101 protein-coding genes and 1 riboswitch (2 of these 102 only partly in view) are annotated in these 115,343 nt (G+C 42.7%); of the genes, 39 read left to right on the top strand and 62 right to left on the bottom strand.

The genetic code is table 11. The features are described 5' to 3' along the window. The 3 genes from ZOBGAL_RS00765 to galK all read left to right on the top strand — a co-directional run. Nucleotides 1-32: the final stretch of a Gfo/Idh/MocA family protein gene (locus ZOBGAL_RS00765; protein ID WP_013991542.1), read on the top strand. 1,309 nt of this gene lie to the left of the window's left edge; 32 of the gene's 1,341 nt are visible here — the last part of the coding sequence; its start codon lies off the left edge, out of view; it ends in the stop codon at nt 30-32. A gap of 155 nt (nt 33-187) precedes the next feature. Further along, nucleotides 188-1,324: a formylglycine-generating enzyme family protein gene (locus tag ZOBGAL_RS00760; RefSeq protein WP_046287671.1), complete on the top strand. Its 1,137-nt coding sequence runs from the start codon at nt 188-190 to the stop codon at nt 1,322-1,324. Between the two features lie 6 nt (nt 1,325-1,330). Then, nucleotides 1,331-2,461 (top strand): galactokinase, encoded by a 1,131-nt coding sequence (galK, locus tag ZOBGAL_RS00755; RefSeq protein ID WP_013991540.1) that lies wholly within the window; start codon nt 1,331-1,333, stop codon nt 2,459-2,461. A 55-nt stretch (nt 2,462-2,516) separates the two neighbouring features. Here galK and ZOBGAL_RS00750 read toward each other — a convergent pair whose 3' ends face one another. Next, nucleotides 2,517-3,221 (bottom strand): LytR/AlgR family response regulator transcription factor, encoded by a 705-nt coding sequence (locus ZOBGAL_RS00750; RefSeq protein WP_013991539.1) that lies wholly within the window; start codon nt 3,219-3,221, stop codon nt 2,517-2,519. A 261-nt stretch (nt 3,222-3,482) separates the two neighbouring features. Here ZOBGAL_RS00750 and ZOBGAL_RS00745 point away from each other — a divergent pair, with 261 nt between their 5' ends. Next, on the top strand, nt 3,483-4,328 hold the full coding sequence (locus ZOBGAL_RS00745) for a universal stress protein (protein ID WP_013991538.1): 846 nt from the start codon (nt 3,483-3,485) through the stop codon (nt 4,326-4,328). A gap of 320 nt (nt 4,329-4,648) precedes the next feature. Continuing rightward, nucleotides 4,649-5,614 carry a thioredoxin-disulfide reductase gene (trxB, locus tag ZOBGAL_RS00740; protein WP_013991537.1) on the top strand — a complete coding sequence of 322 codons (966 nt, stop codon included), beginning with the start codon at nt 4,649-4,651 and terminating at the stop codon, nt 5,612-5,614. A gap of 67 nt (nt 5,615-5,681) precedes the next feature. Here the strand turns inward: trxB and ZOBGAL_RS00735 are convergent, their stop codons facing one another. Both ZOBGAL_RS00735 and ZOBGAL_RS00730 read right to left on the bottom strand, forming a co-directional pair. Next, nucleotides 5,682-6,128, bottom strand: a complete 447-nt coding sequence (locus ZOBGAL_RS00735) for a hypothetical protein (protein ID WP_013991536.1) — start codon at nt 6,126-6,128, stop codon at nt 5,682-5,684. An 80-nt stretch (nt 6,129-6,208) separates the two neighbouring features. After that, nucleotides 6,209-6,655: a hypothetical protein gene (locus ZOBGAL_RS00730; RefSeq protein ID WP_046287261.1), complete on the bottom strand. Its 447-nt coding sequence runs from the start codon at nt 6,653-6,655 to the stop codon at nt 6,209-6,211. Between the two features lie 268 nt (nt 6,656-6,923). Here ZOBGAL_RS00730 and ZOBGAL_RS00725 point away from each other — a divergent pair, with 268 nt between their 5' ends. Both ZOBGAL_RS00725 and ZOBGAL_RS00720 read left to right on the top strand, forming a co-directional pair. Beyond that, the gene (locus tag ZOBGAL_RS00725) at nt 6,924-10,079 is read left to right on the top strand and encodes a SusC/RagA family TonB-linked outer membrane protein (RefSeq protein ID WP_013991533.1); all 3,156 of its coding nucleotides are present in this window, start codon (nt 6,924-6,926) and stop codon (nt 10,077-10,079) included. 11 nt (nt 10,080-10,090) lie between these two features. Then, the gene (locus ZOBGAL_RS00720) at nt 10,091-11,569 is read left to right on the top strand and encodes a SusD/RagB family nutrient-binding outer membrane lipoprotein (RefSeq protein ID WP_013991532.1); all 1,479 of its coding nucleotides are present in this window, start codon (nt 10,091-10,093) and stop codon (nt 11,567-11,569) included. A gap of 15 nt (nt 11,570-11,584) precedes the next feature. Here ZOBGAL_RS00720 and ZOBGAL_RS00715 read toward each other — a convergent pair whose 3' ends face one another. The 7 genes from ZOBGAL_RS00715 to ZOBGAL_RS00685 form a co-directional block, all read right to left on the bottom strand. Next, nucleotides 11,585-12,628 (bottom strand): aminotransferase class I/II-fold pyridoxal phosphate-dependent enzyme, encoded by a 1,044-nt coding sequence (locus tag ZOBGAL_RS00715; RefSeq protein ID WP_013991531.1) that lies wholly within the window; start codon nt 12,626-12,628, stop codon nt 11,585-11,587. Continuing rightward, nucleotides 12,625-13,638, bottom strand: coding sequence for a dipeptide epimerase (locus ZOBGAL_RS00710; RefSeq protein ID WP_013991530.1), 1,014 nt, complete (start codon nt 13,636-13,638; stop codon nt 12,625-12,627). Before ZOBGAL_RS00710 ends, ZOBGAL_RS00715 begins: the two co-directional genes overlap by 4 nt. Before the next feature lie 162 nt (nt 13,639-13,800). Beyond that, a complete protein-coding gene (locus ZOBGAL_RS00705; RefSeq protein WP_013991529.1) occupies nt 13,801-14,532 on the bottom strand; it encodes a head GIN domain-containing protein in 732 nt (243 codons plus the stop codon). Between the two features lie 121 nt (nt 14,533-14,653). Beyond that, entirely contained in the window at nt 14,654-16,495 is a 1,842-nt protein-coding gene (locus ZOBGAL_RS00700) for a PspC domain-containing protein (protein ID WP_013991528.1), read from the bottom strand. A gap of 64 nt (nt 16,496-16,559) precedes the next feature. Beyond that, complete coding sequence (locus ZOBGAL_RS00695) at nt 16,560-16,889, bottom strand: PadR family transcriptional regulator (protein WP_046287670.1); 330 nt, start codon at nt 16,887-16,889, stop codon at nt 16,560-16,562. Nucleotides 16,890-17,104: 215 nt separating this feature from the next. Beyond that, a complete protein-coding gene (locus ZOBGAL_RS00690; RefSeq protein ID WP_013991526.1) occupies nt 17,105-17,557 on the bottom strand; it encodes a nuclear transport factor 2 family protein in 453 nt (150 codons plus the stop codon). Then, entirely contained in the window at nt 17,557-18,036 is a 480-nt protein-coding gene (locus ZOBGAL_RS00685; protein ID WP_013991525.1) for a DUF4870 domain-containing protein, read from the bottom strand. Before ZOBGAL_RS00685 ends, ZOBGAL_RS00690 begins: the two co-directional genes overlap by 1 nt. 133 nt (nt 18,037-18,169) lie before the next feature. On the opposite strand from ZOBGAL_RS00685, the gene ZOBGAL_RS00680 reads away from it, so the two are divergent. The 5 genes from ZOBGAL_RS00680 (at nt 18,170) to nudK (ending at nt 21,376) form a co-directional block, all read left to right on the top strand. Beyond that, nucleotides 18,170-18,625: a DUF4442 domain-containing protein gene (locus tag ZOBGAL_RS00680; protein WP_046287260.1), complete on the top strand. Its 456-nt coding sequence runs from the start codon at nt 18,170-18,172 to the stop codon at nt 18,623-18,625. Nucleotides 18,626-18,699: 74 nt separating this feature from the next. Continuing rightward, nucleotides 18,700-19,497 (top strand): TIGR00266 family protein, encoded by a 798-nt coding sequence (locus tag ZOBGAL_RS00675; protein WP_013991523.1) that lies wholly within the window; start codon nt 18,700-18,702, stop codon nt 19,495-19,497. Between the two features lie 65 nt (nt 19,498-19,562). Next, nucleotides 19,563-20,219 carry a DUF2461 domain-containing protein gene (locus ZOBGAL_RS00670; RefSeq protein WP_013991522.1) on the top strand — a complete coding sequence of 219 codons (657 nt, stop codon included), beginning with the start codon at nt 19,563-19,565 and terminating at the stop codon, nt 20,217-20,219. A gap of 97 nt (nt 20,220-20,316) precedes the next feature. Further along, entirely contained in the window at nt 20,317-20,736 is a 420-nt protein-coding gene (locus ZOBGAL_RS00665) for a response regulator (protein ID WP_013991521.1), read from the top strand. Between the two features lie 55 nt (nt 20,737-20,791). Further along, nucleotides 20,792-21,376: a GDP-mannose pyrophosphatase NudK gene (nudK, locus tag ZOBGAL_RS00660; RefSeq protein ID WP_013991520.1), complete on the top strand. Its 585-nt coding sequence runs from the start codon at nt 20,792-20,794 to the stop codon at nt 21,374-21,376. A gap of 23 nt (nt 21,377-21,399) precedes the next feature. Here the strand turns inward: nudK and ZOBGAL_RS00655 are convergent, their stop codons facing one another. Next, nucleotides 21,400-22,659: a D-alanyl-D-alanine carboxypeptidase/D-alanyl-D-alanine-endopeptidase gene (locus tag ZOBGAL_RS00655; protein WP_046287669.1), complete on the bottom strand. Its 1,260-nt coding sequence runs from the start codon at nt 22,657-22,659 to the stop codon at nt 21,400-21,402. A gap of 155 nt (nt 22,660-22,814) precedes the next feature. Here ZOBGAL_RS00655 and ZOBGAL_RS00650 point away from each other — a divergent pair, with 155 nt between their 5' ends. Beyond that, nucleotides 22,815-23,012 (top strand): hypothetical protein, encoded by a 198-nt coding sequence (locus tag ZOBGAL_RS00650; protein WP_046287259.1) that lies wholly within the window; start codon nt 22,815-22,817, stop codon nt 23,010-23,012. An 83-nt stretch (nt 23,013-23,095) separates the two neighbouring features. Here ZOBGAL_RS00650 and ZOBGAL_RS00645 read toward each other — a convergent pair whose 3' ends face one another. Continuing rightward, entirely contained in the window at nt 23,096-24,034 is a 939-nt protein-coding gene (locus ZOBGAL_RS00645) for a LysR substrate-binding domain-containing protein (RefSeq protein WP_013991517.1), read from the bottom strand. Between the two features lie 107 nt (nt 24,035-24,141). Here ZOBGAL_RS00645 and ZOBGAL_RS00640 point away from each other — a divergent pair, with 107 nt between their 5' ends. Then, nucleotides 24,142-24,621: a Dps family protein gene (locus ZOBGAL_RS00640; RefSeq protein ID WP_013991516.1), complete on the top strand. Its 480-nt coding sequence runs from the start codon at nt 24,142-24,144 to the stop codon at nt 24,619-24,621. A gap of 254 nt (nt 24,622-24,875) precedes the next feature. Then, the gene (locus ZOBGAL_RS00635) at nt 24,876-25,859 is read left to right on the top strand and encodes an NAD-dependent epimerase/dehydratase family protein (protein WP_046287668.1); all 984 of its coding nucleotides are present in this window, start codon (nt 24,876-24,878) and stop codon (nt 25,857-25,859) included. Nucleotides 25,860-25,867: 8 nt separating this feature from the next. Here the strand turns inward: ZOBGAL_RS00635 and ZOBGAL_RS00630 are convergent, their stop codons facing one another. After that, nucleotides 25,868-26,473 (bottom strand): FMN-binding negative transcriptional regulator, encoded by a 606-nt coding sequence (locus tag ZOBGAL_RS00630; protein ID WP_013991514.1) that lies wholly within the window; start codon nt 26,471-26,473, stop codon nt 25,868-25,870. Between the two features lie 140 nt (nt 26,474-26,613). Between ZOBGAL_RS00630 and ZOBGAL_RS00625 the strand changes: the two genes are divergently transcribed. Continuing rightward, on the top strand, nt 26,614-27,444 hold the full coding sequence (locus ZOBGAL_RS00625; protein ID WP_013991513.1) for an alpha/beta fold hydrolase: 831 nt from the start codon (nt 26,614-26,616) through the stop codon (nt 27,442-27,444). Nucleotides 27,445-27,511: 67 nt separating this feature from the next. Here ZOBGAL_RS00625 and ZOBGAL_RS00620 read toward each other — a convergent pair whose 3' ends face one another. From ZOBGAL_RS00620 to metE, 4 genes are all read right to left on the bottom strand, one after another. Further along, on the bottom strand, nt 27,512-28,345 hold the full coding sequence (locus ZOBGAL_RS00620) for an endonuclease/exonuclease/phosphatase family protein (protein WP_013991512.1): 834 nt from the start codon (nt 28,343-28,345) through the stop codon (nt 27,512-27,514). A gap of 199 nt (nt 28,346-28,544) precedes the next feature. Continuing rightward, nucleotides 28,545-29,846, bottom strand: a complete 1,302-nt coding sequence (locus tag ZOBGAL_RS00615) for a DEAD/DEAH box helicase (protein ID WP_013991510.1) — start codon at nt 29,844-29,846, stop codon at nt 28,545-28,547. Between the two features lie 56 nt (nt 29,847-29,902). Beyond that, complete coding sequence (locus tag ZOBGAL_RS00610) at nt 29,903-31,456, bottom strand: NAD(P)/FAD-dependent oxidoreductase (RefSeq protein WP_013991509.1); 1,554 nt, start codon at nt 31,454-31,456, stop codon at nt 29,903-29,905. A gap of 86 nt (nt 31,457-31,542) precedes the next feature. After that, a complete protein-coding gene (gene metE / locus ZOBGAL_RS00605; protein ID WP_013991508.1) occupies nt 31,543-33,867 on the bottom strand; it encodes a 5-methyltetrahydropteroyltriglutamate--homocysteine S-methyltransferase in 2,325 nt (774 codons plus the stop codon). A 159-nt stretch (nt 33,868-34,026) separates the two neighbouring features. On the opposite strand from metE, the gene ZOBGAL_RS00600 reads away from it, so the two are divergent. The 5 genes from ZOBGAL_RS00600 to ZOBGAL_RS00580 all read left to right on the top strand — a co-directional run bounded on the left by ZOBGAL_RS00600 (nt 34,027) and on the right by ZOBGAL_RS00580 (nt 37,562). Beyond that, complete coding sequence (locus ZOBGAL_RS00600) at nt 34,027-34,488, top strand: Lrp/AsnC family transcriptional regulator (RefSeq protein WP_013991507.1); 462 nt, start codon at nt 34,027-34,029, stop codon at nt 34,486-34,488. A gap of 126 nt (nt 34,489-34,614) precedes the next feature. Further along, complete coding sequence (locus ZOBGAL_RS00595) at nt 34,615-35,958, top strand: 2TM domain-containing protein (RefSeq protein ID WP_013991506.1); 1,344 nt, start codon at nt 34,615-34,617, stop codon at nt 35,956-35,958. Nucleotides 35,959-36,103: 145 nt separating this feature from the next. Then, the gene (locus ZOBGAL_RS00590) at nt 36,104-36,397 is read left to right on the top strand and encodes a 2TM domain-containing protein (protein WP_013991505.1); all 294 of its coding nucleotides are present in this window, start codon (nt 36,104-36,106) and stop codon (nt 36,395-36,397) included. A 40-nt stretch (nt 36,398-36,437) separates the two neighbouring features. Further along, nucleotides 36,438-36,776, top strand: a complete 339-nt coding sequence (locus ZOBGAL_RS00585; RefSeq protein WP_013991504.1) for a 2TM domain-containing protein — start codon at nt 36,438-36,440, stop codon at nt 36,774-36,776. 30 nt (nt 36,777-36,806) lie between these two features. After that, nucleotides 36,807-37,562: a LytR/AlgR family response regulator transcription factor gene (locus ZOBGAL_RS00580; RefSeq protein ID WP_013991503.1), complete on the top strand. Its 756-nt coding sequence runs from the start codon at nt 36,807-36,809 to the stop codon at nt 37,560-37,562. Between the two features lie 80 nt (nt 37,563-37,642). Here ZOBGAL_RS00580 and ZOBGAL_RS00575 read toward each other — a convergent pair whose 3' ends face one another. Beyond that, nucleotides 37,643-38,836, bottom strand: coding sequence for an LETM1-related biofilm-associated protein (locus tag ZOBGAL_RS00575; protein ID WP_013991502.1), 1,194 nt, complete (start codon nt 38,834-38,836; stop codon nt 37,643-37,645). A gap of 1,152 nt (nt 38,837-39,988) precedes the next feature. Between ZOBGAL_RS00575 and ZOBGAL_RS00570 the strand changes: the two genes are divergently transcribed. Next, nucleotides 39,989-41,089, top strand: coding sequence for a BamA/TamA family outer membrane protein (locus ZOBGAL_RS00570; protein WP_013991501.1), 1,101 nt, complete (start codon nt 39,989-39,991; stop codon nt 41,087-41,089). Between the two features lie 83 nt (nt 41,090-41,172). Here ZOBGAL_RS00570 and ZOBGAL_RS00565 read toward each other — a convergent pair whose 3' ends face one another. From ZOBGAL_RS00565 to ZOBGAL_RS00525, 9 genes are all read right to left on the bottom strand, one after another. Then, a complete protein-coding gene (locus ZOBGAL_RS00565; protein ID WP_013991500.1) occupies nt 41,173-41,778 on the bottom strand; it encodes a superoxide dismutase family protein in 606 nt (201 codons plus the stop codon). Between the two features lie 202 nt (nt 41,779-41,980). Beyond that, a complete protein-coding gene (locus ZOBGAL_RS00560) occupies nt 41,981-42,619 on the bottom strand; it encodes a hypothetical protein (RefSeq protein WP_013991499.1) in 639 nt (212 codons plus the stop codon). A 131-nt stretch (nt 42,620-42,750) separates the two neighbouring features. Further along, entirely contained in the window at nt 42,751-43,971 is a 1,221-nt protein-coding gene (locus tag ZOBGAL_RS00555; protein WP_013991498.1) for a bifunctional alpha/beta hydrolase/OsmC family protein, read from the bottom strand. Nucleotides 43,972-44,010: 39 nt separating this feature from the next. After that, on the bottom strand, nt 44,011-44,706 hold the full coding sequence (locus tag ZOBGAL_RS00550) for a DUF2490 domain-containing protein (protein WP_013991497.1): 696 nt from the start codon (nt 44,704-44,706) through the stop codon (nt 44,011-44,013). 214 nt (nt 44,707-44,920) lie between these two features. After that, nucleotides 44,921-45,940: a transporter family protein gene (locus tag ZOBGAL_RS00545; RefSeq protein ID WP_013991496.1), complete on the bottom strand. Its 1,020-nt coding sequence runs from the start codon at nt 45,938-45,940 to the stop codon at nt 44,921-44,923. After that, complete coding sequence (locus ZOBGAL_RS00540) at nt 45,915-46,961, bottom strand: cytochrome-c peroxidase (RefSeq protein ID WP_013991495.1); 1,047 nt, start codon at nt 46,959-46,961, stop codon at nt 45,915-45,917. The genes ZOBGAL_RS00545 and ZOBGAL_RS00540 overlap by 26 nt, the downstream gene beginning before the upstream one ends. A gap of 61 nt (nt 46,962-47,022) precedes the next feature. Continuing rightward, nucleotides 47,023-47,826, bottom strand: coding sequence for an MbnP family protein (locus ZOBGAL_RS00535; protein ID WP_013991494.1), 804 nt, complete (start codon nt 47,824-47,826; stop codon nt 47,023-47,025). Nucleotides 47,827-48,039: 213 nt separating this feature from the next. Further along, nucleotides 48,040-48,417: a hypothetical protein gene (locus ZOBGAL_RS00530; protein ID WP_148560676.1), complete on the bottom strand. Its 378-nt coding sequence runs from the start codon at nt 48,415-48,417 to the stop codon at nt 48,040-48,042. A 141-nt stretch (nt 48,418-48,558) separates the two neighbouring features. After that, nucleotides 48,559-49,152, bottom strand: a complete 594-nt coding sequence (locus ZOBGAL_RS00525; RefSeq protein ID WP_013991492.1) for a methyltransferase domain-containing protein — start codon at nt 49,150-49,152, stop codon at nt 48,559-48,561. 179 nt (nt 49,153-49,331) lie between these two features. Between ZOBGAL_RS00525 and ZOBGAL_RS00520 the strand changes: the two genes are divergently transcribed. Then, a complete protein-coding gene (locus ZOBGAL_RS00520) occupies nt 49,332-52,367 on the top strand; it encodes a ThuA domain-containing protein (protein WP_013991491.1) in 3,036 nt (1,011 codons plus the stop codon). A gap of 77 nt (nt 52,368-52,444) precedes the next feature. Here ZOBGAL_RS00520 and ZOBGAL_RS00515 read toward each other — a convergent pair whose 3' ends face one another. The 4 genes from ZOBGAL_RS00515 to ZOBGAL_RS00500 form a co-directional block, all read right to left on the bottom strand. Beyond that, a complete protein-coding gene (locus tag ZOBGAL_RS00515; RefSeq protein ID WP_013991490.1) occupies nt 52,445-54,058 on the bottom strand; it encodes a M1 family metallopeptidase in 1,614 nt (537 codons plus the stop codon). Between the two features lie 124 nt (nt 54,059-54,182). Next, complete coding sequence (locus tag ZOBGAL_RS00510) at nt 54,183-55,541, bottom strand: DEAD/DEAH box helicase (RefSeq protein ID WP_013991489.1); 1,359 nt, start codon at nt 55,539-55,541, stop codon at nt 54,183-54,185. A 104-nt stretch (nt 55,542-55,645) separates the two neighbouring features. Then, on the bottom strand, nt 55,646-56,821 hold the full coding sequence (locus tag ZOBGAL_RS00505) for an MFS transporter (RefSeq protein ID WP_013991488.1): 1,176 nt from the start codon (nt 56,819-56,821) through the stop codon (nt 55,646-55,648). A gap of 288 nt (nt 56,822-57,109) precedes the next feature. Continuing rightward, nucleotides 57,110-59,320 (bottom strand): bifunctional alpha,alpha-trehalose-phosphate synthase (UDP-forming)/trehalose-phosphatase, encoded by a 2,211-nt coding sequence (locus tag ZOBGAL_RS00500; protein WP_013991487.1) that lies wholly within the window; start codon nt 59,318-59,320, stop codon nt 57,110-57,112. A gap of 102 nt (nt 59,321-59,422) precedes the next feature. Between ZOBGAL_RS00500 and ZOBGAL_RS00495 the strand changes: the two genes are divergently transcribed. Then, the gene (locus ZOBGAL_RS00495) at nt 59,423-61,225 is read left to right on the top strand and encodes a glycoside hydrolase family 15 protein (RefSeq protein ID WP_013991486.1); all 1,803 of its coding nucleotides are present in this window, start codon (nt 59,423-59,425) and stop codon (nt 61,223-61,225) included. Nucleotides 61,226-61,305: 80 nt separating this feature from the next. On the opposite strand, the gene ZOBGAL_RS00490 is transcribed toward ZOBGAL_RS00495, so the two are convergent. The 6 genes from ZOBGAL_RS00490 to ZOBGAL_RS00465 all read right to left on the bottom strand — a co-directional run bounded on the left by ZOBGAL_RS00490 (nt 61,306) and on the right by ZOBGAL_RS00465 (nt 69,626). Further along, nucleotides 61,306-63,102, bottom strand: a complete 1,797-nt coding sequence (locus ZOBGAL_RS00490) for an acyl-CoA dehydrogenase family protein (protein WP_013991485.1) — start codon at nt 63,100-63,102, stop codon at nt 61,306-61,308. 30 nt (nt 63,103-63,132) lie between these two features. Next, nucleotides 63,133-64,323, bottom strand: coding sequence for an acetyl-CoA C-acyltransferase (locus ZOBGAL_RS00485; protein ID WP_013991484.1), 1,191 nt, complete (start codon nt 64,321-64,323; stop codon nt 63,133-63,135). Between the two features lie 39 nt (nt 64,324-64,362). Continuing rightward, the gene (locus ZOBGAL_RS00480) at nt 64,363-64,710 is read right to left on the bottom strand and encodes a four helix bundle protein (RefSeq protein WP_013991483.1); all 348 of its coding nucleotides are present in this window, start codon (nt 64,708-64,710) and stop codon (nt 64,363-64,365) included. Nucleotides 64,711-64,754: 44 nt separating this feature from the next. After that, nucleotides 64,755-67,160 carry a 3-hydroxyacyl-CoA dehydrogenase/enoyl-CoA hydratase family protein gene (locus ZOBGAL_RS00475; protein WP_013991482.1) on the bottom strand — a complete coding sequence of 802 codons (2,406 nt, stop codon included), beginning with the start codon at nt 67,158-67,160 and terminating at the stop codon, nt 64,755-64,757. Nucleotides 67,161-67,182: 22 nt separating this feature from the next. Further along, the gene (locus ZOBGAL_RS00470) at nt 67,183-67,665 is read right to left on the bottom strand and encodes a MarR family winged helix-turn-helix transcriptional regulator (protein WP_013991481.1); all 483 of its coding nucleotides are present in this window, start codon (nt 67,663-67,665) and stop codon (nt 67,183-67,185) included. Nucleotides 67,666-67,850: 185 nt separating this feature from the next. Continuing rightward, the gene (locus ZOBGAL_RS00465; protein WP_013991480.1) at nt 67,851-69,626 is read right to left on the bottom strand and encodes an AMP-dependent synthetase/ligase; all 1,776 of its coding nucleotides are present in this window, start codon (nt 69,624-69,626) and stop codon (nt 67,851-67,853) included. 271 nt (nt 69,627-69,897) lie between these two features. Here ZOBGAL_RS00465 and ZOBGAL_RS00460 point away from each other — a divergent pair, with 271 nt between their 5' ends. Then, nucleotides 69,898-72,471 carry a DUF6923 family protein gene (locus tag ZOBGAL_RS00460; protein ID WP_013991479.1) on the top strand — a complete coding sequence of 858 codons (2,574 nt, stop codon included), beginning with the start codon at nt 69,898-69,900 and terminating at the stop codon, nt 72,469-72,471. A 122-nt stretch (nt 72,472-72,593) separates the two neighbouring features. Here ZOBGAL_RS00460 and purL read toward each other — a convergent pair whose 3' ends face one another. Then, nucleotides 72,594-76,277, bottom strand: coding sequence for a phosphoribosylformylglycinamidine synthase (purL, locus tag ZOBGAL_RS00455; protein WP_013991478.1), 3,684 nt, complete (start codon nt 76,275-76,277; stop codon nt 72,594-72,596). A gap of 99 nt (nt 76,278-76,376) precedes the next feature. Continuing rightward, nucleotides 76,377-77,588, bottom strand: coding sequence for an RsmB/NOP family class I SAM-dependent RNA methyltransferase (locus tag ZOBGAL_RS00450; RefSeq protein WP_013991477.1), 1,212 nt, complete (start codon nt 77,586-77,588; stop codon nt 76,377-76,379). Between the two features lie 72 nt (nt 77,589-77,660). On the opposite strand from ZOBGAL_RS00450, the gene ZOBGAL_RS00445 reads away from it, so the two are divergent. Beyond that, entirely contained in the window at nt 77,661-78,689 is a 1,029-nt protein-coding gene (locus ZOBGAL_RS00445) for a VPS10 domain-containing protein (protein WP_013991476.1), read from the top strand. Nucleotides 78,690-78,701: 12 nt separating this feature from the next. On the opposite strand, the gene ZOBGAL_RS00440 is transcribed toward ZOBGAL_RS00445, so the two are convergent. From ZOBGAL_RS00440 to ZOBGAL_RS23245, 8 genes are all read right to left on the bottom strand, one after another. Further along, nucleotides 78,702-79,163, bottom strand: a complete 462-nt coding sequence (locus tag ZOBGAL_RS00440) for a hypothetical protein (protein ID WP_013991475.1) — start codon at nt 79,161-79,163, stop codon at nt 78,702-78,704. Continuing rightward, a complete protein-coding gene (locus tag ZOBGAL_RS00435) occupies nt 79,156-79,671 on the bottom strand; it encodes a hypothetical protein (protein ID WP_013991474.1) in 516 nt (171 codons plus the stop codon). Before ZOBGAL_RS00435 ends, ZOBGAL_RS00440 begins: the two co-directional genes overlap by 8 nt. 11 nt (nt 79,672-79,682) lie before the next feature. Then, entirely contained in the window at nt 79,683-80,237 is a 555-nt protein-coding gene (locus tag ZOBGAL_RS00430) for an RNA polymerase sigma factor (protein WP_013991473.1), read from the bottom strand. Nucleotides 80,238-80,295: 58 nt separating this feature from the next. Continuing rightward, nucleotides 80,296-82,119 carry an ABC transporter ATP-binding protein gene (locus ZOBGAL_RS00425; protein WP_013991472.1) on the bottom strand — a complete coding sequence of 608 codons (1,824 nt, stop codon included), beginning with the start codon at nt 82,117-82,119 and terminating at the stop codon, nt 80,296-80,298. Further along, nucleotides 82,119-83,828, bottom strand: a complete 1,710-nt coding sequence (locus ZOBGAL_RS00420; RefSeq protein ID WP_013991471.1) for a phospho-sugar mutase — start codon at nt 83,826-83,828, stop codon at nt 82,119-82,121. Before ZOBGAL_RS00420 ends, ZOBGAL_RS00425 begins: the two co-directional genes overlap by 1 nt. Before the next feature lie 39 nt (nt 83,829-83,867). After that, entirely contained in the window at nt 83,868-84,842 is a 975-nt protein-coding gene (locus ZOBGAL_RS00415) for a glycosyltransferase family 2 protein (RefSeq protein WP_013991470.1), read from the bottom strand. A gap of 199 nt (nt 84,843-85,041) precedes the next feature. Beyond that, on the bottom strand, nt 85,042-85,563 hold the full coding sequence (locus ZOBGAL_RS00410) for a DUF4199 domain-containing protein (RefSeq protein WP_013991469.1): 522 nt from the start codon (nt 85,561-85,563) through the stop codon (nt 85,042-85,044). Between the two features lie 265 nt (nt 85,564-85,828). Next, nucleotides 85,829-86,128, bottom strand: a complete 300-nt coding sequence (locus tag ZOBGAL_RS23245; protein ID WP_148560675.1) for a hypothetical protein — start codon at nt 86,126-86,128, stop codon at nt 85,829-85,831. Between the two features lie 29 nt (nt 86,129-86,157). Here ZOBGAL_RS23245 and ZOBGAL_RS00405 point away from each other — a divergent pair, with 29 nt between their 5' ends. The 4 genes from ZOBGAL_RS00405 (at nt 86,158) to mtaB (ending at nt 89,915) form a co-directional block, all read left to right on the top strand. After that, complete coding sequence (locus ZOBGAL_RS00405; protein WP_013991468.1) at nt 86,158-86,535, top strand: hypothetical protein; 378 nt, start codon at nt 86,158-86,160, stop codon at nt 86,533-86,535. Nucleotides 86,536-86,835: 300 nt separating this feature from the next. Beyond that, nucleotides 86,836-87,132 carry a type B 50S ribosomal protein L31 gene (locus tag ZOBGAL_RS00400; RefSeq protein ID WP_013991467.1) on the top strand — a complete coding sequence of 99 codons (297 nt, stop codon included), beginning with the start codon at nt 86,836-86,838 and terminating at the stop codon, nt 87,130-87,132. 137 nt (nt 87,133-87,269) lie between these two features. Continuing rightward, nucleotides 87,270-88,445, top strand: coding sequence for a GlmU family protein (locus ZOBGAL_RS00395; protein ID WP_013991466.1), 1,176 nt, complete (start codon nt 87,270-87,272; stop codon nt 88,443-88,445). Between the two features lie 141 nt (nt 88,446-88,586). Continuing rightward, nucleotides 88,587-89,915: a tRNA (N(6)-L-threonylcarbamoyladenosine(37)-C(2))-methylthiotransferase MtaB gene (mtaB, locus tag ZOBGAL_RS00390; protein WP_046287665.1), complete on the top strand. Its 1,329-nt coding sequence runs from the start codon at nt 88,587-88,589 to the stop codon at nt 89,913-89,915. A gap of 58 nt (nt 89,916-89,973) precedes the next feature. On the opposite strand, the gene ZOBGAL_RS00385 is transcribed toward mtaB, so the two are convergent. Continuing rightward, nucleotides 89,974-90,267, bottom strand: coding sequence for a GNAT family N-acetyltransferase (locus ZOBGAL_RS00385; protein ID WP_013991464.1), 294 nt, complete (start codon nt 90,265-90,267; stop codon nt 89,974-89,976). Nucleotides 90,268-90,436: 169 nt separating this feature from the next. Here ZOBGAL_RS00385 and ZOBGAL_RS00380 point away from each other — a divergent pair, with 169 nt between their 5' ends. The 3 genes from ZOBGAL_RS00380 to cls all read left to right on the top strand — a co-directional run bounded on the left by ZOBGAL_RS00380 (nt 90,437) and on the right by cls (nt 93,851). Further along, on the top strand, nt 90,437-91,099 hold the full coding sequence (locus ZOBGAL_RS00380) for an alpha/beta fold hydrolase (RefSeq protein WP_013991463.1): 663 nt from the start codon (nt 90,437-90,439) through the stop codon (nt 91,097-91,099). 191 nt (nt 91,100-91,290) lie between these two features. Next, entirely contained in the window at nt 91,291-92,256 is a 966-nt protein-coding gene (locus ZOBGAL_RS00375) for a lytic transglycosylase domain-containing protein (protein WP_013991462.1), read from the top strand. Nucleotides 92,257-92,378: 122 nt separating this feature from the next. Further along, a complete protein-coding gene (gene cls / locus ZOBGAL_RS00370; RefSeq protein ID WP_046287664.1) occupies nt 92,379-93,851 on the top strand; it encodes a cardiolipin synthase in 1,473 nt (490 codons plus the stop codon). A gap of 44 nt (nt 93,852-93,895) precedes the next feature. Here cls and ZOBGAL_RS00365 read toward each other — a convergent pair whose 3' ends face one another. Continuing rightward, nucleotides 93,896-94,411: a hypothetical protein gene (locus ZOBGAL_RS00365; RefSeq protein ID WP_013991460.1), complete on the bottom strand. Its 516-nt coding sequence runs from the start codon at nt 94,409-94,411 to the stop codon at nt 93,896-93,898. 5 nt (nt 94,412-94,416) lie between these two features. Continuing rightward, complete coding sequence (locus ZOBGAL_RS00360) at nt 94,417-95,322, bottom strand: DUF6263 family protein (RefSeq protein ID WP_013991459.1); 906 nt, start codon at nt 95,320-95,322, stop codon at nt 94,417-94,419. 185 nt (nt 95,323-95,507) lie between these two features. Here ZOBGAL_RS00360 and rpmH point away from each other — a divergent pair, with 185 nt between their 5' ends. Continuing rightward, entirely contained in the window at nt 95,508-95,675 is a 168-nt protein-coding gene (gene rpmH / locus ZOBGAL_RS22985; RefSeq protein ID WP_072991142.1) for a 50S ribosomal protein L34, read from the top strand. Nucleotides 95,676-95,795: 120 nt separating this feature from the next. Continuing rightward, entirely contained in the window at nt 95,796-98,651 is a 2,856-nt protein-coding gene (carB, locus tag ZOBGAL_RS00355; protein ID WP_013991458.1) for a carbamoyl-phosphate synthase large subunit, read from the top strand. Between the two features lie 57 nt (nt 98,652-98,708). On the opposite strand, the gene ZOBGAL_RS00350 is transcribed toward carB, so the two are convergent. From ZOBGAL_RS00350 to gndA, 5 genes are all read right to left on the bottom strand, one after another. Beyond that, nucleotides 98,709-100,334, bottom strand: a complete 1,626-nt coding sequence (locus tag ZOBGAL_RS00350; RefSeq protein ID WP_013991457.1) for a long-chain fatty acid--CoA ligase — start codon at nt 100,332-100,334, stop codon at nt 98,709-98,711. An 83-nt stretch (nt 100,335-100,417) separates the two neighbouring features. Further along, nucleotides 100,418-100,768: a hypothetical protein gene (locus ZOBGAL_RS00345; RefSeq protein WP_013991456.1), complete on the bottom strand. Its 351-nt coding sequence runs from the start codon at nt 100,766-100,768 to the stop codon at nt 100,418-100,420. A gap of 13 nt (nt 100,769-100,781) precedes the next feature. Beyond that, a complete protein-coding gene (locus ZOBGAL_RS00340; RefSeq protein WP_013991455.1) occupies nt 100,782-103,013 on the bottom strand; it encodes a tetratricopeptide repeat-containing hybrid sensor histidine kinase/response regulator in 2,232 nt (743 codons plus the stop codon). A gap of 145 nt (nt 103,014-103,158) precedes the next feature. After that, the gene (locus ZOBGAL_RS00335; protein ID WP_013991454.1) at nt 103,159-103,725 is read right to left on the bottom strand and encodes a DUF3124 domain-containing protein; all 567 of its coding nucleotides are present in this window, start codon (nt 103,723-103,725) and stop codon (nt 103,159-103,161) included. 49 nt (nt 103,726-103,774) lie between these two features. Beyond that, nucleotides 103,775-105,187, bottom strand: coding sequence for an NADP-dependent phosphogluconate dehydrogenase (gene gndA / locus ZOBGAL_RS00330; RefSeq protein ID WP_013991453.1), 1,413 nt, complete (start codon nt 105,185-105,187; stop codon nt 103,775-103,777). 172 nt (nt 105,188-105,359) lie between these two features. Here gndA and zwf point away from each other — a divergent pair, with 172 nt between their 5' ends. After that, complete coding sequence (gene zwf / locus ZOBGAL_RS00325) at nt 105,360-106,892, top strand: glucose-6-phosphate dehydrogenase (RefSeq protein WP_013991452.1); 1,533 nt, start codon at nt 105,360-105,362, stop codon at nt 106,890-106,892. 55 nt (nt 106,893-106,947) lie between these two features. Further along, the gene (pgl, locus tag ZOBGAL_RS00320; RefSeq protein ID WP_013991451.1) at nt 106,948-107,661 is read left to right on the top strand and encodes a 6-phosphogluconolactonase; all 714 of its coding nucleotides are present in this window, start codon (nt 106,948-106,950) and stop codon (nt 107,659-107,661) included. Here the strand turns inward: pgl and ZOBGAL_RS00315 are convergent. The 7 genes from ZOBGAL_RS00315 to ZOBGAL_RS00285 form a co-directional block, all read right to left on the bottom strand. Beyond that, the gene (locus ZOBGAL_RS00315) at nt 107,654-108,199 is read right to left on the bottom strand and encodes an acyl-CoA thioesterase (protein ID WP_013991450.1); all 546 of its coding nucleotides are present in this window, start codon (nt 108,197-108,199) and stop codon (nt 107,654-107,656) included. The two genes, pgl and ZOBGAL_RS00315, sit on opposite strands and share 8 nt — an antisense overlap. Then, a complete protein-coding gene (locus tag ZOBGAL_RS00310) occupies nt 108,199-108,564 on the bottom strand; it encodes a hypothetical protein (RefSeq protein WP_013991449.1) in 366 nt (121 codons plus the stop codon). The genes ZOBGAL_RS00315 and ZOBGAL_RS00310 overlap by 1 nt, the downstream gene beginning before the upstream one ends. Continuing rightward, a complete protein-coding gene (rmuC, locus tag ZOBGAL_RS00305; protein WP_013991448.1) occupies nt 108,561-109,907 on the bottom strand; it encodes a DNA recombination protein RmuC in 1,347 nt (448 codons plus the stop codon). The genes ZOBGAL_RS00310 and rmuC overlap by 4 nt, the downstream gene beginning before the upstream one ends. A 65-nt stretch (nt 109,908-109,972) precedes the next feature. Next, nucleotides 109,973-110,707: an ABC transporter ATP-binding protein gene (locus ZOBGAL_RS00300; protein WP_046287255.1), complete on the bottom strand. Its 735-nt coding sequence runs from the start codon at nt 110,705-110,707 to the stop codon at nt 109,973-109,975. 59 nt (nt 110,708-110,766) lie between these two features. Further along, a complete protein-coding gene (locus ZOBGAL_RS00295) occupies nt 110,767-111,642 on the bottom strand; it encodes a 3-keto-disaccharide hydrolase (protein WP_013991446.1) in 876 nt (291 codons plus the stop codon). Between the two features lie 142 nt (nt 111,643-111,784). Then, entirely contained in the window at nt 111,785-112,816 is a 1,032-nt protein-coding gene (locus tag ZOBGAL_RS00290; RefSeq protein WP_013991445.1) for a FecCD family ABC transporter permease, read from the bottom strand. After that, nucleotides 112,817-113,965, bottom strand: coding sequence for an ABC transporter substrate-binding protein (locus ZOBGAL_RS00285; RefSeq protein ID WP_013991444.1), 1,149 nt, complete (start codon nt 113,963-113,965; stop codon nt 112,817-112,819). It abuts the gene before it with no gap. 215 nt (nt 113,966-114,180) lie between these two features. On the opposite strand from ZOBGAL_RS00285, the gene ZOBGAL_RS00280 reads away from it, so the two are divergent. Further along, nucleotides 114,181-114,630, top strand: coding sequence for an FKBP-type peptidyl-prolyl cis-trans isomerase (locus tag ZOBGAL_RS00280; RefSeq protein WP_046287662.1), 450 nt, complete (start codon nt 114,181-114,183; stop codon nt 114,628-114,630). Between the two features lie 77 nt (nt 114,631-114,707). Beyond that, nucleotides 114,708-114,933, top strand: a riboswitch (cobalamin riboswitch). A gap of 69 nt (nt 114,934-115,002) precedes the next feature. Then, nucleotides 115,003-115,343, top strand: the 5' end (the start) of a protein-coding gene (locus ZOBGAL_RS00275; protein ID WP_013991442.1) for a TonB-dependent receptor plug domain-containing protein. It continues 1,534 nt past the right edge of the window; 341 of the gene's 1,875 nt are visible here — the first part of the coding sequence; it begins with the start codon at nt 115,003-115,005; its stop codon lies off the right edge, out of view.

Below are 115,343 nucleotides of genomic sequence, written 5' to 3'. Positions count from 1 at the left end.
TACCAAAGCCGGGTGAAACTGTAGTGATATAAATTTACAGATAACACAAAATAAGGATGTCCCTGTTAATAATAGGGACATTTTTTTGCTTCCGTTTTAAAAAAAACAGCTGGGCCTTATTATGATGCTATACCAAAAAAATAGGTTTAACTTTGTTATCCATTTTTGAAATTGAATTATGTACAATATGATTAAGAGTTATATTCCCCTTGCCATTTTTTGTTTGTTAATAGGATGTAAGGAAGAAAAGAAGAACAAGGAGGAAGCAACAGTGCCTACCGAAACAGTGGAGGCGCCCAAGGCAGTGGAGGTCGATACTACGGTAGTCAAGGAAATGCCGGAAGATGTTAGCGCTCCCGAAGGAATGGTGTGGATACCCGGAGCCGTGTTCTCTCAAGGTGCAGTACCGCAAGATAAGGCGGCTATGGATCACGAAAAACCTGCCCATAAAGTAGCGGTAGACGGTTTCTTTATGGATATTACCGAGGTGACCAACGATGAATTTCAAAAATTCGTGGATGAAACAGGCTATAAAACGGTGGCAGAGCGTGAGATCGATTGGGAAGAGATGAAAAAACAGCTTCCTGAAGGTACGCCCAAACCCCATGATAGTATTATGCAGCCTGGTTCCCTGACCTTTAAACAGGCAAAAAGTTCCGTGCCCAATCTTTACGATTTTTCACAATGGTGGAGTTGGACGATAGGGGCAAATTGGAAAAACCCCAATGGCCCAGGCAGTTCCATTAAGGGCAAAGGAAACTATCCTGTAGTACATATTGCATATGAAGATGCCCTGGCCTATTGTGAGTGGGCCAATAGACGTTTGCCTACCGAGGCCGAATGGGAGCGCGCTGCTCGTGGCAACCATTTGAACACTATTTATTTCTGGGGCGATGAGGACGCTAAATTATCGGATAAGGCGAATACTTGGGAAGGGGAATTTCCCGTAACCAATGTCGAGACCGATGGTTTCGGCCTTCGGGCACCCGTTAAGTCGTATCCCGCAAATGATTTTGGGCTATATGATATGGCTGGAAATGTTTGGGAATGGACCAACGATTGGTACAATACCAATTACTACAAAGAACTGAGTACGACCTTCCCTGTGGCCAAAAACCCATTGGGAGCGGATCAGGCCTATAACGAAAGAGATCCCTATGCCAGGGAAAAAGTAATGAAAGGCGGTTCTTTTCTGTGCAATGCCAGTTATTGCGCGAGTTATAGGGTTTCGTCTAGAATGGCTACGAGCCTAGATTCTTCCTTGGAACATTTGGGCTTTAGAACCGTTGCTACCCCTGATATGATCCGCAATTCAAAAAAATAATTTTTTATGCAATTTTTAGAACACTTTACGCCCGAATTGGTGGTGTCATCGCCGGGTAGGATAAACCTTATTGGCGAACATACCGATTATAACATGGGCTATGTTTTGCCAACGGCAATAGAAAAGAACATTACCTTCAGTTTTAAAAAGAACGGCTCCGATAACGAATGTCGTGTTTATAGCAAGACTTACGATACCGGTTTTGAAATAGATTTGAACGCCATTGCCGTTAGCAAGATAGAGTGGGAGAACTATATTCTGGGGGTGCTCAACGAAATTTCAAAGAGAACCGATAAGGTGAGGGGTTTCGATTGTGTGGTAGAGAGTAATTTGCCTACAGGTTCCGGACTCAGTTCTTCCGCTGCTTTAGAATGTGGTCTGGCTTTTGGTCTGAACGAGATCTTTGATCTTGGACTTTCAAAAATTGAAATGGTTCAGCTCTCGCAAACGGCGGAGCATACTTATGTGGGAACACAATGTGGTATAATGGACCAATTTGCCTCTGTAATGAGCGAGGCCGGCAACGTAATTTTATTAGATTGTCGTTCCTTGGACTATAAGCATATTCCAATAGACCTGAATCCGTATAAAATCATACTCCTTAATACCAAGGTCTCGCACAATTTGGCTTCGAGCGAGTATAATACGCGTAAAAAAGAATGCGAAGAAGGGGTAAGTGTTATTCAAAAGAAATATCCCGAGGTGAAATCCTTGAGAGACGTGAATGAAGAAATGTTGCTTTCGAGCAAAGAGGGAATGAGCGAAACCGTATACAAACGTTGTTCTTTTATTGTTAAGGAAAACGACAGGGTTTTGGCCATGGTCGATGCATTGAAGAAAAACAACCTCGATGAAGTCGGTCAAATTCTCTATCGTGCCCATGAAGGCATTAGCAAAGCATATGAAGTAAGCTGCCCCGAATCTGACTTTTTGGTCGATTTTTCAAAAGACAATCCTAAAGTTTTGGGAGCAAGGCAGACCGGTGGAGGTTTCGGTGGATGTACATTGAATATCGTTCACGGGGATGCTGTCGACGATTTTGTCACCCAAGCCGCCAAGGACTATAAAGAGAAATTCGATATTGACTTGGAAGCTTTTGAAGTACAGCCAAGTGGGGGTACCCATATTATCAACTAATAAAAAGGTCGATTTATTAAAATCGACCTTTTTATTTTTAGTGCGGAAGAGACGGTTATTGTACCGTACTGTTCATAAGGGCCTCTTCCAAGGCCAATTTTTTGTGTCTGCTCAACGGAATGGAGTGTCCGCATACTTCAACTTGTGAACCGTTGAACTTCTCAACCTTGTTTAGGTTAATGATATACGACTTGTGTACCCTAAGGAATTGGTCTTCGGGCAATTTGTCGATAAAGGCCTTCATGGTCGATAAGATCAAAATGTTCTCGTCATCGGTAACTACTTTAATGTAATCGCCCAATCCTTCTACCCATTTAATATCGCTTAAGAGTAGTTTTACCTTTTTTAGTTTACTGTTCACAAAAATAAAATCTTCTTCCTTTTCCATAGGAACAACCTTGTTCTGTATAGCCTTCTTTATGGCAATATTAAAACGGCCTTGGGAAATAGGTTTAAGAAGATAATCGGTAACATCGTAATCAAAAGCTTGCATGGCATATTCGGCCTTGCCCGTAATAAGAATAATCTGGGGCCTGTTTTCAAGCGATTCTATGAATTGAAAACCATTTACAAGCGGCATTTCTATATCGAGAAAAACAAGGTCGACCTCGTTTTTTTCCATATGCTTCTGAGCCTCTATTGCATTTTTATAATCGGCCAAAAAACGCAGGTTAATGTGGTTTTTGATAAGTTGGGCAACTGCGGTACGCTGAGTCTTCGAATCGTCGATAACTACACACGTTAATTTTACGGAGTTCATAATCAGAGGATTATTTAAAAAGTATAACTTCTTAAAGAGGTTAAATATTCATTAAACTAATCACCTTTTTTTACAGTTGTGGGGCCATATAAAAATATAGGTAAGCTTTTGCAAATATAGAGTTTAATATTTTATTGACGAATCTATAGCAAATCATTACGTATTTTGGGAATAAATTTATCTATATGTAGGGTAAAACTGATAGAAGTCATGTTTTAGATATTTAGAATGCCATAATTTTATTCCTATAAACAAGAAACTATGCTCAAAGTTCTATTACCGACAGATTTTTCCGAAAACTCAAAAAATGCAATTCGTTATGCCTTGCATTTCTATAAAGATGTTGCCTGCACTTTTTATTTGTTGCATACCTACACTCCGGCAGCTCAGCGGATCGATTATATTCTCGGCTCACCGGGTCAAATTGGCTTGGGCGATACTTGGAAGGTAGAGGCCGAAAGTGAAATAAACGAGCTAAGTGAAGAATTGGAAAGTGACGATACCAATCTTAGTCACCAGTTTGTGACCCATGTGGCATTTGAATCCTTGGGAGCGGAAGTGCAAAAAATGGTCCTAAATGAGCAGATAGATATAATTGTGATGGGGACCCAGGGCGCGACAGGGGCAAAAGCGACATTTTTAGGTACAAAAACGGTTGACGTATTAAAAGAGGCCACTTGTCCAATGCTGATCGTTCCGAACGGATATACCTATCAATTGGTTAAAAATGTTGCTTTTGTAACCAATTACAAGAGAAACTTCTCTGCCGATATTCTAAACCCCATAAAGCAGGTACTTTCTCGCTTTGGTGCATCCATGCATATCATGCACATATTCGAAGAAGAACGCTTGAACCGTATTCAAGAATCGAATAGGAACACTTTGGAGACCTATTTGGAAGAATTCAAGCCCTCTTTTCATTGGATGCCCAATTTTGGAAACAAAACAAAAGGTATTCAGGTATTTTTAAAGGAATTGGACATCGATTTGTTGACGATGTTCAAATACAATCACGACTTTATAGAGAAACTAACCCATGAACCTGTAATCAAAAAAGTTAGTTTTTGCGTAGACATTCCTTTTATGGTCGTTCCGGTAGAGGAATAGTCCATTGTATCTTTCCGTAAAGATTTGTCGATTATGGCCTAGGCTACCTAGGACCGTTCCTCTGAAAGTATGGATTTTATCCGGAAGATTGAGGACGTTATGCGTTAGAAATTTGGTTTTTGAACAATTTTTATGTGAAAAACCAAACAGTAAAAATAGTGTCCAGAACCTTTGGGGCACGACTATAGTTGACTATATCGCGGTTTGTAAGTACTGTAATCTAAACCGACCAATACACAAAACTTTTGATAACTTTTACAACAGGCTTTTTGCAAAAAAGTTACATTTGTTCATTAACTATCTAAAATGAGTATTTGATTATGTCTGAGAAAATAGAAAGGCTGAAAACGTTGATTATAGGATCGGGACCTGCGGGTTATACCGCGGCTATTTATGCAGCCCGTGCAGATTTGAAACCAGTGGTATATACAGGGATGGAGCCCGGAGGGCAATTGACCACTACCACGGAGGTCGATAATTTTCCAGGGTATCCAGAAGGTATAGACGGCCCAAGTATGATGGTCCAATTACAGCAACAGGCCGAACGTTTCGGAACCGAGGTTCGTATAGGTATGGTCACGGCGGTTGAGTTGAGCGATACCGTTGGAGGAATACACAAGGTGACCATCGATGATAGTAAGACTATAGAAGCGGAGACCATTATTATTTCTACCGGGGCCTCTGCCAAATATTTGAACATACCGAGTGAGCAGCGTCTAAGGGGTGGGGGAGTTTCTGCCTGTGCCGTTTGTGACGGGTTCTTCTATAAGGGTCAAGATGTAGCCATCGTTGGTGCCGGTGATACCGCTGCCGAAGAAGCTTCGTATCTGGCCAATATATGTAATAAAGTGACCATGTTGATCCGAAAAGACCATATGCGGGCCTCTAAGGCTATGCAACATCGTGTCCAAAGCATTAAAAATATCGAGATCAGGTATAATACCGAAGTCGATGAAGTGTTAGGTGACCAAGTGGTCGAAGGGTTGCGTATGGTGAATAATCAGACAGGGGAAAAAGAGGATATTGCCATTACGGGACTCTTTATTGCCATCGGACATAAACCCAATACCGATATATTCAAGGGGCAATTGGATATGGATGAAACCGGTTATATTATAACCAAAGGAAAGTCTACCAAAACCAATAAACCAGGTGTTTTTGCTAGTGGTGATGCACAAGATAAGGAATATCGTCAAGCGGTTACCGCTGCAGGTACGGGCTGTATGGCCGCACTAGATGCGGAGCGTTATCTGGCAACGGTTGAAACCCCACAGGAAACGGTGTAGAATACCTTATATAATACAAGAAAAAAGCTGCGTTTCGCAGCTTTTATTATTTGTGGCCATCAATGGTTTAATCGAGGCGTTTGTAGTTTTCTGAATTGATTCTATTTCCTTCCTCGTCCGTGAAAATTTGGCTGTACCTGTCTTTTTCCAGTAGCAGTTCCATATCCCATAGCATATCCGAATTGGTGATCTTACGCATAGAGGCGGACATGTATTCCAATTTTTCGGTTAAGGTACTGTCGGTGGTCTCGTAAGAACCATAGCCGAACCACTCGACGGAATCATTGGGTACATAACGGGTCCACATTACTTTGCCGTTGTAATACATTTTAATTTGGCGGTAACCATCGGCGATCAATAAGGTGTCGGAGGGGGTTACCCCGTCTTCATAGTTGTAGAAACTGACCAACTCCCATGTACCTTCAATTGTAGGGTGAAAGTTTGCTGTAGGACGGTATTCGGTGGCGGAAATCATTAAAAGCGAGAAGATGAGTATCGTGATTAATTTTTTCATGGCAAGTGTTTTTAAGGTTACTGAACAAGGGGTATGTAATATCGGACAGTAAAAACGAACAGTCCGTAAAGGAATCGGGTTTAATCTATTCTCCGGTAATTTTCCGAAGCAATGCGTCCTCCGTCTTCATCCAATGAAATTTGGGTATAGGTGTTGTTCTTTAATTGAAGCTCCATACGCCATACCATATCGGGATTAGCTATTTTTCGCATGGAAGCCGACATATATTCCAGTTTTTCCATAAGGGAATTATCCGTGGTCTCGTAAGAGCCATAGCCGAACCATTCAACCGTTTTGTTGGGGGTATAGCGCGTCCACATGATTTTTCCGTTATAGAACATTTTGATCTGGTGGTATCCCTTTTCGGGGGTGAGTGTATCGGTAACGTTTTCACCGTCGTAGTTGTAGCGGCTGACCAATTCCCAAGTACCTTCTATCGTTGGGTGAAGTTCGGGAACGTTCTTCGGGTTCTTTGTTGCTGAGATGAGCAGAAGCATCATTAGAGCCAATCCTATAAGCTGTTTCATAGTAGTGTTATTTTAGGTGGATAAGCGGTTTTGTACCAATAAGTTACAACAAATTTTAGGAAAATCGTATTTTTTGTAACAGAAAATTGAGATATTGATACTGTAGGTAAAATCTTTCATATTATGTGTTTGAAAATTCAAAGAATATAAAAACAGCATATTCATAATTAGAGGAAGTTATTTTACAGAAGTGTGATTTTTCCTTCGGAGCGTTAAGTGTTTGTTAATTATTCGCTAATTTTATTAGATAAACTAACTCTAAATACACATGAAAAATATTACACTAGTAATGTTTGTCCTCTTGTGTTCTTACACTTCTTTCGGACAAACAATTTCGGGCAGCGTCACAGATGCAGAAAATGTTCCGCTACCGGGAGTCTCCATTGTAGTCGAACGAACGAACAAGGGAGGAACCACGGATTTTGATGGAAAATACACAATAACCGCTTCTCAAGGTGATGTTTTGAGCTTTTCATATATTGGTATGAAAACTAAGAGGGTTACAATCGGTAGTAATCAAACTATTAATGTAGTTCTTGAAGAAGATGCACAGCAATTGAGCGAGGTTGTAGTAACAGCTTTTGGTTTGGAAAAGGAAACGAAGACCCTCGGTTATGCTGTACAAAAAGTTGATGCTGATGAGTTAACACTGGCAGGAAACGTTAACCCCTTGGAAACCCTTCAGGGTAGGGTTGCCGGTGTCCAAATCAATCGAACATCTGGGGCTGCAGGTGGGGGTGTTGATATTTTGATACGAGGTGTGACTTCCGTAAATCCTGGTAGGGATAACCAACCTTTAATAATTGTTGATGGTATCGCGCTTAACAACGATACCTTTGCGGGTAATGTACTTCCTAGTGCAGGTTCTAATGCTTCAGGTAGTAACGAACAATTCTCTTTCTCGAACAGGGCAGGGGATATTAACCCCGAAGATATAGAAAGCTTCAATGTGCTTAAGGGGGCCGCAGCGACATCTTTATATGGTATTCGAGCTTCTAACGGAGCCATTGTAATTACTACTAAAAAGGGAAGACAAGGGAAGGTCAAAGTTGGGGTAACGGCATCTACAACAGTTAGAGAGGTTAGAAAAACACCAACTTTGCAGACTACATACCGTGAAGGCCATCGTACCTCAAGAATACCTGCGGTTGAAGACTCTAGTCAACCTAACGGCTATAATTATTATGCGGGCTTTTCATTTTATTCTTGGGGAGTTCCTTATACCGATGATTCTTTTGCTTTGGAAGATGGAACGGTCATAGACCTTAGCAATGATAGCTTCAACGACCCTTATGATTTTTTTAAAACTGGAGTAAATACTCAGATCAACTTTAATTTGAGTGGGGCAACGGATAAGCTTGATTATTATCTGTCAGCTGGGAAAAGTAGTGATGAAGGCATTGAGCCAAATACATCTTATGATAAAATTAATTTCCGTTTTAAGGGAGGATATAAGGTAAATGATAAGTTTAATGTAAATTCTTCAATCGCTTTTACAAATTCAGGAGGGACCCGTGGAACTGGTGGGGACAAATCTATTTACAGTGCCTTGTCCTACTGGTCTGCAACTTTTGATGTAAATGATTATTTGTTACCTGATGGAAGCGAAAAAAATTATACTGATGGTATTGCGGATAATCCAAGATATCTTGCAGAAACAAGTAATCTGAAAGATGATGTAAATAGATGGGTAGGTAACATTACGTTAAATTGGAACCCTGCGGAATGGGCTAATATTTCATATGCTGTACAGGTAGATAACTACTCGGATCTTCGTAACCGTTTTGTACCGCCGGATGTAGATGCCGGTTCTCAAATCGGCGGATTCTTGGTAAATGAGAATATCAATTTTACTGGGGTCGAATCAAATTTGTTAGCCACTTTCACTAAAGATTTTTCCGAAGATTTCTCATCTACGCTTACGGTTGGTCATCAACTATCCGATACCAAGACAAACTACTCTTATCTCAGGGGGGAGGGATTGAATCTTCCTGGTATCAAGGAAATTAGTAATACCACTAATCTTTTTGGGGATAAAACGGTAACTCAGTTAAGAAATATGGGTGTTTTTGGAGATTTAAGATTTGGTTATAAAGATGTTCTGTTTTTATCTGTAACCGGACGTAATGACTGGATTTCGGTTATGCCTCCAAAAAACAGATCATTTTTTTACCCATCGGTAAGCCTATCTTATTTATTTAACGACCTATTGGATCCAGAAGGAAAATTCTTCACTTTTGGAAAACTAAGAGGTTCTTGGGCACAAGTGGGTAAAGGTCCGAACTTCGGACAGATTGGACAGTACTTTATAAAAGACAGTGACTTTCCTTTTAGTGGGGCCGGGGGCTTTAGGGCTAGTACTCAGTTTGGTGATACTGAACTTATTCCCGAGAGAAGCAATACTTTGGAAGTAGGTGCCGATTTACGTTTTTGGGATAATCGCATAAGGCTTGATTATTCTTATTATAACACTAAAGTAAGAGATCAGATATTTCCCGTAGGTTCGGCATATTCTTCGGGTCTGTCTAGTGTTATTAGAAATGCAGGAGATTATAAAACATGGGGACATGAGTTTTTATTGAGTGCAAAACTTATCAGTGGCGAAACCTTTAATTGGGAATCAGTCGTCAACTTTTCAACAACAGCAGGGGAAGTAACGGCTATACCTGAAGATTTGGATGAGATTGTATTTTATGATGATTTCATTACGGGAAAAGCTAAAGTCGGTGATGAATTGGGAGCCTTATATGGTTGGGTGTTTCAAACGGCACCTGACGGGCAACGTTATGTGGATGATAGTGGATACTGGGTAGTAACAGGTTCTGAGAACTCTGGGTATTACTTTGAAGGCGAAAATGCAAAAGTTCTCGTAGGGAATGCATTTCCAGATTACATATTGTCTATGTCCAATTATTTCAAATACAAGAATTTTGGTTTAAATTTCTTGATTGAGTATAAGGCAGGAGGGGACTTATATGACCGTGGTTTAAGAAATTCTCTCAGAAATGGTAACCTTGCGTTAACCGAATTCCGTGATAAGACAAAGATTCTAGAAGGTGTTGTGTCAGATGGAAGTGGTGGCTTTGTACCAAATACGAAGCCAGCTTTAATTAATGCAGATGATTTTTATAGAAGTAGTTCGGTCTACAGTGCGGCTTCAGAAGTATTACTGCAAGATGGTTCTTGGGTAAAACTTCGAAATATTGGAGTTTCTTATGACATGCCTAAAGAATTTGTTAGACGTATAGGATTGACTAAAGTAGCTGTAAATGCTAGTGCGAATAACATCATATTGTGGACACCTTTTGATGGGTTCGACCCCGAAAGTAACCAGTTTAGCGCCGGAAGCAATATTTACGGCTTTACAGGTTTGACTACTCCATTAACGCAGAATTATTCACTTGGCCTTAGCCTTGAATTCTAAAAAAAAAACAGATGAAAAAGTTTTATATATCTATCATATCGTTAGCCTTTTTGGCCTTAGGTTGTAGCGATGAATATTTTGATGTAAATGTACCGTCCGGCTCTGCGACCGAAGATCAATTGGGGATGAACGATTTGTTGGCCCCGGCTATTTATCATACGGTAATGGCGCAGTATTATGCAGAAAGGAGTTTTGGTAATTATACTCAGTATTTTACAGGTCAAGGAGGAACAACAATCGGTACTACATCAATAGGGAGTACATGGAGTAATATATATTTATACGCCTTGCCGAATATAAAGACCATATTAAACAAAGCTGAAGAAACAGGGTCTAATCACTTTAGGGGAATTGCAAAGGTATTGACGGCTATTAATCTCGGTCTGGCCACGGATAGTTATGGGAGTATCCCTTATTCGGAAGCTTTTCAGGGTACAGAAAACCTTAAACCTGTATTTGATTCACAAGAATCTATTTATTCGAGTATTAATCTGCTTTTGAGTGATGCCATATCGGACCTTGACCAGGCAAACGCTTCGGAATTTTTACCTACTACTGGAGATATTGTATATGGGGGCGATGCAGATAAATGGCTTCGTGCAGCCTATACGTTAAAGGCAAGGTATGCTTTGCATCTAACAGAAGTAAATGGAGTAGAAGCTGCTAATGCGGCATTACTGAGTTTGAAAAACGGTTTCATATCCAACGATGATGATTTTGAAATAAATTTTGAGGAGCGAAATATAAACCCTTGGCATTCACGAGAAGTTTTAGCTGAGAGAACCGGTAATGTACACGATAAGATTGGTGATCAATTGGTAAGTTACATGAACGGAACTTCCTATCCTTTTGAAAGTGGCATGCTGCTCTTTGACCCCCGCCTTCCTGTGTATGCGGACAATGAAGGGGATGAAGGAAGCCCTTATAGAGGTTATGTAAGTGGTGGAGGAGGAATTTCATCTGACGGAGAAGATGCAAATACTGATTTCGCAGATGATGGTTTTTATACTTCGATAGATTCTCCTATTGGTGTAATTACATATGCAGAAGCACTCTTTATTAGGGCAGAAGCTGAATTTTTGGTAAACGGAGGTACAGAAACAAGTTTAGGTTCTACTGCTGATGCCTATACGGCTTATTTGATGGGTATTGAGGCTAATATGAATAAGTTAGGCGTTGATGGATCTGCATACTTGGAAGATGGCGCTATTGCGGTAGGGGAGACTAATTTGATGTTACATCACATTATGAAGGAAAAATATATTGCCAATTTTTTAAATGCAGAAACATATGTTGATTTTAGAAGATATGATTTTTCATCAGATGTGTTTAAAGATTTGGAACTGCCGTTAGATAATGCAGAAACAGAATTCCCCGGGGCTTGGTTTGTTCGGGCATCTTACCCTGATCAAGAAGAAACTAGGAATCCAGAAAATGTTCAGGCTAATAAAAAATCACCTATCGATCCAGTATGGTGGGATAAAGACTAAATACAATTGACATTTTTAAGGAAGGATATTAACGCATTCCAATAGATGCTTGATATCCTTCTTTTTGTGTGCGGCACTCAAAACGATCCTGCTCATGAGCTGGGCGTTTTTGTCAGGATAGGGAAAACTCGTAACTATAATTTTATGGGCGGCAAGGTATTCGGTCAACTGAACGTTTGAAAACGTAAAGGCAGGATGGTCCTGCATAAAATGGAACTGTTTTCGCTTTTTGAGATGGTCCAAAAAATAGGCGATGTTCCGTTGTAGACGATTCCTTTTTAAACCATATAGGCCATCGGCCTCCAATAGTGTGGCCATGGCCGCAGGGGTAGCCGGACTGGCTCCTCCGAAGAATGAGGTGTCGGCCAAAGCGGCTAGACGCGCCTTAGTGCCGAAAATGGCACCTGCCTGAATACCGAAGCCTTTGCCCAAAGATCCACATACGATAAGTTCCTTGATATTCAGTTTTGCCAAGATGCTATAGACGCCTCCGCCATTTTTACCTACGATTCCCAATCCATGGGAGTCATCGACAACTAAAAGAATTTTGTCCAAAGGAAGAACTTGCAAGGCTTCAAAATGGGGGTAGTTGCATCCAGAGAAATCGATACCGTCCAAAAAGACTACAGGAGTCGTCTTACTAGAGGATAAATGCTCGCGAACGGCAATGTTCAATGCCGCAAAGGTGGTATAGGGTTTGATTTTTTCCTGATAGAGGGCCGAATGGGTGTTGGGCGCATAGAAGAATTGATGTGCTTTGGTATTGAGGGCCTGGGCTAAAAACTGACCGGCCAAATAACCCGATGACAACGAGATACAGGCTTCGCTGCCCACTAAGTCCGCTAAATACGCTTCGGCTTTATCAAATACCGATAAACGGATATTCGATTTTCTGGAGGCCCCATAGTTGGTGCCATACTTCTTGATATTTTTTATAAATAGTTTCTGAAAATCGGCATCGGTCTGAAGGCCCAAGTATGAGGTGCCTCCAAAATAGAGGTGCGAAACCCCGTCAATGGTGATTTTTCTTCCAGGAAATGTATCTATATAGTGGTTCATGGCCTTAGGCTTACTCCTGTTCCGTTCAATCGCGGAAAGATGAGCTTTCCGTCAGGCAATATTTTTACACCGTCGGCAATATCCGATTTGAGTAGCAATGGTCCGTCCATATCTACAAAGTCCAGTTGCGGAACCAGTTGGGCAATGGCGGAAATACCCACGGTAGATTCCGTCATACAGCCCACCATAACCTTGAGTCCCATTTGTTTTGCTTCGTGTATCATACGTAGGGCAGGGGTAAGGCCACCGCATTTGGTGAGTTTGATGTTGATGCCGTTAAAATAGTCCCCACATTGTTTTACATCACTTTCAACGATACAGCTTTCATCGGCAATAACGGGGAGAACGCTGTGTTGCTTCACTTTTTGCATCCCGTCCCAATCATCGGCCTTTAAGGGCTGTTCAAGAAACTCAACGCCCAACTCCTTGAGTAATGGGGCATTGGCAATGGTCTCGTCGGCAGACCAGGCACAGTTGGCGTCTATTCGAAATACGGCATCGGTATGCTGGCGCAGGGCCTTAACGATGGCAACATCGTCTTCGGTCCCTAGTTTGATCTTATAAATAGGCCATGGCATTTCTTTCATTTTTTCCACCATTTTTTCAACGGGGGCGATGCCTATGGTATAATTCGTGGTTGGATAAGAAGTGTTGCCGGTACCCCATATGTCATAAAGGGGCTTCCCTTGTAATTTGCCATAAAGGTCCCAAGCGGCAAGGTCTAACGCGCAGATCGCAAAATTGGATAGCTTTTTACTTGTCAAAAAAGCATGGAAGTTTTCAGGGTGATCGATGTGGAAATCTTCTATTTCTTTTCGGATGGTTTCAATTTCCGCCATCATGCTTTCAACGGTAATGTTGTAGTACGGGTTTGATGTGGTTTCACCATAACCGGTTTTTCCGTCTAAGGAAAGACTAAGGATAAGCGTATCTTGAAAATCGTGTGATTCGCGTGAAATACTAAAGGTGTGTTTTAGGGCTAAAACGTATTTTTTTAAATCTAACTGCATGGTCCAATTGTTTCCACTAATATAAAAAGAGAAAAAAGGATTGTGCCGGTCTTGCGGCTTTTTTTTGAAAAGTTAAAAAGATGAAGCCTGATCTGGGGTTAAACCAAAAACAAGCTGCCGAAAATTCGACAGCTTGCATTGGTGGTTGTATGTAATGTGGCCTTAATACTTGTGTACGCTACCTGAAACCGATTTTTTAGTTTTTACGCTGGCATTGCCCGAATAGGCTATGTTACCTCCGCTACTAGCATCGGCTATAAGCGATTTCGATACATGGATCTTAATGTTTCCGCCGCTGCTGGCATCTGCCGAACAGGTCTGGATCGATAGATTTTTGGCGTTGATATTGGCTCCACTGCTCACATCTACGTCAGCCCGGTTGGCTTGTCCCGATATGTTGAGGTTAGCGCCACTGCTGGCGTCTATTTCCAAGGCATCGGCAACCAATTGAATATTGATTTGGGCCCCGCTGCTACCGTCTATGTCAAGATTATCACTTTTAAGGGCTTTTTCGGTCTGTATCCGCGATCCGCTAGAGGCACTTAAATTTGAAATGACCGGAAGTGAGACATATACGTTTTTAGTGGCACGGCCTATATTCTGTTTGGCGTGGATACGTAATTTCCCGTTTTTAATGTCCGTGGCAATGAGGTCTATGATATTTTCGTCCGCCTCTACTTTTATGTCGAACTCTTTAGATTGCGTCACGTAGACGGCTAGGCCTTCCGAAGCCGATACCTTTGTGAATTCGTCCGTAATATCCCGTTTGTCGGTTACCACGGTTCCGTTACCCTTTTCTCCCGCGCCAAAATCCCCGAGGTTTATGTCAAAACCGCAAGAAGATAAAAATAGCGCTACTAAAAATGCTATTGCAATACGAATTAAAGTTGTCATGATCGTTGTTTTAAGATTGATGTAAAATTGCACTATATGTTGTGTTTTGGCCAGATTTTCAGACTCAAATGTCAAATGTTGTTGCTGAATTGATTACACTGGGCCAATAGGGTGCCCTGGTTTAAATTTTTGGATCAGGTGCTTCTGGTTCTGGATGATTGTCATCAACGTCTATGTTGATGCCATCTTCATTTATGTTGATTTCGTTTTTTCCATTGGCATCGTTTTCATGGGCCTTTATTTGCACCCCTTCTTCATCAATTTTCATTTTGAAAGATTCACCGTCGTCTTGAATATCGATATCGATGCCGTTTTTGTTTATTCTGATCTTGTTCCTTCCATTGCCGTCGTCTTCTTCAATATCTGATATTTCTGGGCATTCTTGACATTTTAACTCCCCGTCGGCACCCATTTTCCATATCTCGCCTTTAATTTCGCAACCGTCTAGGTCCCTATCATTTTTGGCATGGAACCTCCAGCAGTTAAAACCACTTTCTTTGTTGTACTTTAAAAGGGCACCCGCAGGTATGAATATGTTTACCCGTACTTCTTGGTTCATGATTTTGTTCTCACGGGCGGTGGTCAAAAAGTCTTCGAGCAACAAGGTATTGCCTTCTATTTTGTATTCGTAATTGATCTTTTCGGCCAATTCTTCGGCCTTTTTAAAGGAAGAACCGTCGGATTCCTTAACGATTTCTATTTTGGCTATCGAGTCTCGTGAACGTTCAATATAAAAGCTGACGTCGTCAAGAACCATAACCTCTTCTCCAGCTTCGTTCCGGGTAATGGTGAGTCCGTCCAATTCAACCCTTCTTTTGTTCCTGAACCGGGTATCGTAGGCTACTACCTGAATGTCCAATGTATCCGTTAGGTCTCTAAAATAAAGGTCTTCGGTAAGCTCGGAAGTGTCTGAGTAGGCTCTTGCGGCAGCTTGTTTGATACCAAAGACAATGAGCATGATAATCGAGATCAACCAGAGTCCCAATAAAGAGAACTTCGCAATATTACCGATGGACTTTAAGTTGTTGACCAAAATTTTCAAACCTAGGTACAAAAGGAAGAAAAACGGAATGCCTATGGCTAAGAAACCGAGTATGGATACGAGCCAAATGGGCATGTTACTGGCATCTACCAGATTGTACATATTAAGGCCAGGTATCTGAACCATATCGGAAATACCCACGGTTATCATGCCTATAAAAAGGCCTATGATAGTCGAGGCCCCGATAATGATCAAGATAATGCCAATGAACTTTCCGATGACCTTAAAGAAGAACATGATAATGTCCCCAAGGGTGTCAAAAAACGACTTACCTCCGCTTTTTACCTTGTTACCTACACCTTCATAATCAACGCTCTTAATTTTTTGGGCAACATCATCAAAGCCTTCCTTGACCTTGCGTTCTATATTGCTGATGTTGACGTCCTCCCCCCGCATATCCAATTTTTGCGCAGTTGTGGCGGCTTCAGGGATCAATAACCAAAGTAGGCCATAGATCAGGATAAACCCACCGGTAGAACCTATGGTCAGAAGTACCCATAAAAGACGGATCCACAAAGGGTCGATATTAAAGTAGTGGGCCAAACCCGAAGATACACCGGCTACGTATTTCTGCTCGGTATCGCGGTATAGTTTCTTTGATTTTCTATGATCGGAATTCGTTCTTCCCGTATGGGGTTCGTCTTCAAAGATATCTTCGTCCACCATATAATCTTCAGGCTGCCCCATGATGGCGATTACCTCGTCTACCTGTTTTATGGTAATGACCTGGCGCTCGTTGTCGAGCTTCTCATGGAAGAGTTCGGCTATACGCGCCTCAATATCGGCCAGTATTTCGTCACTGCCCGGGGTATTGGCGAAAGAGCGCTTTACCGACTCTAGGTAGCGCTGCATTTTGTTGTATGCATCTTCATCCATATGGAAGAGCATATTCGCTAGATTAATGTTTATAGTTTTGTTCATTTTTAGTCTTTTTTTCGCTGTAAGCCCATAAGGGGGTTGCTGTTACAGGGCGGTTTTTTTAGGTTTATTGATTGTTGGTTACCAAATTTGTAGCTGTTCTTAGCTCGTCCCACGTACTGTCCAGTTCCTTTAGGAAAAGCTTACCTTTTTCTGTCAGGGCGTAGTACTTTCTCGGTGGGCCGGAAGTTGATTCTTCCCAACGATAACTGAGAAGTCCCGCATTTTTTAATCGGGTTAGCAGAGGATAAATGGTGCCCTCTACGACAAGCATTTTAGCATCTTTCAGCGTGGCGAGAATTTCAGAGGCGTATTTGTCTTTTCCGTTTAAGATAGACAAAATACAGTACTCCAAAACGCCCTTGCGCATCTGTGCTTTTGTATTTTCTACATTCATAATTTCGTTTTGCTTTTTATGCAGTTCCTTAAAATTGGGGGAACGTGTCTGTTCGTAAATGGTACCCTGCATAGTGTGATTGTTCGTTTTTTGTCTACTCTGGTTCCGCTGAGGTTATCGCCCCGTGATTAGTGGGGCCCTTGTTGCGGAACCAGGGTAAATTGATTGATGAATAAACTCCTTTTTGATCAGGTATGATGAGTACCTTTTTTATGCTAATGAAGGCTAATGACCCTCATAATTTTCCAGATGGCTTCGGTCTTTTTCCATATAATAATAAACTTGCCCGGTTCTGATATGGCGTCGGCTTCCTCGTTGTTGTGAAATTTGTGAAAACCAATTTCTACGGCGCCGTATTCGTTAATGGGGTAGACTTCAATACTGCCTTCTACCAACTCTCGTGTTACCTTTCCGCAAATGTTTTTCTTTAAACTATCGAGTAAATCTTGTTTCGAGGTGGTCAAACCTCCTTTGTCGTGATAGAACTCTATGTCTTCGGCGTACATTTCAGCTTGCTTTTCCATATTGCAGCTGTTATACGCTTCAAAGTAGGTACGGTCTAATTGGGTTATGGTTTCCTTTAAGGATGCTTCGATAACAGGCTGCGCCGTCATGTCCGAAAAACCGGAAAGTAAAAGAATCAAGGTGATGACGACGTATAGCTTCATTATTTTAAAAATTTTATGGTGAGGGGGTAGGTAAACTCTTGGCCTTCGTTGGTACGGATAACGGCTAAAATGGTGTAGACTACATTAACGACAAAGAGAGCGCCGTGCGCCAGTCCGGCCATGCCCAAAGGAAAGAGCCAACCACTAAGATTAAGACTCTGACTAAAGTCTATGTTAAGGTTGTTGTAGTCGTTCAAATGGTCTAAACCCAAAAGACTACCGTTCAGTAATCCAGGAAATAAGCCGGCGAAAAGCGGTATACTGATAGCACCCAATACGATAGAGTAGAGTAGTAGGCTAATTTGAAAGTTCAAAACCTGCTTACCGTTATAATCTACAAAGGCATAGTCCCTTCTGTTGGCCGTCCATAATACCAAGGGTATAATAAAATTGCCGAAGGGAATAAAGAATTTAGAAAAGGCCGAGGCATGCAGCATGGCAGCTAAATTCCGTTCGTGTTTTGTTAGTGTACTTTCCATGACTTAGTAATTTCTTATGCAAATATATGTCTAAAAGAAGGTACTATGCAAAACAAAGTACTGAATATTAACATAGAATTAACAATTGAAAAGACGAAAAAAATATATACATTTAGGAAAAATATATAACACAATGGCAGTATCTACGGGCAAGTTCAACACATTTACATTCTTTAAGTTACCCTCTGCGTGGTGGTGTGGGGTGCGGTTGCGCTATATCGATGAAACCAAGGCAGTGGTAACGGTAAAGCACAAATGGTTCAACCAAAACCCGTTTAAAAGTATGTTTTGGGCGGTACAAGGGATGGCCGCCGAACTAAGTACCGGGGCCATGGTCATCGCCCAGATCAAGGAAAGCGGAAAAAAGATATCGATGCTCGTGGCGAATAACACCGCCAATTTTTCTAAGAAGGCGACCGGTAAGATTACGTTTACCTGTGAAGACGGTCATTTGATCAAAGAGGCCATAGACAAAACCTTGGCTACGGGTGAAGGACAAGCCTTTTGGATGAAGTCCGTTGGGGTAAATGAAGATGGGGTAGTGGTGTCTACTTTTAAATTTGAGTGGACGATACGGGTAAAACAATAATTTTTTCCCATTTTATTGTAACATTTTCCCGTCAAAAGTTAACTAACAATCATCAACGAAAAAACGAATAAGAAATGAACGCACATGAAATCGATTACCAGATTTACGGTGAAGAAATGCAATACGTAGAGATAGAACTAGACCCGCAAGAAGCCGTAGTGGCCGAGGCAGGAAGTTTTATGATGATGGATTCCGATATAAAGATGGATACTATTTTTGGGGATGGCTCCAACCAAGATACCGGGGTACTCGGCAAGATTTTTTCCGCTGGAAAACGGATCTTGACCGGTGAAAGCCTTTTTATGACGGCCTTTTTAAATATAGGACAGGGAAAAAGACAGGTGAGTTTTGCCTCTCCCTATCCTGGGAAAATCCTTCCTATAGACCTTTCGGAAAAACAAGGCAAGTTCATCTGCCAAAAAGATGCCTTCCTGTGTGCGGCAAAAGGAGTATCGGTGGGTATCGAATTTTCCAAGAAATTGGGTAGAGGTTTATTTGGAGGAGAAGGTTTCATTATGCAAAAATTGGAAGGCGATGGTTTGGCTTTTGTCCATGCCGGAGGTACCATGGCAAAAAAGGAATTGGCAGCTGGCGAAATACTAAAAGTAGATACCGGTTGTATTGTGGGGTTCTCGCAAACCGTAGATTACGATATAGAGTTCGTGGGCGGAATAAAAAACACCATTTTTGGGGGAGAAGGACTTTTCTTTGCTACCTTAAGGGGGCCGGGTACCGTATATATCCAATCCTTGCCGTTCAGCAGACTTGCCGGTAGGGTATTGGCCTCGATTCCAAAAGGAGGGAAAGATAAAGGGGAAGGAAGTATTCTGGGAACCCTTGGCGATATTGTCGGAGGTGACAATCGGTTTTAGCCAAAGCACAAACCGATACAGCGTAGAACATATATAATGAAAAAGCGCAATGGCGCTGAATTTAGATGGATTTTAAAAACCTGGTAGAATTTTTAAAGGCACTCAATACAAACAATTCCAAAGAATGGATGGATGCCAATAGGAAGTGGTATAAGGAAGTTCGGGACGATTTTATAAAGTGGTTAGACCATATGAACCTTAGCTTGGCCGAAATCGATGCGGAGTATTTTGATACACCAGGCAAAAAAGGAATCAACAGAATCAATAACAACCTCATGTTTCACCCCAATAAACCGGTGTATAAAGACCATTTTGGGGCAGGCTTGGACAAAAGACCGCTTACGGGCGATTTTTATATTGAAATCGGTATAGAAAGATGTATCATGGCAGGCGGCTTTTGGCGACCCGATGCGGCAACATTGAAAAGTATACGAGACGCCATTGATTATGATGGGGAAAACCTAAAGAAGATTGTTGAGAAAAAGTCGTTTAAAAACACCTTCGGAGGCCTGTATGAAGATGTCAAACTCGTAAAAGCGCCCAAAGGATTCCCCAATGACCATAAATACATTGATTTTTTGAGAAATAAAACCTTTGCCGTGGCACACGAGTTTGCTACTAATGAAGTGTTTAGGGGTGATTTTGAAGAGAAAATTATAAATGTGTACAAAGAAATGCTCCCTTTTAGAAGATATCTCAATAAAGCGGTAACAGTGGTATGATGATAGCGCTTAAATTAATCGTTTTGCATACTTTTGAGGTATTTAGAGATCAATCTCTAGATTTGAAAGGTTTTTCTTGTTATATTTTAGGGGGGATATGGAACTACAAGACTTTAAACAGCTACGGGTTTGGATAATAGACGATGATCTCGTCTCACTATTTGCTGCCAGATACGGAATAGAGCAACTGGGCAAACCTTATACCGTATTGGATTTTGACAGTGCGGAGGTCGCTTTGAAAATTTTACATGATAGTCTTGAAGGGGCCGAAGAGCTTCCCGATATTATTTTATTGGATCTTGTGATGCCAAAAATGGATGGTTGGGAGTTTTTGGAGAAATTTGAAGAATTGCCTATGCATGTTAAAAAAACCGACATTTATATACTATCCGCATTTTTAAGTACTAAGGAAAGGCAGCGGGCAAAGCAACATTCAGAGGTGAAGGGCTATTTTGATAAACCTATTTCTAAAAGGGCCTTAGGCCGTATTTTTGGTGAAAAGGAAAATGCCATTTAATTTATTACATCTTACATGGGCCGTTTCGGCCCGAACAAACCCATAGATCAACACGGTGAAAAACGGCAGTATTAAGAATATAAAAAAAGAAGTGCTCTCCGATAATTGGTATACACTCAACAAATATGTATACGATTACCAAAAAGAAGACGGTTCTTGGGAAACTCAGGAAAGAGAGGCCTACGATAGGGGGAATGGAGCCGCAATTTTACTTTATAACCAAAGAAAAGGTACAGTGGTTCTTACCCGTCAATTCCGAATGCCGACCTATATCAACGGGAACTCAAATGGAATGATGATCGAGGTCTGTGCCGGACTTTTAGATGGTGATAATCCGGAAGATTGCATCAAGAAAGAAGTAGAGGAAGAAACGGGCTATCAGGTCGACAATGTGGAAAAGGTATTCGAATCCTATATGTCGCCGGGTTCGGTTACCGAGATCCTTCACTTTTTTATAGGCGCCTACGAAGAAAAAATGAAAGTAGGTGTAGGCGGTGGAGCGGAAGACGAGACCGAAAATATTGAGGTGCTCGAGTACCCGTTCGAAACGGCAATGGCTATGATCGCTTCCGGCGAGATCAAAGATGCCAAGACCATTCTTTTGTTACAGTACGCCGCAATCCACAAATTATTGGAATAGTATTTCCTGAGAACGATACTAATCTAATAGGTTTCCGCAACCTGACGTAGCACCTGTTGCATTCGCTTTTTTACTTCGGAGGTAGGCTGCCTATAATGATTGTTCATAAAACTAAAAATCAAAGTCTTGCCCGATCGGGTAATGAGGTAGCCGCTTAAACAGTAGTTATTGCTTAAGCTTCCTGACTTTGCATAGAGTTTCGGTACCCCTCCATCGTAATCCCATCCTTTTAAGGTCCCTGAAACCCCGTTCTCGGGAAAAATGGCAAACAGCCTTTTTCGGGCCATACTTTGGTATAGTTTATCGAGCACATTTACCATAGCTTCGGGAGTAAACAGGTTGTAACGTGATAGGCCTGATCCGTCTACCCATCTTGGGGCTTGACGAAGGTCCTGTAAATAGTTTTCCAAAACGTAATCTCGGGCTTTTTTACCGCTAAGGGTGTCCGATAGGGTGGAAGAGGCCAGGATTAAGAGTTGTTCGGCGATAAAATTATCGCTCTCATGCATCATCCGTACGTAAAGCGAATCGGTGGGTATGCCGTACAAGGTTTCTTTCTTAGGGGTATAAGCGGGCTTGCCTAGGCTGATGTTCTTGTTTAAGGCCGCTTCCAGTAACTTTTTGGTCAAGACGGAATCGGTTCTATAGGGTATTTCTACGGTGTCTCTTCTAGAAGGCGCAACGTAAAAGGTGTTCTTTTCCAAATCCCTGTTTCTGCGATGCCAATTGCGTACGATGTTCCCTTTAAAGAATTCGGGTATTACCTTGGTCCGTGAGATGCTCACGACATTGCCGTAAAGTGGCATTGGGGTCATTTCGGGCTGGTAGTAATAGTCGTAGTCGTCCCATGCCCAACCTTGACCTAGCTTTTCCCCCTCAAGATTGTTCAGGTCGAGTTCTATGTTGGCGTGGCGCTTTAGAAAGTTTAGGGCCGTACTATCCTTAAAGTAAGGATGTAGGGCCGCCGGGTCTCCGGTGCCTTGAACGTAAAGTTTCTTGCCCTGTTGCCAATATTTGAGGGTAGGAACTTTATCGGGCAGCAATTGAAGCGAAGCGAATAAGGTGAAGATCTTGGTGTTGCTTGCAGGGGTAAAGTATTTCTTACTTTGGTAGGCATAGAGGGTGTCCCTGTTTTCGGGGTCGAAAACCAATAGTCCCGTAAACTGGTTTTGGTAAAAAGTAGACGAAAGAATGGGGTCGGTCTGCTTTTTGAGGGTCTTTTTGTATGAAGAACAACTAGTTATGAAAATAGCTATCGAGAAGGCGATTAAAATTTTTTTCATGATTTTTGACATGTGTAAGAGCCCGTTATACATGTGTTTAACAAGAATTTGGCTAACATTTAACAACACACATGCAATATAGTAAATGCATAATTGTTTAACTTTATAAGGAGAGAATATCTCTTAGACAACTAATAACTTAAACATTTTGAAATATGGCTAGAGCTATGCTTGAGTACTCTAAAACAGTATTGAAAAAAGTTAGTTTTGACACAAAATTGTTCATCAAAGAATTACAAAAAGCAGTTACTAGGTTACTTCCCGAGGAAGTAGATGAACTCAAACTCTGGTTACAGCAATACATCACCGATAAACCAGAACTAAAACAAACTCTTATCTATTTAAAAGCATAATAAAAGCCCTCTGATCCAGAGGGCTTTTTTTTGTAAAGCAACTATCATATCCCATCATAGCACAATCGTTTGTGATAGGGGAGCTATTTGTTGATAGGACTGATAATTTTAACGTCCTGAAAGGCAATGGCGCCTCGTACGACACTCGATATCACTTCCCTTAGGGCATTCGTTATTTGTATCTTAAGTTCGCTCTTATGGTAGATCAAGCTGATTTCACGTGCGGGCGACGGTTTTTCAAAGTACTTTAATTTCTCTTTCTTTTTTTCGTCCAAGACCAAAGTGTTCAAATAGGGCAATAACGTCATACCCAGGTTTTCATCGGCGAGATTGATCAAGGTTTCAAAACTGCCGCTTTCCAAACGAAATGCCTCTTGACCAAGATTTCTCGGGGCCTTGCATAGGTTGATGACATTATCCCTGAAGCAATGCCCGTCTTGTAGTAAGAGTACATCATTGATGTCTAGGTCTTCCGGGGTTATGGTCACGGCCTTGCCAAGACGGTGTTCTTGGGGTACGTAGCCTACGAAAGGCTCGTAATACAAGGGTCTTTCCTTGATAAATTCTATTTCCAAAGGCGTAGCGGCAATTGCGGCATCGATATGGCCGTCTTGAATATTGCGGATAAGGGTCTCCGTACTCTGTTCCTTTATGATCAAGTTTACCTTGGGGTATTTGTTGATAAAGGTTTTTAGAAACATGGGCAGTAAGGTCGGCATAATGGTAGGGATGATTCCCAAAGTATAATCACCGCCAATAAACCCTTTTTCTTGGTCGACGACATCTTTGATCCTGCTGGCTTCGTTTACAATGTTTTTGGCCTGGGCCACTATTTTTTCGCCTACTTCCGTAATGGAAATGGGCTTTTTGCTCCTGTCAAAAATCAAGACGTCGAGTTCGTCTTCCAGTTTTTGAACCTGCATGCTTAATGTAGGTTGGGTGACAAAGCTTTTTTCTGCTGCTAATGTGAAATTCTTGTACTCGGCAACGGCCAGTACATATTGTAGTTGGGTAATTGTCATTTGCTATAAGTTCTAATGATAAAAATATAAAAACTATCAATGATATCAATCATGATAAGGGGGCTAATATTGCGTACCTTTATACTATAATTTAAACAACAGAAACCATGAAACTAAATAGCATAGGATTAAGTGAAAAAGACTCAAAATCATTGAGTGAGGACTTGAACGAATTGTTGGCTAATTTTCAGCGTTATTACCAAAATTTAAGAGGTATCCATTGGAATATTAAAGGAAAACGCTTTTTTGAACTCCATCCAAAGTTTGAAGAGCTTTACAACGAGGCCAACCTTAATGTAGATGAAATTGCCGAGCGTATATTGACTCTTGGGGGAGTGCCTTTACATACCTTTGAAGATTATATTGAAAGTTCAAAAGTCCCGGTAGGAAAGAATATTACCAAAGATGAAGAAGCTATTCGTTTGATCGTAGATTCCCTAAAAGAGCTTTTGGTTATAGAAAGACGCATTTTAGACGCTTCCGATAAATCAGGTGATGAAGGAACCAACTCTATGATGAGTGATTTTATCACAGGTCAAGAAAAGACCGTTTGGATGATGAAAGCTTGGTTGGCCGAAGAAATATAGTATAGGCGTTTATAGCCTTAAAAATCCCCGATGGAACTAGAATCCGTTGGGGATTTTTTTATTTTTCTTCTTCCGGCTTTTTTGTGTCAAAGGATTAAAATCAAGGCAAGCCTAGGTTAGAAAGCAAGCGCTTCGTCTCTTTTGCTTCCTCTGAATTGGGATTTAAGTGTAAGCGTGTGTTATTTCACTTGTAAACCCTTATCTGAATATGCTTGCTTATGTTTATATTCGAACAACATTTAATCGATAGGGTAATGAAGATTTTATTTATAGGGGGGACAGGGAACATTAGCACGGCCTCTAGCCGTTTGGCGCTTGAAAAGGGGATAGATCTGTATCATCTAAACCGAGGGACCAAGAAAGGTGGCCTAACTGGGGTTCAGACAATTTATGGCGATATAAACAAACCGGAAGAACTGTCTGAACTGCAAAAGCACAGTTGGGACGTGGTCGTAAATTGGATCGCTTTTACCCCAGAGGATATAGAACGGGATATTACATTGTTTCATGGTAAAACGAAGCAATACATTTTTATTAGTTCTGCGTCGTGTTACCAAACTCCTTTGCAGTATCCGATAATAACCGAATCTACACCGCTGTGCAATAATTTATGGGATTATTCACAGAATAAGATCCGGTGCGAGGACCGCCTGATGCAAGCCTATAGGGAAAAAGGTTTCCCTGTAACAATCGTACGCCCCTCTTTGACCTATGATACCGTAATACCCATCGCTATTGGCGGTTTTAGGGAGTATACCACTGCCGACCGCATCATTAAGGGAAAGGAAATTATCGTTCACGGAGACGGTACGTCTTTGTGGACGGTGACCCATGCCGACGATTTTGCAAAGGGTTTTGTAGGTCTGTTGGGCCTCACCACAGCCATTGGACATGCCTTTCATATCACTTCCGACGAAATACTCAGTTGGAACATGATTTATAGGATTTTTGCCGATGCACTTGGTTTTGAAGCTAGGGTAGTGCATATTGCTTCTGATTTTATCTGTAAGATAGAACCCTCGTTTACGGGAACTTTATTGGCGGATAAGGGGGAAAGCGTCATTTTTGACAATAGCAAGATCAAGACTTTTGTTCCTGGTTTTAAGGCGACGATTCCTTTTTCCGAAGGAATCAAAAGAACCTTAAAGTGGTTTGATGAAAACCCCGAACACAAAATTGTCAATGAAGACAAGAACCGTCAAATAGAACGGATACTCCAAGCGTATAAATCGCTTTAACCTGCCTTCTACTCCTTCTTGATGGCTTTGGCAATGGCTATACTCATCGGGTTTTTGGTGTCTTCAAGCTCGGCAATGATTTTCGGGTGGTCTTGTTTGCGGTTGCGCGACAGTTTGTACTGCGCTTGAATATCGGTGATCTCGATCTCAAAGCCTATAACGCCTTTCACTTGTTTTAGTGTGTGGGGCGACATCTTCTTCAGGGAAATAGGTTCTTTCGAATGGGCTTCGTATTTGTCGACCAAGCGGTGCATGGAGGCCATGACTTCTTCTTCGCTCAATATGCTCAATTTTCCATAGACATGAACGGCGATATAGTCCCAAGTAGGTACTTCTTCATCCTTGTACCAAGATGAGGAAATATAGGAATGCGGTCCGTTAAAGATACATAGTACTTCTTCGTTTTGGTCAAACTCGTGCCATTGCGGGTTGGCTTTGGCAATGTGGGCCGTGAGCACTTCTTTTCCTTCTTTGTTTACCTCTAGTTCTAAGGGAATGTGCGTTGCCCAAGGTTTGTTTTGATATTGGCTTACGAGAATGCCAAAACTGTTCGCTTTTAGGAACGCTCTAATTTCTGAAGCATTTTCATTACGGTGATGGTTAGGAATAAACATAAGCTAAGTTAATTGTCAGTTCTTTTGAAACTGTGTTTTAGGAAATTGTAAAAGTATTTTTTAATGCGAATATTAATGCGATTGAAGCAAAGTCTATTACAAACATTCCGTAAATTTAAATTCACTTTAAAAATAAATATATGCCATTTATAAAGAACAAAAAAGGAAAAGAAACTGTAGATATTTATTATGAGGATTATGGTTCTGGGCAACCGGTTATACTCATTCACGGATGGCCTTTAAGTCATAAGGCGTGGGAGCAGCAGGTTTGGAAAATTGTAGAGGAAGGTTATAGGTGCATATCATATGATAGAAGAGGTTTTGGGGCATCTTCGGCACCATGGGGAGATTACGATTATTCTGCACTTGCCAGCGATCTAAATACCATTATTGAAGATTTGAATTTAGACAATGTGGTAATTGTTGGCTTTTCTATGGGTGGAGGGGAAGTAGTACGTTACTTCACTGATTATGGGGCGGACAAAATTGCAAAAGCAGCTTTAATAAGCTCTATAATTCCATTGGTAAAGAAGAAAGAAGATAACCCTGATGGCGTTCCGGAAGAAGTTTTGGATGGAATAAAAGAAGCATTGCAGAAAGACAGAGTTGGTTTTTTGAAGAATTTCCACAAAGGATTTTATAACTATGAGGATAATACGGATAGAATGAGTGAGGCACAGCTTGATTATGATTTCAGTATCGCGTCACACGCTTCCCCCAGGGCTACGATCCAAGCTGCCTTGGCATGGATGCATACCGATTTTAGACCTGAATTGAAGAATGTTACCGTACCAACACTTATTGTTCATGGTGATGCGGATGCTACCGTGCCCCAGGCGACTTCCGCTGATCAGGCCGCAAAAGGAATCAAGGATAATCAGTATGAAGTTATTAAAGGTGGGCCTCATGGCCTGAACTTGACTCATGCCGATGAGTTGAACGAACTTCTGATTTCTTTTTTAAAGAAGTAAGGGAAGGTTTTTAATGAAAAAAGCCCGAACCTGATAAGGTGCGGGCTTTTTTATGCGCTTGTACGGGCTATTTTTTAAGTGTTGCCAGTATCGGCAGATGGTCGGAAATGTGTTTGTTGTTTTCCATACGGTCATCAATGTGAATGTACGATAGTACGGTGAGCCCTTCAATAAAGATATAGTCGATGCGTCGGTCAAGTATGCGTTTATGGTCAAAGCCGCTAAAGGTTCCTGTAGGGCCATAAAGCGGTTGAAGTGAGGCTTCTTGGCCGTCTGTCATTTCTTTTTTCAGAAATTGGATAGGCTTTGTATCAGGTTCTAAATTGAAATCGCCCGTAAGGACCACGGGGATTTTATCCGTGTTGATTTCCTTGATTTTCTTAACGATAAGCGCTGCCGACCTTTCACGGGCCTCGGTACCGATGTGGTCAAAATGGGTGTTGAATACCCAAAAGCGTTGTTTGTTCGCCTTGTTTTCGAACAATCCGTAGGTGCAGATCCGCTCCATGGCAGCATCCCATCCTACACTGATCTTATCGGGGGTGGGAGAGAGCCAAAAGGTGTTGGATCGGATGAGTTTGAATTTTTTACTGTTGTATAGAATGGGGGAAAATTCCCCTTTCTTTTTTCCGTCGTCCCGGCCTACACCAATGGAGTTGTAATCTTCCAATGCGCCATCCAAATAAGTCAATTGGCGGTACAAGACCTCTTGCATGCCGATAAATTCCGGGGCATAATGCTTTAAAAGCTTCACCATGTCCGTTTTACGGTCGTTCCAATTGTTAACGGTGTCGTTTACGTTGTCAAATTTAATGTTGTAGCTCATTACCTTGAGGTCTTGGGCTTGCACTGTGTACAAGGCCAGAAAAAGAAATGAAAAGAAAATAGTTCTTAAGGCCATTTGATATTGTGGTATTGGTATATAGGGGCAATTTAAGTATTTCCCATTTTATATTTCTTAAGAAAAACATATTAAACCATTATTTTTTTGGCTTCCATGAAGCCTGGAAAAGAAAAACCGCAAGAAGAAAAAGACGCCTATTGGAATCGAGATCTTCTTGCGGTAATTCTAGTGGTTCAAAATTATGGACGACGCTAATTTAATCGTCTCTACGCGGTCTACTTGAGTTGTTGCGATTGTTCGCACTTCTGTTGTTCGAGTTTCCCGAGCGATTTCTATTTCTGTTTCTATTGTTGTTCCTTGAGCGGTTCGGATTAGGTCTCTGCTGGGGCCTTTTTTCCTCTTCGGCAGCTGGTTCGTCATCCCCATCGGTAAATTGGTGTTCCGGCATACGCGGCACCTGTTGTTTAATGAGTTTTTCGATGTCCTTTAAATATGGGCGCTCTTCCCTGTCACAAAAGGAAAGGGCTATACCACTGGCGCTGGCCCTTCCTGTTCTTCCGATACGGTGTACGTAGGTTTCGGGCACGTTTGGCAGATCGTAATTGATGACCAAGGAAAGGTCTTCAACATCTATTCCCCTTGCGGCAATATCCGTGGCGATCAATACGCGTAGTTTGCCGTCTTTAAAATCGCCCAAAGCCTTTTGTCTGGCGGTCTGTGATTTGTTGCCATGTATGGCGGCCGACTTGATATCGGCCTGCGATAGTTTTTTGACTATTTTATTGGCGCCGTGTTTGGTACGTGAAAATACCAGAACCGAATCCGAGGGTCTTTCGTTGATCAGGTGGACCAATAATTTAGGTTTGTTCAACTTGCTTACAAAAAAGAGACCTTGGTCAACTTTCTCGGCAGTCGCCTGTTGTGGTTTTATGGTCACCCTTTCAAATGCGCCCAAAAGCGTTTTTGATAATTCCACGATACTGGTCGGCATGGTGGCGGAAAAGAAAAGGGACTGTCTTTGCTTGGGAAGCTTCGCGATAATTTTTTTGATATCGTGAATAAAACCCATGTCGAGCATTTGGTCGGCTTCGTCCAAGACTACAAACTCGATATCCCTTAGGGAGATAATGTTTTGGTTCATTAGGTCTAATAACCTTCCGGGGGTGGCAATAAGCGCATCAACACCGTTACGTAGGGCATTGACTTGTCGCTGCTGTTTTACACCGCCAAAAATGACGGTATTTTTAACATGCGTATACTTGCTGTATGCGGTAAAGTTATCGGCTATTTGAATGGCGAGTTCCCTAGTCGGGGTTACAATGAGCGTTCGTATACGCCGCTTGCCTTTGGTCTGCTCTGGGTTGTTGTGCAAATGGTGTATGATCGGAATACTGAAGGCAGCTGTCTTTCCGGTTCCTGTCTGCGCTACGCCTAAAAGGTCTTTTTTGTTTAGTAAAATGGGAATGGCTTGTTCCTGAATGGGGGTTGGATTCGTATATCCTTGTTCCTCAATAGCTTTGAGTATAGGCAAAGCAATACCTAAATCTTTAAATGTCATGTATATTTAATAAGTGGCAAAGATACGGCGAATGTTTGGATAACCGTATAGGCCTGTTATAGACCTGCCGTGGCGGCTTCCGCACAGCGCTCTCCGTCCATTGCGGCCGAAACGATGCCTCCTGCATAACCGCCGCCCTCACCACAGGGAAATAGGCCTTCGATCTCAGGATGCTCCAATTTTTCATTTCTGGGAATGTTTACAGGTGACGAAGTGCGCGACTCCACCCCTACGATATTGGCCTCGTTCGTATAATATCCCTTCATTTTGTCCCCAAAGGCCTTAAAACCTTGTCGAAGCCTTCCGCCGATAAGCTTGGGCAGTAAGGAGTGGAGGGGGGCGGAATTCAATCCGGGTTGGTAGGAGGTAGGGTTGAGGTCTGCCGATAGCTTCCCTTCCACAAAATCGGTCAAACGCTGGGCGGGTGCGGTTTGCGTCCTTCCGCCTGCGGTAAAAGCCAATCGCTCTAAATCCTTCTGGTATTCCAATCCTTTTAAAACCCCAAAATGTTCATATTTGTAAAGATCTTCATCGGCATTGATTTCAACTACAATACCCGAATTGGCAAATTTGTTGTTTCGTTTGGAGGGAGACATGCCGTTTACGACGACTTCCCCCGGGGCGGTTGCCGCTGGAACGATAAATCCGCCGGGACACATACAGAAAGAATACACTCCGCGGTTCTTCACTTGTTCTACCAAGCTATAGGCCGCTGCGGGAAGCAGTTCGTTGCGCTCTCCGGAACAATGGTATTGAATGGAATCGATGATTTGCTGTGGATGCTCTACGCGAACGCCCATGGCGAAAGATTTGGCCTTAAGGCTGATTTTTTTGTCGTTCAACAAATAATAGATGTCACGGGCCGAGTGCCCTGTGGCCAGAATCACCCGGTTTACCTTCATTTCATTGCCATTTTGCAGTTGAAGGCTTTTGATCTTATTGTCCTTTACGGTAAAATTGGTCAGTCGGGTGTTGAAATGTACCTCGCCGCCATGTTCGATTATGGTTTCTCGAATATTCTGTACGATTTTAGGGAGCTTATTGGTGCCGATATGCGGATGCGCATCGATTAAAATTTGGTCGGTGGCCCCGTGGTGTACCAAGCTTTCAAAAATTCGGCGTACGTCACCTCTCTTCAGGCTTCGGGTGTATAGCTTGCCATCGGAATAGGTGCCGGCACCACCTTCGCCAAAACAATAGTTGGAATCTTCGTTTACCCTATGGTCTTGGTTAATCGCCTTTAGGTCTCGCCGTCGGTCTTGAACGTTGTTTCCGCGTTCGAGAACAACAGGTTTGTATCCTAGCTCCAAGCAACGCAGTGCGGCCCACATACCTGCTGGGCCGAAGCCTATGATATGCACTTCTTTGGCCTTGGAAACGTCTAGGTACTTGAATTCGTAGTCGGGCGTTTTTGAAGGTTTCTCGTTAATGTAGACCTCCATCTTGTAATTGAAGTAAATAGACGGTTTTCGGGCGTCGATGGATTTTCGCAGCACTTTAATGGTGATGTTCTTCTCATCTTCGCTCAAATACTTGGCGGTTTTTTTTAAGAGGATGTTGGGCTGGCTTTCCTCTTTTAGCGATACCCGTAACTGAATTCTTCTGACCATGGTGCAAAGCTACTGCGCTTTATGATATAAAAAAATGCATCCCACGAATTGTAGGATGCATTTTTTATAAAATCGACCGAAGTGGATTATGCCAAGACCATATTTTTCTCTCGGCACTCCCTGGCTGCGGCCACCATTTCTATCAGGGCCTCCCTGGTTTCTGGCCAGTGCCTTGTTTTTAATCCACAATCGGGGTTGATCCAAAGTTGTTCCGTTGGAATCTGCTTGGCGGCTTTTTCTATCAAGGCCACCATTTCGGCGCGTTCTGGAACCCGGGGCGAGTGGATGTCGTATACGCCAGGTCCGATCTCGTTCGGGTATTTAAAGGTCGCGAAAACGTCTAATAGCTCCATTTGAGACCTTGAACACTCAATGGTGATCACATCGGCATCCATATCGGCTATATTCGAGATGATATCGTTGAACTCGGAGTAACACATGTGGGTGTGTATCTGTGTTTCGTCCTTGACCCCGCTGGCGGAAATCCTAAAGGCTTTAATGGCCCAATCCAAATAGGTGTTCCAATCTTCTTTTCGCAACGGAAGTCCTTCACGGATAGCAGGCTCATCGATTTGTATCACTTTCAAGCCGGCCTTTTCCAAGTCTACTACTTCGTCCCGTATGGCCAAGGCGATCTGTGTACAGGTTTCAGAACGTGGTTGGTCGTTACGGACAAAGGACCATTGTAAGATGGTAACGGGGCCGGTCAACATTCCTTTTACGGGTTTTTCGGTCAATGATTGGGCAAAAGCCGACCATTTAACGGTCATAGGGGCTTCCCGGGATACATCGCCGTAAATGATGGGAGGCTTGACACATCTGCTGCCATAACTCTGTACCCAGCCAAAGCTGGTAAAGGCAAAACCGTCTAATTGCTCTCCAAAATACTCAACCATGTCGTTTCTTTCGAACTCTCCGTGCACAAGTACATCAAGGCCTGTACGTTCTTGGAATTCAATGGTCTCTTGGGTTTCTTTTTCAAGAAGGGTATTGTATTCTTCGGCAGATAGGTTCCCTTTTTTGAAATTCGCCCTCCAGCTACGCACTTCTTTGGTTTGGGGAAAAGAACCGATGGTGGTCGTAGGGAAGAGCGGAAGGCCTAAGGCTTCTTTTTGAATTTTTTGTCGAACCGGGAAAGGGCTTTTCCTTTGGTCGTCTTTCGGGGTTAGGGAACTTACCCTTTGCTTTACTTTTTGATTGTGGATAAGGCCTGCCGTTTTTTTGTAGGCATGTACCTCGCTGTTTTTTCGGAGTTTTTCAAGGCTATCGGAAAGGTTCTCCTTATTGGCCAAGGCTTTAAGTGTGGCGACTTCCCCTAATTTTTGCTTGGCGAAGGCCAGCCATTGTTTGATTTCCGCGCTTAGATTTTCTTCCTTGGTCTCTAGGTCTAGGTCGCAAGGTGAATGCAACAACGAGCATGAAGGAGCGATGAGTATACGATCGCTTCCCAGATGGTCAACCGCTTTTTGAATCAGTTTTAACGATTCTTCAAAGTTGTTTTTCCAAATATTACGACCATCGACTACTCCTAGGGATAAATGGGTGTAACTATTTAGTTTATTTGACTCTAGAATATCGTCGAGTTGGAGCGGGCAGCGTACAAGGTCTAGGTGTAAGGTGTGTACGGGTAGGGCTAATGCAGTGTCGATATTCGCTCCAAAACAATCAAAATAATTAGCTACGGTTATTTTTAGATCAGGGAATTTCGATACGAAATTGGCATACGTTTGGTGTATGGCCCTTTGTTCTTTTTCCGTAAGATTAAGCGCTAGATAAGGCTCGTCAAATTGAACGTATTCTGCATCAACATCCGATAATTGCTGAAGTATGTTCTCGTAGGCCGGTAATAGGCGCTCTAGTAAATCTATTCGGTGGAAGCCGCCCTCCTTTTCTTTTCCTAACAATAGAAAGGAAACAGGGCCTATCAATACGGGTTTCGTTTTGATGTCTAAGGATAAGGCTTCTTTGTATTCATTGATGATTTTGTCAGCAGATACCTTGAAAACTTGATCCTTGGTGAATTCGGGTACAATGTAGTGGTAGTTGGTATCGAACCATTTGGTCATTTCCATGGCGGTAATGTCAATACCGTCTTTTTGAATTCCCCGCGCCATAGCGAAATAGAGGTCGTAGCTAGAGAAAGAAGGGGTGTTGACCAAGGCTTCGTAACGTTCGGGAATACATCCCAAGGTGGTGGTGAGGTCCAATACCTGGTCGTAAAGCGAAAAGTCATTGCTCGGGATCAGGTCTATGCCTTGTTCCTTCTGTAGCAGCCAATTCTCCTTTCTGATAGTTTTAGCGGTATCCAATAGGGGGTCTATGGTGGTGTTTCCCGACCAATATTGCTCTAAGGCTTTTTTTAATTCTCTTTTACGTCCAATTCTGGGGTAACCGAGGTTGGTAGTTTTCATGCTGTGTTTTTTGAATTATTATCTGTGCAAAGCTATTGATTAGGGTAATTTATCCGTAATTGTATATTGTATTTAGAGTATTTAACTGTAAATACGTATTTTTAAAGATTAAATAGAAATTAAAGTATCGATATAGGACTTTTAAAAGAAGATTTATCTATGGAAAATTTGGATCAGATCGATTTAGAATTGTTAAAACAGCTTCAGAAAAACTCGAATATTACTACAAAAGAGTTGGCCGCCATGGTGAATTTGTCACCAACACCTGTTTATGAGCGGGTGCGAAAACTGGAAAAAGAAGGTTATATTAAAAAGTATATGGCATTGCTCGATGAGGAAAAACTAGGACGGGGACTCATTGTTTTTTGTGATATTACCTTAAAACAGCATACCAAGGAAATTGGTAATAAGTTCGTACGGGATATCCGTTCCATAAAGGAGGTAATGGAATGTTATAACATTTCGGGCGATTATGACTTCAAGCTCAAGGTGCTGGTCAGGGATATGAAAGATTATCAGGACTTTGTGATCAATACGCTTGGTGCGGTCGAGAATATCGGTAGTGCCCATAGCACATTTGTTATCGGTACCATCAAACAAGAGTACGGTGTTCCGTTTTAGTAGGTGGAGATTGCAGTTTGGCACAGTTTATCTACAATTGGGTCGTATTCATTTTAAAAATAGGGTGTTGTAAGACATCTTTGTGTCAATAAGGAACAAGACAGGTACTTTTTAGAAAACCATAAAATGGAAGGTAACAGGATTTTAAAGGAGCTTTTTCGGGGTTTTATTATTGGGAACATCATCTTCTTTGGGTTTAGCGCGTATTACTATTTTACCGATGAACAAAGGTTTGATATGATCTTTCAGGACATGTGGAGGGAGTATTTTACCAATCTCGTGTTTTCGATAGTCTTGTACGTTGTAAATATGTATTGGTTTTATTTTCTGTTGAAAAAGTTCGAAAGAAATATATATACCGTCAAACGCATGTCTATTGGTGTGCTGGGTAATGTGGCAATCTCGTGTTTTGGGGTTTTTGTGGCTACTGTTATCGTTAGGGTAACGCTTTATGATAAATCTGTTCAAGAGGCCTTATTGCATCATTCCATAGATAATTACCAGCGCTCCACTGCAATTGCTTTAGCAGTGGCTTTAGTGTTCTATGCAATCTATTATTACCGTTATAGGCAAGAGAATAAAGTTAAGGAGCAAAAAATAATAGCCAATACGGCATCGGCAAAATTCGATGCTTTAAAGAATCAGTTAGACCCCCATTTTCTGTTCAATAGCTTAAATGTATTGTCCAGTCTTATAGAAGAGGACCCCTATCAGGCGCAAAAGTTTACTTCTTCCCTGTCAAAGGTTTATCGGTATGTACTTGAACAAAAAAGTAAAGACTTGGTACTTGTAGATGAGGAGCTTCAATTTGCAAAAACCTATGTTCGACTTTTAAAAATGCGGTTTGAAGATAGTATCGTTTTTGATATCCCTGAAGCGGCTTTGAACCCTGAATCGAAGATTGTTCCGCTCTCGCTCCAGTTGCTTTTGGAAAATGCGGTAAAGCACAATGTGGTGACCACCGGTAAGCCTCTGCACTTAAGGGTTTTTGAACAGGATGGGGAACTTGTTGTGGTGAATAACCTTCAGGAAAAGCAGGTCGTGAAGAAAAGTAGTGGTGTAGGTTTGCATAATATTCGCGAGAGATATGCGCTTCTGACCGATAGAAGGGTTCAAATCGATAAGACCGCTACCGAGTTCAGGGTGAGCCTACCTATTCTTTTAAAACAAATTTCAAGCATGGAAATACAGCAAGAGTATATTAATGATAAGCGCTACGAAAAAGCTAAAAAACGTGTGGAGGCGATAAAAGGCTTTTATGGGAACCTTTTAGCATATTGTATTGTGGTGCCTTTCTTGGCTTTTTTAAATTATAGGACCACGAGTTTTCCATGGGTGATATTTCCTATTTTGGGTTGGGGCTTTGGTATAGCCATGCACGCCATGGAGGCCTTTGGGACCAATCCACTCTGGGGTAGGCGATGGGAGGAGAAAAAGATGCGGGAGTATATGGACGATGATAATTTTTAAACGGACTTTCATCGTCTTTTGTGAGGTTAAACTAAAAGTTTACAGTTCGGTCATAAAAAATTACAGTTCAGAAAGTAGTATTTTTAAAAGGAGGGTCTTTTGGCGAAATTTGAACTTGTAATCAATAACCAAAAAAATATAAATTATGGAAAGGGAAAGTAAGTATATCAGGGCAAAGGAAAGAGTGGAGCGAGAGAAAAAATTCTATAACGGGTTGATTTCTTACGTGGTGACCATAAGTTTTTTGGCGGCTATAAATTACTATACCAATGGCTTTGCGTACGCTTGGTTTCTTTGGGCCGCATTCGGTTGGGGAATAGGTATCGTTATTGGTGCGGTAAAGACCTTTGGCGGCAATCCGTTTTTCGGGCGTGATTGGGAGGAACGAAAGATAAAGCAATTCATGCAAGAGGACGAGCAAGGAGGAAAGTGGCAATAGTCTTTATTTCGGTTGGATTTAATATAAAAAACAAACAAAAATGGAACCATCATCATTAGGTAGAAGAAGTAAGCAGGTCAGGGCTAAAAAGAGAATAGAACAGCTAAAAGGGTTTTATATTCATTTGGCAGTTTTTGTAATCGTAAACATTATGGTTATAACGGGCGCTGTTGTAGGGAATATGGGCAATGGTGAAAGTTTTGTGGAAGCATTCTTTAATTTTGGAACCTTCTCTACTTTTTTCTTTTGGGGAATAGGGGTGGTTTTTCATGGGGCTAAGGTGTTTTCGTATAATCCTTTCTTTAGTAAGGCTTGGGAGGAACGTCAAATTCAAAAGTATATGGATGCTGATAAAAACGAAATGAAAAAGTATTTGTAGCCTATTTTATAAAAACTAACCAAACCAAATATGAGGACTATTGTTATTGAAGATGAAAAGCCTGCAGCAAGGCGATTATCCCGTTTATTGTCCGAATTAGATGTGGAAGTGTCGGAAATGTTGCATTCTGTGGAAGAAGCTGTAGAGTGGTTTTTAAACAATCCGCATCCGGATCTCATTTTCTTGGACATTCAGCTTTCGGATGGGCTTTCGTTTGAGATTTTTGATGCCGTGGAGGTGAAGAGTGCTATCATATTCACTACGGCTTACGATGAATACGCTTTGCAGGCCTTTAAGCTGAATAGTATCGATTATTTGTTAAAGCCTATCGATGATGAGGAATTGGAGGTAGCCGTAAAAAAATACAGGTCTTTTAAGCCGGAGGTACGGCCTATGACGCTCAATTTTGATGATATAAAAAGTCTTTTGGTGAACCCGTTGGAGCGTGAATACAAAAAGAGATTTACGGCAAGGGTGGGGCAGCACCTTAAAATTATAAATGCAGACGAAGTCGAGGGTTTTTACAGTGAAAACAAAGGAACTTATGCCGCTACTTCAGATGGTAGAAACTACCTTTTGGATACCACTTTGGAAAATTTGGAAAACGAGTTGGAGCCCAAAACTTTCTTTCGGGTGAGCCGGAAATTTTACATCAATATTAATCATATAAAAGACATCGTTTCATACACCAATTCGCGTCTTAAAATCAAATTAAATCACTATAATGGGGAGGAAATTATAGTGAGCCGGGAGCGCGTTCGAGACTTTAAGTTATGGTTGGAGTAATGATGATTAATAACCTGATTTCAAGTGCAATTAAATTCGTTATAGATTTTTCTTATAGTGGCTTTTTTCGATAATAGCCACTATTTTTCCACCCGATTTTCATCAAAGGAAGAAGGGAGTAACTTCGGAATCAATTTTATGAAAATCGGTAATAAAACGGCCCCGCCCGGGAGGATAAAAATAGCCAAGGAAGGAATGCTTTTGAAGATGTCGATAAGTTGGTTTTGAACTTTTTTCTTCTCTTCTTCACTAAGGTCCCTCACTGTAGATTTAGAAAGTAGGAATACCAATTCCTTGCTTTCGGCCAATTCCTTTTGTAGTCGTTTGCTATTTCGTAAAATAAGCTTGTTGACCATTTTTGACATGCTTTCATAAAACTGAAGCGCTAAATTCGTGTCTTTGAGAAAGGGGATGGTTTTAGAGTTTTTGCTAAAAAAGACCTTGATTTCGTCAAGGGCTTTTGCTATTTCGTCGGGTTTAAAACCAAGATCTTTTCCAAGGCCGAAAATGAATTCCGATTCTTGGTATTCCAGTGATTTGTCTTCCCATACGGTCAAGCATCCTACATCTAAAAAATACCTGTTTTCCAAAACCGAGTTGTTGTTCAGGAGTTTTTCGCGATAGCTGCCGTCAAAATTTTGAACGTCGCTCTTGATAAAGGTGAGGGAAGATGCAAAAAGTTGGGCGAGGCGTTCGTCGCTTTTGTTCATTTCCTTTGAGCTCAGCGCGTGATAGGTAATGTTTATGGCGAGGTATTCGATCAGTTGGGCGTGTTGGCGTATGTCTTCCGGGTGATTGAGGTATCGTTTGAAGAGCAGTACATCGATAAACAACAAGGAATTGGTGATGATCCTGTTGAAGGTCTTGCTGATTAGGTTATCCTCCAAAGAGACCCTAGAGTCGATTAGTTTTTCCAGCTGGGCGGAAGTCTTTGAGCCCGTTAGGATCTTGTTGAAGAAGGAAATATGGTTGGCCTTTAAATCCGTATAAAAATCAAAGACATATTTTAGAAAGGTATCGAAATCCTTGTCGGTTTTCGTCTGCTCTAGAACGAAAGTGCCGTAAAGGGCGTTCAATAGGTTGATTTTGGCCTTTTCATCGTCGGAAAGCTGGTGTTCCGCATCAATGAAGGAGGGAATCTCAATGTTTATACCGTATACAAATCCCGTTTGCTTTAAGCTAAAATATAATGCGTCAAAATCGGAATACAGTTCCTTATGGTCCTCTACAAGGGAGCCGAATTTATTGATCCAACCGGAAGCCGAGGGGTTCATAGTCTTATCGTTTCAAAACGCCAAATTACATCAAAATGAGCAAATGAAAAGGGCATAGGGAACTTAATTGCATAAGGAGGGTCAACTTTTAAAAGATGTTGGGTTTAAAAGCTTGTGCTTGTCAAATTGTTGATCATAAGTGTTTTAAATAGTGGTGTGGTCTGCTTTTTCCGTAATGAATGGGTTGAGTTTATATTCGAAGGTCAAGGGTAAGCCGCTCAACATTTAGAAGCGACAATTAAATTTTTTCGGTCAAAAGGCGCTAAAGTTGGATGTCTTTCGTTCATGTAGTGCAAATTGCCTATCCGTATTTGTTGGTTAGCTAATTTGATCAAGATCGACAAGGTTATCCTTATGTTATAGGGCTTTTAAAAAAATGCAAATTTTTGTGTTTTTTTTAACTTTAGCGTAGGAAATTACAAAATAAATAACTAAGTTTATCTTCCAAATTATAACATGTGCTATTCTATTGTATGCTGATACTGTAGAATTTAGAGTAATTTAACCTAAATGAATCCCCAAAAAAACCCCAACCGTTATGGAATACATTCTTTTCTTTATTTGGCTTTCTTTCATGTCGATTCTAGTATACAGAGTTATATCAGCTCGGAAAGCACTAAGAAAATTACTTAAAGCGGAGAAATAAACATCCACGACTACAATTAAATTACCTTTTTACGGTACCCTGCATTACCGTAACATATCATGCGCCATTCCGCAGTGTCGCTAATGATGCCCTGGCACAACTTCTAAGCACACGGCCATCAAACCTTGAATCAACGTTGTTATAAGTTGTCTGCCGGCTAATCGCTAGGTACTGGAAGAAATATATCATAGCATTGTTTTCGTACGGCTAAAGTCTTCTTTTTGTCTTTATGGCTTTGTTAAAAACGGGGCCAATACGTAATTGTCATTTTCAAAATGGGAAAGGAATTGCAATAGATGCTTTCCATCGATATACGCGGTTTTGTGCTAAATGTCCCAACCCCCATCCATTTTATTGTTTTTCGAAACGAATTACCGTTCTTCAACTTTTTTAAGCCAGTAATTTGTGCATATGGAACAGCGCTTACGGTCTACTGAGGCTAAATTGCCCCATATAAAATCATTGCCGGGCTAACTTTATTTGTCGCGGGCGATTTAAAGCGTATAATGGCCCATATCAGCAAAATTATAGTACTGGCACTGTTCCTTGTCCATGCCGGTCAGTTAACGGCTCAAAAGCAGGCGCAAGGCAGCCAAGACTCTATTGTCAAAAATCTGAAAATTTCCGCATTTCCCGTAGCGTTTTACACACCTGAAACGGCATTTGGTTTTGGGGGAATCGGTATCGCCAATTTTTGGCTGAAGGAGGAACAAAAGGAAACTAGGCCTTCATCGGTACAACTGGGGTTAAGTTATACGACCAAAAGTCAGCTGTTGCTCTATATGCCCTTTGAATTCTATAAGAAAAATGAGCGCTGGCGTTTGTTGGGAGAGCTCGGCTTCTATAAATATTTCTACAATTTTTATGGGGTAGGGGTGGATAGCAGGGAAGAAGATGAGGAAACCTATGAGGTTACATTTCCCAGGGCACGCTTGGCGCTGATGCGGGATATATGGCCCAATTTCTACATAGGGGTTGGCTATGAATTCGATAACTTCAGTAGTTTGAAAATTGAGGAGGGTGGAATTTTAGAAGCCTCCGATGTACCGGGAAAACGAGATGGAACCCTATCGAACATTGGTATTCGCGTTTTTTATGATACGCGTGACAATGTATTCTATCCTACGGAAGGGATGTATATTCAGGGCAATTTGTTTACCTCCAGCAAGATCTTGGGGGCCAGTTTTAAATACTCGAAGTTCGAGCTCGACAGTCGCTATTATCAAAAGGTCGGTAAAAAACAGGTTATAGCGGCCAACCTATTTTTGGGAGGTAGCAGTAAAAATACCCCGTTTTACGATTTGTTCTACTTGGGGTCAAAACGGACGCGTGGGATCAATAACCGCCGATTTCAAGACACTTCGGAACTGAGTATGGTTTTGGAATACAGGTTTCCTATAGCCGGAAGGTTCGGGGGAGCCGTCTTTGGTTCTTCGGGTACCGTGACTCCTACTTTAAATGAGGCCTTCTCGTCAGCATATAAAAATGCCGGTGGTGTCGGAATACGGTATATAATCAACAAAAGGGATGGGGTGCGTATTCGTGCCGACTACGGTATGTCTAGCGAGGGTGGTAATTTTTACTTTACCATTAAAGAAGCTTTTTAAGAATATCGACTCCTGCAGAGGGTGTTTACGGAATAAAAAAAAGCCACTGTAAAAGTGGCTTTTTTGATGGGGTATTATGTCGTTTATTTGGTGATTCCCGCGCAAGCTATCCGTGAACCGGCATCGCCACTTGGTTGCGATGTAAAGTCATCTTGACCTTTGTGTACGATTACTGACCGACCTATAATATTCTTGTTCTCGTCGTTACAATCAATGCACCACTCGTCCGTGGCGAATGTAACGGTGGCCCTACCTTCCTTATCGGCCGTAAAATTGCCTATATCTCCTTTGTGGTAGCCTTTTTCAGAACCCCATTTGCCGTGGGCTTCCTCCGTTGGGTTCCAATGTCCGCCTGCCGACTTTCCGTCTTGCGATGAGCAATCGGCATTTTCGTGCAAGTGGATGGCGTGGGGTCCTTCGTCCAAACCGGTAAAGATGGCTTTCATTTCCACTTCAGTTCCACTCTGTACAAATGTGATTGTGCCGCTGACCGTGCTGTTGCTTTTTGAGCTCATGTTGACCGTGAGGGTGTCAGTTGTTTGGGACTTCGTTTTTGCAAGGTTTCCCCCTGTTGTTTCAAGGCTTTTGTTCGAGCTGTCTGGACTTCCGTCCGTATCTTTTTTGGCTTCTTTACAATTGAGTATTGTCAGGGCCACTACTATGGCCAAGCTGAATTTTATATTTTTCATTGTGACTAGATTTTGTGATTCCATCCGAAATTAACCAGAAAATAATCGTTTTTCGGCTGTGTATTCATATGCGGCATCATTCTTATCTATAGTGTCAAAAATGAAGGGGGGCATAAAAAAAAGCCACTTTCCGTCTCATTGGGAAAGTGGCTTTTTTTAATTGTATTCCGTTAAGGGAGTTTGTTTTTTCCCTCTAAGGCGTCTAGTTTTTTTGAAGCAATACTTCGGCGTGAACGGCTACTTCGCTCCAAGTTTTGCTAACACCGTCTTTACCGGTATGTAAGGCTTCACAGGCCTTGTTGATAGAAGCTACGGCGTCAAGGGCATCCCAGTTTTCAAGGTTCATAACACCGTCAAAGGTCAATGCAGTGTCAGAAACGGCCTTATGTGTAAGGGCAATATTTTCGGTCTTGCCGTTCAAGCTTACGTCAATAGAACATTTGTTGTCCGCAGATACTTTAAAGACACCTGAAATAAGCTCGGTGTTTTCCATAACCCCAAAGAAGAATTCCAAAATTTTAGGGTCACGGGTTCCAGTAGCATCATTAGTGAACAAACTGCTCACCGGAATACTGAATTCCGTACCGTTTAAAGCTTCCAGGGCCGAAGTACCCTCACCGGCTTTAGTAATGTTTATTTTGGTGAACTTACCGCCCACAGGTAATTTTTCGGTAGTCTTATATGCCGTGAAGCTAACCTTTGTAGAGTCTTGTACTAGGCTATAGGTTTCCGTAGCGGCTTGTGCCTCGGAACTTTGTTCAGTGTTTTCCTTTTTGGCGTCTTTACAGCTAAAAGCGCCAACTAACAATAGCCCAAGGGCTAAAAGTGTAATTTTTTTCATGTTCACTGTGAATTTTTAGGTTTGACATCAAAGTTAAACATTCTTACAGCTAAACCAAGGTGAGATCAAGACGATTTTAACACATAAAAACCATTGTTCTTGTAGTTTGTTGGAGTGAAAGCAGGGATTCTTTAGTCAATAAGCTTGGTGATGACCTGTATTTGGCTGTGCAAAGTCTTGTGAACGGGACATTTGTCGGCAATTTGCAGAATACGCTTCTTTTGCTTTTCATCTAGAGGGCCCGTTAATTTTATTTCCCTTTCAAAGGTGTCTATTTTAGAACCGTCCGATTCGCAATCCTTACAATCGGCCACATGGCTTCTATTGTGGGAGGTGTGTACCTCTATATTGTCTATGACCCAAGCTTTTCTTTTGGCGTACATTTGGATCGTCATGGCCGTACAGGCCGAAAGACCGGCAGAAACAAGTTCGTACGGTGAGGGCCCAAAATCATTTCCGCCGACATCTACGGGCTCGTCTGCGGTAAGGAAATGATTGCCTACTTTCATTTGGGTCGAAAAACCATCGTCATGGTCTAGGCTGGCCACAACCTGGTGTTTCGTCTTTGGTTCCTCTTTACGTGTAGTATCGATCTTCAAATAGCGTTTGGCCCATCCTGAGATAACCTCGCCTGCATAAAAAGAATCCCTTTTGTTTGATAACAGGTGGTCGGCACCATCTAATGAAATAAAGCTTTTGGGGTGTCGTGCGGCCACATAGATTTCTTCGGCATTTTTAATTGCAACGGTGGTGTCTTGCGGGGAGTGCAATATCAATATGGGTTTGCGGAGCTGCCCGAGTATTTGCGACAGCGGTTTGTGCTGCAGGTCGTCTAAAAATTGTTTTTTTATGGTGAAGTCCCTTCCGCTTAAGTTGATGACGGCTTTTCCGCTCTTTTCGATCTCGGGAATACCCTCCTTTAAAAGGTGTTCTATATGGATAGGGTTGGAAGGGGCGCCTATGGTGGTCAGGGCCTTTATGGAGTTGATTTTATCGGCGGCAAATATTACGGCGGCCCCACCAAGGGAATGCCCGACCAATAGTGTGGGGGCTTGGTAATTTTTTTCAAGAAAATCGGAGGCGGCGATCAGATCTTCGACGTTTCCGGAAAAATTGGTGTTTTCAAAATCGCCGTCGCTTTCACCCAAACCCGTAAAATCAAAACGAAGCACACCAAAACCGTTTGAGGTAAGGGCTTTGCTGATATTGCGTACGGCCGTTAGGTTCTTGGTACAGGTAAAGCAGTGGGCGAATATGGCAAAGTTATGTGGATGTCTATTGGCGGGTAGTTCCAGTCTTCCTACTAAATCTTGCCCGTCCTTATTCCCAAAACGTACTTTTTGAAGGCTCATCTGTGTTTTTTTTTGGTGTGATCGGGCCGCTATCGATACTTAGCTGCCACTATTGTCTTTTTTGAATATACCTCTTAAGTCGGGGTTGTAGGTCACACCTATCTGTAACCTGTCGAAATTTGCGGTAGAAAAGTGGTTTTTTAAATATCCGGCCTGTACGCTCAGGTTATGGGTAACATTAATGCCAAGGGCCGCATACAAGCGGTTTTGACCAAAAACTTCATCTTGCAGGTTCAAAAAAATCTCATCATAAAAATTCAGGAAAAACACATCGGTAAGGGGTAGGGTTACCTGTAGTCGGTACCTTGCCCTGTGTTGTGTGTCGGTGGTTTCTCCAAAATCTAGAAAGCGTTGTTCAAGTCTATAACGATGTTCGAACAAAAATTCCCAAACCTTATTCTTAAGGATCAATTGCTCAAAAATACGGTGCTCTTTGGTGTTGATCTCATCGGGAAATTCCTCAAAACTGCCATCGGTGGTAATATAGCCATAGCCCATAGTGGCAATGGTGTTTGGGTTGAGATGGTAATTGAGCCCCGTTCGAAGCAAAAGCTGATTAAAATTATCGGCTTGTTCAAAATAGCGTAATTGGCCTTCGGTATGAATGCTAAATCGGTCCGAAATTTTATTGGTGCCAAAATACATATGCCATGTGCCGAGACTGCTTTCCCCGGTCTCTTGGGCATTGGCGAAAATTGAACATAGAAAAATAAGACTGAGTAGACTTCGCTTCATAAAAAATGAGGGATTTGGTTTAAAGAAAATAAGTTGGATCGTCAGTGACGAAAACTTTAAATATACCAAAAACTTTACATCATATTTCTTAAAAAGCTGTTAACCCATGCAGTTGAAAAGGACTTTGTTGTTTTTAGTATAGGGAATAAAAAAAGTCCTGCTTTCGAATGACTATCAAACATTGAAAACAGGACTATGAAGAACAAAAATTCATCTATAAATTAATGTTCATGTAAACTGAAATCCTATTGCGGAGTTCAACCTTGTCGTCGTTTAGGTTTTGGCTGATAGGTAGCATACCCGTCAGGCCCAATGAGTATCTGTTGTAACTGGCTTCAATACTAAGTTTTCCTAAGAAGACATCACCTTTGGTATGTGCTACCTCAATACCTAATTCCCTGTTACTGGCGTAGATTTCCTCAGAAACCCCAACTATGGGGGTTAGGGCAACATCGGAGATGTAATAGGTTTTAAAGGCGTTGATGCCTAAATTCAACTGGTTTCCAAATTGGTAGTCTTTTGGGTTCTTGGTTTTTATGGTGTAATTGGCCATAGTGCTAATACCCCAGTTTCTATAGGTGAAACCGTAATTCATGGCCAACACATAATCCCAGCTGCCGTTCCCCAATTGAAAACTAGGGTTTACACTGCCTTCGTTATTGTCTTTGTCATATTTTCCGGTAGGCATTTTAATACCACCGCCCAGTTGTAAGTAGTGTTCCGGTTTTATGGAAACGATGCTGTCGGGTGTAGCCGCAATTAAATTGTAGAATCCGAGAACGCTAATATCGCCAAGGCCGCTGATGGTCTGTTCGGTATTGTCGGGCAGGCTTCTGTTGTGAAATTGAAAGGGTACGATAACGTTCGCGATTATCCTTTTGCTAATCGGAAGGTTGGCCCAGGCCTGTATGGTGTTGAAATTTTCGGTAATCCAAGGGGAATCGGCAAAAATTCCATCACGTGATCGGTACTCTTGACCGATATAGCGCAGTCCGAAAAAATTATTGTTCAATCCCGTACCGTAGCCCATGCTTCCTCCGCTACTGCCACAGCCACAGGTGTCGCAGAAATCGAAATATTCACCATCATAATGAATGTGCGTAGCGCATCCACTTGGGGTCGGGCCGTCAATGTTCGGATTGTCGTTTCCGTATGAAAGACTAGTGTAAAAGCCAATGCACACGAGCGTAAAAAACCGATATAGGTTTCTAGTATTCAGCAAATCGTTCGTCATTTATATAAGTTTCATCCGTTAATGTTCCTAAAAAGGCTAGCAATACATTTTTTTCATTATCAGTTAAGGGAATGCCTAAACTGCTCTCTTGTTTTAAAATAGGATCCAAGGTGGGGGAGTCTACGACCGACTCACTGTAAAAGTCGAGTACGGCTTCTAGTGAGCCGAACCTTCCATCGTGCATATAGGGAGCGGTAAGGGCCACGTTTCTTAAACTGGGTACTTTGAACTTGTACCGGTCATCAGGGGAGCCGCTCACTTCTTCACGGCCTATGTCGTTGAGAGTTGGGTTGGGGGCCAATCCGTTATTTCTAAAAGCGTCATCGCTAAAAAGGTCGGTGGCGTGACAAGAGGCACATTTGTTCTGGAAAACGGAGAGCCCTTCAAGTTCTTCTTCGGTAAATGTTCCGCCTTCTTCTTGTCGTACGTACTTATCGTACTTTGAATCGGCCGAAATCATCATCACCATAAATTGGGAGAGGGCCTTGAAAAAGTTTTCGGTGTTTACTTCCTCATCTTCAAAGGCCAGAGCGAAGAGTTTTTGGTATTCGTCGTCGCTTTTGATTTTAGCGATTACATTGCTAACCGTTTCGCCCATTTCGACCTCATTGGTAATGGGTATTATAGGAAATAGGTCTAAATGGCTTGTGGCGCCATCCCAGGTAAATTCTTTCATAAATGCCGCGTTCTGTATCGCGGGGGTGTTTCTAACCCCTTCGAGGTCGTCTATGCCGTGGCTGAATTGGTGGCCATGGTGTGTGAAAGCGGTACGTTGTTCATGACAAAATCCACACGAGATAAACCCATTGCTTGACAGTCGGCCATCGTAGAAAAGCTTTTTGCCCAGCTCAAAACCCACGGTAGTCGGAGGATTTGCCTCTAAGTCATAGATCGGCTCCGGAAAATTCGAGGGCACTGTAAATTCCAAGGGTTCGTTAACGGTCTGGTAGTCATCCGAGGACGTATCACAAGACCACAACGCCAAGGTTACAAGTACTACAAGTATACTGGATTTTTGCATCTTAACTTTGTTATGATAACCGGCCGAATAAAGGCCGGTTATCAATTACTTTGCTTTTGGCTTAGTGCCCTCCACCGTTGTGAATGTGGTCTACTTCGAACATTTCAGAAGTATTCACGGCTATTTGAGGCGATTTTTCGGCATCGACCATAATCACCTGCTTTTCGGTAAGTGAAATACTGTTGGTGGCCCCTGCCAATATTTTTGAGGCGTCTATCTTTAAGTGGATATTCGAGTCGATCTCATCACTTACACGAACATTCATCGGTAGTTGTAAAACGACTTCCTTGTAGTTGTCAAGACTTGAGCCGTGGCTGCCCATATGAATCTTAAATTCCGTCGCCTCGGTAATGCTTTCCGATGTAAAGGTGCCTTCAAAGTTCAAGAATTTATAACCTGCTTGCCATGACCACATCATGTTGTTCTCTTCGGCCTCGACGAGGAAATCGCCTTGTCCTTCGGAACCTTGAAGATATTTTTCTTGATCGACACCAACACCGAATTTCAAGGTTGTGTATTCGCCGGCAGGGATATCGTCAAGTTCTATTTGGTCTTCCTCTTCTTCTTGGCTGATGATAAAATAGCTATTGTCTTTATCGTAAGCGTACTCTTCACCGTCTTTGTTGACAAACCTTACGTTGCTGATGATGTAGTTGAAACGGTTGATGGTAATCTTTTCACCATTGGCATTGGCCGCGTTTTCGACGCCTAATACTAGGTCGTTACCATTGTAACCATTATCGAATTTTATTGAGATTTCACCGCTTCCTGTTAGGGCATCGTCATCGCTCATGTCGTCATCGTTTGAACAAGAGGTCATAAAAAGGGCGAATAGGGCCGAAAGGGCCAATAAAGAATGTTTCATGGATAAATATTTTTTGAGGGACGGTAGACCTAACAGCTTATGTTGATGCTATGTGTTCTAGGCATACCAAAACCCATTCGAATGTTGTATTTTATTTGAGTGACAAGGGTTTATATCCTAAAAAAGGAAAAACCTGTCGATTTAGTAAAGGGAAATGCCCGCCCTGTTCGATTTAGGATACAGTTTGGCGTAGCTATTTTCCAAGGAAAGACCTTATGCGCACTCGGGCGGCTCCGATATGTCGGAAGTTAAAAGAAGGGAAATTAAATTCGATTCAACTTTGTAGTTTTTGATCGAAGGAATATCGGTATCGAAACCAAATTCTATTGGTAATAGGGATTGAAAGAAAACAACGGGCTGTATTTCTACTTTCGCCTGTTTTTCCCCAAAAGGGTTTTTACTATTTTCTTCGGATTCTTTGGCGAGTTGTTTGGCCAAGTAACATTTACCGTCACAATGAAGCATCGGTTTGTCTCGGTTCTCGCAAAGTACGTTTTTGATATAGTCGTAGTTGGCGATATATTCCGCTACTGGCCAAAGTGGTTTGACCATCATTATAAACGTCACGAAAAGCACTACGTACTGTTTCATTCGGCAAAAATACTTTCTTTTTCCTTTAGACAAAATAGAATTTGTCAAAAAGAATCGTTTTTGTGGTTACGGCAATACCATATAAAAGTCTTCGTACGAGATATTTTACTCGATAATCGAGATTAAATGCCCCGAGGTAGTTTACTTTTTTACAAAAATACCAAAGAGCTCGTTATCCGCTCTTGGGCCTATCGAGTTGTAGCATCGGGTAAAAGTGGTTGTCTTGAAGAAAGGGTTTAGGTGGTTCAGGTATAGTTCTTTAGAGCCGCCAAAAGGACGTTTTTCCATATCTCCTGTCAGGGGAATATCGAACCAAAGGCCTACCAGTTTCCCCTTGGGTTTTAAAAGTTTGGCCATTTGCCGTGCATAGGCATTGCGATTATCGTCGGTAGGAGGGAATGAACAGAAAAAGGTTTGCTCAAGAATAAGATCGTATTGCCCTTGGTGTTCAAAGAAGTTTTCCTGTAGCAATTGTGCTTTGGGGAAATCGGGATTTCTATTGAGAAAATGTTCTAAAGGTATTTCCGAGACGTCCATCACAAAAACATTCTTAAAACCTTCTTTCCAAAGGTATTCTGCTTCATAGGCATTTCCGGCCCCGGGTATTAAAATAGAAAGGTTTTTGTCGGTAAGTTGGTCAACGTAGGTCTTTATGGGGGTAGAGGGGTAGCCGATATCCCATCCCGTATTGTTTTCTTTGTACCGTTGCGTCCAATAGTCATGTTGGTCGTTCATCGTATTTTTTTATTTAATAAAGTAATCTGAATTTTCAAGTTAGTATAAAATCATGGTCAAACTGTATTAATATTTTCCCAAAATTGTATTTCTAACACTTCCTTTTGGGCGATTAGAAAGCTAATCCTTACATTTAAAACTTGTTTCAAACTAAACCAAATAAGTCAAGCATTTCATTTATGAAGAAAACAGTATCCATTTTAGTCCTTATGGTAGGACTGATCCTTGCCGCTTGTGGTGATGGAAGCCAAAAAAGAGAGGGTAAACCTAAAGTTTTGGTTTTTTCAAAGACCTCGGGCTGGCACCACAAATCGATACCTGCCGGTATTGCCGCCATTCAAAAGTTGGGCGCAGAAAACGGCTTTCAGGTCGATACCACAAAAAATTCGGAACTTTTTAATGAAGACAATTTAAAGCAGTATTCCGCAATTATCTTTTTGAGCACCACTCTGAATGTACTGGATGCCAAGCAAGAAGCTTCTTTTGAGCGTTATATTCAGGCCGGTGGCGGTTTTGTAGGCATACACGCTGCAGCCGATACCGAGTACGACTGGGGCTGGTACACCAAACTGGTGGGGGCTCAGTTTGCAAGTCACCCCAAAGGGACACCAGAGGCCGATTTTATCATTACCGATAAAAACTTTGCGGCAACGGAATTTTTTACCGACTCCGTTTGGCATAGAAGCGATGAAATCTACAATTACAACAAGATCAATCCTGATGTACACGTCGTAATGACCGTAGATGAATCAACCTATGAAGGGGGCACCAACGGCGATTACCATCCGTTCGCTTGGTACCATGAGTTTGATGGGGGTCGGGCCTTTTATACAGGTGCGGGTCATACCGATGAAACCTTTTCTGAAGAACTTTTCTTAAAACATTTACTGGGAGGAATCAATTATGCCATCGGTGAAAACAAAGTATTGGACTATTCAAAGGCTACTACACAGATACCACCCGATTTAGACCGTTTCACCAAAAAACAATTGAGTGTAGGCGAGTTTTTTGAGCCTACCGAAATGGCCGTATTACCTAATAACGATGTATTGATCGCGCAACGTCGCGGACAGGTACTCCTGTATAGCGATGCTAGCCAAGAACTCAAGGAAGTGGCTTCGTTGGATGTCTATTATAAAACCTTGAACACCCCGGGGGTCAATGCGGAAGAAGGGTTAATGGGACTCCAGAAAGACCCTGATTTTGCCACAAACCATTGGATTTACCTTTATTATTCCCCTACGGGAGATAAATGGGTGAACCGCCTGTCTCGTTTTCAATACAAAGACGGGGTTTTCGACCTAGCTTCGGAGCAGGTTATTTTGGAAGTGGATTCACAGCGTGAAATCTGCTGCCATACCGGAGGCTCCATTGCCTTTGGTCCTGATAAATTGCTCTACCTTTCAACGGGAGACAATTCTACTCCTTTTAACGAAAAAGGGGTAAAGTATGTGAACAATGGTTATGCGCCTTTAAACGACATCCCTGGACATGAGCAATATGATGCCCGCAGGTCTTCCGGTAACACCAATGACCTAAGAGGGAAAATTATTCGTATAAAAGTGAACGAAGACGGTAGTTATGATATTCCTGAAGGCAATTTGTTCGCTAAGGGAACTGAAAAGGCAAGGCCCGAAATCTACACGATGGGGCATAGAAACCCTTATCGTATTTCGGTAGACCAGAAAAACAGTACCCTGTACTGGGGCGAGGTCGGACCTGATGCGCGTAATGATCAGTTTGAAAAACGAGGGCCAAAGGGGTACGATGAGATGAACCGTGCAACGGAAGCCGGTAACTTTGGTTGGCCTTTGTTCATTGCCGATAACAAGCCTTATGTAGATTACGATTACGAAACCGGTGAAAGCGGCATTACTTTTGATCCGCAAAAGCCTATAAACGATTCTAAGAACAATACGGGGCTCCGAGAGCTTCCTCCTGCAAAAGAGGCCTATATCTACTACCCTTACGTCGATTCCAAAGAATTTCCGGAAGTAGGGTCGGGTGGAAGGAATGCCATGGCCGGACCTACCTATTATTCCGATATGTATCCCAATGGAGGGGGACTCCCAAGTTATTTCGATGGAAAAACCATTATTTACGATTGGATGCGTGGTTGGATGAAGGCCGTTACCTTCTTTGAAGATGGTACCTTATATAAAATGGAGCCTTTTGCTTCCGATATTAAGGTCAATAACCTGATCGATATGGAGATGGGGCCGAACGGTAGGGTCTACTTGTTGGAATACGGTAGCGGTTGGTTTACCCAAAACGAGAATTCCGCTTTAAGTTATATTGAATACAATGGCGGTAACCGTCCACCGATTATAGACCATATGATCGTAGATCACACTTCGGGGAAATTACCGCTTACAGTCAATGCCAAGGTAGAGGCAAGAGACCGCGAAGACGATGCTATTACCTATGTGTGGGATTTGGGCAATGGTGAGACCAAGGAAACTACTGAACCAAAAATAAGTCACACGTACGACACGGCCGGTGATTATAGGATTTCCGTGGAAGTAAAAGACGATAAGGGCGATGCCGTAAAAAGCGATATGATTACGATAGTGGCCGGAAATTCGAGACCAGAAGTGACCATTGCTTTAGAAGGAAACGCCGAGTTTTTTGAAAAAGGGGTTCCCGTGAAATATGAGGTGAAGGCCAAGGATGCCGATGGGGATATCATAGACCCCAAAAACATTTTTGTTTCGGTCGATTATTTGGAAAGTTTTGATGAGCAGAATATGTCATTGGGACATCAACAGGTTTCCGCAGCCGTAACAGGAAAGGCGCTTACTCAGGGAATGGACTGTAAAACGTGCCACAAAGAGAACGGTCCGTCTATTGGCCCGAATTATATGGCTGTGGCCGATAAGTATAAAAAGGACAAAAAAGCCAAGGCCTACCTGCAGAAAAAAATCGTTTCAGGCGGTGGCGGTGTTTGGGGCGAGGTAGTAATGCCTGCGCATCCGAATATCACCAAAGATGAAACCCGACAGATCGTGGAGTACATCATGTCTTTGGCCGACACTTCGGTAAAGGAGAAGTCGCTTCCCGCTTCGGGCAGTATTGTACCGAAACCGACCAAGGATGACAAGGTGATGGTCATCACGGCAAGTTATACCGATAACGGCCAAGAAGGGGCCATACCGCTTACCGGTGTACAAACCGTAGTGTTGAAAGAAAAGGAAGCAGCGGATACGTCTAAATAAAACGTCTTTCCTTAAAAATAGAAAAGCGGCCTACATTTATGTGGGCCGCTTTTTTTATGGGGAGTAAGCAAATTACGCTAGGGTAAAAATTGCTGGTCTACGTAATAATTCCGGTCTACTTCCAATGTCGATAGATCTCCATCCAGTTTTTGCTTTTTCCACTTTCCGGCCGGTTTAAGGATATGTGCCGTACCGTCGACCCAGACTTTTAAAGGCATATTAAAACCTGCTATAACGTTCGTATATCGGTATTTTACCTCGTTTCCATCCACCTTGTACTCGAACATAGGAATCTTTGCCGTACGTAAATACTGGTCGAACACCTTTGAAAGGTCTATTTTTGCGTGACGGGAAATATAATCTTCAATCTGCCCGGTAGTTACCGTTTGATGGTAGAACTCACGGTTTAGCCCCCTAAGGATCTGTCGCCATTTTTCATCGTCGTTTACTAGCTGTCTTATCGTATGTAGAAGGTTGGCCCCTTTATAGTACATATCTTTTGACCCCTCTACGTTTACGTTGTACGGGCCAATGATCGGTTTGTCGTTTTGAATGCTTGCACGGGTACCGATTACATAATCGGCGGCGGCCTCTTTTCCATAGTAAAAGTCCACGAACAAGTTTTCCGAATAGGCGGTAAACCCTTCATGTACCCACATATCGGCCACATCTTTGTAGGTAATGTTGTTGGCGAACCACTCGTGTCCGGCTTCGTGAATGATAATAAAATCGAATTTCAGCCCCCATCCGGTTCCTGAAAGGTCTCTTCCTAAATACCCCTTCATATATTGATTTCCGTAGGTAACCGAACTTTGGTGTTCCATGCCGAGGTAAGGAACTTCTACCAGTTTAAAACTGTCTTCGTAAAAAGGGTAGGGGCCGAACCAGTGTTCAAAGGCCTTCATCATTTTAGGGGCGTCCTTAAAATGTTCCTTGGCCTTTTCAAGATTATCGCGGAGCACGTAATAATCCATGTCTAATATACCTTTTTCCCCATTGTACTTTTCACCAAAGTGTACATAGTCCCCTATGTTGATATTTACGCCATAGTTGTTAATGGGGTTCGATACGAACCAGTGGTAGGTATTGGTGTCTTTGTCGACTTTTCTCAACCTGCCGTTGGAGACATCCATTAGCCCTTTTGGGGCCTTTACGCTGATAAGCATACTATCTACCTCGTCGTACATATGGTCTTTGTTGGGCCACCACACGCTGGCTCCCAGGCCTTGGTTCGAGGTGGCTACGAAGTCTTTGCCCTTATTGTCTTTTTTCCAAGAGAACCCGCCGTCCCAAGGAGCTCTTACCGCTTCTTTCGGGTGACCGGAATAGTATACCTTGATCTCATTGAAATCTCCCTTTTTCTGGATCTTTTTCAGATGTACGAAATGGGCATTGCCATTATGGGCTACCTGTAGTTCTTGGCCGTCTTGGGTTACCTTTTCTATGGTCATGGGAGGCTGTAGGTCAACCTGCATCACCTGATTTTTCTTTAAGACTTTATAGCGAATGGTATTGCTTCCTGAAATGAACTTTTTGTCGGGGTCTACGGCTACGTCAAGATGATAATAGTTGAGGTCCCACCATTCGCGTTCCGGGGTAATGCTCCCCCTCAGGCTGTCTTGTTCTGTGAATTGTTGGGCATAGGTTGCGGTGGCAACCATCATCATAGTTAAAATTAATATCCGTTTCATTGGTATTGGGTATATGGAATTAGAAACAGGTTCAAGATAGCGGCTTATGCTTTTTGGGTTCCGCTTTTCTGTAAAATTTAAAGGAAAGCTTGTTTTGATAGAACGCCTTTCTTTAAGGAATGTATTACCTCTTTTTCCTGCTTTTTTTGTTTTGTATTTTGTCTCCTCGCTTTTGGGGCTTCTTGTATTTCTTTTTTAGTTTTCTCTCGTAGCTCTTTAGTTCGGGCTTTTTCTTGCGGTTCTTGGCCGATTTTTCATGAAAGGAAGCCCCGGCCTTGTGTGCTTGGTCGTCGTCCAATTCATTGTTGGGGTCTATGGGCTTGACATCCTCTTCGGGAGTGAGTTTTGAACTTATTTCCACTTCCTTTGGAAATTCATTGAAGGGGATGGCGTAATTCATCAACTCTTCAATGGCTTCCTTTAAAATGGTCTCCTTTTCATTATAAAGGAGGATAGACCGTCCTTTTTCCCCGGCCCTACCGGTCCTCCCAATACGGTGGATGTAGTTTTCAGGATAATAAGGGGTGTCAAAACTGATTACGGTACTGATTTTTTCTATATCGATTCCACGGGATATAACATCGGTAGCAATTAGGATCCTGCTTTTACCGCTTTCGAATTTTTCTATGGATTTGGTACGATGGTTTTGCTCCTTACCTGAATGGATGACCGATATTTCAGATTCAAAATCGAGCACTTCAAACAACCTATCGGCATCGACCTTGCTCGCAACAAAAATCAAGACTTTATTATATTCTTCCCGGTCTTCCAATAAATGGTTCAGTAGGTTGGCCTTGGTGTAAAAATTAGGGGCCGTATAAGACTCTTGTTTTATAGTCTCTAAAGGTGTACCACTGATAGAGATGGTTTTTTTAACGGGGTTGATCAGAAAATCGTCCATTAATTCATCTATGTAGGTCGTCATGGTAGCCGAAAAAAGAATGTTCTGCCGTTTCTTGGGAAGGTATTCAAAGATGTTCTTTAACTGTGTTTTATAGCCAAAGTCGAGCATAATGTCAACTTCATCGATTACTAGTTTTTTTACCGATTTGAGTCGCAAGACGTTGGCCAGAACCAAGTCGTACAACCTTTGGGGCGTACCTACGATGATGTCTTGCCCCTCTGCAACGGCTCTTTTTTGACGATTTATGTTGTTAGAGCCTCCGAAGACGCCAAGAGCCCTTACGCTAAGGAAGGGTGTTAATTTTTCTATTTCTTCTACAATTTGAATTACAAGTTCGCGGGTCGGTGCCAGAATGACTACCCGAGGATGTAGTTGGTCTGAAAATTTCAAATCCTGTAAGATGGGTAGCAGGTATGCAATTGTTTTTCCGGTTCCGGTCTGTGCAATTCCCACAAAATCGGAGCCACCAAGAATGGTAGAATACGACGCTTGTTGAATAGGGGTCGGCTTTTCAAGCCCTAAATCAACAATGGCCTTTTTTAACTGTTTTTTAATCTTAAAATCATCGAAAGTGTCCATTGTGTAAAAGTAATTAAGAAAAATCCTATTTGCGTGTGTATTTGAACTAATTATAAGAATTATTGGGGAGATTGAAAGAATGACGATATCGTTTTACCGATATGCTATCGAACATGCCTGTGCTTTCTTCCAAGCAAACCCAAGAGTCCGATGAAAGGCCCCAAGGCCAAAGCGATAAAGAGGTAGGTAATGTCGAAGGTTTCCGCTAAGAAGGAAAGCAATTGTATGCTGAAAATGCTAATAGCAAAACCGATGCAATTTACGAGGGTCAGTGCCGTACCTTTTAATTCGGGTGGAACCGAGGTGGCCACCAGGTTTGAAAATTGAGGGGAGTCTGCGGTAATGGCCATCCCCCAAAAACACCAACCGACCAAAAACAATCCCGAGGGGAGGGTAAAGAGTACGGGGGAAATTAAGCAGAAAAGACCGGAAAGAAGCAGGGAGACCACCGCCACTTTTCGACTTCCGCTTCGCAAGGATAGCAATCCTCCAAACACGCAGGAAAGTCCACCTAAGGCAATGATCATTCCAGTGGATAAGGGAACGGATATCTCCGAAGCCCACATTGTATTATAGGTTTGAAGGGCGAGTGGGGTAAAGGCCCAAAAGGCGTAAAGCTCCCACATATGGCCAAAATACCCAAAAGCGGCCTGTCTAAAACTGTGTAATTTAAAAAGTAAGGGCCCCGCACCTAGCGAAAGCTTGGCACTGGGCTTACGGAAGGGGCCGTTGGGGACGAATGCCCATAAGGCCACACCGCCCATTATGGCAAGGGCGGAAGTAATTTTTATGACCAAGGTAAAATCCTTGCCCAAACTGGTACCGCTCACAAAATAGGGGAAGGCGGTTCCCAAGACAAGGGCGCCTACCAAATAGCCCAAGGCCTTTCCCAATCCTTTTTGGTAATAATCTGCCGCTATTTTCATGCCCACGGGATAGATGCCGGCAAGAAAAAATCCCGTACCGAAACGGGCGAAGAGCAAGGTCCACTTCGATAAGGTTTCAGAGAGCAGTAGAAAATTGCAGAGGGCGGCTAAAAGGGAGCAGATGAGAAATACTCGGGAGGGCGAAAACCGGTCGGCAATCATAAAAAGGCCAAAGACCAAAGTGCCGATGATAAAGCCCAATTGTACCGAAGAGAGCACGTAGCCAATGATTTCAGGTCCTAATCCCGTTTTAAGCGTCAGTTCATCTACAATGGCATTGCCGGCAAACCATAAAGAGGTGCAGGCAAATTGCGAGAGGATGATTATGGGGAGTATGTGGGCGCGCGGCTTCAATATAATTTACGGAACAAAAGTGGCCCTGGCATTATTGTCTTTTTCATGCGCGTAAAGGGTAACTGTACAAGAGGGGACGCCTGCAGAGGTAGACTTCTTTTTGCCACTAGTTTTATTATCGGTGATAATGTGGTTCTTGGTTTGCCCATTTTTGTGTTTCTCGGTCCTTCCGTTTCTTTATAGGATGTCCAACAGGTATACCCTGATATCCTGTTGGACTGAATTGTATTTATTCAAACGGTATGGCCGTACTTCGTATGTTTTTTGAGCGTATAGGGCAAGGCGATTTTACAGTTCGGCAAATTTTTGCAGGAGTCCCCTAACTTTTTGTGTGCTCTCTACATAATATTTGGCCGCTGTTTTTTGTATGCCCACTTTTACGGTGACCGTGCTTTCCGGTAATTCTTGAAACATGAACTCGTCTGTCCAGTCATCGCCGATGGCAAAGACAAAATCGTATTCGTCCTCACCCAGGATCCGTACCGAAGCCCGGCCCTTGTTTACGTTACTGCTCTTTACTTCCACCACTTTGTTTCCGTTGAGCAGGCTCAGGTCGTCGGTGCCGATAAGGCTGGTCAAGGTTGTGGAAAGCTCCATGGCGCGTTTGCTACCAAAATCGGGATCGGTTTTTCTGTAGTGCCAGGCCAAGCTATAGTTCTTCTCTTCGATAAAACTTCCCGGTGTACGGTCTACAAAGGATTCCAATACGGGGCGCACCTTTTCCATCCAGTCGTTCTTAACGTTTTCCAGCATTCTAAAGGGTTCGCCTTCCTGCGAGATCCATACCCCGTGCTCAACGATCATATTGTACTTTTTGGGCAAGAACCATTGGGTAAAGGTATCTTTGTCTCTACCGCTTATTAAGTAAAGAACGGTATTGGGTTGCTCGTTCAATATGTCCAACAGTTCGTATAATTGTTCGTCGGGACCTGCTTTTTGCGGGTCGTTGTGAAAACCGGCGAGCGTTCCGTCATAATCGAGGAATAGTAATCTTTTTTTCGCTTTGGAATATTGTACGGATATAGACTCCAATAACTTATCGGTCAGTTTACGCGAAACATTGGCCGCATCGCGTTCCTTTTGCGATTTAAGCGAGGTCATAAAGTCGTTGGCCCATTTTTCCACATTGTAGCGTGCCAATCTCTTTTGCAGTATTGAATTCCGGGCTTTTTGTTCTTCTACCGGCATGTTTATCGCTTCGTGCAAGGCATCGGCCGTTTGTTCAAAGTTATTGGGGTTGACCAGTAGTGATTCGTTCATTTCGTTGGCCGATCCCGCCATTTCGCTCAGGATCAAAACACCGGTTTTGTCGGTTCTGGTGGCGATGTACTCTTTGGCTACCAAATTCATACCGTCGCGCAGTGGCGTAAGCCAGGCAATATCACTGGAAGTATAAAGGTCGATAAGGTTTTCAAAGGGCATGGATCGGTAGAAATACCAGATGGGGGTCCAGCTTACGGTTGAAAACTCACCGTTTATACGGCCCACAAGCTCGTCTATCTCCCTTTTCAATAATTGGTACTGTGGCACATTGGATCTGGAGGGGACGGCCAATATGATCAACCTTACCTTCTCTTTATATTGTGGATATTTATTTAGAAAATACTCAAAGGCGTTCAATCGTTTGGCAATTCCCTTACTGTAGTCCAAACGGTCTATGGATAAAAAGAATTTGGCTTCGGGGTCGGTCTTCTTATGGGCATTTAAACGTTGCTGTAATTCCGATTGTTCATCTTCGGCCCTGTTGTAGTGTATTTTGGCCGCATCGCTGAACTTCTTGTAATCGATACCCATAGGAAAGGAATCCACTTTGATCAACCGGTCGCCCATGGAGATATCGTTAAAGCTCACCTCCAGCCCCAACAAACGTCTTACGGAGCTAAGAAAGTGTCTTTCGTAGTCGTAGGTATGAAAACCGATAAGGTCGGAGCCTAAAACGCCTTCCAACAGTTCTTCACGCCAAGGTAGTGTCCTGAAAATTTCGAAAGAGGGAAACGGGATGTGCAAAAAGAATCCTATGGAAACATTGGGTCGTTCTTTGCGGACCATTTGTGGCACCAACATGAGTTGGTAGTCGTGCACCCAAATGGTATCGCCGTCTTCCGCTTTTGCCAAAATGGCATCGGCAAATTTTTGGTTTACCTTCTTATAGGTATTCCAATAGTCCAGTTGAAACTCGGAATACTCTAAAAAATAGTGGAACAAAGGCCAGATAGTCCGGTTACTGAATCCGTAGTAAAAGCCGTCCACTTCCTTTTCGGTAAGCTTCACCTTGGAAGAACCGTGCGCAGCAAGGGCCTCATCGATCTTAGGTTCCAACTCCGGTACAATATCCTCTTCCGTGAGTCCGCTCCACCCGATCCACAAGCTGTCTCCGCTCGAATGTACAGATTTCATACCTGTAGCTAAACCGCCAACACTCGGTATTGCGGTAATGGTTCCGTTGCTGATTTGCAACTGAACGGGTAGTCTATTTGAGATTATGATAGTTTTGCCCATAAATCGGATATTTTGCGGTGTTTTATATTTAATTTCTCTAAATTTCGTGAAAAAGAAGGGCAATTACAATACGAACCCTGATTGAATTAACAATTTTATTGAATGGATAGTTTAGACTACGGAATAATAGGAAATTGTCGAAGTGCAGCATTAATATCTAAGACGGGTAGTGTCGATTGGTGCTGTTTACCAGAATTTGATTCCCCTTCGGTATTTGCGAAACTTTTAGATGAGGAAATCGGAGGGAGTTTTGAGTTTTTGGTCGATGAAAAATATACTATAGAACAACGATATGAACCAAGGACCTGTATTTTAATAACCACGTTTACCGATGGGGATAATTGTTTTGAAGTCCATGATTTCATGCCGCGTTATCATAAAGAAGACGGTAGCTATGTGGCTCCGCCCGAATTTATAAGATATATTAGGTTGGTAGAGGGTAAGCCAAAGTTCAAGGTACGCTACGACCCCAAATTGGAATATGCCCAAGGGGAGACCAAGAGTTATATTAAAAAGGATTTCATTGCCAGCTTAACCCATGAAATCAAGTTTGATACCGTATTTCTTTATACTTCCTTTGATAAGGAAGCCGTACTGTACGGAAAGGAAATCAGTTTGACCGAAGATGGTTTTTTCTTAATGGGCTATAACGAGAAAATATTCCCGACCACAACGAACAAGGCCTATTTGGAACTAGAGAGTACCAAGGTCTATTGGTTGAACTGGTCTGCTCGGACACCCATATATAAAAAGTTCAACGAAGAAATTTCAAGGAGTGCGCTAACCCTAAAACTATTGAGTTACGATAAAACCGGTGCGGTATTGGCCGCAGCTACTACCTCCTTGCCCGAAACCATAGGGGAGGTAAGAAACTGGGATTATCGTTTTTGTTGGATTCGCGATGCTTCCATGGTAATAAAAGTGGTGTCTGAATTGGGCCATAAGAACATAGCCCGACGCTATTTGAAGTTTATTATCGACTTGATTCCCGATAAGGCCGAGAAACTACAGATTATGTACGGGATCAACAAGGAGAAAAAATTGACCGAGGAAACCTTAGAGCATTTAAGCGGTTACAAAGGGTCAAAGCCAGTACGTATCGGAAATGCCGCATATCACCAAAAGCAGAACGATATTTATGGGATCCTTATGGATGTAATCTACGAACAGATGGTAAAGTTTAGCGTAGATATCGAAAACGGTGAAGACTTGTGGTCGATTACCAAGGGAATCGTTTGGATCGTTGGAAACCATTGGCATGAAGCGGATAAGGGGATATGGGAATTCCGTACCGAAGACCGGCACTTTACCTTCTCGAAAGTATTGTGTTGGACGGCTTTGGATAGGGCCATAAAGGTGGCGGAAATGTTAGGAAAGCACCATAAAATAGAAAAATGGAAGCCCTTGAGGGAGGAAATCTGGAACGATATCTACGAAAATGCCTGGAACGAGGAAGTAGGGGCGTACACCCAATCGTACGGGTCCAAACATTTGGATGCCTCCGTTTTACTTATGGAATCTTACGGTTGCGTTGACGCCTCCGATGAGCGTTATAAGAGCACGGTAAGGGCCATTGGTAAGGAGTTGAGCAATGATGGACTGCTATATAGATACAAGAATGAAGACGATTTTGGACTGCCTTCATCATCGTTTACGGTCTGTACTTTTTGGTATGTGAACAGCTTGTTTAAAATTGGGGAACACGACCAGGCGCTTGAGCTATTCGAAAAATTACTCGGGTATAGTAACCATTTGGGACTCTTCAGTGAAGATTTGGATTTTAAGACCAAAAGGTTGCTGGGGAACTTCCCGCAAGCTTATTCCCATTTGGCATTGATCGAGTGTGCCGTTAACTTTTCAAAAAAAGATTCCAACGAGGATATCAAGGAGTCTATGCGTGCGTAAGTCCTTTTTTATAAAAGAAATCCAATAATAAAAAAACACCCCGGCCGGGGTGTTTTTTATTTCTCATCCATTCATAAACACTAATCGAAAGTGTATCCGTTATCAGCGGCGATTCGATCTGCGATTTGTGTGCGCAGGGCAACCACATTGGGATTGTTCGTGTATTTGGTGAAACGTTTCAAGCCCATAAGCATCATACGTTGCTCGTCACCTTCGGCAAAAGAGACAATGGCCTCTTTCCCTTTTTGGATTATGGTTTCGGTAGCATTGTATAAGTACAATTTAGACATGGCGATCTGGGTTTTTTGGGAATCCTCCCCAGAGCGTTTCGCATTTTTCTCGGTTCTCAAGATGGTACTTTCGGCCATGTATACTTCAATCAGTATATCGGCGGCGGCAAGCATCAATTGTTGGTGTTTTTCCAATTCAGGACCAAATTTTTGAACGGCACTTCCGGCAACCATCAAGAAGACTTTTTTCAACCTCTTGATCAAATCTTTTTCTTCGGCAAACAACTCTGAAAAATCAGGGGTATCAAACGATGGGATTCCCATTAATTCTTCACCTACTGCCGTAGCCGGACCTAATAGGTCTACATGGCCTTTCATTGCTTTTTTAACCAGCATACCAACGGCCAGCATTCTGTTGATTTCGTTGGTTCCTTCGTAAATACGGGCGATACGGGCATCTCTCCATGCCTTTTCCATTGGGGCATCGGCACTAAAGCCCATTCCTCCGAAAATCTGAATACCTTCATCGGTGGTGTTTTGAACATCTTCGGAAACGGCCACCTTTAAGATAGAACATTCGATGGCGTATTCTTCAACACCTTTTAATTCGGCCTCTTGATGCGAATTGCCTTCGGCTTCACGAATGGCAATACGGTCTTCAATGTTCTTGGCGGCACGATAACTGGCCGATTCACCGGCATAGGCATTGGTGGCCATATTGGCGATTTTGGCTTTGATCGCGCCAAAATTGATAATCGGTGTCTTAAATTGAATGCGTTCATTGGCATAGGTCACCGCCTCTTTGATTACCCGTCTTTGGGCATCTAAGCAGGCTGCGGCCAATTTAATACGGCCTATGTTCAAGGCGTTCATCGCGATCTTGAATCCGTTGCCCCTTTCAGAGAGCATATTTTCTACCGGTACTTTGGTGTCGTTAAAGAACACCTGACGGGTCGAGGAGGAGTGGATCCCTAATTTTTTTTCTTCATCACCGAATGAGATACCGTTTTCAGGGTCGTTCTCAACAATGAAACCGGTAATGTTCTTATCGTCTTCTATACGGGCAAAAACAATGAAGAGGTTACAAAAACCAGCATTCGAAATCCACATTTTCTGTCCGGTAATGCTGTAGTATTTTCCATCGTCGGAAAGTACCGCTTTTGTTTTACCCGAATTGGCATCAGATCCCGCGCCAGGTTCGGTCAAACAATAGGCACCGAACCATTCGCCAGAAGCCAATTTAGGAACATATTTCTGTTTTTGCTCTTCGGTTCCGTACAGGGTGATAGGCATAGTACCAATACCTGTATGTGCACCGAAAGCGGTACTAAAAGAACCTGTAGCCCCCGAAATATAGTCACAGACCAACATGGTAGAAACAAAGCCCATGCCCATTCCTCCATAAGATTCGGGTACGGCAACACTTAAGAGTCCGAGTTCGCCCGCCTTGCGCATACACGCTTCGGTGTAGGCGTAATCTTTCTTTTCAAAGCGTTCCCAATGCGCCCATAGTTCGCGATCAACGAACTCCTTGGTACTTTCGCGCATCATTTTCTGCTCTTCGTTCAAATCTTCTAAAGTGAAGATGTCTTCGCAATTGGTCTCTTTTACCAAAAACTGACCACCACGTAGAATTTCTTTGCTCATAGTTTTTTGCTTAATGTTAGTTTTCTTGTGTTAGTTCAAAAATTCGTAGATGCCGGCAGCGCCTTGACCTGTACCTACACACATGGTTACCATGCCGTACTTGCCTTGCATATTCCGTTTTCTCATCTCATCGAATAGTTGCACCGATAATTTGCCACCGGTACAGCCCAATGGGTGCCCCAGTGCAATAGCACCTCCGTTAACGTTTACGATGTCTTGGTTCAATCCGAGTTCGCGTATTACCGCAAGTGATTGTGAAGCGAAGGCTTCGTTCAACTCGATAAGCTCTATGTCATCTTGTTTTAGGCCAGCCTGTTTTAAAGCTTTTGGAATGGCGGCAACCGGACCGATACCCATAATTCTTGGGGGTACGCCGGCAGCGGCATAATTCACCAAACGGGCGATAGGCTCAAGATTAAGTTCCTTGACCATATCTTCGCTCATTACCAATACAAATGCGGCACCATCGCTCATCTGCGAAGAGTTACCTGCGGTAACGCTACCACCGGCTGCAAAAACGGGGCGTAATTTATTCAGTACCTCTATGGAAGTTCCTTTTCTAGGGCCCTCATCTTTGGTCACGGTGTATTTTCTAGTGGCTTTTTTTCCATTTTCGTCAATGTAGGTTTGCTCTACTTCAATAGGAACGATCTGATCTTGAAAACGGTCTTCCGCCTGCGCCTTCAAAGCTTTCATGTGCGAATTGTAAGCAAACTCATCTTGGTCTTCACGAGATACTTTGTACTCGTTGGCTACAGCTTCGGCAGTATTTCCCATGCCCCAGTAGTAATCTTCATGGCCTTCACTTACCAAATCGTAGTTCAATTCGGTTTTATATCCCGTCATAGGGACGGAACTCATACTTTCGGCCCCACCGGCTATAATACAATCGGCCATTCCCGCCTGAATTTTTGCAGTGGCAATACCAATGGTTTCAATACCTGAAGAACAAAAACGGTTTACCGTAACCCCGGGAACATCAACAATGTCTAGTCCCATTAAAGAAATCAATCGGGCCATGTTCAGCCCTTGCGATCCTTCTGGCATGGCGTTACCAACGATGACGTCATCGATCCGTTTTTTATCAAAATCGGGCAATTCTTTCATCATGTATTCAATGGTCTCCGCGGCGAGCTCATCTGTTCGCTTGAACCTAAAAACACCTTTCGGAGCTTTTCCGACAGCCGTTCTGTATGCTTTAACTATATATGCAGTTTTCATTTTAAATGGTATTGAGTATTGAGTTTATTGTATTGAGATCTATAATGTTTTTTGAAACGAATAATTCATTTTTTGAATTTCAACACAAACGTCAATTACTGGTTTTACTTTTTCTTTTTTTATTAAGTTTAATTCGATTAAGAGTATTAACTGAGTTTGAAGTTCATAAGCTGAACCATTTGCAATACTCAAAAAATGTTTAAACTCTTTTTGCGAATTTCTACCAGCTCCTTCTGCTATATTTGAAGGAATTGATACAGAGCATCTTTTAATTTGAGAAACTAGCCCGTATTTTTCTTCGGAAGGCAAATCAGCTGCTAGTAGATAAATGGATTTAGCTAATTCAATAGCCTTCTTCCATATTTTTAAATTTTCTACTTTATGCATTATATCTAATTTCCCAATTCTAATATCTCAATACTTATTTATAATTAATTTCTTAAAGGTTTACCTGTCTTTAACATGTGTTGGATACGCTCGAGCGTTTTGCGTTCGGTACAAAGCGATAAGAAAGCCTCACGCTCTAAATCCAATAGATATTGTTCGTTTACCAAAGTAGGCTCCGATAAATCGCCACCGGCCATGACATAGGCCAATTTATTTGCGATTTTCTTGTCGTGCTCACTGATGTAGTGGCTAGCTTCCATAGAATCAGTGCCCACTAAGAACATACCCAAAGCTTGTTTACCAAGTACTTTGATATCTTTTCGTTTTACGGGTTGTGTATATCCGGCTTCGGCCATCAGTTTGGCATGTGCCTTAGCTGTCGCAATCTGGCGGTCTTTGTTCACCACTACGATATCTTTTCCATGTTGAAGAATACCTAAATCATAGGCTTCGTAAGCCGAAGTAGAAACTTTGGCCATACCGATGGTCAAGAAATACTCTTGCAAGACGTTTAGTTCAACATCGTTCTTTTTAAAGGTATCCTGTGCTCTCACGGCAAACTCTTTTGAGCCACCTCCACCGGGGATAACACCAACACCAAATTCTACAAGACCGATATAGGTTTCTGCCGCAGCTACGACCTTATCCGCGTGAAGTGAAAGCTCACATCCACCACCAAGGGTCATGCCGTGTGGGGCAGAGACCGTAGGGATAGCCGAGTAGCGCATACGCATCATCGTATCTTGGAACATTTTAATAGCCATATTAAGCTCGTCATATTCTTGCTCAACGGCCATCATAAAAATCATACCGATATTGGCCCCTACAGAGAAGTTTGCCGCTTGGTTACCGACAACCAAACCTTGAAAATCTTTCTCGGCAAGGTCAATGGCCTTGTTCAGACCGGCAAGGACGTCACCGCCGATGGTGTTCATTTTCGACTGAAACTCGACATTTAAAATGCCATCGCCCAAATCTTCGATAACAACACCACTGTTTTTAAATACCTCTTTGGTCTTTCTGATATTATCTAAAATGATAAAGGCATCTTGTCCCGGTATTTTTTCCATGGACTTTTTAGGGATATCATAGAAATAAGAAGCCCCATCTTTCACCGAATAGAACGAGTCGTGTCCGGAAGCTTTCATTTCTTTTACCCAAGCAGCGGCCTCTAGGCCTTCGGCTTGAACGAATTCCAACCCTTTATCCAAACCAACGGCATCCCAAATTTGGAAAGGTCCGTGTTCCCAGCCAAAACCGGCTTTCATAGCATCGTCAATCTTGTAAAGTTCATCGGTTATTTCAGGAATCCTGTGCGATACGTAAGCGAATAATTGACCGAAGCTCTTTCGGTAAAACTCGCCGGCCTTATCTTTTCCTCCAACTAATACGGCAAAACGGTCCACCACCTTATCAATGGTTTTGGTAAGCTCTAGCGTGGCGAACTTGGCACTTTTCTTTGAACGGTAGTCCATCGTGTCCAAATCCAAGGTCAAGATTTCCGTCTTTCCGTCCTTATCTTTTGATTTTTTGTAGAACCCTTGTCCGGTTTTGCTTCCCAACCATTTGTTTTCCATCATGGTATCGATGAAATCGGGGAGTTTAAAAAGTTCTAACCTTTCATCGTCCTTACAATTTTCGTGAATACCGTTGGCCACGTGTACCAAGGTATCGAGTCCGACCACATCAACGGTTCTAAAGGTAGCCGATTTGGGTCTGCCGATAACGGGACCGGTAAGTTTGTCAACCTCTTCAATGGTCATGCCCACGTCTTTCACCGTGTGGAAAAGGCTTTGAATACTAAAAATACCGATGCGGTTACCAATAAAGGCTGGGGTATCTTTGGCTACAACAGAAGTCTTTCCTAAGAACTTCTCCCCGTATCCGTTCAAAAAGTCAAGGACTTCTTGAGAGGTTTTCGGGCCAGGAATGATTTCAAAAAGTTTTAAGTATCGTGCCGGATTGAAGAAATGCGTTCCGCAGAAATGCTTTTGGAAGTCATCACTTCGGCCTTCGGACATAAATTTGATAGGGATACCCGATGTATTAGAGGTAATCAAGGTACCGGGAGTACGGTATTTTTCAAGATTTTCGAAAACCTTCTTCTTGATATCAAGACGCTCTACCACAACTTCTATGATCCAGTCTACCTTACTCACCTTGGCGATATCGTCTTCAAGGTTTCCCGTGGTGATACGCGAGGCGAATTTTTGATGATAGATGGGTGAAGGTTTAGATTTCAAGGCTGCCGTCAATGAATCGTTTACCAATCGATTGCGTACGGCCTTGTCTTCAAGGGTTAATCCTTTTGCTTTTTCCTTATCGTTCAACTCTCTAGGAACGATATCGAGCAATAACACTTCTACTCCGATATTTGCGAAATGGCAAGCAATGCCACTCCCCATGATTCCGGATCCAATGACTGCTACTTTTTTAATATGCTTGTTCACGATGTAGTTATTGGGTTATTAATTAATCTGTTTTTGGATCAAGTGCACCTTGACCGCCTATTGGGTTATCGTTGGTATAAATTGTTTTTTCCGCTATGAGTTCGTTTATGGTTTCCATAACTTCAAAAAAGGTATTTATCTTTTCTTCGGATAAACTGTTCCTGACCGATTCGTTAAATTTTAAGACCACGTTTTTTGAATCGTTTCTTTTTTCGAGACCGAAGTCTGTCAAATAGATAAGAACACCGCGCCCGTCATTAGGGTTGGGTTTTCGTTCAATAAGGCCTTGTTCTTCCATCCTTTTTAGAATACGCGATAAGCTCGTAGCTTCCATGCCCATTTTGGGCCCCAAGGCTGTGGAGGGAGTGCCGGTCTTAGGGTCGACACTCAATAGGGTAAAACCCACGGCCATGGTGGAATCGAATTTTTTGGCTTCTTCATTGTACATACGGGCTACCGCTTGCCATGTGGCACGCAGCGCGTAGTCTATTGTAATATCTTTCATACATAAGGTGGGTTGTCGGTTATCAAATATACAAAAATATATTATGCATGCATAATATATTTTTGATTTTTTAAACCAATTAAACAACCTTCCTACGAAGAAATTACCTTATTCGTAAAGGGGTAGGGTCCTTTTTGGGAAAAGAATATTTTCGGGCGAAAATTTATAGCGTTCGAAGGGAGTGCCTATGAACGCCCATAGATGTCGTTATAGAGATCCATATATTTTTCTTTGACAATTTTACGTCGAAGTTTAAGGGTAGGGGTAAGATGCCCTTCATTAATACTCCAAACATCGGGGGTTAGACGAAATTGTTTCACTTTCTCCCACTTGGCAAATTTTTCGTTAGCCAGGTCGACCTCTTGTTGGTAGCGTGCCAAGACCTGCTCGTTCTTAATGATTTCGGAATTGCTTGAAGCCGATATGTTGTGTTTAGAGGCCCATTCGTGTAAAAAGTCGAAATCGGGCTGAATGAGGGCTGCGGGCATTTTTTCTCCCTCACCGACAACCATGATCTGTTCGATAAAACGAGATTGCTTGAAGCGGTTCTCTAAGAGTTGGGGTGCTACGTACTTGCCGCCGGAGGTCTTGAACATTTCTTTTTTACGGTCGGTGATCTTTAAAAAGCCGTCACTGTCCAATTCTCCGATATCGCCGGTGTGGAAATAGCCGTCTATAATCACCTCTTCGGTTTTCTGTGGGTCTTTGTAATAGCCCAACATTACCTGTGGGCCTTTTATACAGATTTCCCCGTCACTGGCAATCTTTACTTCGGTACGGTCTATTGGTTTTCCGACCGTGCCTATGCGGAAACCTCCATCGCGCATGTCGTTTACCGAAATGACCGGTGATGTTTCCGAAAGGCCGTAACCCTCCATGAGCCCGAATTCAGCAGCGTTGAAAATACGTGATAAACGGGGCTGTAAGGCTGCACTTCCTGAAGCGATCAAGCTTAGGTTGCCGCCTAGGCCTTCTTTCCATTTGCTAAAAATTAATTTTCTGGCGAGGGACAATTGCTGTTCGTACCACCAACCGTTCTTGCCGTAGGGCTCATATTTTAACCCTAGGTTTACCGCCCAAAAGAACAAGGCTTTTTTAATGCCTGATAGTTCGGCGCCCTTGGCGTATATTTTATCATACACTTTCTCTAGAAGCCTAGGTACGGCCGTCATTACATGAGGTTGTGTTTCCTTAAGGTTCTCGCTGATCTTATCGAGTGACTCCGCATAGTATATGGTTACGCCCCTGAATTGGTACAAATAGATCAACATACGTTCGTACACATGGCATAAAGGCAAGAAACTAAGTGCCTTGGTCTTGCCGTCTTCTATGGGAAAGCGCTTTGAGCTTTCCAGGGCGTTGCTGACCAGGTTATTGTGCGATAGCATCACTCCTTTAGGTCTTCCGGTGGTTCCCGATGTATAGATAAGGGTGGCCAAATCGTCTGACTTGACCTGTTTTTTTAATTGTTCTACTTCCTCTTGATTAGAGGTGTCGGCACCGAGTTCAAGTACTTTCTTCCAATTATCGCATTCGCCGATTTCATCGAAGGAATAGATATGATCAAGACTCGGCACCTGGTCTTTTACCGAACTCACTTTTTTGTAGACCTCTTCACATGAAACAAAACAAAGTTTAGCCCCTGAGTGGTTCAGTACATAAGCATAGTCTTCTTCCGAAATAGTGGGATAAATAGGAACGTTTTGCGCGCCTAGTTGAAGAATGCCGATATCCATAATATTCCATTCCGTTCGGTTCGTCATCGATATGACGGCAATTTTATCATTAGGGCGTACCCCCATTCGCAGTAGGGCACGGCTCATGGCGTTGGCTTGGTCTATATATTCTTGGGTCGATGTGGAAATCCACTTGCCATCCTTTTTGGAGACGAGTGATTTTTCCAGATTGAATTTTTCCAACTGATAGTAGGGGAAATCAAAAAGTCGGCTAATTTCTTGCATAGTATATATCTAAAAGGTCCTTGCAAATTAGGGAAAGAACACGGGATTTTAAAACAGCTTTCATAAAATTGATATTGGTTTTATGAGAAATCACTATTTCACTTACTAAGAACGCTCTTTTCGACCGATAATTTTATAAGACCGCAATAAAAAGAAAATGAAATAGTTATATCTTTTGACGAAGCACCAAAGTAAGAAAAAACATACGCTTTTAAAATAATTCTTACTCCTCCCATTTTTACACCCAAAGTATGCCTTAAAACTACTTCTTATGAATTTTTTTTTACAAAAGTTAACGTATCTGATCGTATTATTGGGTACAATAGGGCAATCACAGTCCACTCCGTTCGATTGTGACTTCAATGCGTATTTATTTCAATATAATGATATTTATGCATTAGACCTAGCGTCTGGCAGTTCATATTTGGTATCGGAAAACATTACGCCAGGTAATGTTAATGCGGTAGCTTATAATAGTACCGATGGTTATATCTGGGGGTATTTATCAACCCCTTCACAATCTATTGTTCGTATAGGTAAGGATTTTAAGGTTGAGCAATATACCATTCCGGAATTGCCTACGGGTAATAAATATGTAGGCGATATTTCAACGGACGGTATCTATTACTTTAAAGCGGGTGGCACTTCTTACTACAAAATCGATTTAAACCCTGAATCTGAAACCTACCTCGAATATTTAGGGCAGTTCTCTCTAAGTCAAGGCCTTTCAATAGCCGACTGGGCCTTTAATGCCCAAGATAATAAGCTGTATACGGTAGAGCGGGGAACGAATGTGCTGTATCGAATTTCCGCAGAAACGGGAGTAGTGGAACCTTTGGGGGAAGTCCCGGTTTTAGAGGGGCTGAATTATTCCTTTGGAGCCGTTTATTTTGATGTAGATGGCAATTTTTATATTTCGGCCAACCAAACCGGGGCTGTTTATAAAATCGAAAAGGTGCAAGACATTGTTTCGGGTACCATCAAATCCAATATTTTCGCCTTTGGTCCTGCGGCCTCAAGTAATGATGGGGCAAGGTGTCCTACGGCCCCTGTACCACAGGAAGATTGTATCAACGGGGTGGATGATGATGGGGACGGACTTGTAGATTGTGATGACCCTTCGTGTTCGGGAGTAGCTTCTTGTCCGACCATAAACCTTACTTCTGGTGCCAATGATGGGGGCTTGGAAAGCAATGACCGGTTATCTTCCCTTATCGGAGAGAGGAATTACAACCGGGCCAAAACCAATTATAAGTTTGATAAGCTTAGCGCCAAAAAGGTGATGAAAGGTTCAACTTATGCCAAGACGGGAAAATTTGCGGCAGACGCTATTCCTTTGGAGCAATTGGTTCCCTTAGATGTGGTCGGTGAAACCAGTACCATAGAGTCTTCCCCGGCCGATCTTTTAGACCTTACGAATGCTTCCGATATCTACTCGGTAGATTATTTAAGGAAGGACGATAATATAGGCGCATTGATGGTTATCAAGACCGATAACAAGGTGTATGAACACAGTAAGTTTATTTGTGACAGATTCCTTGGGGCCCAACTGTTATCGGTATCCACCCTACAGCTAAGGGAGAAAGACTTTATCAAGTCGATCATCAAACAGCCCGATGGAAATACCGAATTCGCATTGACCTTTTCGGTGCGATTGGATGCCAACGACGAATTTGTGGTGGAATCGCATTGGAATATTGATACCTACGCCGACAACACGGCCTATTATAATTTTCAGATATGGTCCAATACGGTAGATGATCTTTTACTGCTTGCAGATGAGATTTTGAACCTTTTGGAAGTACATAGTCCAATATCTGAATTTAAGGGCTCTACACCCCCACCGGTTTTCGTGAAATCGGCAAAATATGCCAAAGGAGAGGTGGTACTTAATTTGGTGAACAACAATAAAACGGAGAAAATACAATTGGAAGGTGGTCTTAAAAGGACGGAAACCAGTGATTCTGAGAATATAACCTTAAGTGCGCCAATAGAAGGCTACTTAGATTCAGTAGCTTTAAGTACGGGGAATATTTTTGATTTCGGCTTTAGGGTGAGTATCGCCAATGGTACTCCCGATGACCTATTTGTGGCCGATGCCCCATGGGGGTTAGACGCTTCATCGGAAGGTACTACGGTAGATAACTATGAAGTAAAACCTGTACAGGCACCTTATATCGAAGATGGTTATCCGGTAGAACGAAATGTTGAGTTGAGTGGAAAAACATCAAGCTATATTGGGGTATATCGTGCACTGAGCCCACGGTTTACACCGGTCAATTTATCGGATTACGGCAAGTTGACATTTGACGCTAGTGGAACGGGTGTATTGGAAGTAAAATTGCTAAAAGGTGATGGGGCATCCTATTCGGCCCAAGTGAATTTAACGGGAGAGACCAAAACTTACAATGTGTTGTATTCCGACTTTAAAAGCGCAACGAATGCGACAACCGATTTCTCGAGTCTGAAAGTCATCAATTTTAATTTATTGTCCGAAGATGGAAGTCAGGAAAGCAAGCAAATGAGCCTATCGAATATTTCCTTTAATAACAATGAGGAAGAAAGAATTTTTATTTCCGAAGACACTTCGGAATCTCTTGTGTTTCCCAACCCCATGCAATCAGAATCCCATCTCTATTTTTACGAGGAAGGTGCGGGAAGCTATACCTTGGAACTCTTCAATATGGCCGGTAAAAAAATCTCATCGCATGATATGGGCGGTGATACCAAGGCGGGCCAGAATAGTATTGTCTTGAAAAGGAACAATTTGACATCGGGACTCTATTTCTATAAGATCACGAGCAGCAATGATAAAATATGGAGCAATAAATTGATGGTGAAATAAGGTCTTTTAGACTTTTGTACGGCGTTAAGGATGTAGTTTCACGCCCTAATGTATTACAAAAAGACAGCGTGCACTTTTAAATGCACGCTGCTGTAAGATTTGAATAAGGGTGTTTTACAGGGCTATTTGTTCTCCAAAATCCATTTTCGTGCATTTACAAAAGCCTCTAACCATGGCGATACTACATCGGTAGTGCCTTCTGGGTAATACGCCCAGTTCCAAGGGAAGATAGAGCGTTCGATATGGGGCATGGTCACCAGATGGCGGCCAGTGGTATCACAAAGCATAGCCGTGTTGAAATCACTTCCGTTCGGATTGGCGGGATAGCCTTCGTAACCGTATTTGGCAACGATGTCATACTGATCTTCATTATGCGGAAGACTGAATTTACCTTCGCCATGTGAGATCCAAACGCCTAGGGTGCTTCCGGCCAAACTTGAAAGCATCACCGAGTTGTTCTCTTGTATTTTTACCGAAGTAAAATTGCTTTCGTGCTTGTGTGAATCGTTATAGGTCATTCGGCCATGGGTCTCGTGTTCAGGATTGATCAAATCCAATTCCATGAACAACTGACATCCGTTACAGATACCTATGGATAAGGTATCAGGTCTTGCAAAGAAGTTTTTAAGGGCGGCATTGGCCTTTTCGTTGTACTTAAAAGCACCTGCCCAACCCTTGGCGCTTCCTAAAACGTCTGAGTTGGAAAATCCGCCAACGGCACCGATAAATTGAATGTCCTCAAGGGTTTCGCGGCCCGAGATCAGGTCGGTCATATGAACGTCTTTAACATCAAAACCGGCCAAATACATGGCATTGGCCATTTCGCGTTCAGAATTACTTCCCTTTTCACGAAGGATGGCTGCTTTTGGTCGTGGTGCAGTGTTTGCAGGAACCGTACTTAAATCAAGGTTTTCAGGGAATTTATACTGAAGCGGTTGATTTTTATAGTTGTCATATCGGTCTTTGGCTAAATTGCCGGCCGTTTGCTTGTTGTCTAACAAATAGGAAGTCTTAAACCAGGTATCCCTTAACGATGCTATGTTCAAGCCCATTTCCATTCCTCCATTCTTGATTTTCAGAACGGTATCGGAAACTACGCTTCCTATTTTCTTGAAATCGATGTTGAGGTCCGCTAATTTTTCCTCTACTGAAGCATTTTTCGCTTGAAAAACAATTCCGGAGTTTTCGGAGAAAAGTAGTTTGATCGTATCTTCCTCACCTAAGCTTGAAAGGTCGAGATCCGCGGCCAAATCGTTGTCGGCGAAGCACATTTCCAATAAGGTAGTGATCAATCCGCCCGAAGCTACATCGTGCCCTGCAACGATTTTCCCTTCTTTTATCAGGTCTTGAATAGCGTTGAAAACGGTCTTAAAATAAGAAGCGTCCTTAATACTTGGGGCTTCGTTACCGATGGTATTGCGAATCTGGGCAAAGGACGAGCCTCCTAGTTTATACGAATCTTTAGATAGGTTGATGTAGTATACCGAACCGCCATTTTTTTGGAATACGGGCTCTACTACTTGGGTAATGTCATTACAATTTCCGGCGGCGGAAATAACGACCGTACCAGGCGCGATGACATCCCCATCTTTATATTTTTGCTTCATTGAAAGCGAGTCCTTTCCTGTAGGTACGTTGATACCCAGGGCGATGGAGAATTCGGAAACCGCTTCAACGGCCTTGTACAATCGGGCGTCTTCGCCTTCGTTCTTACAGGGCCACATCCAGTTGGCGGATAGGGAAACGGATTTTAAATTGTCTTTTAACGGAGCCCAGACGATATTGGTCAAGGCTTCCGCAATACTGTTTAGGCTTCCTGCGGCCGGATCGATAAGTCCGGAAATAGGGGAGTGGCCGATACTGGTGGCAATTCCCTCTTTTCCTTTGAAGTCGAGGGCCATAACACCGCAATTGTTCAAAGGCAGTTGCAAGGGGCCGGCACATTGTTGCTTGGCAACACGTCCGCCAACACAACGGTCAACTTTGTTCGTTAGCCAGTCTTTACAGGCAACGGCTTCCAGTTGTAATAGTTGTTCCAAATAATCGTGGAAGAACTCTAAAGAGTACTCGGGATTGGTATAGTTTCTTTGAACGGTAGTGTCGGTCAATACGGTCTTTGGGGAACTTCCGAACATATCCTCTAAATTCATATCCATAGGTTTTTCACCTGTGGTAGCCGATTCGAAAGTAAATTTATGGTCGCCGGTTACATCGCCAACCTCGTACATTGGTGAGCGCTCGCGTTCGGCGATACGATGTAATAAATCGACATCCTTTTGACCGATGACCAAGCCCATACGTTCTTGGGATTCGTTACCGATGATCTCCTTGGCCGATAGGGTAGGGTCTCCTACGGGAAGTTTGTCTAAATCGATTTTTCCGCCCGTATCTTCTATTAATTCGGAAAGGCAGTTGAGGTGTCCGCCCGCACCGTGGTCATGAATGGAAACAATCGGGTTAACGTCGTTCTCTACCATTCCCCTGATGGCGTTTGAGGCCCTTTTTTGCATTTCGGGATTGGAGCGTTGTATGGCGTTCAACTCGATAGCGGAGCTAAATGCACCGGTATCGGCACTCGAAACGGCTGCACCGCCCATACCGATACGGTAGTTGTCGCCTCCTAAGATGACGATCTTGTCCCCCTCCCTCGGGGTATCTTTTAAAGCTTGTTCCGCTTTTCCGTAACCAATACCGCCGGCTTGCATGATGACTTTGTCGAAGCCTAGTTTTCTTGTATTCTTTTCATTACTGTCTTTCGATTCGTCATGTTCAAAAGTCAATACCGAACCCGTAATAAGGGGTTGGCCGAACTTATTTCCGAAATCGGAAGCACCGTTGGAGGCCTTGATAAGGATATCCATTGGGGTTTGGTAGAGCCATTCCCTTTCCGGAAACGCTTTTTCCCATGGGCGGTCTTTTTCCAAACGCGAATAGGCGGTCATGTAGACGGCCGTACCGGCCAAGGGCAATGAACCTTTACCACCGGCCAAGCGGTCTCGAATTTCACCTCCGGAACCTGTGGCGGCCCCGTTAAAGGGCTCTACGGTAGTCGGGAAGTTGTGCGTTTCCGCTTTTAGGGAAATTACCGAATCGAACTCCTTTTCTTGGTAAAAATCGGGTTTATCGGCACTTTTAGGGGCAAATTGGGTCACTTTGGGCCCTTTTACAAAAGCCACGTTGTCTTTATAGGCCGAAACGATATCGTTCGGATGCTCTTGTGATGTTTTTTTGATCAGCTTAAAGAGCGAAACGGGTTTTTCCTCACCGTCGATAACGAAGCTTCCGTTAAATATTTTGTGTCTACAGTGTTCTGAATTTACCTGACTGAAGCCGAAAACCTCGGAATCGGTCAATTTTCTACCGATTTTTTTCGATAGGGTCTCGAGGTAGACCACTTCTTCATCACTAAGGGCCAAGCCTTCCTTTTGGTTGTACTCGGCAATATTATCTATCTCTAGAATCGCTTCGGGAACCACATCGATTTGAAAGATACTTTGTGAGAGTCCTTTATATTTTTCCGAAAGCATTGGGTCGAAATCGGTAAAATCTTCGCTTACCGCTTTGAACTCTTCTATCCTTATAATGCCCTCGATACCCATGTTTTGGGTGATTTCGGTAGCATTGGTGCTCCAGGGCGTAATCATGGCCGCCCTAGGGCCAACAAAAAAGGCGTCGATAGACGCCGTGTTTATTTTAGGTAGGTTGCCGAACAACCATGTCAATTTATTTGTGTTTTCCTGCGAAAGTTCGTTTACCGTTTGAACGGCAAAGACTTTAGTGGCTGCATCCCCGAAGAAGTGAATCATTGAGCTTGTGAATTGATAGGTTTTGAGAAAAGGCAAATTTACAGCTTTTCGCGCAATGATCACACAAGAAAAGTTAACAGTATTTCCGGGAATTGTTGATTACTTCTTTTCTAGCAATGCCATATAGAAACCGTCAAACCCACTTTTGGAGGCATATATCTTTTTCTCCTTGACCAAACTGAAGTCTTTTCCTTCCTCTGAAGCTAGAAAAGATTGTACCTGGTCGTTGTTTTCTTGAGGAAGGATAGAGCAGGTGGCATACACCATTTTTCCGCCCGGTTTAACGATTTTGCTATAGTTGCGAATGATCTCGTGCTGCGTTTTCGTAATCTTCTCAAGAAACTCGGGCTGCATTTTCCATTTGCTATCCGGATTTCTGCGAAGCACGCCAAGACCCGTACATGGGGCATCTATCAAAACGCGATCGGCACTGCCGTATAATTTTTTATAGACCTTGGTAGAATCGATTTCGCGGGTTTCGATGTTATGGGCATTGTTTCTTCTGGCACGTCGTTTCAGTTCCTTAAGCTTACTGCCATAGATATCCATAGCGATAAGTTGTCCCTTGTTTTCCATAAGGGCCGCCAAGTGAAGTGATTTTCCACCGGCACCGGCGCAGGTATCGACCACACGTTGTCCTGGCTTTACATCTAAATATGCGGCCACCAACTGTGAAGAGGCATCTTGTACCTCAAAATATCCTTTTTTGAAAGACTCGGTAACGAAAACATTGGCGCGTTCGGGTAATCGGAGGGCATCGGCGTATCCTTTGATAGGTTCGGCAACGATACCTTCATCCAATAAGGCCTTGCGAAGGGTTTCCTTTTTGGTCTTTAAGGTATTGGTCCTTAAAATTACTTCGGCCTGTTGGTTGAGTGCGGCACTTTCTTCGTTCCATAGCTTTTCCCCTAAAGCCTTAAGACAGATCTCATCGATCCAGTCGGGTAGTGACTCGCGGTATTTCCTTATTTTCGAAAGTTCGTCAAAACGCCCTTTGATACGACGTTCCGGTGTAGGTTCAAGTTGCTTCCAATCTGGAAGTTTTATTCCTTTTAAAACGGCCCATACGGCCCACATTCTAAAAAGGTCGGGTCTACTGAAGGGAGCCTTTACCTCGGCAATTTCGGTATACAAACGTTTGTAGCGGACCATTTCATAAGTGGTCTCGGCAATAAAGCCGCGATCTCGGGCACCCCAACGTTTATCGAACTTTAGTACTTTCTGTACCACCTTATCGGCATACTCCCCTTCGTTAAAAATCAAGTTCAAGGCATCGATTACTGCGAAAACCAAGTTTCTATGTAGCTTCATTACAAAAAATTAAGGCTGCAAAGGTATTGTTTTGCCATTGGATTACCTGTATTTTTGAGAAACTTTGTACGTATGCGCACTCTATTTCCTTTTTTACTTGTTGTTCTCTTGGTTTCGTGTTCCGAAAAACGGAAGGCCCCATCATTTACATCGGTGGCCGTTCAAACGGTATATGAAGATTCCGTAAGTATCCGAGCCATAGAGCTTATGGGCAATAGCTTGGGCTATGCGGGGAATAACGGCGTCTTCGGTAGTATAGATTTGGCTACGGGCAAGGTGATGGAAAGCGTTCAGGAATATCGAGATAGCCTACCCGAGTTTCGCTCTATTGCGCATACTTCCTCCGATTTTTTTATGCTTTCGATAGCGAATCCGGCCTTGCTGTACAAAACGGGCGATAAGGGGCGTATGCAATTGGTATACAAAGAAGAGGACGAAAACGTGTTTTACGACGCCATGAGTTTTTGGAACGATAAGGAGGGAATTGCCATAGGGGATAGTATGAACGGATGTCTGAGCATTCTGATCACAAGGGACGGGGGAAATACATGGGAAAAAATACCCTGTTCGGAATTACCGGAAGGAGTGGAAGGTGAAGGGGCCTTTGCGGCCAGCAATACGAATATTAAGGTTTTGGGGGATAAGGCGTGGGTAGCCACCACCAAAAGCCGCATTTATTTTTCGGCTGATAAGGGCAAGACATGGCAAATACAAAAGACCCCGATTAGTAGCGAAGCCCCAACCCAAGGTATTTTTTCCGTTGATTTTTACAATGAAAAGCTAGGGATGGCCATTGGGGGCGATTTCACCCGGCCGGAAATCAACAAAGCGAACAAGGCCATTACCGAAGACGGTGGTAAAACCTGGCAGTTGATTGCCGACGGTCAAAATCCACAATATAAAAGTTGTGTACAATTTGTGCCCGGCTCAGAAGGCAATGGCCTTGTGGCTATCGGTTTTACCGGAATATCCTACTCGAACGATAGGGGGCTAACTTGGAAGTCGTTATCGGACGAACCCTTTTATACCCTCCGTTTTTTCGATTCCAACACGGCCTACGCTGCAGGTAAGCACAGAATCGCCAAACTCGTTTTTAAATAGGTTTTAGGAAATTTAGGGCCTGTTTTTGTTGCTTTCACCACGCTTTTGGTGGTACTTTCTGATCAGCTGTCTTTTAAACTCTTCTTCGGAACGCAAGAGTAAAAGGGTTTTTTTGGCCGTAATGACCCCTGCCGCTTTTTTGATGAAGTCCTTTCTAATGTCTTCCTCTTTTTGTTCGAATTCAAGAAACAGTTCAACAACAGCACTCGCCTCTTTCTCCGAAAGTTTTTCCGGTTCTTTTACTTTTGGGTAGACCTGGGTGTGCTCTTTCTCCCTGAGTTTTCCACGATTGTTCTCGTACTCGTTATAAATGGGCCAAAAGGCTTGTGCTTCCTTGCTGCTCAAATTCAATCGTTCGGTCAGGAAGGCTATTTTTAACGATTTGATTTTGTCGTAATCATGTGGTTTCTGGGCGTAAAATTGCGCAGATACAAATAGGAGGAGTACGATTATTATGTATTTTAATCTATTCATCGTATACAAGATTTAATTCATCAATATAATCTGTGTTTTCATCAAGGTAGTCTATCACGTAATCTTCGCTGAAACTACTCTCGAACATATCGGTGATTTCAAGTTCGCTTATGGGTACGACCTCTGCTATTTCATAGCTGCTAAGGTCTAGTTCATTTTGGTCGAAATAGTATTCAATATCTGCTTGGGCCAGGTCGTCAAAACCTACCTCGTTTGTTTTGTTCAGGTTCAGTACCAATGCTACGACCAAAACTGCGGCCGCGGCCGCTATGGCGTAATAGTATTTTTTGTAGGATTTTAAGGGGATGACCTTACTCGATCCTTCTTCGTTTAATTTTTGTTGAAGCTTATCGCCCAAAGTATCAAAGTAGCCTTCAGGAAGCTTAAAGCCTTCCGTTTCGGGTATGGCCGAGCGCTTTTCGGAAAGCTTTTCAAAAAGTCTTTCATCGAACTTTTCAAAATAACCTTCTGGGGTCTTAAACGGATTTTTTTTATCGAATGGCTTCATATGCTATGCTTCTAAAGATATTCTTTTTGTTCTTTTAGGTAAGCTTCTATCTTCTTGGTGGCCAGGTGGTAAGAAGCTTTTAGTCCCCCGACCGATGTTTCAAGTATCTCTGAGATCTCTTCGTATTTCAGTTCTTGAAAGTATTTCATATTGAACACTAGTTTTTGTTTTTCGGGCAGTGTTGCAATGGCCCGTTGTAATTTCAATTGAATTTCTTCTCCTTCAAAATATACGTCCGCTTTCAGGTTTTCGACTAGGCGGTCTTGTAATTCGCTGTCACCGACACCCATCATTCTTGATTTATTCTTGAGAAAGGAGAGGGCTTCGTTGGTCGCTATCCTGTACATCCAAGAATATAACTTACTGTCGCCCTTAAAATTTGAAATGTTTTTGTAAACCTTGATAAAGGTATTCTGCAGAATATCATCGGTATCGTCGTGGTTCAACACAATTCTACGTATATGCCAGTACAACCTTTCTTTGTAGGTATCTACAAGCACCCCAAAGGCGCTGGCCTGGGTTTCTGCTCGCTGTAACTGATTTACTAAGGTTTCCTCTGCAATCAAATGTTTCGGGCTTAAAATGTATAGTTAAGACTATAAATTTAAGAAAAGGTTTAATGGCCTAGCCCAAAGATTGCATTTGCACCAGTTTTTTATAGGTGCCATTCTTTGCAAGAAGCTCGTCGTGTGAGCCTTGTTCTACGATTACGCCTTTTTGAAGTACGACGATGGTATTGGCATTTTGAATGGTCGATAACCTATGGGCAATCACTATGGATGTTCTGTTGCGCATCATTTTTTCGAGCGCATCTTGTACCAAGCGTTCGCTCTCGGTATCGAGGGCCGAGGTGGCCTCGTCGAGTATCATGATGGGCGGATTCTTCAGTACGGCCCTGGCAATGGATAGGCGTTGCTTTTGCCCGCCACTCAACTTGTTTCCGCTATCGCCTATATTGGTGTCGTAGCCATTGGGAAGCTCGACAATAAATTCGTGGGCATTGGCGATTTTTGCCGCTTCAATGATCTCTTCTTGGGTAGCGTTTTCCTTCCCTAAAGCAATATTGTGGGCTACCGTATCATTGAATAAAATGGAATCTTGGGTAACGAGGCCCATAAGGCCACGTAATGATTTTTTAGAGATGTCCTTGATGTTGTGCCCATCGATTAAAATGGAACCTTCGTTCACATCGTAGAACCGGGTAATGAGATTGGCGATGGTACTTTTGCCACTTCCTGACTGCCCTACCAAGGCTACCGTGTCGCCTTTGGGAACGGAAAGGTTGAAGTTTTTGAGTACGTATTCATCTTCATATTTAAAGGAAATATCCTCAAGGGTTATACCGCTGTCAAAACTAGGTTTGTTTACGGCATCGATTTTGTCTACAATTGGGTTTTCGGTCTCTAATATCTCTAAGACCCTTTCAGCGGCGGCATTCCCTTTCTTTACGCCATAGGAAGCTTTACTGATGGCTTTTGCGGGCGTCAAGATGTTATAAGCCAGTCCCATATAGGCAATGAATGAAGAGGGGTCTAAGGTTTTGTCGACCAAGACCATCTTTCCACCGAACCATAGGAGTACGCCTATGACCAAAATACCCAAAAATTCACCGGTGGGCGAGGCTAGGTTTTGTCGGTTTAAAAGAGAGTTTGAAAAGCGAAAGAACCTGTTGGTCGATTTTTCGAAAACACGTGAAAAATAAGATTCCGAGTTAAAAGCCTTTATCACACGGAGTCCGCCCAAGGTTTCCTCAACAATGGAAAGGAATTCGCCTTGTTCTTTTTGTACGCGGTCCGATTTTTTCTTTAACGATTTACCGATCCTTGAGATGATGGTGCCCGCAATAGGTATGAATACAAAAACAAAAATGGTCAGCTTGGTGCTGATACCAAACATGATAATGATGGTAAACAATATGGTCAAGGGTTCTCGTACGATCAGTTCCAAGACCGAAAGAAAGGAATGTTGAATCTCAAGAACGTCTGAGGTGATACGGGCAATAACATCACCCTTTCTTTTTTCGGAATAAAAAGAGATGGGCAGCTCAACAATTTTTTTGTACATCTTGTTGCGAATGTCTTTCAGTACGCCGTTCCTTAGAAAGGTAATGAAGTACATGGCCAAATAATTGAAAAAATTCTTTAGAAGGAAAAGCACGAGTACCAGGCCAATGACCAATATCAGTCCTTTCATCTCGTCATCACCGGAATATTCATTAACCCTGAAATTGATGTAGGCCTGAAGATAATCCTTTAAACTGCCCATACCTGTGTACACAGGTTCTTGCAAAACCCTGTTTTCAGGCTTGAACAAGACATCGAGCATTGGAATCAGTGCCGCAAACGAAAGGGCACTGAACAATGCGTAGAGGATGTTAAAAAAAATATTTAGATATCCGTATTTGCTATAAGGCTTTGCAAAACGAAGGATTTTTTTGAAATATTCCATTAACCGAGATTAAGCTCTGTAAGAATGTTTTGGATTTTATCATCCAATTCTTTTGAGACTTTTTTGAAATCTTCCGCTTTTTCCAATTTCGTATTCGTGCTGATATAAAACTTTACCTTAGGTTCGGTTCCACTTGGTCTTGCGGCAATACGTGTGCCATCTTCGGTTTCGTAGATCAGTACGTTCGATTTTGGAATGTCGATTGTCTTTTCTTCACCTGTAAGTACGTTCTTGGCGATGGAAGTGTTGTAATCTTCGATCCATTTTACCTTTGAACCGGCCACGGAAGAAACAGGGTTTTCCTTGAAATCCTTCAGCATTTGTTTGATTTCCTCGGCACCGCTCATCCCTTTTTTGGTAATGGAGATCAGCTTCTCTTTGTAGAAACCGTAATCAACATAACAGTCGATCAATTTTTTGTAAAAAGAGCTTCCATCCGCTTTGGCTTGAGCAGCAATCTCACATGCCAATAGGGTAGAGGTAACGGCATCTTTGTCACGTACAAAATCGCCTACCATATAACCAAAGCTTTCTTCACCGCCACCGATAAAATTCGACTCGGGGAAATCTTTTATCATTTTTCCGATCCATTTAAAACCGGTCAGGGCAGTCTTGAACTCTACGCCATATGCTTTGGCCATGGCTTCCATCATAGGGGTGGAAACAATGGTGGTGGCTATAAATTCATTGCCCTTAAAGCCTTTTCGTCTTTGTTGTTCCAAGAGGAACTTGGTCATCAAGATCATGGCTTGGTTGCCGTTGACGATTTCCATTTTTCCGTCAAGGTTTCGAACCGCTATACCTAAACGGTCGCTATCGGGGTCCGTACCTACTACCATGTCCGCACCGATTTCTTCCGCTTTGGCAACGGCCATAGACAGTGCTTCCGGCTCTTCAGGGTTCGGTGATTTTACGGTAGGGAAGTTTCCGTCGGGCTTGGCCTGTTCCTCTATTATGGTCACGTTCTTATAACCGGCCCTTTTTAAGACTTCGGGAATAGCGGTGATAGATGTACCGTGAAGCGAAGTAAAAACAATTTTAAAATCGTCTTTACCGGCAGCGTTAAAATTTCCGTTGGCAACGGATTCCTTAATGAAAGCCTCGTCTACGTCTTTATCTATAAGCTCAATGAGCGCATTGTTTGCCTCAAAATTGATGTCCTCAAAAGAAAGGGAATTGATTTCGGCAATTATCTCGCCGTCCTGTGGCGGCACAATTTGCCCCCCATCGGTCCAATATACCTTGTAACCGTTGTATTCGGGCGGGTTGTGCGATGCGGTCAAAACGATGCCTGCATGGCAGCCTAAATGCCTAACGGCAAACGAAAGTTCGGGGGTTGTGCGAAGTTCCGAAAAAAGGAAGACCTTGATACCGTTTGCCGAAAGTACTTCTGCCACGGTTCTTGCCAAGGTGTCGCTATTGTGACGGCAATCGAAGGCAATAACCACTTTGATATCTTCGTCGGTATAGGTCTTTTTTAAGTAGTTGCTTAGGCCCTGGGTGCTTTTCCCCAAGGTGTATTTGTTTATTCTGTTGGTGCCGACTCCCATAACTCCGCGCATACCACCGGTTCCGAATTCCATATGCTTGTAAAAACGGTCTTTCAGTTCATCGGTATCGTTGTCGATTAGGTTTTGGACCTCTTTTTTTACTTCTGGGTCAAAAAAATCGGTCAACCAAGATTTGGCGGTATTTAGAATGGCGTCCATAGTAGTGTCTATATTAAGTATGTTAATTAGCGCATAAAATTACGAAGAATATTCATTTGCTTTTTGCTCTGGGTATATTTCTTCGGAAATGGTATAACGCGTCTCGTTTTTTCGTGATCTTATTAAAATTTCGCCTAAAAATCCAGCCAAAAATAACTGGGTGCCAATTATCATTGCGGTAAGTGCAATAAAAAATTGGGGGCGATCGGTAATGAGCCGACCGTACGGGTTGATAAAAAGTTTATCGATACCGAGGTAAATGGCGAAGCCGAAACCTATAATGAACATAAGAACGCCCAAGGCCCCGAACAAATGCATGGGCTGGCGTCCGAATTTAGAGACGAACCATATGGTCAAGAGGTCTAAAAAACCGTTTATAAAGCGTTCCATGCCAAATTTGGTCTTGCCGTATTTTCGGGCCTGATGCTTAACTATTTTTTCGCCTATGTTGCCATAGCCTGCATTTTTTGCCAAAACCGGAATATAGCGGTGCATTTCGCCCGAAACCTCAATGCTTTTGATGACTTTTTGGTCAAAAGCCTTTAAACCGCAATTGAAATCGTGCAACTTTACGCCTGAGGTTTGTCTAGCTGCCCAGTTGAACAGTTTGGAAGGCATATTCTTGAAGAGTACCGAATCATATCGTTTCTTCTTCCAGCCCGATACCAAATCGAACTTGTCTTCTTTTATCAATCGGTACAGTTCGGGAATTTCTTCAGGATTGTCTTGCAGGTCGGCATCCATAGTTATGACCACATTGCCTTTGGCCGCTTTAAAACCGGCGTGAAGCGCCTGTGATTTTCCGAAATTCGTATTGAACCGTATGCCCTTTACGTTAGGGTTCGAATGGGAGAGCTCCGTAATGGTCTTCCAAGAGCCATCGGTACTGCCATCGTCAATAAAAAGAATCTCATAGGTGAATTGATTGGAGCGCATGACTTTTACGATCCAATCATGGAGTTCTTTTAAAGATTCTTCTTCGTTAAGTAAGGGTATTATTATGGATAGATCCATTCACAGTTTCTATAAATCAGACCAAAAATACAATTTTGATCTAGAAGTCATTCAAACTTTTCAGGTATAAGCCTTCTTTATCGTCCCTTAATGGGGCCACATATAGAATATTTAAAAAGATAAATGAATTAACTAATTGGTCTTTAGTGAATTGTATGATTTTTTAGGGGAGTGGACACATAATTTTTAAAAAGGGTATCTAATACGTGGGTTTGTCTTTCTTTAAAATAAGACCCACCACAAGGCCTACGACCAAACCAATGAGAATGTTCATGATCAGAATGATAGGGTAGTTCATCCAAGCGAACTGTTTTTGCATCTCGATACCTTGGTTAAGCTGTTCCTCGGTCAGCTTCGGGTTGTTTTCCAAAGCCTGTTGTTTTCCGATCTCGTACATATGGTCCATAAAATCGGGCTCTACAAAATTTGAAAAAACATAAAAATAGAGTAGTCCCATAATTGCGGCTATAAGGGCAACGCCGGCCCCTACCTTTAAAGCTTCCGAGATGGTTAAAAAGCCTGAATTGGCTTTCCTGAACTGATAGACGCCCAATACGATACCTGCTATCAAAATCAATGTTTGGGTACCTTGAACGGCGATGCCACGCTCATAGTGCATATCCATAGTGTAAAGCATAATAGCGAAGGCTATACCAATAACACCTACTATTAGACCATGATTAAGGGCAAACTTTCCTGTTTTTGCTTGGATTTCTTCCATTTTAGTGTATTTAGGTTGTTGTACGGTTATATATGTGATTTAAACCATCTTTTTGTTACATTGTGGGTGATTAAAATCTTAATTTGGATTGAAATCTAGGTTTTTATGTATTTTTATCGTAAGCCGTAACCGTCTTAAAAACAATTGTTTATGTGTTTTGCTCGACAAAGATAGGATAGAAAAAGAAAATGTTCCTTCTATTCCGTAAACAAAATGGGGATTTTCTTCAACGGTTCCCCCGACCGTAAATCTTCAATGTGTTATTCTATAGCCCTAGATAGGGTAAAATGGTGCCGAATTTCGTGAAGGGCTCTTTTATGGGCGTCACTTCACCATAATCGTTCTGTCGGCCATGCTGCCCGAACCGTCTCTTTTGGATGAGGTCGGGACGGCAGGTAATACCTATGCGGACGGATGCTTTAACGAGGCGCCATAGGGCCGGCGATAGGCGTGCCAAGGTTTGGGATGTCGCCGAACCGACCTGATAAGGCCAAAGGGAGTTTGAAAAGAGGTAACGGTCTGTTTTTATATGGCATGGGTAGAAGAAAAATGAGTAAGAGTTCAAATAAGTACTAATGTTATAAATTCTAAAAAATGAAAACGAGATTGTTGTTCCCATTACTATTGATAATTCTAAATATGGGGTGTATCGAAGATGATGAAAAAGAAGACGAAGTGTCGAATTGTGCGGCGGCCATGATGAGATATCTTGAAGAAACGGAAGAGGCTTATTATGCGGAAATTGCGGAAGTAAGAAACCCCGATGGTACTTTTTATACATTGGAACAATGCCAGGAACAGAGGGAAATTGCCCAGGAGTACTTGGTTACCTACGAGGAAAAGGAAGAAGAGTTTAATGGTCCGTATTTTTCCCAATGTTCAGATAAGGAAAAATTTGATATCAACAATATTTTTGAGAGGCTGATATTGGAAATGGAAACGGATGTGGTTCTCACCTATGATTGTGACTAAAGCGGAGGTTTAAAGCCCTATCGGTTGTTTGTCTGGGGTGGAGGCATCTTCGGCCAAGGTTTATTGGTGTTTTGGGGTTCGGAAACGGAACGGTTGCAAAACGGTTGGGCATAAACCCGTACACGCCGCTCTTTTTGTTGTCGCAAAGGCCGGCACGCCTTTATTTGGAGGGCTTAATTTTTTTTCGGGTACTAATTGGTTCTTTTTTTAGTAATAAGATTGTAGATTAAGGAAAATTAATTAAATTTGCAGCCTTAAAATGAGTGCCTGTTGGAATGGGTGCGTAAAATTTTAATTAGAATGAAAAAAGGAATACACCCAGAAAATTATAGATTAGTCGCTTTTAAAGACATGTCAAATGACGAGGTTTTTTTGACTAAATCTACCGCAAACACCAAAGAAACATTAGAAGTTGACGGTGTTGAATACCCTTTGGTAAAATTGGAAATCTCTAGAACATCTCACCCTTTCTATACTGGTAAGGCTAAATTCTTGGATACTGCCGGACGTATTGATAAGTTCAAAAGTAAATACGAGAAGTTCAAGAAGAAACCTGCTGCAGCCAAAGAAGAAAAAGCTGATAAAGAAGAAAAGTAATTTCTTGTACACGATATTTTTAGAAGAGCCTCCACAATTGTCGGAGGCTTTTTTTGTTTATAGCATAGACCAATTACAATTGTGGTCTATCTGACGAGAGAAACAGAATGTCTATTTTTGCAGAAAAATAACCAGCAATGAACTATATACTTTTTGATGGTAGGGTAAGGGAAAACCTGCTGCCGTTTACTTTTACAAGGCCGGTTGCCGATATACGGATAGGAATATTGACCATACGTGAAAAATGGGAAAAGTATCTTGGCAATACCACTACCACGATTACCGAAGAGTATCTATCGGAAAAGTATCCGATGGTCGAGATGGAAGAGAACGTATTGATCAATGCCTCTTTTCTTCCCAATGAAAAGTTGGTCGGCCTGATTCAAGACCTAAAGGAGAACGAGGCTATTTTTAAAGGGGAGGAAGTCATAGCTTTTTTTACCAAGGAAACACAGGAAGAGGTAGATTTTGCGTCGTACCGGCATATCGATTTTGAAGATGATGTCATACAGGTGGTAAATACCTGGGATATCTTCTCGAAAAACGGGGAAGCCCTGCAGGCCGATTTTGATTTGATTACCGCAGGAAGAAAAAGTGCACCTATACCGAAGAGCAATACCCTGATTCACCCAGAGCGTATCTTTATGGAGGAAGGGGCACAGGTAGAGCACAGTATTTTAAATGCCACGGACGGCCCCATTTATTTGGGTAAAGATTCACAGGTGTGGGAAGGTAATTTGATTCGGGGTGCTTTTGCACTGTGCAATAATGCCGTGGTGAAAATGGGGGCCAAGATTTATGGTGCAACAACAATAGGCCCGTACGGAAAGGTGTGCGGCGAAATCAGCAACTCGGTAATTTTTGGCTACTCAAGTAAGGGCCATGAGGGTTATTTGGGTAATGCGGTATTGGGGGAGTGGTGTAATATTGGAGCCGATTCGAACAACTCGAACCTTAAGAACAATTACGCTAAGGTCCGTTTATGGAATTACGCCTCTGAAAGTTTTGAACAGACCGGATTGCAATTTTGCGGCCTGATGATGGGGGATCATAGTAAAACGGCCATAAACACAATGTTCAATACCGGTACGGTAATCGGGGTGAACTGTAATATTTACGTACCAGGATTTCCTCGTAATTTTGTGCCAAGTTTCAGTTGGGGCGGGGCTTCGGGCTTTTCTACCTATAGTACGACCAAAGCTTTCGATGCGGCCAAAGTGATGATGGCGAGAAGAAATGTGGAGTTCGATGATAAGGAGGCCCGTATTTTGGAGCACGTCTTTGAGTTGACTAAAAAATGGCGTAACTATTAATTTGAATCTTCAAGATAAGTGTCTTTTAAAAGGGGAAGGAAGCGACCTCTTTAGCGAATGTTACAGGGTCGCTTCAAGTTTGTATATTTGTGACCTTAAAAAAAGCGTCAATTGAATACGAATGCAGAAAGGGAAAAGGGTATGAAAAAGAAAGTTGCTTTTTATACATTGGGCTGTAAACTCAATTTTTCCGAAACTTCAACCATTGCCAGAGGATTTCAGGATGAGGGTTTCGAACGTGTAGATTTTGCCGAATCGGCCGATATGTATGTGATTAATACGTGTTCGGTGACTGAAAACGCGGACAAAAGGTTCAAGACCATTGTAAAACAGGCCCAGAAAGTAAACCCTGATGCCTTTGTGGCGGCTATCGGCTGCTATGCGCAGTTGAAACCGGAAGAATTGGCCGCTGTAGATGGTGTGGACTTGGTGTTGGGGGCTACCGAAAAATTTAAGATTACCGACTATATCAACGACCTTACCAAAAACGATTTTGGCGAAGTGCACTCCTGTGAGATCCACGAAGCCGATTTTTATGTGGGTAGCTATGCTATCGGAGACCGTACACGTGCTTTTTTAAAGGTACAGGACGGATGTGACTATAAGTGTACCTATTGCACGATTCCCTTGGCTAGGGGCATCTCTAGAAGCGATACCTTGCAGAACGTCTTGGACAATGCGGCTGAAATATCGGCAAAAGGCATTAAGGAAATTGTACTGACCGGCGTGAATATCGGAGACTACGGTAAAGGGGAGTTTGGTAACAAGAAGCATGAGCATACGTTTTTAGACTTGGTAAAGGCCTTGGATAGGGTAGAGGGCATACATCGTTTGCGAATATCCTCTATTGAGCCGAACCTGCTAAAGAATGAAACTATAGACTTTGTATCGCAGAGCGACTCCTTCGTGCCTCATTTTCATATTCCCTTACAAAGTGGGAGCGATGCTATTTTAAAGCTGATGCGCCGCAGGTATATGAGCGACCTATATGTAGATAGGGTCAGAAAGATCAAGGAGGTTATGCCGCATGCGTGTATCGGTGTCGATGTTATTGTCGGGTTTCCGGGGGAAACCGACGAACACTTTCTTGAAACTTACCATTTTCTGAACGAGCTGGATATATCGTATTTGCACGTTTTTACCTATTCCGAACGCGATAATACGGCTGCGGCCGATATGGCCGGCGTTGTACCGAAACAGGTAAGGAACAAGCGTAGTAAGATGTTACGTGGACTTTCGGTTAAGAAACGAAGGGCTTTTTATGAAAGTCAGTTGGGGCGCACGCATCAGGTATTGTTCGAAGGAGAGAACAAAGAAGGATACATTCATGGTTTTACGGCCAACTACGTCAAGGTAAAATCGCCGTGGAACCCAGAATTGGTAAATACCCTTCACGAGGTAGTCTTGACCGATATAGATACCGATGGCCTGGTGCGTTTTGAGTTCGCTAAAAGTACAGCGGAAGTATAAGGGCAAAAAAAATCCCGCTTCGTGCGGGATTCATCTTCAAAAAAACTCTGAAATTCGATTAGATTCTAATACCTACAGGTAACATCTCTTTATATTGTCTGTTTTTACGTAAGAAACCGGCAATTTGAGGACTTGTAGGAACCACTCTCTGATTTTGCTCTTGAATGTGGTGAAGAACGGATTTGATAAAATCTTCTTTGAAACCTTCTTTAGTGATTTCTTCAGGCACTACTAATTTTGTTAGAAATACTTTGCGTTCTTGCGAAGAATATTCGATCTTGGCTAAATGACCTTCAACCTTGGTTTCGAATTGGCGCAAGAAACTGTTGTCAATAATTTCTACTTCATTCATATAGTTTGATTTTAGATGACGGCAAGAGGTAAGAAAATTACGGTGTTCTCAAATCGCAATTTTGTATACTTTTGCTCAGATTTGTATAAACTATGGATTAACCCCAAAGTCGACAGCAAAAGTAGTGAAAAAAATGTTAATTTCCTAACAATTCCTATGCTTATTCAAAATGCGCAGTACTAAGGTTCATGTCTATTTTATGCCGGGAATGGCGGCTAACCCTTCCATTTTTAAGCATATCCGCTTACCTGAAGATATCTTTGAGCAACATCTGCTTGAATGGTTCGTACCCGAACGGGATATGTCACTTTCCGACTATGCCAAAAAAATGAACGAATATGTGCTTCATGATAATGCGGTTTTGGTCGGTGTATCTTTTGGGGGGATGCTCGCACAAGAAATGGCACGGTTCAAATCCTTTAGGAAGGTTGTGTTGGTATCAAGTGTAAAAGAGGCCTCAGAGCTGCCGAAGCGCATGATATTCGCTAAGTATACAAAGGTGCATAAACTTTTGCCCACAGGACTTGTCAACAATATTGAGCTTCTGGCGAAGTACGCTTTCGGGGAGACGGTAACCAAGCGGTTGGCGCTCTATGAAGAATACCTTTCCATTCGTGACAAATATTATATCGACTGGTCTATTGATCAAATCGTCAATTGGAAACCGGTCGAGCCCATACCTAACCTCGTTCATATTCATGGTGATAAAGATGCTGTTTTTCCTATTGAAAAAATAAAGCATTGTATTACCGTAAAAAGTGGCACGCATACGATGATCATTCACAGGGCTCGGTGGTTTAATGAGCATCTGCCCACAATTATTTTGGAATAAACGAGTTGTAGTATTAGATTCATCTCTATCTGAAGACCCCCCATGTGAATTTAATCGTAAGCCTTGTTGTGATCTCTGCCTTTTAGTGGGATTATGGCAAAGTAAAAGTTAAACCTCAATAAGTAAGGGGCCGAGGTAGAAAAATTCAAAAAGAGTTTACTAACTTTGAATAAACCGAACAATACCAAAAAATGAAGATTTTAAAGAATGTATTGATGCTCTTGGGCGTCTTTTTTGTCGTGAGTACTTTGATATTTGCCGTACAAAATAATGTAGAACCGAGTAAGGGAGATGCCGATGTAAGCGAAAACGAGATTGAAGTAAACGATAAGAACGTTGCGGAATCGTATCGAATTTCGGCCATAGATATTCCTGAAGACTTGAACTTTGCAGGTGAAATGGTGCCTCAGGAAGACCCTGAGATCATGGAGCGTGTCGACCGTGAGTTTTTGGTAAACACCTATTGGCAGTCGAATGCCGTACTGTTGATCAAAAGGGCGAACAAATATTTTCCGATAATCGAGCCTATTTTGGCAAAAAACGGAATCCCCGACGATTTTAAATATTTGGCGGTTGCCGAAAGCGGATTGCAAAATGTGGTGTCACATGCCGGTGCGGCCGGTTTTTGGCAGATTATGAAGGCTACAGGAAGGGAATACGGCCTAGAGGTGAACAGTAACGTAGACGAACGTTATAACCTCGAAAAAGCTACAGAAGTGGCTTGTGCCTACTTAAAAAGACATTACAACAAGTACGGCAGTTGGACCTTGACTGCGGCTTCGTATAACGCTGGTGCCGGTGCTATAAACAAATACTTGGGTATTCAGCAGGTAAGCGATTATTACGATTTGTTACTGGGGCAGGAGACGGGAAGATACGTGTTCCGTATTATGGCCATAAAGGAAATATTGAGCCATCCTGAGAAATACGGCTTCGATATAGACGAGGAAGATATGTACAAGCCCGTTCCGACCTTCAAAGTTGAAATCGATGAGCCTGTATTGAGTTTTGCCGATTTTGCGCAGCAATACGAAATCAACTACAAAATTTTAAAGAGACACAATCCTTGGCTTAGAGAAGCGCATTTGAACAATAGTTCGCGCAAAAAATACACTATAGAAATACCGAACAAAGGGTATTATAGGGTAGGTAAGTAGCCAAACATCTTCGATGCGGTTATCTTAAATTGGATTAGAGACCGTTTTATTGCATAATTTGAGCCATCTTTATAGAATAACGGGCCCGGATCGTCTTGATGATTCGGGCCGTATTCAAATTGATGGATTCTATCCTTACTTTTATTCATAAGAACTTATGGTTGGTGCTTTTGGCGGTCAACTACATCCTCGTCATTGCCCTTTCTTTTTTTATTCTTTTAAAGAACAAGAATCCCGTTAAGACCCTGTCATTCTTGTTCGCCCTTGCCGTACTCCCTTTTTTGGGTTTGGTGGTTTATTACTTATTCGGGCAAGACTATAGGAAATCTAAAATTTTCGAAAAAAAATACTTTCTCGACAATGAGCGGATCAAAGATTGGCGGGCCAATTTTAAATTGGACCAAGAGGAGCGTGACGATTTTGAGGAAACCTATGGCGAGGGAATCTTTAAGGTCTATAAGCTTCTTAAAAACAATCAAAAAGCGGTTCTGACCTTTGACAATGATGTAGAGCTGTTGATCAATGGGGAAGAAAAGTTCAAGCGGTTGCGAGACGATTTGCGGAATGCAAGCGTGTGTATTCATATGGAATATTTTGTGTTGTTTTCCGATGCTTTGGGAAATGAAATCATGAATATCCTTATGGATAAGGCCCGTGAGGGCGTAAAGGTAAGGCTGGTGTACGACGATGTGGGAAGCAATATTGCCAATAGTATGAAACGGAAAATGACCAAGGCGGGGGTGGAGCACTACGCTTTTATGCCGGTTCTGTTTTCGAACTCCACGGGAAAGCTAAATTATAGGGACCATCGGAAAATAGTTGTCATAGATGGAATAATAGGTTATGTAGGGGGAATCAATATGGCGCAGCGATATGACAATTCGTATGACAACCCAAGGTACTGGCGTGATACCCATTTAAGGCTGAGGGGCGGGGCGGTAGGCTCGCTACAATCGTCTTTTTTGTTGAATTGGAATTTTGCCTCGAACAATGAGATCGAAATTGAAAAAGCCTTCTTTCCGAAGGAAAAACCACAAACGGAAAGACCGGTCGCCGTGCAGATTGCGGCAAGCGGACCCGACACCGATTGGGCCAATATTATGGAAGCTATTTTTTCGGCTATTAGTTCCGCAAAGGAACGCATCTATATCACCTCGCCCTATTTTATGCCTAACGATGCCATATTAACGGCCTTGGCTACAGGGGCAAGGAGTGGCCTCGATGTGCGTGTCATCATTCCGTACGAGTCGGATTCGTGGGCGGCACAATATGCTTCGGATTCGTATATCGCATACTGTCTTGAATCGGGAATAAAAATCTACCGCTATCACAAGGGCTTTATACACGCAAAGACTATGGTCATAGATGATATCTTCTCTACAGTGGGTACCGCTAACCTTGATTATCGCAGCTTCTCGATCAATTTTGAGATAAACGCCATGCTTTACAGTAAAGAAATCAACCGTCGGCTGACAGAGGTTTTCTTTGACGATTTGAAAGCGTGTGAAGAGGTTGACCTGGTGCGCTGGAACAATCGCGGACTGGTGCGTAAACTGAAAGAGTCGTTCAGTAGGCTTTGGGCACCTTTACTTTAATCGCAAGTTTAAAAAAAGGCCTAGGCCTTTAGTGTTTCCTTCGGCTAAATTTTCTTCATCTGCTGTTGCATCATCTTGATTTGCTCGGTAAGCATATTGCTCTTATCGAGTTTTTTGGCTTCTTGGAGCAGGGTAGTGGCCTCACGTTTTCTACGCTTTTGCATGGCAATACCTGCAAGGCTTAATTTGGCCATGGCGATATCGTAGTCCATTGTGAGTCCTAATTTCAAGGCCTTTTTAAAGTACTTTTCGGCCTGTGTCAAGTTTTTTTGTGAGTGTATGATACCATGAAGGTAATTGAAATAGCCTTGTTGTTTGGTGATTAGGGCCGCCTCTGGATTTTTGATTTTGCTCAACCATTTTTCCGTGCCCTCAAGGTCTTGCTTCCTCATTCTTAAAAAGGCCAAGAGAATGATTTCGTTTCTAAAATAGAGGAATATAAAAATGAGGGATAAAAGAATGAGAAAGATTCCGTTGCCAATGTTGCCCTCGATGAATTGATATACGGCGTATGCGATTATAAGTCCTGCTATGACCAGTTTAAGATTTTTGTTAAACATGTGTATTAATTATTGATCGGTTCGTTTAAATTATCTATGAGTTCGTAGGTAATGGAAGATTGTATGGTCGTGGGGATTTCTTGGTCGCCCATTTGGGTCATGGTCGAAGACCCGTTTGAGAGTCCCTCCACGGTCATTTTTTTTACAAAACCAGTAGAGACATCCGTAATTATCTGTGTTTTTTGTGAGCCGTCGAGCTTCATGGTCGTGGCCAATTCGGTAACATCCATGTGTACCTCGGCAGAACCGTCTATAGTGGCCGTGTCAGCGGTGAGCCCTTTTAGGGTCCATGTGTTTTGGCTCTCTAATTTTCCAGTGTATTTGTTTTTCCAGGTATCGCCTATACGTACTTTTTTCTTCGGATAGATATAGGTCATCTGTTCGTAACTTTTTGAAAGTGCTTCCGAACCAAATTCTTTCTCCAAGGATTTTTTCATCATTTTCAATGAAAATTCATCTGTAAGTCCTGAAGCCTCGGCCATTTTCACTACAAGGCTATCTCCTCCCTTTACTTCGATGATATTGCCTGTTTTGGCCAAAAGAATGTTGACCGGTCTGTTGAGCAGACTGTTGAATATTTGCGATTGCATATCGTCGGGAGCGACTTCCTTGGCCCGTACGTTTAATAATTCCCCTTGTATACTCGATTTCATATTGAGGTTGAGGTCCTTGAATTTCAAGGCGATTTTATAAGTGGAATCCCTTACCTCCAGTACTTTGAATTCAAGAATACCGTTAATTTTGTTGGTCATTACATGACTGGCCCCGTCGAGCTCTTGGGTGATGATCTGCTCGGCGTTTTGTTTTATGGTGAAGACGGCATTTTTCTCCAGTTTGTACTCGAGCTTTGTCTGGGCTAAGGAGATGGTACTTGACAGAACAATAAAAATAATGCCAAAAAAGTTTCTCATAGATTGATTTTAGTGCTAAAATCCGATTTTGGCAAAAGTAATAAAAACCTATCGCTAGGCGGCAGGCATTCAATAAAAATATTTTTCTAAATGTATTTGCTAGAGAGAAAACTCTTTGTATATTTGCGCCCAGTTTTAGCGAGCGGTTTCGCAAACTAGTATCACAAAACGAAAAGGATAATACAATGCCCGGACAGAAAAGAACATATCAGCCTTCGAAAAGAAAAAGAAGAAATAAACACGGATTTAGGGAGCGTATGGCGTCCGTAAACGGAAGAAAAGTTTTAGCTCGTAGAAGAGCTAAAGGAAGAAAAAAACTTTCTGTATCCTCTGAGCCGAGACATAAGAAATAATGATATTATTTTTTTAAGAAATATATAGGTGTTACTTTTTATAAGTAACACCTTTTTTTATGTCAGGTTTGTCCTGATATTTGTAACAATTTTTTGCCAAAGCCTTAAAGAATACAACTAATGCCCAAAAGAAAAGATTTAAAGTCAATACTACTGATCGGTTCCGGTCCCATTGTAATAGGTCAAGCCTGTGAGTTTGATTACTCAGGTTCACAAGCTTTGCGAAGTCTTCGTGAAGATGGTATAGAGACCGTTTTGATAAATAGCAACCCTGCTACCATTATGACGGACCCCACCATGGCGGATCACGTTTATCTAAAGCCCTTAACCACCAAATCAATAGTTGAGATTTTAAAGGAACATCCCCAAATCGATGCGGTATTGCCTACTATGGGAGGGCAAACGGCCTTGAATTTGTGTATTGAAGCTGATGAAAAGGGTATTTGGAAAGATTTTGGCGTAGAGATCATAGGGGTCGATATCAACGCGATCAACATTACGGAAGACCGTGAGAAGTTTCGTGAACTGATGTTGAAAATCGGTGTTGGGATGGCACCCCAAGCTACGGCTACCTCATTCCTGAAAGGGAAGGAGATAGCCCAAGAATTTGGTTTCCCATTAGTGATTAGGGCATCATATACCTTGGGTGGGGCAGGAGCTTCGATAGTTTACAAACCGGAAGACTTTGATGAGCTGTTAAGTCGCGGACTCGAAATATCGCCCATTCATGAGGTAATGATCGATAAGGCCCTTATGGGGTGGAAAGAGTACGAGCTTGAGTTGCTCCGTGATAAAAACGATAACGTTGTCATTATATGTACCATTGAGAATATGGACCCTATGGGGATACATACGGGTGACTCCATAACCGTGGCACCGGCAATGACACTTTCTGACCGGACTTTCCAAAAGATGCGGGATATGGCCATTCATATGATGCGCAGTATCGGTGACTTTGCAGGGGGGTGTAACGTTCAGTTTGCGGTTAGCCCAGATGAAGAAGAAGATATTATTGCCATAGAGATCAACCCAAGGGTTTCGCGCTCTTCGGCATTGGCTTCAAAGGCAACGGGTTATCCTATTGCCAAAATAGCTTCTAAATTGGCCATTGGTTACAACTTGAACGAGTTGGACAACCAGATTACGAAATCTACATCGGCATTGTTCGAACCCACCCTCGATTATGTTATCGTAAAGATACCGAGATGGAACTTTGATAAGTTTGAAGGTTCAGACCGTACATTAGGACTTCAAATGAAGTCGGTAGGTGAGGTAATGGGTATTGGACGTTCCTTTCAGGAAGCCTTGCATAAGGCAACACAATCCTTGGAAATAAAAAGAAACGGTCTAGGTGCCGACGGTAAAGGCTACACCAATTATGACCAAATCATTCAAAAACTGACGATTCCTAGTTGGGACAGGGTTTTCGTGATTTACGATGCCATTCAATTGGGTATTCCATTGGGTAGGATACACGAGATTACCAAAATAGATATGTGGTTCTTGAAACAGTACGAAGAACTTTATCTCTTGGAAAAGGAAATCTCTACCTATACCATTGCTACCTTGACCAAGGAATTGATGCTGGAAGCCAAGCAAAAAGGTTTTGCCGATAGGCAAATTGCCCATATGCTCGATTGCTACGAGAGCGAGGTGCATAAAAAACGAACCGAGGAGATGAATATCAACAGGGTGTATAAATTGGTCGATACCTGTGCCGCCGAATTTAAGGCGATGACCCCATATTACTATTCTACTTTTGAAGAAGAAATAGAAAAGCCCGACGGAACCCGATATGTTGAGAACGACAGTATCGTTACCGATCGTAAAAAAATTGTAGTGCTTGGTTCTGGTCCCAATCGAATAGGGCAGGGTATAGAATTCGATTACTGTTGTGTTCACGGTGTGCTTGCCGCTGCCGAATGTGGCTACGAGACCATCATGATCAATTGTAACCCTGAAACGGTTTCTACCGATTTTGATACGGCCGACAAACTTTACTTTGAGCCGGTTTTCTGGGAGCATATCTACGATATTATCCGTCATGAGAAGCCTGAAGGCGTTATTGTACAGCTAGGCGGGCAGACCGCATTGAAACTTGCGGAGAAATTGGAGAAATACGGTATTAAGATTATCGGAACCAGTTTCAAGGCACTGGACCTTGCGGAAGACCGTGGTAGTTTTTCCGAGCTTTTAAAAGCAAACGACATTCCGTTTCCACAGTTCGGGGTTGCAGAAACTGCCGATGAAGCCTTGGCCTTGGCCGATGAACTTAACTTTCCGTTGTTGGTAAGACCTTCGTACGTGTTGGGTGGGCAAGGAATGAAAATTGTCATAAACAAAGAGGAGCTAGAGGAGCATGTTGTAGATCTTCTTAGAAAAATACCGAATAATAAATTGTTGTTAGACCATTATTTGGATGGCGCGATAGAGGCGGAAGCCGATGCCATTTGTGATGGGGAAGATGTTTATATTATTGGTATTATGGAACATATAGAGCCTTGTGGTATTCACTCGGGCGACTCTAACGCAACACTGCCTCCGTTCAATTTGGGCGAGTTTGTAATGCAGCAGATAAAAGACCATACCAAGAAAATTGCCTTGGCCTTGAACACCGTAGGTTTGATCAACATTCAATTTGCCGTAAAAGACGACATGGTGTATATCATAGAAGCGAATCCACGTGCTTCTAGAACCGTTCCTTTTATTGCCAAAGCTTATAAGGAGCCTTATGTGAATTATGCCACCAAGGTCATGTTAGGGGATAAAAAGGTCAAGGATTTTGATTTTAACCCACAGCTTAAAGGTTTTGCCATTAAGCAACCGGTCTTTTCCTTTAATAAATTCCCGAATGTAAACAAAAACCTAGGGCCTGAAATGAAGAGTACGGGCGAGAGCATTCTCTTTATCGACAGCCTTAAAGATGATCAGTTTTATGATCTTTACGGTCGAAGAAAAATGTACTTAAGCAAGTAAAATTGCTTATTGGAAGAGTGTAAAAGGTCGTGGTAATTGTTTTGCCGCGACCTTTTTTTATAATTTACCTTGGGCGTAACGTCTCCTGATTTCCTTTTTGTCGAATTTGCCCACGCTGGTCCTTGGCACTTGGCCTATGAACAAATATTTTTCCGGGATTTGATAATTGGCGAAGTCACGACTTAAAAATTCTTTTAATTCGTAATTCGTTACCCTTTCGTTTCTATCATGGAGCACGATAACGGCCAAGGGTCTTTCTGACCATTTTTCATCGGGTATGGCAATTACGGCCGCTTCTTTTATTTTCGGATGGGCCATTAAGGTCGTTTCCAAGGCAACGCTAGAGATCCATTCGCCCCCACTTTTGATCAGGTCTTTTGTTCGGTCGGTAATATGCATATAACCATCTTGGTCGACAGTACTTACGTCTCCGGTTCTAAACCATCCGTCATTGGTGAAATTGTCGCGGTTCTTTGTTTTAAAATAAGAACTGATGACCCAAGCTCCCTTAACTTGTAGTTCGCCCATTGTTTTGCCATCCCTTGGGGCGACGTTTCCGTTGTTGTCTACAATACGCATTTCAATACCGGGAAACTCTATGCCTTGTTTTGCCCGTATCCCCACCTTTTTGTCTTCACTTAAGTCTTGATGGTGGGGCTGTAGTCGGCTTACGGTGCCTAGGGGCGACGTTTCCGTCATTCCCCAAGCGTGGACCCCTCTAATGCCAAAATCCTTCTCCATGGCCTTTATTAGGCTTGCGGGAAGCGCGGACCCCCCGACCAGATACTCTTCCAAATCTAATTTGGGCCTAGGGGGATTTTTTTTCATGCTCTCATAGATCCCCATCCAGATTGTAGGCACACCATTGGCCTTGGTGACCTTTTCTTTTTGTAAAATTTTGATCAATGCCTCGGGTTGTAGGTTTGATGAGGGCAAGACCATATCAGACCCCGTAAGAAGACATAGGTACGGATATCCCCAGGCCATAACGTGAAACTGGGGAACAATGAGCAGTACAATATCGGAGTTGCTGTAGTTGGCGGCATTGGGCGTGGAGATGGTCAGGGCATGTAGGTAGGTAGACCTATGGGTGTAGAGCACACCTTTGGGCAGCCCCGTTGTGCCACTGGTATAGCACATGCCGCTTGCGTCGTTTTCGTTTAGGGTAGGCCATTGAAATTCTTCCAATTGTCCTGCCAGTATATCTTCGTAATGTAAAACATTGGGCAATGTGGTGTTGAAATTTTCTGGTGCGTTTAGAATAATAAAATGCTCTACGGTTTCCAGTTTCCCGGCAATTTTTTCAAGTAAGGGTACAAGCGTGGCGTCTACAAAAATAACCTTGTCTTCCGCGTGGTTGATTATAAATTCGGTCTGTTGTGATGAAAGCCTGATGTTGATGGTGTGGCAAATGGCCCCAATACCGGGTACGCCGTAGTATAGTTCTACATGTTGGTAATGGTTCCAGGCAAAGGTGCCGACCATATCGCCTTTTTTTACCCCGAGGGTATTGGTGAGTGCATTGGCCAATTGCATGCAGCGTTTGTAAAGGTCTCCAAAGGTGTATTCATGCCTGGAGGCATCGGGCAAATAACTGATGATTTTTTTGTGCTTAAAAGCGCTGTTGCCATATTCAAGAATAGTGGTCGTAGTGAGCGGGTAATCCATTATTAATCCTTCCATAGGCTATCGGGGTTAAATCGTTGGGCCAGTTTTCCTAAAGTTACTGATTTTTTGTTATGTAGGGGAAAGTAGGAGGGGGAGGGTCAATTGTACCAAACAGCGTAACGTTTCCTACGCAGTTCAAGGGCCAGGGTTTCTTCCATTTTTAGGGCCGCGGCCCGTGTGGTCAATGGTTTAATATGATTGTATAGGCTGGGCCTAAGGTAGGATCCGTATTTCTTTACGATGGTTGAAGCTAGGCGGTGTCCCTTTTTATTTACATAACCCGTTTTGTGCTGTTGGAAGCGCTCTTTCGGGGTTTTGCTGGTCATTCCTACATATAAACATTCTAAGACCCCGTTGAATTGTGGATTGGCTTCGCGAAAACGCCGATTTTCAGTAAACACCTTTTTTGACAGCTCTATTACGTAGATATGATATTGGGTTTTGGCCATTTGGAGCGAAGTTTTATTGGGAAAGATTGATTTCTTCCTTCGGAAGGTGCTTAAAGATTGTCTCTAGGAATTCGGGAAGATTGTAGGGTTTGTGGATAATATCGTCAATGCCTGAATTGAGTATTTCCTTTTTGCTCTCGTCCAACTCTACGGCAGTTAACGCAATTATCGGAATGTCTTTATCGAATTCACGTATCAATTGGGTGGCTTCCATCCCGTTCATGTTCGGCATATGTATGTCCATGAGTATCAAATCGTAGTCATTGGCTTTGCTCATGGCCACGGCTTGGGCGCCATCATCTGCCAAACTCGATTCAATATGGTGTTTTTCTAAGGTTTTTTGCGTTACTTTTTGGTTGATTCTATTATCGTCGACAATAAGCACTTTATTGGTCCGTCTATTTTCAGTTGATGCACTTCCTTTAGGTAAATTGGCGATAGGGCTTTCATTAGCCTTTTGGCTCTCACTGTATCTTTTGAGATTTAGGCGAAAACTGAATTGCGACCCTTTGCCCGGGGTACTATCGAGTTCAATTTTGCTTTGGTAGAGCTTCAATATTTTTTTTACGATGGTAAGGCCGAGCCCCGTACCTGTATAATTGAGGTTTTTGTTTTCGATTTGGGTGAATTCATTGAAAATGTCTTTTTGCATATCCAATGGAATTCCAAGACCGTTGTCCTTTATGACAAATTGGGTGTAGTAGGTGTCGTCATCTATGGCTTCAACAAGAACAAGCTTTAGCCAAATGTCACCGTTTTCTGTAAATTTTATGGCGTTCCCAACTAAGTTTATAAGCACTTGCGATAATCTTATCGGATCTCCAATAAGGTGGTTCGGCAGTTTGTCGTCAATGTGTAAATGTAGGGTGTTATTGTTTTGTTGTAGGGTTGATTCGAAGGAACGTACAATATTTTTTATGAGCGTGTCTAGCTCGTAGGGTATTTTTGACAAGGTAATGGCTTCGGCATCCATCTTGCTTAATAAGAGTACGTCATTGATCAAGGCCAGGAGGTAATCGGCCGAGAATTTTAGGGAATCGAGATCATCTGCATAATCTTTGAGTTTTTCGTCTTCTTTTAAAATTCTCGATATACCTATAACTCCGTATAGGGGGGTTCGAAGCTCATGGCTGACCGTAGAAAGAAACTTGGTCTTGATCGTCGAAAGTTTCTCGGCCTTGGCATGGGCGATACTCAGTTGTTTGTTCTTTGCCCGGAGGTTGTTGATGTATTTTCTTCGGGTCTTGAAGAATACGATTATGATGAGCAGGGTGATAATGAGAATAACAACGGCAATAATAAGTACCGTGGTCAGTGTTTTTGATTTTGAGATCAATTGTTCTGAGTATACTTTTTCCTTTAGGGCCGATTCAAGGTCTTTTTGGGCCTGTTCCAAATTGAATTTGGCCCTGGCCTTTTCGGTCTCTTCCACTTTTTTAAGGGTGTATGCCTTTTGCTTGAACTGGTTGTGTTTGTCTAGGTTGGTAAAGGCTTTTCGGTAGTCGTCCGTTTCACTGTAGAGTTTGGCTAAATTGTCGTAAGCTTCAATGGCCAAATCGGTATTGTTGTTCTTATCGGCGGTTAAGGCGATGTTCTCTAGTTTTTGGGCGGCGGCATCGTACTCTTTCTTTATTAGGTAATACTTGCCGTATAAAAGGTCTATATAAAGTTTGTCAAGGGAATCGACTTCCTTTGCGGACAGATCTTCCGCTTTTTGAAGATAGGTATAGGCCTCGTCTATTTGTTTGTTGTCGAGGTAGGTCCAGATGAGGTTTACATAAGTGAGGTAAACTTCATCGTAGTCTTGGTTCTTTTCATTTATGTCGATGCTTTCCTTAAAGAAGCGGACCGCTTTTTCATAGGTGGCCTTATTGTCGGAATACAAAATGCCTAAATTCAGGGTTCCCCATGCTATAAGACTATCGACGTGTGTGGCCCGGGCCAGTTCCAGTGCCTTTTCGGAATAAATCCTTCCCTGCACACTATCGTCCGTCTCGGAATAGATTCCACCTAGTATATCATAGCCTAAAAACTCGTAGTATTTGTAATTGAACTCCTTTCCTTTTTCTACTAGGGCCGAAGCGTATTTTATGGCTTCTTTATAGTTGTATTCGTCGTAGGCGTCATTCGATCGGTTGACGTACAATTCTAAGGTATCTCTTTTCCAATCCGTGGCCTCTTGGGCTATTCCATTAGTATACAGCGCAAGGAAAAAAATGAATACTAGTGGTTTTGATATCCTCATGTTCACATTGGGGCCGGTATAGGGTTGTACGGTCGGCCTTTTCGGCAAGCTAAGATAAGAATTTGCTTCTCAAATTATCGGCAAGCGGCCAATAGATCGATAGATGGTATGGGCATTCAAAAAAAATAGTGCGACTGAAAACGGGTTATTCGCCCTCTATGTTTACACCTTCCGTGGTAAAGGAGAAAGCTTGTGCACCCAATCCGCCGACCATAACGGCTTGAAACAAGGGGTTTAACGGGCGCTTGGCATACCAATCGATAATAAAGTTGGCACCGCTGCCACCGGAATTGTCTTGTTGTTCTATAACGTAATCGATAGATTCCATAGGGCGGAGGTAGATGGTTTGGTCTATATAGCTCCTTACAAGGTCGCCCCCGGTATTGTAGTAATCTATTTTTGAAATGAAGAGACTGTCTTTAAGGCTGGTATTCCTGATGCTTAACGTAGCCGTCAATAAGGTTCTGGAGTCTCTGGTCTGATTGTAGATATCAGAGTAAATAGGTACGTAAACCTGTTTTAAAAGAGGGTCGACGGCATTACCGTCGACCCTTCTGTTTAATGTATGTTCATCGAGTACCGGTATCGGCTTTTCCTCCGCGGGTCGTTTACACGACATGGACAACAAAACAAGAACAAGTACAACTGCTATTGATTTCAGACTATTTTCAATAGCGTAAAAATATATGCCGTAGCGGTATTTTCCTATCATTTCAGCATTCTAGTTTTATGGTATCCATGTTTTGGTAGGCCTTTTTAGGCTACTCCCATTCGGTATGGAAAATACCTTCTTGGTCAAGGCGTTCATACGTGTGAGATCCGAAGAAATCACGTTGCGCCTGTATAAGGTTCAAAGGCAATCGACTTGATGTATAGGCATCGAAATAGGTCAATGAGTTTGTCAGTCCCGGCATCGGGATACCGTTTTTGGCGGCATGTGCTACCAAGGTTCTGGCCGAGGTTACCGTACCCTTGATTTTCTCGACGAAATTCGGGGAAAGCAATAAGTTCGGTAAGTCTTTATCGGCTTCAAATGCCTCGGTGATGTCGGCCAAAAGACCGGCCCGAATGATACAGCCCGCACGCCAGATTTTGGCAATGGTGGCAATATCTAGATCGTATTTGTATTCTCTTGAGGCATCGGCCAATTGGTGCAAGCCTTGGGCATAGGTAATGATGAAAGAGAAGTAAAGGGCCTCTTCGGTCAGCTTTGCCAATTCTTCTTTATCTAAAATTGCCACTTCTGGGCGACCATATAGTTTTTCGGCTTCGGTTCTTTCGGCTTTGAGTGCCGATATTTCACGCATACTTACCGCAATGTCAATGGAAGGGACCGGTATACCTAAGTCCATGGCATTTTGACTCGTCCATTTCCCTGTTCCTTTTTGTTTTGCTTTGTCTAAAATCTGATCTACGAGATGACCTTTGTCTGCGCCCAGTTCATCTTTTTGTTCCAGAATTTTAGAGGTGATTTCCACTAGAAAAGACTGCAGACGACCTTGGTTCCATTTAGAAAAGGTATCGTGCATTTCTTCATTGGAAAAGTTGCCTGCTTTTTTAAGCAAATCATAAACTTCTGAAGTGAGCTGCATTAAACCATATTCTATACCATTGTGAACCATTTTTACATAGTTGCCAGATGATTTTGGACCTAAATAGGCTACACAAGGCTCCCCTTTATATTTTGCGGATACCGCTTCAAAAATAGGTTTAATGTGTTGGTAGGCCGATTTTGATCCGCCGGGCATAATACTGGGGCCCAGTCGGGCACCTTTGGCGCCACCCGAAACTCCCGCGCCAAAGAAATTGATGGCCTTGTCGTGAAGGTAGGCTTCTCGTCGGTCGGTATCGGTAAAGAAAGAATTTCCTCCATCGATAATAATATCACCTCGGTCTATATGCGGCAAGAGACTTTCGATGACCGAGTCTACGATTTTTCCGGCCGGAACCAAAAGCATGATTTTTCTAGGCTGTTTCAGGGCTTGAACGAAGGTCTTTATATTGGTGGATGCATTCACCTTGGCTTCGTGGCCGCCTTCCTCCTTTAATGCCGCTACTTTTTCCTGATCCAGGTCGTAGCCGAACGCAGAGAATCCGTTATCGGCAACGTTTAAAATGAAGTTACGTCCCATAACACCGAGACCTATCAATCCAAAATCATATTTTCCTTCCATTTTCTATATTTAAAATTACACGATCGGCCCTAAAATTGTCATATTCGGGCAATACGACCAAAATTAAGCGAAATAATTGAAATGTAAGATTATCTTAGGGTAAACTCGTTGGTATTGCTGCATCTTTTCGATACTTTTAGCCTTTCAAATCGTATAAGGATACCATCTCATTATGAATAAAACAGAAAACCAGATTCTTGTGATATTTGGCGCCTCTGGCGACCTTACTGCAAGAAAACTCGTACCTGCACTTTTTAATCTTTATTTAGCAGGTCAACTTCCCGAAAATTTTGTGGTATTGGGGGCCAGTAGAAGTGATATGACCGATAACGCGTTTAGAAATAAAGTGGTTTTGGAAAGTACATATCTAAAGACAAAGATAAAAGAGCATAGCGACGACTATATAAAAGCATTCGCCAATAAATTTTTCTACGAAGATTTGGGGGGTAGCTATGATACGGATTATGGTCGCCTACGTAAAAGGGTAGAAGACCTTAAGAACAAATATCAGACTTCGGGAAATATCATCTATTACCTTTCTACGCCTCCGACCTTATATGAAACCATAGCGCAGCGATTGGCAGATGCGGGAATGAGCACACAGAACAACGGTTGGAAACGTATGATCGTTGAAAAGCCTTTCGGTTATAGCCTTGAGACCGCAAAACAGCTGAACCAGGGGTTACAACAGTTCTTTGAAGAGCACCAGATTTACCGAATTGACCATTATTTGGGCAAAGAGACCGTTCAGAACCTATTGGTGACGCGATTTGCCAATAGCATTTTTGAACCCCTTTGGAACCGTAACTATATCCACCACGTAGAAATTACCAATGCCGAGAGTGTCGGTGTTGAAAAACGGGGAGGGTATTACGACAAGTCGGGCGCGTTGCGTGACATGTTCCAGAACCATTTGCTCCAAATCGTTTCCTTGATCGTAATGGAGCCGCCGATCAGCGATGCTCCCGAAGATATTAGGAACGAGAAAGTAAAGGCGCTCAAGTCGCTTAGGGTCATGAAAGATGAGCAAGAATTGTTCGATAACACCATAAGGGCGCAGTATACCAGTTCGGTTATAGACGGTGAGCCCGTGAAAGGATACCGTGAGGAAGAAGGGGTCGACAAAAATTCAACTACCGAAACCTATGCGGCCATCAAGTTTTTTGTGGATAACTGGAGATGGAAAGATACGCCTTTCTACGTGCGTACCGCCAAGAGAATGCCAACGAAGGTTACCGAAGTGGTCATACATTTTAAAACACCACATCATCAGGTGTTTCAAGAATCGGGATTGGACAATAAGGACAATAAACTGGTCATAAGAATACAGCCAGACGAAGGCATTTTGATAAAATTCGGGGTAAAAGTGCCCGGCCAAGGTTTTAAGGTCGAACGTGCCAACCTTGACTTCTACTATTCCAGTTTGGCGGAAACCCATGTGATGGAGGCCTATGAACGCCTGCTTCTAGATGCTATGCAGGGTGACGCTACCTTGTACGCCAGGGCCGATGAGGTTGAAGCAGCTTGGGAATTCGTGGATCCGATCTTAAAGTATTGGGAAAGTGGTAAAGACGTACGCATGTACGGGTATGCGGCAGGGGTCTGGGGACCCGAAAATTCAAATGAGCTGATAGACGGTATAGGCGAATGGAGAAACCCGGGAGCGAGTTTGACCGATGATCCGGGCTTTTGTGTCATATGCTAATAGGGGTTTATGGCCATTGGTCCAAAGCTTTGCGTATAAATTGTAAAAAACGACTATGGATTTAAAGATATATCAAGATAAAAACGAGGTTGCCGAAGCGTTTTCGGCCTATTTTGCCGAGCAAGTGAAGCAAAACGATACTTTTCATGTGGCCCTTTCGGGCGGAAGTACCCCAAAAATAGTTTTTGATGAACTGGCCGATAAGTTTGGTGGACAAATCGATTGGTCTAAGGTGCATTTGTACTGGGGAGACGAGCGTTGTGTGCCCCCGACCGATGATGAAAGCAACTATAAGATGACGGTAGAACACCTGTTGTCTAAAATTGAAATTCCTGAAGGAAACATCCATCGCGTTCATGGGGAAGATGAGCCCCAAGGCGAAGCCGAACGATATGCAAGGGAATTGAAATCGGGGCTTCCGGCCAAAAACGGTTTCCCTCAATTTGACCTAGTGGTTTTAGGTATGGGCGATGACGGCCATACCGCTTCTATCTTCCCCCATGAAATAGAACTTTGGAATTCAGAACATCTATGTGAAGTGGCCGTACACCCCGAATCGGGGCAAAGGCGCATCACTATAACGGGCAATCTGATCAATCACGCAAAGACCGTTGCTTTCTTGGTGACCGGTGAAGGAAAAAAGGAAAAAGTAGGCGAAATTCTCGGTAGCGATGGTGGTTCCGTCACTTATCCGGCCCACTTGGTAGCCCCAACCTCGGGCAATCTATTGTGGTTCTTGGATCAAGCGGCGGCCGATAAGCTTACCTAAGGTCGAGCTTTACGTTTTCATTGGCCAAAAGGTCGAGGTGTTCCTCTATTTTAAATTGGGACGAGTCGAATTGGGTATCCCTTGAGAAAGCCTCTTCTTTTCTTTGTTTGCTTCGGGCGAATCGTCTAACGCCTTGCTCGTTCTCTAACAATAGACCGGGCACGGGTACGCTTTTTCCGTTTTCGTCCTTGGCTACCATGGTAAAGTATGAGGAATTGCAATGGCGCTTGGTGCCGGAGGTGATGTTTTGCGATTCTACCCGAACCCCTACGACCATAGAGGTCTTACCGGTGTAGTTTATGGAAGCGCGCAAGGTTAACAGCTCACCGACTTCTACCGGATGAAGGAAATCGACCCGATTGACCGATGCGGTCACACAATATCTTTGAGAGTGTTTTGAGGCACATGCAAAGGCAATCTGGTCCATTAGGTTTAGAATGTGTCCACCGTGGACCTTCCCACCAAAATTAGAGTGGGAGGGAAGCATTAGTTCGGTTATTGAAACTCTTGAATCGTTAGCACTCTTGAATTTTTCCATTAGTTTCTAAAATGAGGTGATTGTTCTTTTTCTACTTTGGTTACAAAATATTTGCTATCTCCGAGCCAAAGAAAAGTAGCAAAGCGTTCAACATAATGCAACTTTACGTATTGTCCTTGGTACTGCTGAAGCTGTTCGATCACTTCTTTGTCTTTGTCCAATATGGAAAATGAAAAGATCTGGGCACCTGATATGCCTTGACTGATCTCTCCTTCCCAAGTTTTGACGATAACACCTTTGTGGCTGATTTTGATAAGCTCGCCCGAACGTATTCCGTTGCTATAGGGTACGAAGTAAATGAATGCGTACACTATGGCGAATAGGGCTAAAATAATGCCCAAGCTAATAAAGAGCGACTTTTTCATGTTTCTAGTTTTAGGTCGCTTTCAAAGTCATCTTCTTGAGCGCGTTTAAGTATGGGTTCGGGAATCGATTTTTTTGCTTTTGCTCCCATTTTTTTCAATTTTTCAATACTGATGACAATATTTCCACGGCCTTCGACCAGTTTGTTCATGGCGCCTTTGTATTCCGATTTGGCCTCGTCCATTTTCTTGCCCACTTTGGTCAGGTCGTTTACGAAACCTTCGAACTTATCATATAGGGCCCCGGCCTGTCGAGCTATTTCCAAGGCGTTACGCTGTTGTTTTTCATTGTTCCACATACTGTCAATGGTACGTAATGTAGCCAATAAGGTCGATGGCGTAACGATGACGATATTTTGTTCGAAGGCCTTGCTGTAAAGTGTACTGTCATTATTGATGGCAATGGCAAAAGCGGGTTCTATGGGCACGAACATGAGTACGAAATCCGGACTCTCCATGGCGTAAAGGTCTTCGTATTTTTTGGCGGAAAGCTGGTCGACGTGTCTTTTTAGGGAATTGATATGGTCTTTTAGGAATTTATCACGTAAATCGTCTTCGGCATTTACAAACCGCTCGTAATCCGTTAACGATACTTTGGAGTCGACCACCATTTTCTTGCCATCGGGAAGGTGTATGATCACATCGGGAAGCACCCTCGAACCATCTTCCCTGGTAAAACTTTGCTGAACGGTATATTCGCGGTCTTTTTCCAATCCTGATTTTTCAAGCACGCGTTCCAGTACCAACTCGCCCCAATTCCCTTGCATTTTACTGTCGCCTTTCAAGGCTTTGGTAAGGTTTTCGGCCTCTTGGGTGATTTTCAGGTTTTGGCTCTGAAGATTTAAAAGTTGCTCCTTTAATGCGGAATGTATGCTGATATTTTCTTTTTGGCTCTCTTCTACCTTCTTCTCAAAAAGCTGTATTTTCTCATTGAGGGGCGTCAAAATATCCTTAATGTTCTTCTCGTTGCGTTCGGTGAATTTTAGGCTTTTTTCCTCTAAAATTTTATTGGCGAGGTTCTCGAATTCTTTGGTGAATTTTTCCTGTAGTTTTTCAACCTCTTCTTTTTGCTCCCTATTTTTCAGCTGAAGATTCTCCAGATCGGCCTGATAACGGACAATTTGGTTGCCTAATTGTTCCTTTTCATCCTGTAAACGGGTTTTGTGCGCTTCGCTATCTTTCAATCGCGCCTCCAATACATTGAGGTTGGCATGCAGTTGTTGCTCCCGTTCTTCAAGGGCACTCTGGCTCGACTTCGTCTTTAGGTTCTGAATATAATTTCCTAAAAAATAGCCTATGGCAAGGCATAGTAATCCGATTAATAAGTAAATAAGGTAAACGTTCATCTTCCTGGTAAAATGTTCAGGGTAAAGATACGAGATTGGTATTAAAACGGAACACTGCCCTTGGGTTACTTTTTTATTCTAAAAGATCCCGTTTTTGGGTCGAAAACAACAGTGTCGGAAGGAAACAAAGATTCAAAGGCCTTTTGTGTGATAAGTTCGCAAGGTTGTCCGAAATGGTTCGACTTCCCATCTAAGAGAAGCATTTTGTCGCAAAGTTGAATCGCCATCTCAATTTCATGAGTGGTAAAAACCACTGTTTTTTTTGTGGTGTGCGCTATGGTGCGCAGTAATTTTAATATTTGCACCTTATGGTAGAGGTCTAAATGGGTCGTAGGCTCATCTAAGAGAATGATATCGGTGTCTTGGGCCAAGGCCCTGGCGATCATGACCCGTTGTAACTGTCCGTCGCTCAGTTCAAAACATTTTTTGTCTTTTAAGTCGCTCAACTCTAGCGCTTCAAAGGCCTCGCTTATCTTTTTTTTGTCGATATCGGTCAGTTTGCCCAGCCAATTGGTGTAGGGTTGCCTGCCTAATGCTACCAATTCTAGAACGGACAAATTTTTAGAGGCGATGGGCTCCGTTAAGACCATGCTTATTTCAGACGATAACTCTAAGGGGGCATAGGCTTCCAAAGGTTTTTTTTTGATGATCAATTGCCCTGAAAGAAGGGGTTGGGCGTTGCCCAGGGTCCGTAACAAGGTAGACTTGCCGATACCGTTGATCCCCACGATGGCGGTTAACTCGCCTGGTACCAAGGCAAAGTTGATGCCTTTTGCTATTACATGGGTTCCGTAACCAATGGCAAGGTCTTTCGAGAGAAGCGTAGTATGTTTGGTTGTATAGGCGACGACAGTAGGTGTTAAAGTTGTTTCTTGATGTATTTAGGCAATTTAGAGATGCTTCTGATCTTGATGTTCTTGTAATACACCTCGCAGGCCTCCGATTGAAATTGGATCTTTCCTTTGGTCAGTGCGCTTGCAACACCATTTTTGTTATATTCCTTTGCATTTTCGAGTACCATTACCACCTTTCCATTAACAATATGGTAGGCTTTGTCGTTTATGCAAATAAGTTCTAGGCGGCTCCATTCCCCATGGGGATTTTCAAAATTGGCCATTCTCCTGCAACGTCCGTCGGCCCCTGTCTTAAAAGTATGTACTTCTCCCTTTGGATCGTAGAACCAAAATTCTTTTCCGTTTTCCTTGCGTTTTGAAGCTTTGATATCCATACTTACACCGGCTAAAGGGAAAAAGTCGCCACAATCGGTTTCTTGTACCTGCATTTCCGGGGCCTTCATCCAAACGTTCCAGAATTGTCCGTGTGGTTCTTGGGCATGGTAAAGAACCCCACTGTCCCTCTTGTCTTTAAGGCGGGGTTCGTATTTTTTGGAGCCCCATTTGATATCAAAGACCAAGTGGTAGTTTTCGTATTCTTGTTTGGTGCTTAAGCCCCCATAGATCTGGCCGCTTACATTGAGAATAGTCTCCCCGTTTTCTTGGCTTGTGGTAAAGACATTCAAGGGGTCGTTGTTGAGTCCGATCGGTGTTCCGTGCATTCCATCACCTTTTTCGTAGCCTTCAAGGTCGAGCGATGTGTGCGGTACCCCTATAAAAACGTCCCAGTTAGATAGGTCTTTGTCGAGAAGCATCTCCCAACCTTTGTCATTTTTTTGCGCATTTAGGTTAATGGCAACACTGCTTAAAAGAAGAAAAAGAAAAGTCAATTTGGTTTGCATAGGGTTGGGTTTACTATAAATAGTTTGTAAAAAATAGGTTTTAAAATAATTGTTGAACGTAAAACTATCTAATTGCCCCTCTTTGGGGTATAACATATGATCATATCTGTATAATGTAAAGTTTATTATGTTGTGTTTTGGGTCAAAACACCATTTTTCTTTTTCTTAACAATAACCAGATTACCACTGGGGCACCAAAAATACTGGTAATGGCATTTATAGGCAAAACATTGGCATTGTTTGGCAGTTGGGCTATGGTATCACAAACCAGCATTAAGATGGCACCATAGGCCAATACGGCCGGAACCAAGATGCGATGCTCCGTAGTATTGAAAACCTGACGGGTCAAATGGGGAACTGCCAAGCCGATAAATGCAATGGGCCCGGCAAAAGCGGTAATGCCGCCGGCCAAGAGTCCGGTCGCAACAATGATCTTGAACCGAGAACTCACCAAATTGATGCCAAGGCTACGGGCGTAATTTTCACCTAGCAAGAAGGCGTTTAAAGGTTTAATGGAAAGCACACTTAGAAATATGCCCAAACAGACCAAGGTCAGTAATAGGAGCAATTGGTGCCAAGAAAGATTCCCTACGCTACCAAAGGACCAATAGACGAATTGTTGCAGTTTTTCAGCTTGGGTAAAATAAGACAAAACACTTACAATGGCTGCAGTAATGCTACCGAACATAAGGCCTATGATCAAAAGGGCCATACTATCCTTTACCTTTCGGGCGATAAGAAGAACACAGAACAGCACTAAAAAACTTCCCGTGCTAGAGGCAAGGGCAAGGGAAACATCGTTGATCAGGGTAATACCGAGCCACGAAGTAAAAGTGGCCGATCCCATTATTAAGATGGCCGCGCCCAAACTGGCACCGGAACTGATACCTAGTACGAAGGGGCCTGCCAAAGGGTTTCTGAACAAGGTTTGCATCAGCAATCCGCTCAAGGCGAGTCCGCTGCCCACCAATAGGGCCGTAAAGGCCTTGGGCAGTCTATAGTTCCAAATGATGTACTCCCAGGCCGTGTTTTCCAAGCTTCCTCCGAAAATGGAATGTAAGGTTTTGGAAACGGGAATGGAAACCGACCCTAAACAGATGTTGATAATAAAGGTAATTACCAAAACAAGCAGTAGGAGTAAAAAGGAAGTGCGATATGTTTTTTGGACTTGCACTTATTCAAGAGGTTTAAAAAAGAAGGGTTCGTAATCGGGAAGCAATTCGGGATGGAAAATGTGAATAAGGTCTTTTAAGACCAAATCGGGTTTCATCGGTGCCATTTCGTAATATAGGAGCCCCCCTGTACTGCCCTTTGCCAAGGTGTTCGAGAATATATTTTTATTCTTAAAGGCCTTGAATTGTGTATAGTGGGCGTTGGCTTTTTCCATTTCAGAATAGGAGGTGATCATTGAGGGGTTGAGCCAGTAGTCGGCCTGTTGTGATTTGGCCAGAACGGCTTCTAGGCTAAGTGAAATCCCTCCGGTTTCGGTGTCGTCTTTGTAGAGGTAATCGGCTTTTGCATCTTCTAGAAATTGGGCCATCCAACTTTTGCCCCCTGCTACGTGCCAAACATCTTTGTAGAGTCCCCCGGTAAGTACGGTAGGCCTTGTTTTGACCTTGGCTACAAGGGCCTTGGTTTTTTGATATGAATTTTCAATCGCATTAAAAATACTATCGGCCTTGGCCTCAAGTTGAAAAAAAGGTGCGAAAAATTTGATCCATTCCGCTTTTCCGAGAGGGGACTCCTCGGTCCAATCCCCGTTGAGGACCACGGGAATGTTGGAATGGGCTATGGTTTCATAGGCCTTGTTCCTATTGTTCATGCCAAAGCCTATAACGACTTCAGGATTAAGGCTGATGGTGATTTCCGTATTGATACTTTCATTATTCCCCAACTCCTTTACACTACCATCCAATATCCGTTTACGGGTATATTCAGAAGAAATCAAATCCGTATTCGGAAAGCCCACCAGCCTGTCGGCCACCCCTAGGGCTTCAAGTGAGGGAATATGGGTCGTGGAGGTAACCACCAAACGTTCTATCGGAACGGCCACGATAGCGTCGTATGCTTCGCTGTTCAAGGTGATGGAGGCCATCTTTTCTTTGTCGACCAAGGCGTATTTAAAGGTTTTTTCCGAGCCTGGCCATGGCGATGATACGGTAATAACGGTAAACCCTTCGGCTGCTTTTTCAATGGAAAAACCAGTAGCATGCGTAATCTTGGTTATGGCAGGTAAGCTAGTGGTAATCGAGGTGCTTTCTTTCTTCTCCCTTTTACAGGAAACAACCAAGGCGCATAGGGCAATGAAAACAATTTTCTTCAATTTTTTTTGTCTTATGGGTCTCAAGAATGGGTGAAATGTATCAATGGGCTAAAGGTACAGTCTTTCTTTTCCAAGAAAAAAAGACAAATGGAATTTTATTTATTTTCTATCTATCAATTGATTCTGAGGAAGTAAAAGGAGAAGGGACAGTTTATAAGGGAAATTCGTCTGGACAACGTCAATTGTTCGCTATATTTGACTTTCAAAAAAATGATATGAAAAAAATCTTATTGGTTTTGGTCTTGGCCGTATTCGCTTCCTGTAGCGATGATGAAAAAGTGGATTATGTAGCAAAAAATGAACAGGAAATCAAGGAATACATTGAAGAGAACAATCTTGACGCCAAGAGAAGCGCTAGCGGTCTTTACTATGTGGTAGAAGAAGAGGGTACAGGCTTTCGGCCTACGGCAACCTCAAATGTCACCGTGGCTTATAAGGGCTATTTTACCGATAAAGAAGTTTTTGATGAAAGTGAAGCGGAAGGCATCACATTCAACCTATCACAGGTTATCGCCGGATGGACGGAAGGTATCACCTATTTCAAGGAAGGCGGTAACGGCTTGCTATTGGTACCTGCAGCCTTGGGTTACGGAAATTCAGATAGAAGGGGTATACCCGGCGGGTCTGTACTTGTTTTTGAAGTAGAGCTTATTGCCGTAGAGTAATTTCACAAAAAAAGGTTTTTCTTTTACAGCTTCAAAACCGAAACATTTTTCAGGTGCAATCTTTTCACAAATTATGTACCTTCGCCGCGAATTTAGGTTCGACAGGGTCGTTATGGCCTTGTTGATTAAAAGGGAATCCGGTGAAAGTCCGGAACTGTTCCCGCAACTGTAAGTTCATGCCGAGCTACGCTTGGTGCCTCTTAAGAGGGTGTTGCTTTCTTCAAAACCACTGTCTGCCATAAAGATGGGAAGGTAAAACAACATTGGACAAGTCAGGAGACCTGCCGGATTCAAACAACTAATGTTAAACTTTCGGGATAAAGGTTTACGTATGGGTACAGACATACTATTCGCTCGAACAGAGATTACAAAATGAACAAAAATTTTTATGGAGTTTGTGCTGCCCTATTGGCAAGCACCAGTATGATTGCGCAAAATGTAGAAGGCGATTCTACAAAAGTGAGACAACTAGATGAGGTTGTGGTCAGTGATTCTAAATTTGAGTTGAAACGTGAAAATTCAGGTAAAACGGTGATAAAGATTACCGCAGAAGAATTAGAGCGTTACCAAGGTAAGAACATCACTGAAATCATTAATAACCAGAGCGGTATCGAAATATCGGGAAGCCGTAGCCCAGAAGGTTCTGTTTTTGGTGTTTATGCCCGAGGAGGAAGAGGGCGTCAAGTACTTGTTATAGTCGATGGGGTTCGAGT

Source organism: Zobellia galactanivorans, from assembly GCF_000973105.1.
In the GTDB taxonomy this organism is placed as follows: domain Bacteria; phylum Bacteroidota; class Bacteroidia; order Flavobacteriales; family Flavobacteriaceae; genus Zobellia; species Zobellia galactanivorans.
This window is presented reverse-complemented; position numbering and strand designations above follow the sequence as displayed.

Coding starts and splice junctions, on each gene's coding strand:
- ZOBGAL_RS00635 (WP_046287668.1), top strand. CDS start 24,876: ATGAAGATTTTATTTATAGGGGGGACAGGGAACATTAGCACGGCCTCT.
- ZOBGAL_RS00590 (WP_013991505.1), top strand. CDS start 36,104: ATGGAAAGGGAAAGTAAGTATATCAGGGCAAAGGAAAGAGTGGAGCGA.
- ZOBGAL_RS00520 (WP_013991491.1), top strand. CDS start 49,332: ATGAAGAAAACAGTATCCATTTTAGTCCTTATGGTAGGACTGATCCTT.
- ZOBGAL_RS00710 (WP_013991530.1), bottom strand. CDS start 13,638: ATGCAGTTAGATTTAAAAAAATACGTTTTAGCCCTAAAACACACCTTT.
- ZOBGAL_RS00715 (WP_013991531.1), bottom strand. CDS start 12,628: ATGAACCACTATATAGATACATTTCCTGGAAGAAAAATCACCATTGAC.
- ZOBGAL_RS00295 (WP_013991446.1), bottom strand. CDS start 111,642: ATGCAAACCAAATTGACTTTTCTTTTTCTTCTTTTAAGCAGTGTTGCC.
- ZOBGAL_RS00510 (WP_013991489.1), bottom strand. CDS start 55,541: ATGGACACTTTCGATGATTTTAAGATTAAAAAACAGTTAAAAAAGGCC.
- ZOBGAL_RS00470 (WP_013991481.1), bottom strand. CDS start 67,665: ATGAAAGATATTACAATAGACTACGCGCTGCGTGCCACATGGCAAGCG.
- ZOBGAL_RS00550 (WP_013991497.1), bottom strand. CDS start 44,706: ATGAAGCGAAGTCTACTCAGTCTTATTTTTCTATGTTCAATTTTCGCC.
- cls (WP_046287664.1), top strand. CDS start 92,379: ATGGATTCTATCCTTACTTTTATTCATAAGAACTTATGGTTGGTGCTT.
- ZOBGAL_RS00280 (WP_046287662.1), top strand. CDS start 114,181: ATGAAAAAAATCTTATTGGTTTTGGTCTTGGCCGTATTCGCTTCCTGT.
- ZOBGAL_RS00630 (WP_013991514.1), bottom strand. CDS start 26,473: ATGTTTATTCCTAACCATCACCGTAATGAAAATGCTTCAGAAATTAGA.
- ZOBGAL_RS00465 (WP_013991480.1), bottom strand. CDS start 69,626: ATGCAAGAAATTAGCCGACTTTTTGATTTCCCCTACTATCAGTTGGAA.
- gndA (WP_013991453.1), bottom strand. CDS start 105,187: ATGGAAGGAAAATATGATTTTGGATTGATAGGTCTCGGTGTTATGGGA.
- ZOBGAL_RS00760 (WP_046287671.1), top strand. CDS start 188: ATGATTAAGAGTTATATTCCCCTTGCCATTTTTTGTTTGTTAATAGGA.
- ZOBGAL_RS00650 (WP_046287259.1), top strand. CDS start 22,815: ATGGCTAGAGCTATGCTTGAGTACTCTAAAACAGTATTGAAAAAAGTT.
- ZOBGAL_RS00530 (WP_148560676.1), bottom strand. CDS start 48,417: ATGAAACAGTACGTAGTGCTTTTCGTGACGTTTATAATGATGGTCAAA.
- zwf (WP_013991452.1), top strand. CDS start 105,360: ATGAATAAAACAGAAAACCAGATTCTTGTGATATTTGGCGCCTCTGGC.
- ZOBGAL_RS00375 (WP_013991462.1), top strand. CDS start 91,291: ATGAAGATTTTAAAGAATGTATTGATGCTCTTGGGCGTCTTTTTTGTC.
- ZOBGAL_RS00610 (WP_013991509.1), bottom strand. CDS start 31,456: ATGGTCAGAAGAATTCAGTTACGGGTATCGCTAAAAGAGGAAAGCCAG.
- ZOBGAL_RS00315 (WP_013991450.1), bottom strand. CDS start 108,199: ATGGAAAAATTCAAGAGTGCTAACGATTCAAGAGTTTCAATAACCGAA.
- ZOBGAL_RS00575 (WP_013991502.1), bottom strand. CDS start 38,836: ATGAACCCCTCGGCTTCCGGTTGGATCAATAAATTCGGCTCCCTTGTA.
- ZOBGAL_RS00705 (WP_013991529.1), bottom strand. CDS start 14,532: ATGACAACTTTAATTCGTATTGCAATAGCATTTTTAGTAGCGCTATTT.
- ZOBGAL_RS00750 (WP_013991539.1), bottom strand. CDS start 3,221: ATGAACTCCGTAAAATTAACGTGTGTAGTTATCGACGATTCGAAGACT.
- ZOBGAL_RS00625 (WP_013991513.1), top strand. CDS start 26,614: ATGCCATTTATAAAGAACAAAAAAGGAAAAGAAACTGTAGATATTTAT.
- ZOBGAL_RS00425 (WP_013991472.1), bottom strand. CDS start 82,119: ATGGAATATTTCAAAAAAATCCTTCGTTTTGCAAAGCCTTATAGCAAA.
- ZOBGAL_RS00535 (WP_013991494.1), bottom strand. CDS start 47,826: ATGAAACATTCTTTATTGGCCCTTTCGGCCCTATTCGCCCTTTTTATG.
- ZOBGAL_RS00690 (WP_013991526.1), bottom strand. CDS start 17,557: ATGAAGCTATACGTCGTCATCACCTTGATTCTTTTACTTTCCGGTTTT.
- ZOBGAL_RS00460 (WP_013991479.1), top strand. CDS start 69,898: ATGAATTTTTTTTTACAAAAGTTAACGTATCTGATCGTATTATTGGGT.
- mtaB (WP_046287665.1), top strand. CDS start 88,587: ATGAAAAAGAAAGTTGCTTTTTATACATTGGGCTGTAAACTCAATTTT.
- ZOBGAL_RS00495 (WP_013991486.1), top strand. CDS start 59,423: ATGGATAGTTTAGACTACGGAATAATAGGAAATTGTCGAAGTGCAGCA.
- rmuC (WP_013991448.1), bottom strand. CDS start 109,907: ATGAACGTTTACCTTATTTACTTATTAATCGGATTACTATGCCTTGCC.
- ZOBGAL_RS00420 (WP_013991471.1), bottom strand. CDS start 83,828: ATGGACGCCATTCTAAATACCGCCAAATCTTGGTTGACCGATTTTTTT.
- ZOBGAL_RS00565 (WP_013991500.1), bottom strand. CDS start 41,778: ATGAAAAATATAAAATTCAGCTTGGCCATAGTAGTGGCCCTGACAATA.
- ZOBGAL_RS00580 (WP_013991503.1), top strand. CDS start 36,807: ATGAGGACTATTGTTATTGAAGATGAAAAGCCTGCAGCAAGGCGATTA.
- ZOBGAL_RS00405 (WP_013991468.1), top strand. CDS start 86,158: ATGAAAACGAGATTGTTGTTCCCATTACTATTGATAATTCTAAATATG.
- ZOBGAL_RS00555 (WP_013991498.1), bottom strand. CDS start 43,971: ATGAGCCTTCAAAAAGTACGTTTTGGGAATAAGGACGGGCAAGATTTA.
- ZOBGAL_RS00450 (WP_013991477.1), bottom strand. CDS start 77,588: ATGAAGCTACATAGAAACTTGGTTTTCGCAGTAATCGATGCCTTGAAC.
- ZOBGAL_RS00685 (WP_013991525.1), bottom strand. CDS start 18,036: ATGGAAAGTACACTAACAAAACACGAACGGAATTTAGCTGCCATGCTG.
- ZOBGAL_RS00360 (WP_013991459.1), bottom strand. CDS start 95,322: ATGAGAAACTTTTTTGGCATTATTTTTATTGTTCTGTCAAGTACCATC.
- ZOBGAL_RS00560 (WP_013991499.1), bottom strand. CDS start 42,619: ATGAAAAAAATTACACTTTTAGCCCTTGGGCTATTGTTAGTTGGCGCT.
- ZOBGAL_RS00585 (WP_013991504.1), top strand. CDS start 36,438: ATGGAACCATCATCATTAGGTAGAAGAAGTAAGCAGGTCAGGGCTAAA.
- ZOBGAL_RS00595 (WP_013991506.1), top strand. CDS start 34,615: ATGGAAGGTAACAGGATTTTAAAGGAGCTTTTTCGGGGTTTTATTATT.
- ZOBGAL_RS00655 (WP_046287669.1), bottom strand. CDS start 22,659: ATGAAAAAAATTTTAATCGCCTTCTCGATAGCTATTTTCATAACTAGT.
- ZOBGAL_RS00440 (WP_013991475.1), bottom strand. CDS start 79,163: ATGAATAGATTAAAATACATAATAATCGTACTCCTCCTATTTGTATCT.
- metE (WP_013991508.1), bottom strand. CDS start 33,867: ATGAAAACTACCAACCTCGGTTACCCCAGAATTGGACGTAAAAGAGAA.
- ZOBGAL_RS00350 (WP_013991457.1), bottom strand. CDS start 100,334: ATGGAAGGATTAATAATGGATTACCCGCTCACTACGACCACTATTCTT.
- ZOBGAL_RS00695 (WP_046287670.1), bottom strand. CDS start 16,889: ATGAATGTAGAAAATACAAAAGCACAGATGCGCAAGGGCGTTTTGGAG.
- ZOBGAL_RS00385 (WP_013991464.1), bottom strand. CDS start 90,267: ATGAATGAAGTAGAAATTATTGACAACAGTTTCTTGCGCCAATTCGAA.
- ZOBGAL_RS00615 (WP_013991510.1), bottom strand. CDS start 29,846: ATGACATTTAAAGATTTAGGTATTGCTTTGCCTATACTCAAAGCTATT.
- ZOBGAL_RS00445 (WP_013991476.1), top strand. CDS start 77,661: ATGCGCACTCTATTTCCTTTTTTACTTGTTGTTCTCTTGGTTTCGTGT.
- ZOBGAL_RS00545 (WP_013991496.1), bottom strand. CDS start 45,940: ATGACGAACGATTTGCTGAATACTAGAAACCTATATCGGTTTTTTACG.
- ZOBGAL_RS00525 (WP_013991492.1), bottom strand. CDS start 49,152: ATGAACGACCAACATGACTATTGGACGCAACGGTACAAAGAAAACAAT.
- ZOBGAL_RS00515 (WP_013991490.1), bottom strand. CDS start 54,058: ATGAAACGGATATTAATTTTAACTATGATGATGGTTGCCACCGCAACC.
- ZOBGAL_RS00310 (WP_013991449.1), bottom strand. CDS start 108,564: ATGAAAAAGTCGCTCTTTATTAGCTTGGGCATTATTTTAGCCCTATTC.
- ZOBGAL_RS00365 (WP_013991460.1), bottom strand. CDS start 94,411: ATGTTTAACAAAAATCTTAAACTGGTCATAGCAGGACTTATAATCGCA.
- ZOBGAL_RS00720 (WP_013991532.1), top strand. CDS start 10,091: ATGAAAAAGTTTTATATATCTATCATATCGTTAGCCTTTTTGGCCTTA.
- ZOBGAL_RS00665 (WP_013991521.1), top strand. CDS start 20,317: ATGGAACTACAAGACTTTAAACAGCTACGGGTTTGGATAATAGACGAT.
- ZOBGAL_RS00395 (WP_013991466.1), top strand. CDS start 87,270: ATGAACTATATACTTTTTGATGGTAGGGTAAGGGAAAACCTGCTGCCG.
- ZOBGAL_RS00570 (WP_013991501.1), top strand. CDS start 39,989: ATGGCCCATATCAGCAAAATTATAGTACTGGCACTGTTCCTTGTCCAT.
- ZOBGAL_RS00335 (WP_013991454.1), bottom strand. CDS start 103,725: ATGATAGGAAAATACCGCTACGGCATATATTTTTACGCTATTGAAAAT.
- ZOBGAL_RS00640 (WP_013991516.1), top strand. CDS start 24,142: ATGAAACTAAATAGCATAGGATTAAGTGAAAAAGACTCAAAATCATTG.
- carB (WP_013991458.1), top strand. CDS start 95,796: ATGCCCAAAAGAAAAGATTTAAAGTCAATACTACTGATCGGTTCCGGT.
- ZOBGAL_RS00680 (WP_046287260.1), top strand. CDS start 18,170: ATGGCAGTATCTACGGGCAAGTTCAACACATTTACATTCTTTAAGTTA.
- ZOBGAL_RS00620 (WP_013991512.1), bottom strand. CDS start 28,345: ATGGCCTTAAGAACTATTTTCTTTTCATTTCTTTTTCTGGCCTTGTAC.
- rpmH (WP_072991142.1), top strand. CDS start 95,508: ATGCCCGGACAGAAAAGAACATATCAGCCTTCGAAAAGAAAAAGAAGA.
- ZOBGAL_RS00675 (WP_013991523.1), top strand. CDS start 18,700: ATGAACGCACATGAAATCGATTACCAGATTTACGGTGAAGAAATGCAA.
- ZOBGAL_RS00400 (WP_013991467.1), top strand. CDS start 86,836: ATGAAAAAAGGAATACACCCAGAAAATTATAGATTAGTCGCTTTTAAA.
- galK (WP_013991540.1), top strand. CDS start 1,331: ATGCAATTTTTAGAACACTTTACGCCCGAATTGGTGGTGTCATCGCCG.
- ZOBGAL_RS00500 (WP_013991487.1), bottom strand. CDS start 59,320: ATGGGCAAAACTATCATAATCTCAAATAGACTACCCGTTCAGTTGCAA.
- ZOBGAL_RS00645 (WP_013991517.1), bottom strand. CDS start 24,034: ATGACAATTACCCAACTACAATATGTACTGGCCGTTGCCGAGTACAAG.
- ZOBGAL_RS00735 (WP_013991536.1), bottom strand. CDS start 6,128: ATGAAAAAATTAATCACGATACTCATCTTCTCGCTTTTAATGATTTCC.
- pgl (WP_013991451.1), top strand. CDS start 106,948: ATGGATTTAAAGATATATCAAGATAAAAACGAGGTTGCCGAAGCGTTT.
- ZOBGAL_RS00540 (WP_013991495.1), bottom strand. CDS start 46,961: ATGCAAAAATCCAGTATACTTGTAGTACTTGTAACCTTGGCGTTGTGG.
- ZOBGAL_RS00410 (WP_013991469.1), bottom strand. CDS start 85,563: ATGGAAGAAATCCAAGCAAAAACAGGAAAGTTTGCCCTTAATCATGGT.
- ZOBGAL_RS00480 (WP_013991483.1), bottom strand. CDS start 64,710: ATGCATAAAGTAGAAAATTTAAAAATATGGAAGAAGGCTATTGAATTA.
- ZOBGAL_RS00730 (WP_046287261.1), bottom strand. CDS start 6,655: ATGAAACAGCTTATAGGATTGGCTCTAATGATGCTTCTGCTCATCTCA.
- ZOBGAL_RS00725 (WP_013991533.1), top strand. CDS start 6,924: ATGAAAAATATTACACTAGTAATGTTTGTCCTCTTGTGTTCTTACACT.
- ZOBGAL_RS00415 (WP_013991470.1), bottom strand. CDS start 84,842: ATGGATCTATCCATAATAATACCCTTACTTAACGAAGAAGAATCTTTA.
- ZOBGAL_RS00700 (WP_013991528.1), bottom strand. CDS start 16,495: ATGAACAAAACTATAAACATTAATCTAGCGAATATGCTCTTCCATATG.
- ZOBGAL_RS00435 (WP_013991474.1), bottom strand. CDS start 79,671: ATGAAGCCATTCGATAAAAAAAATCCGTTTAAGACCCCAGAAGGTTAT.
- ZOBGAL_RS00380 (WP_013991463.1), top strand. CDS start 90,437: ATGCGCAGTACTAAGGTTCATGTCTATTTTATGCCGGGAATGGCGGCT.
- ZOBGAL_RS00345 (WP_013991456.1), bottom strand. CDS start 100,768: ATGGCCAAAACCCAATATCATATCTACGTAATAGAGCTGTCAAAAAAG.
- ZOBGAL_RS00600 (WP_013991507.1), top strand. CDS start 34,027: ATGGAAAATTTGGATCAGATCGATTTAGAATTGTTAAAACAGCTTCAG.
- ZOBGAL_RS00340 (WP_013991455.1), bottom strand. CDS start 103,013: ATGAGGATATCAAAACCACTAGTATTCATTTTTTTCCTTGCGCTGTAT.
- ZOBGAL_RS00485 (WP_013991484.1), bottom strand. CDS start 64,323: ATGAAAACTGCATATATAGTTAAAGCATACAGAACGGCTGTCGGAAAA.
- ZOBGAL_RS00490 (WP_013991485.1), bottom strand. CDS start 63,102: ATGAGCAAAGAAATTCTACGTGGTGGTCAGTTTTTGGTAAAAGAGACC.
- ZOBGAL_RS00670 (WP_013991522.1), top strand. CDS start 19,563: ATGGATTTTAAAAACCTGGTAGAATTTTTAAAGGCACTCAATACAAAC.
- trxB (WP_013991537.1), top strand. CDS start 4,649: ATGTCTGAGAAAATAGAAAGGCTGAAAACGTTGATTATAGGATCGGGA.
- ZOBGAL_RS00745 (WP_013991538.1), top strand. CDS start 3,483: ATGCTCAAAGTTCTATTACCGACAGATTTTTCCGAAAACTCAAAAAAT.
- purL (WP_013991478.1), bottom strand. CDS start 76,277: ATGATTCACTTCTTCGGGGATGCAGCCACTAAAGTCTTTGCCGTTCAA.